Source organism: Lichenibacterium ramalinae, assembly GCF_004137085.1.
Lineage (GTDB): Bacteria > Pseudomonadota > Alphaproteobacteria > Rhizobiales > Beijerinckiaceae > Lichenihabitans > Lichenihabitans ramalinae.
The window spans coordinates 393,221-488,411 of record NZ_QYBC01000001.1 but is presented as its reverse complement, the minus strand read 5'-3'; the positions used below and the strand labels follow the sequence as shown (position 1 = coordinate 488,411).

92 protein-coding genes and 1 tRNA gene are annotated in these 95,191 nt (G+C 71.6%); 42 read left to right on the top strand and 51 right to left on the bottom strand.

Annotation, left to right across the window (positions count from 1 at the left end; all coding sequences use genetic code 11):
- Positions 1–207: 207 nt before the first annotated feature.
- The 15 genes from cydC to D3272_RS02185 all read right to left on the bottom strand — a co-directional run bounded on the left by cydC (position 208) and on the right by D3272_RS02185 (position 13,941).
- Complete coding sequence (gene cydC, locus D3272_RS02255; protein ID WP_129217425.1) at positions 208–1,926, bottom strand: thiol reductant ABC exporter subunit CydC; 1,719 nt, start codon at positions 1,924–1,926, stop codon at positions 208–210.
- Positions 1,923–3,692 carry a thiol reductant ABC exporter subunit CydD gene (gene cydD, locus D3272_RS02250; RefSeq protein ID WP_129217424.1) on the bottom strand — a complete coding sequence of 590 codons (1,770 nt, stop codon included), beginning with the start codon at positions 3,690–3,692 and terminating at the stop codon, positions 1,923–1,925. The genes cydC and cydD overlap by 4 nt, the downstream gene beginning before the upstream one ends.
- A gap of 217 nt (positions 3,693–3,909) precedes the next feature.
- On the bottom strand, positions 3,910–4,140 hold the full coding sequence (locus D3272_RS02245) for a hypothetical protein (protein WP_129217423.1): 231 nt from the start codon (positions 4,138–4,140) through the stop codon (positions 3,910–3,912).
- Positions 4,137–5,180, bottom strand: coding sequence for a cytochrome d ubiquinol oxidase subunit II (locus D3272_RS02240; protein ID WP_129217422.1), 1,044 nt, complete (start codon positions 5,178–5,180; stop codon positions 4,137–4,139). Before D3272_RS02240 ends, D3272_RS02245 begins: the two co-directional genes overlap by 4 nt.
- Positions 5,181–5,216: 36 nt before the next feature.
- Complete coding sequence (locus D3272_RS02235) at positions 5,217–6,659, bottom strand: cytochrome ubiquinol oxidase subunit I (protein WP_129217421.1); 1,443 nt, start codon at positions 6,657–6,659, stop codon at positions 5,217–5,219.
- 148 nt (positions 6,660–6,807) lie between these two features.
- The gene (locus tag D3272_RS02230; RefSeq protein WP_129217420.1) at positions 6,808–7,116 is read right to left on the bottom strand and encodes a hypothetical protein; all 309 of its coding nucleotides are present in this window, start codon (positions 7,114–7,116) and stop codon (positions 6,808–6,810) included.
- A 563-nt stretch (positions 7,117–7,679) separates the two neighbouring features.
- Positions 7,680–7,769: transfer RNA gene (locus D3272_RS02225), tRNA-Ser, on the bottom strand.
- A 480-nt stretch (positions 7,770–8,249) separates the two neighbouring features.
- Positions 8,250–8,408 carry a hypothetical protein gene (locus D3272_RS27105; RefSeq protein ID WP_165361178.1) on the bottom strand — a complete coding sequence of 53 codons (159 nt, stop codon included), beginning with the start codon at positions 8,406–8,408 and terminating at the stop codon, positions 8,250–8,252.
- Positions 8,409–8,416: 8 nt separating this feature from the next.
- The gene (locus D3272_RS02215; protein ID WP_129217419.1) at positions 8,417–8,638 is read right to left on the bottom strand and encodes a hypothetical protein; all 222 of its coding nucleotides are present in this window, start codon (positions 8,636–8,638) and stop codon (positions 8,417–8,419) included.
- Between the two features lie 773 nt (positions 8,639–9,411).
- Positions 9,412–10,377 carry a hypothetical protein gene (locus D3272_RS02210; protein WP_129217418.1) on the bottom strand — a complete coding sequence of 322 codons (966 nt, stop codon included), beginning with the start codon at positions 10,375–10,377 and terminating at the stop codon, positions 9,412–9,414.
- Between the two features lie 125 nt (positions 10,378–10,502).
- On the bottom strand, positions 10,503–10,811 hold the full coding sequence (locus D3272_RS02205; RefSeq protein ID WP_129217417.1) for a hypothetical protein: 309 nt from the start codon (positions 10,809–10,811) through the stop codon (positions 10,503–10,505).
- Between the two features lie 80 nt (positions 10,812–10,891).
- The gene (locus D3272_RS02200) at positions 10,892–11,149 is read right to left on the bottom strand and encodes a hypothetical protein (RefSeq protein ID WP_129217416.1); all 258 of its coding nucleotides are present in this window, start codon (positions 11,147–11,149) and stop codon (positions 10,892–10,894) included.
- A 170-nt stretch (positions 11,150–11,319) separates the two neighbouring features.
- Complete coding sequence (locus tag D3272_RS02195) at positions 11,320–11,766, bottom strand: hypothetical protein (RefSeq protein ID WP_129217415.1); 447 nt, start codon at positions 11,764–11,766, stop codon at positions 11,320–11,322.
- Between the two features lie 530 nt (positions 11,767–12,296).
- Positions 12,297–13,001 (bottom strand): acyl-homoserine-lactone synthase, encoded by a 705-nt coding sequence (locus D3272_RS02190; protein WP_129217414.1) that lies wholly within the window; start codon positions 12,999–13,001, stop codon positions 12,297–12,299.
- A gap of 214 nt (positions 13,002–13,215) precedes the next feature.
- Complete coding sequence (locus tag D3272_RS02185; RefSeq protein WP_129217413.1) at positions 13,216–13,941, bottom strand: helix-turn-helix transcriptional regulator; 726 nt, start codon at positions 13,939–13,941, stop codon at positions 13,216–13,218.
- 297 nt (positions 13,942–14,238) lie between these two features.
- Here D3272_RS02185 and D3272_RS02180 point away from each other — a divergent pair, with 297 nt between their 5' ends.
- Positions 14,239–14,571, top strand: a complete 333-nt coding sequence (locus D3272_RS02180) for a hypothetical protein (protein ID WP_129217412.1) — start codon at positions 14,239–14,241, stop codon at positions 14,569–14,571.
- Positions 14,572–14,720: 149 nt separating this feature from the next.
- Positions 14,721–15,629, top strand: coding sequence for a hypothetical protein (locus D3272_RS02175; RefSeq protein WP_129217411.1), 909 nt, complete (start codon positions 14,721–14,723; stop codon positions 15,627–15,629).
- A 46-nt stretch (positions 15,630–15,675) separates the two neighbouring features.
- On the opposite strand, the gene D3272_RS02170 is transcribed toward D3272_RS02175, so the two are convergent.
- On the bottom strand, positions 15,676–17,037 hold the full coding sequence (locus tag D3272_RS02170; RefSeq protein WP_129217410.1) for an MFS transporter: 1,362 nt from the start codon (positions 17,035–17,037) through the stop codon (positions 15,676–15,678).
- A 219-nt stretch (positions 17,038–17,256) separates the two neighbouring features.
- On the opposite strand from D3272_RS02170, the gene D3272_RS02165 reads away from it, so the two are divergent.
- The 11 genes from D3272_RS02165 (at position 17,257) to D3272_RS02115 (ending at position 27,589) form a co-directional block, all read left to right on the top strand.
- The gene (locus D3272_RS02165; protein ID WP_129217409.1) at positions 17,257–18,552 is read left to right on the top strand and encodes an adenylosuccinate synthase; all 1,296 of its coding nucleotides are present in this window, start codon (positions 17,257–17,259) and stop codon (positions 18,550–18,552) included.
- Positions 18,553–18,657: 105 nt separating this feature from the next.
- A complete protein-coding gene (locus D3272_RS02160; protein ID WP_129217408.1) occupies positions 18,658–20,502 on the top strand; it encodes a hypothetical protein in 1,845 nt (614 codons plus the stop codon).
- A gap of 173 nt (positions 20,503–20,675) precedes the next feature.
- The gene (locus D3272_RS02155; RefSeq protein ID WP_129217407.1) at positions 20,676–21,170 is read left to right on the top strand and encodes a DUF2628 domain-containing protein; all 495 of its coding nucleotides are present in this window, start codon (positions 20,676–20,678) and stop codon (positions 21,168–21,170) included.
- Positions 21,167–21,835 (top strand): imidazole glycerol phosphate synthase subunit HisH, encoded by a 669-nt coding sequence (hisH, locus tag D3272_RS02150; RefSeq protein WP_129217406.1) that lies wholly within the window; start codon positions 21,167–21,169, stop codon positions 21,833–21,835. Before D3272_RS02155 ends, hisH begins: the two co-directional genes overlap by 4 nt.
- Complete coding sequence (hisA, locus tag D3272_RS02145; protein ID WP_129217405.1) at positions 21,832–22,581, top strand: 1-(5-phosphoribosyl)-5-[(5-phosphoribosylamino)methylideneamino]imidazole-4-carboxamide isomerase; 750 nt, start codon at positions 21,832–21,834, stop codon at positions 22,579–22,581. Before hisH ends, hisA begins: the two co-directional genes overlap by 4 nt.
- On the top strand, positions 22,575–23,351 hold the full coding sequence (gene hisF / locus D3272_RS02140) for an imidazole glycerol phosphate synthase subunit HisF (RefSeq protein WP_129217404.1): 777 nt from the start codon (positions 22,575–22,577) through the stop codon (positions 23,349–23,351). Before hisA ends, hisF begins: the two co-directional genes overlap by 7 nt.
- Positions 23,348–23,698, top strand: coding sequence for a phosphoribosyl-ATP diphosphatase (locus tag D3272_RS02135; protein ID WP_245496329.1), 351 nt, complete (start codon positions 23,348–23,350; stop codon positions 23,696–23,698). Before hisF ends, D3272_RS02135 begins: the two co-directional genes overlap by 4 nt.
- Positions 23,699–23,706: 8 nt before the next feature.
- Entirely contained in the window at positions 23,707–24,690 is a 984-nt protein-coding gene (gene coaA, locus D3272_RS02130; RefSeq protein WP_129217403.1) for a type I pantothenate kinase, read from the top strand.
- Positions 24,691–24,843: 153 nt separating this feature from the next.
- A complete protein-coding gene (locus D3272_RS02125) occupies positions 24,844–26,088 on the top strand; it encodes a M48 family metallopeptidase (protein ID WP_165361177.1) in 1,245 nt (414 codons plus the stop codon).
- A gap of 98 nt (positions 26,089–26,186) precedes the next feature.
- On the top strand, positions 26,187–27,011 hold the full coding sequence (gene hutG / locus D3272_RS02120; RefSeq protein WP_129217472.1) for an N-formylglutamate deformylase: 825 nt from the start codon (positions 26,187–26,189) through the stop codon (positions 27,009–27,011).
- The gene (locus D3272_RS02115; protein WP_281010581.1) at positions 27,008–27,589 is read left to right on the top strand and encodes a HutD/Ves family protein; all 582 of its coding nucleotides are present in this window, start codon (positions 27,008–27,010) and stop codon (positions 27,587–27,589) included. The genes hutG and D3272_RS02115 overlap by 4 nt, the downstream gene beginning before the upstream one ends.
- A gap of 51 nt (positions 27,590–27,640) precedes the next feature.
- On the opposite strand, the gene D3272_RS02110 is transcribed toward D3272_RS02115, so the two are convergent.
- On the bottom strand, positions 27,641–27,829 hold the full coding sequence (locus tag D3272_RS02110) for a hypothetical protein (RefSeq protein WP_129217401.1): 189 nt from the start codon (positions 27,827–27,829) through the stop codon (positions 27,641–27,643).
- A 234-nt stretch (positions 27,830–28,063) separates the two neighbouring features.
- Here D3272_RS02110 and D3272_RS02105 point away from each other — a divergent pair, with 234 nt between their 5' ends.
- Positions 28,064–30,985, top strand: a complete 2,922-nt coding sequence (locus tag D3272_RS02105) for a PAS domain-containing hybrid sensor histidine kinase/response regulator (RefSeq protein ID WP_245496328.1) — start codon at positions 28,064–28,066, stop codon at positions 30,983–30,985.
- A gap of 10 nt (positions 30,986–30,995) precedes the next feature.
- On the opposite strand, the gene D3272_RS02100 is transcribed toward D3272_RS02105, so the two are convergent.
- Both D3272_RS02100 and D3272_RS02095 read right to left on the bottom strand, forming a co-directional pair.
- The gene (locus tag D3272_RS02100) at positions 30,996–31,823 is read right to left on the bottom strand and encodes a hypothetical protein (protein ID WP_165361176.1); all 828 of its coding nucleotides are present in this window, start codon (positions 31,821–31,823) and stop codon (positions 30,996–30,998) included.
- A gap of 657 nt (positions 31,824–32,480) precedes the next feature.
- A complete protein-coding gene (locus tag D3272_RS02095; protein ID WP_129217399.1) occupies positions 32,481–32,699 on the bottom strand; it encodes a hypothetical protein in 219 nt (72 codons plus the stop codon).
- Between the two features lie 181 nt (positions 32,700–32,880).
- On the opposite strand from D3272_RS02095, the gene D3272_RS02090 reads away from it, so the two are divergent.
- From D3272_RS02090 to D3272_RS02060, 7 genes are all read left to right on the top strand, one after another.
- Entirely contained in the window at positions 32,881–33,612 is a 732-nt protein-coding gene (locus tag D3272_RS02090) for a FadR/GntR family transcriptional regulator (protein ID WP_129217398.1), read from the top strand.
- Positions 33,609–34,781, top strand: coding sequence for an aminotransferase class I/II-fold pyridoxal phosphate-dependent enzyme (locus D3272_RS02085; protein ID WP_129217397.1), 1,173 nt, complete (start codon positions 33,609–33,611; stop codon positions 34,779–34,781). Before D3272_RS02090 ends, D3272_RS02085 begins: the two co-directional genes overlap by 4 nt.
- 28 nt (positions 34,782–34,809) lie before the next feature.
- Positions 34,810–36,072, top strand: a complete 1,263-nt coding sequence (locus D3272_RS02080) for an ABC transporter substrate-binding protein (RefSeq protein ID WP_129217469.1) — start codon at positions 34,810–34,812, stop codon at positions 36,070–36,072.
- 31 nt (positions 36,073–36,103) lie between these two features.
- Positions 36,104–37,036, top strand: coding sequence for a carbohydrate ABC transporter permease (locus D3272_RS02075; protein ID WP_245496327.1), 933 nt, complete (start codon positions 36,104–36,106; stop codon positions 37,034–37,036).
- 1 nt (position 37,037) lies between these two features.
- Complete coding sequence (locus D3272_RS02070; RefSeq protein WP_129217396.1) at positions 37,038–37,880, top strand: carbohydrate ABC transporter permease; 843 nt, start codon at positions 37,038–37,040, stop codon at positions 37,878–37,880.
- A 246-nt stretch (positions 37,881–38,126) separates the two neighbouring features.
- On the top strand, positions 38,127–38,471 hold the full coding sequence (locus D3272_RS02065) for a hypothetical protein (RefSeq protein ID WP_245496326.1): 345 nt from the start codon (positions 38,127–38,129) through the stop codon (positions 38,469–38,471).
- Positions 38,462–39,745, top strand: a complete 1,284-nt coding sequence (locus tag D3272_RS02060) for an ImmA/IrrE family metallo-endopeptidase (protein WP_165361175.1) — start codon at positions 38,462–38,464, stop codon at positions 39,743–39,745. The genes D3272_RS02065 and D3272_RS02060 overlap by 10 nt, the downstream gene beginning before the upstream one ends.
- 64 nt (positions 39,746–39,809) lie before the next feature.
- Here the strand turns inward: D3272_RS02060 and D3272_RS02055 are convergent, their stop codons facing one another.
- Positions 39,810–41,147: an LLM class flavin-dependent oxidoreductase gene (locus D3272_RS02055; RefSeq protein ID WP_129217394.1), complete on the bottom strand. Its 1,338-nt coding sequence runs from the start codon at positions 41,145–41,147 to the stop codon at positions 39,810–39,812.
- A gap of 122 nt (positions 41,148–41,269) precedes the next feature.
- Here D3272_RS02055 and D3272_RS02050 point away from each other — a divergent pair, with 122 nt between their 5' ends.
- Genes D3272_RS02050 through D3272_RS02030 form a run of 5 tightly spaced genes read left to right on the top strand, consistent with a single transcriptional unit; the run spans position 41,270 to position 45,152 of the window.
- Positions 41,270–42,097 carry a transporter substrate-binding domain-containing protein gene (locus D3272_RS02050; RefSeq protein ID WP_129217393.1) on the top strand — a complete coding sequence of 276 codons (828 nt, stop codon included), beginning with the start codon at positions 41,270–41,272 and terminating at the stop codon, positions 42,095–42,097.
- Between the two features lie 11 nt (positions 42,098–42,108).
- Entirely contained in the window at positions 42,109–42,750 is a 642-nt protein-coding gene (locus tag D3272_RS02045) for an amino acid ABC transporter permease (RefSeq protein WP_129217392.1), read from the top strand.
- Between the two features lie 10 nt (positions 42,751–42,760).
- Positions 42,761–43,429, top strand: coding sequence for an amino acid ABC transporter permease (locus tag D3272_RS02040; RefSeq protein WP_129217391.1), 669 nt, complete (start codon positions 42,761–42,763; stop codon positions 43,427–43,429).
- Complete coding sequence (locus D3272_RS02035; protein ID WP_129217390.1) at positions 43,426–44,238, top strand: amino acid ABC transporter ATP-binding protein; 813 nt, start codon at positions 43,426–43,428, stop codon at positions 44,236–44,238. Before D3272_RS02040 ends, D3272_RS02035 begins: the two co-directional genes overlap by 4 nt.
- A gap of 56 nt (positions 44,239–44,294) precedes the next feature.
- Positions 44,295–45,152: an HpcH/HpaI aldolase/citrate lyase family protein gene (locus D3272_RS02030; RefSeq protein ID WP_129217389.1), complete on the top strand. Its 858-nt coding sequence runs from the start codon at positions 44,295–44,297 to the stop codon at positions 45,150–45,152.
- On the opposite strand, the gene D3272_RS02025 is transcribed toward D3272_RS02030, so the two are convergent.
- Genes D3272_RS02025 through D3272_RS02010 form a run of 4 tightly spaced genes read right to left on the bottom strand, consistent with a single transcriptional unit; the run spans position 45,122 to position 49,156 of the window.
- Positions 45,122–46,090, bottom strand: a complete 969-nt coding sequence (locus D3272_RS02025; RefSeq protein WP_428977959.1) for an aliphatic sulfonate ABC transporter substrate-binding protein — start codon at positions 46,088–46,090, stop codon at positions 45,122–45,124. The genes D3272_RS02030 and D3272_RS02025 overlap by 31 nt on opposite strands.
- Positions 46,087–46,902, bottom strand: a complete 816-nt coding sequence (locus tag D3272_RS02020) for an ABC transporter ATP-binding protein (RefSeq protein ID WP_428977955.1) — start codon at positions 46,900–46,902, stop codon at positions 46,087–46,089. Before D3272_RS02020 ends, D3272_RS02025 begins: the two co-directional genes overlap by 4 nt.
- Positions 46,899–47,633, bottom strand: a complete 735-nt coding sequence (locus D3272_RS02015) for an ABC transporter permease (protein ID WP_129217465.1) — start codon at positions 47,631–47,633, stop codon at positions 46,899–46,901. The genes D3272_RS02020 and D3272_RS02015 overlap by 4 nt, the downstream gene beginning before the upstream one ends.
- A gap of 53 nt (positions 47,634–47,686) precedes the next feature.
- Positions 47,687–49,156, bottom strand: a complete 1,470-nt coding sequence (locus D3272_RS02010) for a sulfatase family protein (protein ID WP_129217387.1) — start codon at positions 49,154–49,156, stop codon at positions 47,687–47,689.
- A 127-nt stretch (positions 49,157–49,283) separates the two neighbouring features.
- Here D3272_RS02010 and D3272_RS02005 point away from each other — a divergent pair, with 127 nt between their 5' ends.
- Positions 49,284–50,339 carry a LacI family DNA-binding transcriptional regulator gene (locus D3272_RS02005; RefSeq protein WP_129217386.1) on the top strand — a complete coding sequence of 352 codons (1,056 nt, stop codon included), beginning with the start codon at positions 49,284–49,286 and terminating at the stop codon, positions 50,337–50,339.
- A gap of 160 nt (positions 50,340–50,499) precedes the next feature.
- Positions 50,500–52,425, top strand: a complete 1,926-nt coding sequence (locus tag D3272_RS02000) for a putative bifunctional diguanylate cyclase/phosphodiesterase (RefSeq protein WP_129217385.1) — start codon at positions 50,500–50,502, stop codon at positions 52,423–52,425.
- Between the two features lie 61 nt (positions 52,426–52,486).
- Here the strand turns inward: D3272_RS02000 and groL are convergent, their stop codons facing one another.
- Both groL and D3272_RS01990 read right to left on the bottom strand, forming a co-directional pair.
- Positions 52,487–54,142: a chaperonin GroEL gene (gene groL / locus D3272_RS01995; protein WP_129217384.1), complete on the bottom strand. Its 1,656-nt coding sequence runs from the start codon at positions 54,140–54,142 to the stop codon at positions 52,487–52,489.
- A 175-nt stretch (positions 54,143–54,317) separates the two neighbouring features.
- Complete coding sequence (locus D3272_RS01990; protein WP_129217383.1) at positions 54,318–54,632, bottom strand: co-chaperone GroES; 315 nt, start codon at positions 54,630–54,632, stop codon at positions 54,318–54,320.
- A gap of 333 nt (positions 54,633–54,965) precedes the next feature.
- Between D3272_RS01990 and D3272_RS01985 the strand changes: the two genes are divergently transcribed.
- The 4 genes from D3272_RS01985 to D3272_RS01970 all read left to right on the top strand — a co-directional run bounded on the left by D3272_RS01985 (position 54,966) and on the right by D3272_RS01970 (position 57,204).
- Complete coding sequence (locus D3272_RS01985) at positions 54,966–55,148, top strand: hypothetical protein (protein ID WP_129217382.1); 183 nt, start codon at positions 54,966–54,968, stop codon at positions 55,146–55,148.
- An 8-nt stretch (positions 55,149–55,156) separates the two neighbouring features.
- Entirely contained in the window at positions 55,157–55,369 is a 213-nt protein-coding gene (locus D3272_RS01980) for a hypothetical protein (protein ID WP_129217381.1), read from the top strand.
- Between the two features lie 85 nt (positions 55,370–55,454).
- Positions 55,455–56,534 (top strand): heat-inducible transcriptional repressor HrcA, encoded by a 1,080-nt coding sequence (hrcA, locus tag D3272_RS01975; RefSeq protein WP_245496325.1) that lies wholly within the window; start codon positions 55,455–55,457, stop codon positions 56,532–56,534.
- A gap of 79 nt (positions 56,535–56,613) precedes the next feature.
- Positions 56,614–57,204, top strand: a complete 591-nt coding sequence (locus D3272_RS01970) for an SCO family protein (protein WP_129217379.1) — start codon at positions 56,614–56,616, stop codon at positions 57,202–57,204.
- A gap of 52 nt (positions 57,205–57,256) precedes the next feature.
- Here the strand turns inward: D3272_RS01970 and D3272_RS01965 are convergent, their stop codons facing one another.
- The 4 genes from D3272_RS01965 to D3272_RS01950 all read right to left on the bottom strand — a co-directional run bounded on the left by D3272_RS01965 (position 57,257) and on the right by D3272_RS01950 (position 59,805).
- On the bottom strand, positions 57,257–58,147 hold the full coding sequence (locus D3272_RS01965) for a transporter substrate-binding domain-containing protein (protein WP_245496324.1): 891 nt from the start codon (positions 58,145–58,147) through the stop codon (positions 57,257–57,259).
- Positions 58,148–58,250: 103 nt separating this feature from the next.
- On the bottom strand, positions 58,251–59,201 hold the full coding sequence (locus D3272_RS01960; protein WP_129217377.1) for a DHH family phosphoesterase: 951 nt from the start codon (positions 59,199–59,201) through the stop codon (positions 58,251–58,253).
- Between the two features lie 134 nt (positions 59,202–59,335).
- Positions 59,336–59,536: a hypothetical protein gene (locus D3272_RS01955; protein WP_129217376.1), complete on the bottom strand. Its 201-nt coding sequence runs from the start codon at positions 59,534–59,536 to the stop codon at positions 59,336–59,338.
- A 20-nt stretch (positions 59,537–59,556) separates the two neighbouring features.
- Entirely contained in the window at positions 59,557–59,805 is a 249-nt protein-coding gene (locus tag D3272_RS01950; RefSeq protein ID WP_129217375.1) for a hypothetical protein, read from the bottom strand.
- Between the two features lie 314 nt (positions 59,806–60,119).
- Between D3272_RS01950 and D3272_RS01945 the strand changes: the two genes are divergently transcribed.
- Positions 60,120–62,108, top strand: a complete 1,989-nt coding sequence (locus D3272_RS01945) for a GAF domain-containing protein (RefSeq protein ID WP_245496323.1) — start codon at positions 60,120–60,122, stop codon at positions 62,106–62,108.
- A 7-nt stretch (positions 62,109–62,115) separates the two neighbouring features.
- On the opposite strand, the gene queC is transcribed toward D3272_RS01945, so the two are convergent.
- From queC to D3272_RS01920, 5 genes are all read right to left on the bottom strand, one after another.
- A complete protein-coding gene (gene queC, locus D3272_RS01940) occupies positions 62,116–62,829 on the bottom strand; it encodes a 7-cyano-7-deazaguanine synthase QueC (protein ID WP_129217373.1) in 714 nt (237 codons plus the stop codon).
- Entirely contained in the window at positions 62,829–63,461 is a 633-nt protein-coding gene (gene queE / locus D3272_RS01935) for a 7-carboxy-7-deazaguanine synthase (protein WP_129217372.1), read from the bottom strand. The genes queC and queE overlap by 1 nt, the downstream gene beginning before the upstream one ends.
- 315 nt (positions 63,462–63,776) lie before the next feature.
- Positions 63,777–66,242, bottom strand: a complete 2,466-nt coding sequence (lon, locus tag D3272_RS01930) for an endopeptidase La (protein WP_129217371.1) — start codon at positions 66,240–66,242, stop codon at positions 63,777–63,779.
- A 4-nt stretch (positions 66,243–66,246) separates the two neighbouring features.
- Entirely contained in the window at positions 66,247–66,678 is a 432-nt protein-coding gene (locus D3272_RS01925) for an Hsp20/alpha crystallin family protein (protein ID WP_129217370.1), read from the bottom strand.
- 69 nt (positions 66,679–66,747) lie between these two features.
- A complete protein-coding gene (locus D3272_RS01920) occupies positions 66,748–67,263 on the bottom strand; it encodes a hypothetical protein (RefSeq protein ID WP_165361174.1) in 516 nt (171 codons plus the stop codon).
- A gap of 127 nt (positions 67,264–67,390) precedes the next feature.
- Between D3272_RS01920 and D3272_RS01915 the strand changes: the two genes are divergently transcribed.
- Positions 67,391–68,623: a glycosyltransferase family 61 protein gene (locus D3272_RS01915; protein ID WP_165361173.1), complete on the top strand. Its 1,233-nt coding sequence runs from the start codon at positions 67,391–67,393 to the stop codon at positions 68,621–68,623.
- An 83-nt stretch (positions 68,624–68,706) separates the two neighbouring features.
- On the opposite strand, the gene D3272_RS01910 is transcribed toward D3272_RS01915, so the two are convergent.
- From D3272_RS01910 to D3272_RS01895, 4 genes are all read right to left on the bottom strand, one after another.
- Positions 68,707–69,627, bottom strand: a complete 921-nt coding sequence (locus tag D3272_RS01910; RefSeq protein ID WP_129217367.1) for a Tim44 domain-containing protein — start codon at positions 69,625–69,627, stop codon at positions 68,707–68,709.
- A 122-nt stretch (positions 69,628–69,749) separates the two neighbouring features.
- The gene (locus tag D3272_RS01905) at positions 69,750–70,082 is read right to left on the bottom strand and encodes a DMT family transporter (RefSeq protein ID WP_129217464.1); all 333 of its coding nucleotides are present in this window, start codon (positions 70,080–70,082) and stop codon (positions 69,750–69,752) included.
- On the bottom strand, positions 70,082–71,101 hold the full coding sequence (locus tag D3272_RS01900; protein ID WP_129217366.1) for a glycosyltransferase family 4 protein: 1,020 nt from the start codon (positions 71,099–71,101) through the stop codon (positions 70,082–70,084). Before D3272_RS01900 ends, D3272_RS01905 begins: the two co-directional genes overlap by 1 nt.
- Entirely contained in the window at positions 71,101–71,922 is an 822-nt protein-coding gene (locus D3272_RS01895; RefSeq protein WP_129217365.1) for a UDP-2,3-diacylglucosamine diphosphatase, read from the bottom strand. Before D3272_RS01895 ends, D3272_RS01900 begins: the two co-directional genes overlap by 1 nt.
- A 340-nt stretch (positions 71,923–72,262) precedes the next feature.
- Here D3272_RS01895 and D3272_RS01890 point away from each other — a divergent pair, with 340 nt between their 5' ends.
- A complete protein-coding gene (locus tag D3272_RS01890) occupies positions 72,263–72,880 on the top strand; it encodes a helix-turn-helix domain-containing protein (RefSeq protein ID WP_129217364.1) in 618 nt (205 codons plus the stop codon).
- 39 nt (positions 72,881–72,919) lie between these two features.
- Here D3272_RS01890 and D3272_RS01885 read toward each other — a convergent pair whose 3' ends face one another.
- The 4 genes from D3272_RS01885 to D3272_RS01870 form a co-directional block, all read right to left on the bottom strand.
- Positions 72,920–73,822 (bottom strand): ribokinase, encoded by a 903-nt coding sequence (locus D3272_RS01885; RefSeq protein ID WP_129217363.1) that lies wholly within the window; start codon positions 73,820–73,822, stop codon positions 72,920–72,922.
- Entirely contained in the window at positions 73,819–74,532 is a 714-nt protein-coding gene (locus tag D3272_RS01880) for a 2-dehydro-3-deoxy-6-phosphogalactonate aldolase (RefSeq protein ID WP_129217362.1), read from the bottom strand. Before D3272_RS01880 ends, D3272_RS01885 begins: the two co-directional genes overlap by 4 nt.
- Positions 74,533–74,537: 5 nt before the next feature.
- Positions 74,538–75,428 (bottom strand): 2-dehydro-3-deoxygalactonokinase, encoded by an 891-nt coding sequence (locus tag D3272_RS01875; protein ID WP_129217361.1) that lies wholly within the window; start codon positions 75,426–75,428, stop codon positions 74,538–74,540.
- Between the two features lie 90 nt (positions 75,429–75,518).
- The gene (locus D3272_RS01870; RefSeq protein ID WP_129217360.1) at positions 75,519–76,286 is read right to left on the bottom strand and encodes an SDR family NAD(P)-dependent oxidoreductase; all 768 of its coding nucleotides are present in this window, start codon (positions 76,284–76,286) and stop codon (positions 75,519–75,521) included.
- A 344-nt stretch (positions 76,287–76,630) separates the two neighbouring features.
- Here D3272_RS01870 and D3272_RS01865 point away from each other — a divergent pair, with 344 nt between their 5' ends.
- The 4 genes from D3272_RS01865 to D3272_RS01850 are packed head-to-tail and all read left to right on the top strand — an operon-like array spanning position 76,631 to position 81,313.
- The gene (locus D3272_RS01865; protein ID WP_129217359.1) at positions 76,631–77,767 is read left to right on the top strand and encodes a sugar ABC transporter substrate-binding protein; all 1,137 of its coding nucleotides are present in this window, start codon (positions 76,631–76,633) and stop codon (positions 77,765–77,767) included.
- Between the two features lie 17 nt (positions 77,768–77,784).
- Positions 77,785–79,305 (top strand): sugar ABC transporter ATP-binding protein, encoded by a 1,521-nt coding sequence (locus D3272_RS01860; RefSeq protein WP_129217358.1) that lies wholly within the window; start codon positions 77,785–77,787, stop codon positions 79,303–79,305.
- Positions 79,302–80,285, top strand: coding sequence for an ABC transporter permease (locus tag D3272_RS01855; RefSeq protein ID WP_129217357.1), 984 nt, complete (start codon positions 79,302–79,304; stop codon positions 80,283–80,285). The genes D3272_RS01860 and D3272_RS01855 overlap by 4 nt, the downstream gene beginning before the upstream one ends.
- A gap of 8 nt (positions 80,286–80,293) precedes the next feature.
- The gene (locus D3272_RS01850; protein WP_129217356.1) at positions 80,294–81,313 is read left to right on the top strand and encodes an ABC transporter permease; all 1,020 of its coding nucleotides are present in this window, start codon (positions 80,294–80,296) and stop codon (positions 81,311–81,313) included.
- Positions 81,314–81,547: 234 nt separating this feature from the next.
- Here the strand turns inward: D3272_RS01850 and D3272_RS01845 are convergent, their stop codons facing one another.
- From D3272_RS01845 to D3272_RS01815, 7 genes are all read right to left on the bottom strand, one after another.
- Positions 81,548–82,273, bottom strand: a complete 726-nt coding sequence (locus tag D3272_RS01845; RefSeq protein WP_129217355.1) for a polysaccharide deacetylase family protein — start codon at positions 82,271–82,273, stop codon at positions 81,548–81,550.
- A 64-nt stretch (positions 82,274–82,337) separates the two neighbouring features.
- Complete coding sequence (locus D3272_RS01840; RefSeq protein ID WP_129217354.1) at positions 82,338–83,441, bottom strand: glycosyltransferase family 4 protein; 1,104 nt, start codon at positions 83,439–83,441, stop codon at positions 82,338–82,340.
- Between the two features lie 19 nt (positions 83,442–83,460).
- The gene (locus D3272_RS01835) at positions 83,461–84,645 is read right to left on the bottom strand and encodes an ABC transporter permease (protein ID WP_129217353.1); all 1,185 of its coding nucleotides are present in this window, start codon (positions 84,643–84,645) and stop codon (positions 83,461–83,463) included.
- Complete coding sequence (locus D3272_RS01830; protein ID WP_129217352.1) at positions 84,642–85,640, bottom strand: ABC transporter permease; 999 nt, start codon at positions 85,638–85,640, stop codon at positions 84,642–84,644. The genes D3272_RS01835 and D3272_RS01830 overlap by 4 nt, the downstream gene beginning before the upstream one ends.
- A 30-nt stretch (positions 85,641–85,670) precedes the next feature.
- On the bottom strand, positions 85,671–87,575 hold the full coding sequence (locus D3272_RS01825; protein WP_428977958.1) for an ABC transporter substrate-binding protein: 1,905 nt from the start codon (positions 87,573–87,575) through the stop codon (positions 85,671–85,673).
- Positions 87,576–87,685: 110 nt separating this feature from the next.
- Entirely contained in the window at positions 87,686–89,611 is a 1,926-nt protein-coding gene (locus tag D3272_RS01820; RefSeq protein ID WP_281010583.1) for an ABC transporter ATP-binding protein, read from the bottom strand.
- A gap of 249 nt (positions 89,612–89,860) precedes the next feature.
- The gene (locus D3272_RS01815; protein ID WP_129217350.1) at positions 89,861–91,105 is read right to left on the bottom strand and encodes a DUF3095 family protein; all 1,245 of its coding nucleotides are present in this window, start codon (positions 91,103–91,105) and stop codon (positions 89,861–89,863) included.
- 167 nt (positions 91,106–91,272) lie between these two features.
- Here D3272_RS01815 and D3272_RS01810 point away from each other — a divergent pair, with 167 nt between their 5' ends.
- From D3272_RS01810 to D3272_RS01800, 3 genes are all read left to right on the top strand, one after another.
- Positions 91,273–92,682, top strand: coding sequence for a circularly permuted type 2 ATP-grasp protein (locus D3272_RS01810; protein WP_129217462.1), 1,410 nt, complete (start codon positions 91,273–91,275; stop codon positions 92,680–92,682).
- Between the two features lie 158 nt (positions 92,683–92,840).
- Positions 92,841–93,794 (top strand): alpha-E domain-containing protein, encoded by a 954-nt coding sequence (locus tag D3272_RS01805; protein WP_129217461.1) that lies wholly within the window; start codon positions 92,841–92,843, stop codon positions 93,792–93,794.
- 8 nt (positions 93,795–93,802) lie between these two features.
- A complete protein-coding gene (locus D3272_RS01800) occupies positions 93,803–94,621 on the top strand; it encodes a transglutaminase family protein (protein WP_129217349.1) in 819 nt (272 codons plus the stop codon).
- 48 nt (positions 94,622–94,669) lie between these two features.
- On the opposite strand, the gene D3272_RS01795 is transcribed toward D3272_RS01800, so the two are convergent.
- A complete protein-coding gene (locus D3272_RS01795; RefSeq protein ID WP_165361172.1) occupies positions 94,670–95,101 on the bottom strand; it encodes an SRPBCC domain-containing protein in 432 nt (143 codons plus the stop codon).
- Positions 95,102–95,191 lie beyond the last annotated feature (90 nt).

Sequence of the window (95,191 nt, the reverse complement as noted above, 5' to 3'; positions counted from 1 at the left end):
GGCATTCTTGTGGATGTTCATCCGGTCCCTCCCTTGGGGCTGAAGCGTCGCAACCTCAGCTTCCTCGGTTCGGATCGGATGGACAACCTATGGAAAGCTCACACCTAGAGCGCCTTCGCCTTCGGTGAACTCGCTCCAGCTCTCGAATCGAGAGCAGTTTTATCGGCTTGGAGTCGTCAAGGCGACTCGGAGAAAGCCGATACTGCTCTAGGTGTTTGATCCCTGTCGCGTCGTTCCCATCCCGGCAACGAGAGGGAGGTCTCGCGGCCTCGCACGCGGGCCGCGTTCGAGATGCAACACCGCGTCGACATGACGGAGCGCCTGCGGCCGGTGCGTCACCAGAAGCGTGGTGCGGCCCACCATCAGCCGGTCGAGGGCGCGCAGCACGGCGCGCTCCGAGGCGGCATCGAGCCCCTCGGTGGGCTCGTCGAGAACCAGGATCGGGGCATCCTTGAGCAGCGCCCGCGCGATGGCGACGCGCCGCGCTTGGCCGCCCGACAGACGGGTCCCCGCCTCCCCCACGAACGTGTCGAGGCTTTGCGGCAGCGCTTCGATCTCGTCGAGGATGCCGGCGTCGCGCAGCGCTTCGCGGAGGTCGTGGGGGGATGCGTCGGGCCGGGCCAGCAGCAGGTTGTCGCGCACGGAAGCGTTGAAGAGGTGGGTATCCTGCGCCACCACGGCGCAAAGGTTGCGCACCGAGGCGCCGTCGAGGTCGCGCAGGGCCACGCCGCCGATCTCGACGGTGCCCTCCTGGTAGTCCCGGAAGCGCAGCAGCACGTTGATGAGGCTCGTCTTGCCGGCGCCAGACGGGCCCACGATGCCGACCGACCCGCCCTGCGGCACGTCGAGATCGACGCCGTCGAGCGCCCAGGGTCCATCGTCGCTGTAGCGCATCCCGAGGCCGCGCACCCGGAGGTCGAAGCGGCGCGGCACGGCCGCCGGTCGGGCCGGGTCGCGCACCGCCGGCGCGGCGTCGACCACCTCGAAGATGCGCCGCGCCGCCGCCATCGTCTCGCCGAGCGCCCCGAAGGCGAGCGGCAGCGGCGCCACCGCCTCGAAGCTCGCCAGCACGAACAGCGCCACCATGGCGAGGTCCGGCCCCGTCAGGGCGCCCGAGCGCACGAGCGGGATGGCCAGCACGAGGGCGCCCCATAGCGCCGATTGCGCGGCGAGGCCGGACAGCGCCGTCATGGCGGCGCCGAGGCGCGCCAGCCGGCGATTGTCGTCGGCCAGCGCCCGGCTCCTCCGGGCGACGTGGGCCGCGTGGGCCGCCACGGCGCCGCAGACGTCGAGTTCGCCCAGGCCTCGCACGCCGTCGGCCACGGCGGCGCGCAGGTCGGCACGGGTGGCGACCGCGCGCGCCCCGGGTCCGCGCCCGAGCCGCCGCGCCGCCAAGGGCAGCCCGACGCCGGCCGCGAGGAGAGCCGCGGCATCGAGCAGCGCGATCGGGACGCTGAAGCGCGACATGAACCACACCAGCGCGGTGGACGAGACCAGCGCCGCCGCCGTGGGCGCGACGACGCGGAGGTACAGGTTGTCGAGGCTGTCGATGTCGGCGCGGATGCGGCTCAGCAGGTCGCCGCCGCGGTAGTGCTGCAGCCGCGCCGGGGCCAGCGGCTCGAGGTGCCGGTAGAACCACACGCGCAGGCCGGCGATGAGGCGGAAGGTCGCCTCGTGGGTGACGAGGCGCTCGACGTAGCGCCCGACCGTGCGCAACACCGCCAGGCCGCGGATGGCGGCGGCCGGGGTGAAGTAGTTCAACGTCGTCAGGCCCAAGCCCGCCAGGCCCATGGCGGTGATGAACCAGCCCGACACGGCCAGCAGCGCCACGTTGGCCAGCACCACGGCGACGTTCACCGCCACGCCGGCGAGCATCCAGCCCACGTAAGGCTGGAACAGGCGCAGCAGGCGCAGGGCGTCCCTCAAGCGTCGGCTCCTTCGAGGATGCCCACCATGCCGGCGAAGCGCGAGCCGCGCGCCATCAGCTCGCCGGGCCGGCCGCGCTCGACGACGCGCCCGTCTTCGATCACCAGCACGCGGTCCACCTCCCGGATCGTGTCGAGCCGATGCGCGATGACCAGCACGATGCGGCCGGGCGACAGCGCCGCGATCGAGCGCGTCACCAGCGCGGCGGTGTCGGCGTCGAGGCCCGCGCTGGCCTCGTCGAGCACGACGATGTCGGCGTCGGCGAGGAAGACGCGTGCCAGCGCGATGCGCTGGATCTCGCCCCCCGACAGGCCCTGCCCACGGTCTCCGACCGCGGTGTCGAGGCCGTGCGGCAGCGCCGCGATGAACGCGTCCGCGCCCGCGGCAGCCAGCGCCCGGTCGAGCTCCGCCGGAGTGGCGTCGGGCCGGGCGAGCAGCAGGTTGCCGCGCAGCGTGCCGTGGAACAGCGTCGGCCGCTGCGGCAGCCAGGCGACGCGGCGCAGCCAGGCGGCGCGCGACAGGGTGCGGAGGTCCAGGCCGTCGATGGCGATCCGCCCCGCATCGGGCTGGGCGAAGCCGAGCAGGAGTTGGCCGAGCGTGGTCTTGCCGGCGCCAGAGGGGCCCACCAGAGCGACGCGCTCGCCGCGCGCGATGCGGAAGCCGACATCGTGGATCACGGGCGCATCCGGCGCGTAGCCGAAGCTCACGGTCTCGAAGACGATCTCCAGCGGCGCACCGGTGGGCAGCTCGGCGTCGCCCCAGGCGGCGGCGGGCGGCTCGGTCCCCAGCAATGCCACGATGGCCTCGGCCGAGCCGATCGCTTCCATGCGGGCGTGGTATTGCGTGCCCATGTTGCGCAGCGGACGGAAGAACTCGGGCGCGAGCAGCAGTACGAAGAAGCCCGGCAGGAAGTGCATCTCGCCGAAATACAGGCGGAACCCGACGTAGACCGCCACCATGGCGATCGACACGGTGGCGAAGAACTCCAGCATCAGCGACGACAGGAATGCCACGCGCAGCACCGCCATGGTGCGCAGCCGGTAGTCCTCGGCCGTGGCTGCCACGACCTCGACCTCGCGCCGGCTGGCGTCGAACAGCTTCAGCGTCGTCAGCCCCTCGATCGTGTCGAAGAACTGCGCGCTCATGCGGGCCAGCTGGCGCCACTGCCGCCGGTTCAGCGCTTCCGCCCCCTTGCCGATCAGCACCATAAAGAGGGGGATCAGCGGCGCCGTCAGCACCATCACGGCGCCGGAGATCCAGTCCTGCGGGACCACGAAGGCCAGGATGGCGACCGGCACCGCGGCGGCCAGCGCAGTCCCGGGCAGGTAGCCGTCGTAGTAGCGCCTCAGGTTCTCGACGCCGTCGACCGCGGCCGTCGCGAGCTCGCCCGTGCGGGCACCGCGGGTGAAGCAGGGGCCGAGTGCCGCGATATGGTCGATCACGGTGGCGCGCACGTCCAGCGCCACCCGGGCGCCGGCCTCGAACGCGATGGCGTCGGTCAGCGCCGACACGGCGGCGCGGCCGGCGAAGACCGCGAGGAGGCCCACGAGCCAGGGCCAGCAACCGTCGAGCCCGAGGCCGCGCATCGCCACGCCGTCGACCACGCGCGCCAGCAGCCAAGCCTGGGCGACGATCAGCAGGCCGCCGAGCGTCCCGGCCGCGACTGCGGCCGACAGGGGCACGCGCACGCGGGCCGCGAACCCGCGCAGCCAAGCGTCGAGCGCCTTGCCGGTGGCGCGATCGATGGGGGCGGAATGGGACGGCACCTGGCGGCTCCTAGAGCGGGATCGGCTTTCTCCGAGTCGCCTTGGCGTCTCCAAGCCGAAGAACTTGCTCTCGATCCGAGAGCCGGAGCGAATGCGCCGAAGGCGAAAGCGCTTTAGAGCCGTCGCCGCTCGCCTTGGCTCGCGACTTCAGCTCTAGTGCCATGTTTTTGCGAGCATCTTCACGCGATCAGGTGACTCGACCTGATCGCGATCTGCTCTAGCCGGCCGGCGGCCGGCGGGGCACCATCAGCCGCCGCAACTCGCCCCGCACCAAGATGCCGAATGTCGCGAGGCTGAACAGGAACACGACGGCGGCGATGCGGATCAGCCCCTCCGGCATGCCGAACACGACGGAGACGAGGACGACCCCGACCACCGGGCCGAGCAGGAAGAGCGCCAGGACGCGCAGGTTCCAGGCCGCGCGCAGGGCGGCGGTCCCGACGCTCAATGCGAGACCAACTTGGCGACGCGGGCGCGGAAGACCCAGATCTGGTACCAATTGTACATGATCATGACCGGGAACAGCCCGACAGCCGTCAGCAGGAAGGTGACGATCGAGATCTCGGGGCTGGCGGCGTCGTAGACCGTCCAGGTGCCGGGGACGATGTAGGGATACATGGTGGCCAGCATGCCGCCCATCATGATGGCGATGGTGGCGTCGAGCCACAGCAGGGCGCGGAAATCGCGGTCCGCAAAGGTCGCGACCCGCATGCGGTAGGTCGAGAACAGGGCCGCGGCGAGCACCAGGCCCCAGGCCCAGAAGTAGCGGCCCGTCCAGTTGTTCCAGGCCCAGGGAAAGATCAGCGCGCTCCAGATCACCGTGACCATCACGGTGACGGTGACGAGGTAGAACGAGACATGCGTCCAGCCCCGCGCGTGGCGGCGGATCGGCTCGCCCTTTTCGAAGCGGGCGCGCACGAAGAGGCCGCCCGACAGGCTGACCGCCACCACGGCGGCGACACCGGTCCAGGCGCTGAAGGGCGTGGCGAAGCGCAGCGCGCCGCCGACATAGGCGGGGATGCCGTGCTCCGGGTGGGTCATCGGGAAACCCTGCAGCACGGCGCCGACGCCCATGCCGCCGAAGAACGACACGGCGAGGCTCGACAGGCCGAAGGCGTAGTCGGTGAAGCGGCGGCTCCAGGTGGCGGCGAGGTGTCGGAATTCCAGCGCCACGGCCCGGGTGAGGACGCCGAGCAGGACCATCATGAGCGGGATCATCAGGTAATGCAGCGCGGACCCGTAGGCGAAGGGGAAGGAGCCGAACAGGACGCCCCCCGCCACGATGAGCCAGGTCTCGTTGGCGTCCCACGTCCCCGCCATGGCCTCCATGATGGCGCCCCGCTCGTCCTCGTCGCGCACGAAGAGCGAGAAGATGCCGGCGCCGAGGTCGGCGCCGTCGAGGATGATGTAGAGGAGGACGGAGAACCCCACCACCATCCACCAGCCGACAGCCAGGATGTGCTGAGTCTCGGTCAGGGTGTTGATCATCTCGTCGGGTCTCGTGCCGGTGGTCGGTGGTGTGGATCAGGCCGGGGACGGCGTGGGGTTGGCGTCGTGCTTGAAGCGCGGCGCGTCCTCGAGTTCGCCGAGGTTCTGATCGCCGTCGCCGGGGATCGGGCTCGTCATGTCGGGACCGTTGCGCACGATCTTGTTGAGGAACCACCAGGTGGAACCCCAGACGGCCAGCTCGAAGACCACGTAGCAGCCGAGCCACAGCAGCTCCTGCGCGTTCGACATGCGGCTGACGCCATCGGCGGTGCGCATGATGCCGTAGACCACCCAGGGCTGCCGCCCGACCTCGCGCGTCCACCAGCCGACCCACACCGACAGGTAGGGCAGGAAGGCCGACGCCACGGCCGCCCGCAGGAACCAGCGGTGGCTCGTGACCGTCTCGGCGGCCAGACGCCCGCGGAACCAGAGGTACAGGCCCCATAGCGACAGGCCGAACATGGCAAAGCCGACCGCCACCATGACGCGGAACCCGTAGAAGGGGATCGGCACGGAGGGCCGGTCGTTCGCCCGGAACGCGTTCATCCCGGTCACCTTGCCGTCCCAACTGTGCGTTTCCAGCAAGCTCAGCACGTGCGGGATCGTGATGGCCCAGGCGTTGCCGGTGTTGTCGGCGTTCGGCCAGGCGAGCACGTGCCACCCGGTGTTGACGCTGCCGTCCGGGTTGTAGGTGTCGTAGTGACCTTCCATGGCGGCCAGCACGGGCTTCTGGTCCTCCGCCACCGTGAGGCCCATGCCGTCGCCGAGGTAGATCTGCAGTGCCGCGATGGGCACCAGCACCAGCATCGCGTATTTGAAAGCCTTCTGGAAGGTCGACACATTGCGCCGCTTCAGCAGGTAGTAGGCAGAGATGCTGATGACCACGGCGAGCGAAAGCTCGAGGCAGGCGACGAGCATGTGCGGGAAGGCGTAGACGACGTCCGGGTTGACCAGCGCAGACCACCAGTCCTTCACGGTGAAGACGCCGTCGTGGATCGTCACACCCGTGGGGGTCTGCATCCAGGAGTTCGCGACCAGGATCCACATGGCCGAAAAAGCCGAGGACAGCGCCACATTGAACGTGGCGAAGAGGTGCATGCGCTTTGAGACCTTGCCCCAACCGAAGATCATCAGGCCGATGAAGCCCGCCTCGTACATGAAGGCCGTTATCGTCTCATAGCCCAGCACCTGCCCGAAGAAGGGCCCGACCGCCTGCGAGAAGGGCCCGTACAGGATGCCGAAGGCCATCTCCATGGTGATGCCGGTGGCGACGCCGGCGGCGAAGTTGACGATGAGCAGTTTCTCGAAGAACCGGCACAGCCGGTACCAGTGATCGTTGCCGCTCCGCACCCAGCGGAACTCCGAAAAGAAGAGCAGGGTAGCCAGACCGATGGTCAGCGGCGGGTAGAGGATGTGCAGCGTAGTGATCCAGCCGAAGTCCAGCCGAGAGAGCAGAACCGGCCACTGATTCTCGACCAACGGAAATCTCCCGTCCCGACCTGCCGTCCGCACGGGAAGCCCGAGCGGTCCAGTGATCAGCAACTTAGTTGGGCCGAGACTGGGCGAAATCCACGCCTTCGAGGCTGGTCATTTTGTCCAGGGGCAGGCTCGGAAAAAGGGTCGGGTGTCATCCGGCCATCGCGGGTGGCACCGTCGGCCCGATGAAGAGGCGGCCCGCGCTCCACGAGCCCGCGACGGAGGAGCGGATCGCGAAGGGACGCCTGCTCTCGGGAGCCGCCGTGATGACGAGGGCTTGCTCGCCGCGGCGAGGCGGAGCGCCTCGTGCCGGGGTCGGGGCCAGGGTGATCCCCGCGCGGTTCTCCAGCCACGGCACGGCGAGCTGGACGTTGATGGCGAGCTGAGGCGGTTCGCCGTCGCCGAGGACGCGGAGGCGTTCGGCGATGTCGCGCGCGGCGTCGTAAAGGCCAGCAGGCATCCTTGGCGATCCCGAGCCGCACCACGACTTGGTCCGCCGTATTGAAGCCGATGCCGCGCATCACGCCCGATGCGACATATTTCTAGCGGCCGGCAAGCGTGGTGGGCACGGTCGTCACGAGGATGTTGGCCTCCTACTGGAGGGCGGGCGTGCAGTCGTTGCCCCTTGTGCGGACGACCTGGACCCACTCGCCGGCCGAGATCATGATGCCGTGATCGACCACGGTGACGGGTCCGTGCCGGCCATACGCCTTCAACCGCAACGCTCGGAAGCCGTTTTCCACGTTGAAAAGCGTTATGCGCTCGACTCGCCAACGAGGTTGCCGATGGAGGCAAACATCGGCTGAAGCGGAGCCGAGGTCATGCCTGCAGGCCTCGCAGGACGGCCCTGGAGCGGAAAAGATCGCAAGCTGGCTGTCAATGGAGACCGGCCATGCCACCCCATCCCACTCCGCATCCCACTTTCGGAGGTCGATTGGAATAGACCGAAATAGACGAGGATGAAGCGGTTGTTTAGCCGAGCTAGGGAACTCTCGAGGGATCGAAAGCCGGTACTGACGTGAGTGGCGGAGAGGGAGGGATTCGAACCCCCGATGGGCTTGCACCCATGCCGCATTTCGAGTGCGGTGCATTCGACCACTCTGCCACCTCTCCAGGTGCCTGAGGGCTTTGTGTTTTTGGCTCTCGGTAGCTGGGCCGGAAACCCGGTTTCGCTACCGCTTTGCTATCCAACGCCCTGCGGTCGACGCTTCCTTAGAGCGTTCTGCGGGGCGTCGTCAAGGCGGGCTGCCGCGTCCTCCCGCATGCCGGGCAGCACAGGGCGGTAGAGGGCGGGCGTGATGCCGGCCGTGGAGGGCCCCAGGCGCTCGCTCGCGACCTTCGGGTGGACACGGGAGGCCAGCACGGGCGTCGCGGGAGCGTGCCGGAGACGTGGGATCGCACGCGCGGCAGCCAGGCCTTGGCGACCGGGATCCGCCGGGAGGGCGCCAGCGTGGGCGGTCGGAGCGGGTCGCCGTCCTCCCGCGTGTCGACGGAGCCCCCATGCGGTCGTTCGATCCCCCGCTGGACCTGCAACACGGGGGGGTACAATCGCGGGGGGCCTCCAACACGGCGGGACATGTCCCGCATGCCCCGCTATTTCCGCAGCAATCCCACCACGTCGTCCGTGCCGCCGAACATGTAGGCGGCGAGCCCCACAACGCCTGCGAACATCACGAACAGCACCATCACCACCAGAAGGTCGTCGGGGGTGATCGTGCCGGCAACGTTGTCGTTGGCGGGCAGGTCGGACATGCTCCCTCTCACGAACGCCGCAGTCGGATCGGTCGTTCGTGGTCTTCACGGCTTGAAGACCTCGCCTCCATGTGATCGGCGACCACATCGAGCAACACGGCGAGCGACGCTCCGGCCAACGTCGCCAGGATGACGCACAGCACGATCGGGTGATCGAGGGACAGGGCTACGACTCCGGACATCAGCCGGCCCGCGACAAAGTTTGCGCTTGAGACAAAAGTGTTCAACATCGGTGCACCTCGACGGCTCTCAGTCGAGACCGCCGCAAGACACGGACCACCCCGGGCGTCCGCCGCGTCGCTTTCGCCACCGCTCGGGCCCGGCGCATCGCCGCCGACCGTCCCTTGCCGATGCGCCTCTCCGCCCCTGAGCAGATTACGCTCACGTAGGCGCCCACCGGAGCGGCCGGCACCGTGGCGGTTCGGGCGATTGGACCCGGGTATCGGACTGTTCGGCAGATCGTGGCGACCGTGCCCGGCTATGGTCCTGGCAGCAACTGGTCGCCCTCGACCTCGACAGCGTCGCCATCCGCATCGCTGGCCGCCTCGTTGCACCGATCCTGCCCGGCCTGGGCACGGCCCGGCTGGAGATGACCGAGCGGGGCGCCGACGGACAGCCCGGCAGTGCCCTCGCACCCGTCGACGGCGATGCTGCGCGCAGTTGCCGTGAAGGTGCGCGAGGGCGCCTCCGACGCGGTTGCGATGCCGCCCGGACGGCAGGGACCGCCGCCGCTCCGAGAGGTGGATGACCGATGCCGAGGGTCGTTTGCGCGACCCGGCGGGCGTGCCCGCCACGGACAGCGAGTTCCACCTGACTGAGGGGGATCTGCCCGCGCCCATCGCCACCGCCTCGGGGGAGCCCCATCCCGGGGGCGACCCCGGGGCCGCGGCTCCCCCGATGACCTCACGGCCAAGCAGGTCGCCCAGGCTCACGCCGAGCCGAGATGCTCTCCGAGCCGATCCTCGTGCCGATCTCGCTCACGGCGGGGTCCGGCGGGAGCGCGTCAGCCGAAGTGGCCGTGCGGGTGGGCGCCCGCGCCAAGCAGGCTCTCGATCGACGACGATCCGACCGGCGCATCGAGGCCGAGCCCGGTCAGGACGTTTCCGACGCCTCCCGTGGCCGGGCCGCTCGTGCCCGTGATGGCCGACACCGCGCTCCGGATGTCGGCGGCAGTGAGTTGCGATCCCCCCGCCTCGTTGCCGCCCGGCAACGTCACGCCGAGGTCGGCCGCATAGGCTCCGATCTGGTGGTGGTTGACGATGCCTTGCACGACGAGGCCTGCCGCCGCGGCTGAGCCGACCGGCGACGTGCCGTAGAGTCTGTCCGCAGCCGCGAGGCTGCGCGCGTCCGACGCTTGCCCGACGTAGGTGGGCCTGCCGTATCTTTCGATCCCGTCGCCCATCAGCAGGTTGCCGATGCGGTCCGGGTTGTCGCTGTAATTGCCCACGGGGTCGCCGTAGTCGACGAAGTTGGTGAGGTGCGACCGCACGCCGGTGTTCATGTCCGCCGCGGGGATGCCGGGCGCGCCGAACGTGTCCCCGGCGAGCCCGGTCTTGACCGCGACGTATTCGGCCTGGGCTCCGCCGGAGGAGTGGCCATCGACGAAGATGTCCGACGGCGCGATGCCCTGCGCTTCAGCTGCCGCAACGGCACGGTTGGCGAAGCGGAGCGCATCGGCATAGGCCGCGGCGTCCTGACCCTTGGCGATCGCGGCATCGCCGGCGAGCTGTGCCTGAACGAAGGTCGGGCGGGTCTGCAAGTCGCTCAGCGCCGTCCCCTCGAACGCGATGATGACTTGGCCCGACGCCGTTTCGAGCGCCACGCCATGGAAACCATCGGCGGCTTTGGTCGCCTCCACCGGCCCGCCCCTGGGTCCGGTGAGGACGGACAATCCGGACGTGCTCGCGGGATGGCCGCTGTATGCCGCATCGGCTGCGGCCAGGAAATCGGACGTGCTCGGCTTCGTCATGGCGTCGTATCCTTGGTGATCGGTGTTCGAGATGTCGGGCGCGCGCCGTCGGCACGTCGCCGTCGTGAAAACGGGGCCGGACAGCGAGCCGCCAGCCTGCGGCTCACTCGCCGCGGCGCGAGGCGTCAGCCATCGGCGCCGGGACGGGTCGTCCTGTGCGCGTGCTCCTCGACGGACCGCACATCGCCGTCCATCGCCGTATGGACGATGGGCGCCACGTCGTTCGAGATCGGGGCCTCCGACTTGGCGCCGTGGCCGCTCGGCTTGGCGCTGCCTTTCTGCGGCGTGCCCGACCCGAAGCCTGCGCCACCCGCGCCCGGTTCGCCGGACGATGGGCCCCCGGCATGGGTCAGGTCCTCGCTCCCGGCCGCCACGGGATCGGCCCTCTTCTTTGAGGCCGTGGCATCGCCGTCCTGATCGGATTCCTTGGTCATCGTTCGATCCTCCTGGCCTGCAACGTGAGGCTGGCTGAAGAGGTTCAGATCGCGATATGGGCGCGCCGCCTATGGGCGGCTCATTCGATGTTGCCGTAGAGCGCGGCAGGTGGGTTGTTCTCGCTCGTCTCGGTCTGCTCCGCCAGGCGGATCGCGGCGTCCAGGGCGTCGCGCAGGCGCTTGGCCTCGTGCAGGGACATGAATGTCGGCACCCCATGGTCGAAGGCGCGTGAGATCCTCATGGACACGCCCGGCAGCCCGCGTGTGGCCGATGCCTGGCTCACGGCCGCCTCGACCTGGTCGAACATCCGATCCGATGGCTGGCCACGGTCGTCCATCGCACTCTCCCTGCTCACCCGCACCGTACCACGGCCCGCCGGCGGTTCGCGCCACCGTAGCGTACGCTAGAGCAGATCGCGATCAGGTCGAGTCACCTGATCGCGTGAAGATGCTCGCAAAAACATGGCACTAGAGCTGAAGTCGCGAGCCGAGGCGAGCGGCAACGGCTCTAGCTGACAGCTGACGCCCCGAGGCTGCAGTGGACATTCTCTGCTGTCAGGTTGGTGATCGGGAGCGAGGCACCGGTCTCGATATTGTCGATGCCGACAGACGTGGTGCCGGGCTTGAGCCGGTACGCGACGCTCGCGTCGCAGCCGCCGCGATGGAATGCGATGGTGATCGTCTCCAAGAAGCTCGGAAAGCTTGTCTCGCGGACGATGGTCTTCGGGCCGCCGAACCGCCAGAGGATGAAGGTCGCCCCGATCTGGATCGGTGTCCCGATGGACCCTTTCAGATCCCGTGCACGCTCATTCGGCTGCCCCGGCCTCCGGGCATTCCAGTCAAACACACGTGATCGGTCGATGACACTCAGGTCGAGCATCCGCGGCTGGCCATAGAAATGTGTCGTCGAACTGATCCGGTTTACCACTTCGGTGAATGACAGAACAGCGTTCAAGGTCTCCGCTCTGGCGTCCCGCGGTACGATCAAGGGGGAGAGCAGTGAAAAGAACAGAATGCATCGCCGACCATGGGCGGTCGAATGTGGGTCCATTTTCGACGCTCCTTCATCGCCACGATCAGTACACCGACAGGCCGACCGGCTCAGAACGCGGTCGCGGCAGGACCGGGAGCGATAGGGGCGGCGGGTCGAGGCGAAACATCCCCTGTCGGCCGTCGACCGGCAATGCCGGCAGCACCCCGCGTCGTGCGTGACCCTGGGGCCACGCGTGGCGAGAGTGCTCTTGCAAGGCTCAAACGTCTCCCGAAACGTCGGACATGGCCGCGGCGGACGCTCGGGAGAACACGTGCCACGTCCGTCCGAGCCAGCTTCGTGATGGGCCGACCCGAGACGGAGACGCTGGAGCGCTTTCGCCTTCGGCGCATTCGCTCCAGCGCCGAATCGAGACGGGTGTCGTCGGCTTGGAGCCGCCGGGACGACCCGGAGCAAGCCGATGCTGCCCCGGCGGGCCTAGGCCGGGCCGCTCGTCACGACACCTTCTTCCAGGGCGAGAAGGGCTGCTCGTTGGCGCCCCGCAGGTCGTTGGCGCCCCGCAAATCGTTGGCGCCCCGCAAGTCGGGGAACCGGCCGGGGGGCGGTGCGGCCTCGGCCAGGGGGACCACACCGCGGTCCAGCACCGCGCCGCATGCCGCGACCGGGAAGGCGGCGAGATAGACGGAGGGGGAGAACCGGTGCGTGACGCCCAGGATGTCGATCCGGTATCCCGCCCGACGGCACATGCGCACCGTCGCGGCATTGACGTTGGCCAGGATGGTGTCGATGCCGTTGGCCCGGGCCAGGCCGATGGCGGAGCGCACCAGGGCGGCCGTGATCGGCCCGATGCCGCCGACCGCCGGGGCGCAGGACCCGTCGTCCACGCAGAAGCGCGTGCATTCCCAGATCGAGCCGTCGGACAGCTGCGACGCGTCGGGCAGCGTATCGGCGAAACACGTCGCCAGCAGCGTCGGCCCGGAGGTCGGCAGCAGCCGGCAGCAGCCGTTCACGTGCCGGTCCCGGTCCGCGCTGATCAGGTAGGCCGGGGACGCGCCATCGAGGTCGTCCCGCTCGGACCCGTCCCGGCACGCCACGTCCCACTGCAGTCTCGTCCCGAAGACCCGGGCTCGCATCCTGAACATCTGGTCGAGAAGATCGCGGTTGTCATGGGCATTCCACTCTTGGACGACATGTATCATCGTTGATCTCGGTGTCGGCAGTCACGATCAGTAACGGTGAGTGGCCGTCATGCAGTTCCAGTAGCGTCACGGGTCGTCGACAGCAGCGTCAATCGGGCGTGAACGCAGTGACGAGACTTTGATCTATTGAGCTCGGTGGGGGAGGGGAGGGTGGGCAGCCGGCCTGCGGCCGGGGCAGCCGGCCTGCGGCCGAGGCTGCCGGCGGAGGGTCGCCTCAGACCGAGATCAGGCCATGCGCGATGGCCTTGCTGACCGCCTGCGCGACGTTGACGCAATCGAGCTTGAAGCGCGCGGATTTCAGGTAGTCGCGCACGGTGTGGACCGAGATGTCGAGGATGCCGGCGATGTCGGCGGCCTCCTTGCCCTGGGCGCTCCAGCTCAGGCACTCGACTTCCCGGACGGTGAGGTGGGCCCGCGTTTCCCCGAACTCCTGCTGCAGCACCCGCCTGTGGATGCGGTTGGCGATGTCGACGAGGCCCTTGATGTTGTCGGCGCGATAGCGCCGCCAGACGTCGACATCCCCCGAATGCGACACCGAGAACAACCCGCGGTGCCCGAGCCGGCTCGTCACCGGGATGGACAGGCCGTGCGGGCCGATGCCGTGACCGATGGCGTCCCGCAGCATCGCCTGTTCCTGCGCGCTCTTGACGACGATCTCGGACCAGTCGAACGCCAGGGCGCTGGAGAAACCGCGTTTCAGCACCGGGTCGACGTTCGCATAGTCCATCAGCACGTAACGTTTGATCCAATCCGATGGATACGTCATCTTGACATAGGGTCTGACCGTCGGATCCGACCCCGATCCCGAACAATTGTAGACGACGTGGTCGACGCCGAGCAGCGTTCGCAAGTCAGAAACGACGTTTTCCACGCTGTCGACCGATTCGATGACGTCGAAAGCGCGCTCGACGATCGTCTCGACAGGGATCAGGGGTGACATGGGACGGTTTTTCGCTACAACTTGAGATTTACAGGTGGGGAACTCTAGCAGCGATCGCGGCAGCTGTCTCGACCGCGGCTCCCGGCGGGGGCCGGGCGCCGCGCGGGCGGGGGCCCCGCGACCGCCTGCCTCCCCCCGGACATGGGGGGATGACACCGCCGTCGGCAGGAGCCTAGACTTTATCGTCTCGCCGCGCGCGGGCCGGGCGGCACCGGGGCGGGGGCTGCATCGAACCGCGGCGCCAAGGGCGGGCGACGCTGGGTGCACAGGTGTGAAATGGTCCGGACGCTGGCCTGCTTGAGCCTTCGCTCTTTCTGCATGTTGCTGCAAACCATGGAGGCGGGGGACCTGAGGGCGCTGCGCTCCTGCACCTCCATGACGGAGGTCTTCGACGAACTCTGGAACGACAGCGCCGCCTTCGACCTCGTGCTGCTCGACGAGGTCGAGGCCGAGGCCGACGACCTCCGGTCCTTGCCGGACAGCTACCCCGATGTCGCCTTCCGCGTCGTCGGCCCGCCGCGCATCGGCGGGGAGGCGGCGCCCGGCAACATCGCCTGCTACGAGACCTTCGAGGACCTGCTGCATCACGTCCTGCCGTCGCGCGGCCTCCACCTGGAACAAGCCGGCTGAGATCGGGTCCCGGCCTCCGAGGCCGACGGCCGCCCCCCCGCGGCCGCCCGCTGCCCCGTCACGCTTTGGACCGAAACCGCCCGTAGAGCGCTTCCGCGTCGGGCGGGTCCGATCCCGCCGGGAGGCGGGCGAGCGGTCGTGGGGAAGTGATGGTCCAGAAGCGTGCTCTCCTGGCGGTCGCCGGTGCCGTCGGCCTCGCCCTCGTCGGGTCCAGTGCTTCGGGCCAGGAGGCGGCGCCGGGGAGCGAACCTTCGGCGGAAGGAAGCCCCGCGCCCTATGCGGGGCCGCTGCAGCGCCCGCCATCCCCGACCTACTACCCGTTCCGGCCCTCGACGCCGCTGCGGGCGGCCCCGGCCATCACGGCGCCGGCCACGGGCAGCATCGAGAGGCAGGACCAGGCCCTCAAGGCCCTCGGCATGGTGGTCGACCGGGATGGCGAGGCCTACCGGGCGCTGGGCGAGGACGCGGCGGTGGCGCGCGTCTGGATCAAGGTCGCGACGGCCGCCGGGCGGAGCGGCTTCGTGAGCCTCGCCGACCTCGTCACGCCCCGGCAACTCGCCAGCCAGAAGGAATCGCGCCGCAAGGTGTCGCTGTTCGAGGCCGAGGTCGCGGCCGCCCGGTCGACGGCCGGGGGCGTCGTCCCGGCCGGCATCTACGCCCATGGCAGCGCATGCGATGCCGAGGGCCTGTCGGGCGCCGCCTTGTCCGCCTTCCTCGCCACCAAGTTCCTCCTCTGGCAGGAGGGCGAGCGGCTGCACTTCGTCCAGGTCATCAATCCCACCCAGCCGCTGATCTACGAGCAGCAGAAGGACAGTCACCCCATCGAGATGCCGGGATACGGCTACGTGATGCTGCAGACGTTCAGGTCGAGCAAGGACGCCGTGCTGATGGGCTTCAAGGATCGGCTGCTCTGGATCTCCGCGTCGGGCAGGGATTTCGACAATTACCAGTTCTGCGGGGCCGAAGCCTACGGGCCCGTGGTGTCGATGCTGGGGAGCTACGCGGGGCAGCGGCCGCCGGAGGTCGTCCCCTCCGAGGCGGCCCGTCCGTCCCGCTGAGGCTCGCCCGAGGGGCTCCGCTCCCGGCGTGACCGGCCCGGCGCCGTCACCGGCCCACCCGCATCAGGCTCACGAGCCCGCCCGCCAGCGCGAGCGCGGCCCCGACGCCGAGGCCGATGCGCGGCGCGATCCCCGACGGCGCCACCGTGAACAGCAGCGCCATGATGACGGCGCCCGCCGCCTGTCCACATTGGCGCGCCGTGGCCTGCATGCCGCCCGCCGCGCCGCTGCGCGCCACGGGGGCCGACAGCAGCATGTTGCGGTTGTTGGGCGTCTGGAAGAAGCCGAAGCCCAGGCCGGCCAGCATGGTGAAGCCGATCAGCGGCGTGATGTGGCCTTCGAGGCGCCACGTCGCCGCCAGCGTCAGCCCGCAGGCGAGGCAGAGCCCGCCGGCGGCGCAGAGCCACGCCGTCGGCACGCGGTCGGCGAAGCGGCCCGAGACGGGCGCCGCCAGCGCCACCGTGAGGGGCCAGGGCGTCATGTAGAGCCCCGTCGTCAGCGGGTCGCGGCCGAGGCCGTGCTGCAGGTAGAAGGGCAGCGCCACGTAGCTCACCATCTGGGCGGCGAAGCAGCACACCGAAGCCACCACCGAATAGCGGAACGTGCCGCCGCGCAGCAGGTCGAGGGGGATCAGCGGGGCCGGCCGGGGCAACTCGCGCCGCACCAGCGCGAAGAGGCTCAGCGCCGCCAGTCCCAGCAGCGCCGCGGCCGCGCCCGGATGGGTCGTCAGCAGGTCGACCCCCACCACCAGCGGGGCGAAGAAGCCGGCGTTGAGCGCCACGCTCATCCCGTCGAGCGGCCGTCCGTGCCCCCGCACGCCGGGCAGGGCCCGCGAGGCCGCCAGCACCAGGAGGCCGATCGGCACGTTGACGGCGAAGAGCCAGGGCCAGGACGCCACCGACAGGATGAGCGCCCCGAGCGTCGGCCCGGTGGCGGCCGACAGCGCCACCACGGTGGCGTTGAGCCCGATCGCGGTGCCGAGCAGCCGCCGCGGATAGGTGAAGCGCAGCAGCGCCGCCAGCAGCGACATGACGGCGGCGGCGCCGAGCCCCTGCAGCACGCGCGCCAGCACCAGCCAGGGCAGGGTGGGGGCGAGGGCGCAGAGCCCCGAGGCCGCCGTGAAGATCATGACGCCGGCCGTGAAGACGCGCCGGTAGCCCAGGCTTTCGCCCAGCGCCGCGCAGGGCAGCAGCGCCACCACCAGGGCCATCTGGTAGCCGGTGACGACCCAGATGGAGGCCGAGGACGAGACCGCCAGCGCCGCCGACAGGCTCGGCAGCGCCACGTTGGCGATGGCGCCGTCGAGCACCGCCAGCACGATGGCGGCAAGGATGGCGGCTGCCGCCAGGGTGCGGCGCGGGGTCGGCAGGCCGTCGTCGGCCTCGGCGGGCGGGGCGGCCTCGCTCATCGGGCGGGACGCCGGGGGCGCCGGCGCGGGGGGACGGCCGGGACGGCGCGGCGGGGGAGGGGGAGCGTGGCCATGGCGGGCTTGTAGCACGGCGGCGCGGCGCCGGGATGCGGCGGCTTTACTCCGGCGCGTCGAGCCGCTAGCGTCCGGCGAAATCTCGGCCCCGGTCACCATCGCTGGTTTCACGGGGCCTTTTGGCGTTTGAGGACGAAGGAAGTCATGGCCAATGTCGTGGTGGTCGGCGCCCAGTGGGGCGACGAGGGCAAGGGCAAGATCGTCGACTGGCTGTCGACCGAGGCCGACGTCGTGGTGCGCTTCCAGGGCGGCCACAATGCCGGGCACACGCTCGTCATCGACGGCACCGTCTACAAGCTCGCCCTGCTGCCCTCCGGCATCGTGCGGCCCGGCAAGCTGTCGGTCATCGGCAACGGCGTGGTGCTGGACCCCTGGCATCTCGCCCGGGAGATCGAGGCGCTCCGCGGCCAGGGCGTCGCGGTCGGGACCGACAACTTCAAGGTCGCCGAGAACGTCACGCTGATCCTGCCGCTGCACCGCGAGCTCGACGCCCACCGCGAGGCCGGGGCCGGGGCCGAGGGTGCCATCGGCACCACCAAGCGCGGCATCGGCCCCGCCTACGAGGACAAGGTGGGGCGCCGCGCCATCCGCCTCAGCGACCTCGCCGAACCCGCCTCGCTCGACATCAAGATCGCCCGCCTGATGTCGCATCACGAGCCGCTGCGGCGCGGCCTCGGCCTGCCCGCCATCGCGGCGGCCGACATCAAGGCCGAACTCATGGCCATCGCGCCCTCCGTGCTGCCCTTCATGGCGCCGGTGGCCGCCATCCTCGACGCCGCGCGCCGCGCCGGCAAGCGCATCCTGTTCGAGGGCGCGCAGGGCGCCATGCTCGACGTCGACCACGGCACCTACCCGTTCGTCACCTCGTCCAACACGGTGGCGGGCGCCGCCACCACGGGCTCCGGCCTCGGGCCGGGCGCCATCGGCTCGGTGCTCGGCATCGTCAAGGCCTACACGACCCGGGTGGGCGGCGGCCCCTTCCCGACCGAGCTCCACGACGACACGGGCCGGCTCATCGGCACCAAGGGCCGCGAGGTCGGCGTCAACACCGGCCGGCCGCGGCGCTGCGGCTGGTTCGACGCCGTCCTGGTGCGCCACGCCGTCCGCACCAGCGGCATCACAGGCCTCGCCCTGACCAAGCTCGACATCCTCGACGGCTTCCCCGAGGTGAAGATCTGCACCGGCTACCGGCTCGACGGCGAGACGATCGACCGGCTGCCGGCGAGCCAGGCCGCGCAGGACCGGGTCGAGCCCGTCTACGAAACCTTCGCGGGCTGGGACGGCACCACCGCCGGCGCCCGCTCCTGGGCCGACCTGCCGGCGCAGGCCATCAAATACGTCCGCTACATCGAGGAGCTCGTGGGCGCCCCCGTGTCGCTGCTGTCGACGAGCCCGGAGCGGGACGACACGATCCTGGTGCAGAACCCCTTCCAGGACTGAGCGCCGCGGGGCGGCGTGTCCCGGGCGACACGCCGCCCCGACGGGAGCGGGGACACCCGCCAAGCTCCAGTTGACGGCCCCGGTTTTGGATGGTCTGAACGCGCCATGGCCGAATATTTTCCGCTTCTCGACCGTGCCGTGTCCGGCCTGACGGATCCGACCGTCGAAGCCCGGCGGTCGATCTACGAGCGTGCCCGCACGGCGCTGATCGGCCAGCTGAGGCGCATGGACCCCCCCATCCCCGAGGAGGACATCGCGCGCGAGAGCGCGGCGCTCGACGAGGCCATCGCCCGCGTCGAGGCAGGGTTCGCCGCCCCCGTAGCGGCGGCGTCGGCCGCGGCGCCGAGCCCCATCGCGGCGCCGAGCCCCATCGCGGCGCCGAGCCCCATCGCGGCGCCGAGCCCCATGCCGGCGCCCGCACCTGCCGTTGAACCCGCCGCCGCCCCGCCCCTCGGAACCGAGGGCTCGCCGGGCCGCATCCCGGCCCAGCGCCCTCCCGCCCCGCCCCGCCCTCCCGCCCCGCCCCGCGCTCCCGTGGCGGCGGCCCGCCCGCCGGCCGCCTCCGCCCGGGTCGCCCCGCCGCCTCTGCCGACGGGTACGGCGCCTCCGGTGGCGCCCCCTCCCTCGCGCGAGCGCCCCGTGCTGGCCACGCGCCCCGCGCCGTCGCTCGATGCGGCGGCGGGCGGTCTCGACGCGCCCGTGGCGATGGCGCGCCCGGCGGCGCGGGCCGGCATCGCCGCCCCGACGCGGCCCGCGCCGGTTCCGCGCGGCGTCCGCCCCGTCGTGGCGCTGCGGCCCGCGGTGCCGTCTCCCGACGGCCCGGCGGAAGCCGGGCTCCCCCAGGCGGGCCGGCTCTCCGCCGAAGCGGTGCCGGGCCCGGACGAGGCCGCGGGCGCGGCGCGGGACGGAGCCTTCGGGGCGGCGCTCGACGCCGCCGCCCGAGACGACGTCGCCCGAGACGACGTCGCCCGAGATGTGGAAGCCCGAGACGGACGCGACCGAGAGGACCGCGACCGCGACGACGCCGGGGTGGGCGATGACGCGGCCGCGGCGCTGCGGAACCGCGACGCCGTGCGCCCGCTGGCGCCGCGGCCCGCCCAGGCCCGGCGCCTGAGCTGGCCCCTGGCCCTCGCCGGCTTCGTGCTCCTCCTCGCCGTCGTGGGGATCGGGATCGCCGCCTACATGGTGCGGGACAGACCCGAACAGGTGGTGGCGACCCGGGCCGCCACGGCGCCCAGTGCCGGCACCCCCGGCAAGACCGTGGACCGCGCCGCCTCGGGCGACCGCGGCGCCGCCAATGCCGACGGCACCGAGGCCCCGGCCGACCAGCCCACGACCGGCGTCGCCGTGCCGCCGCCCGTCGGCCAGAACAGCGCCGACGCACCGGCGTCGTCAGCGCCCGCCATCACGGTGGCGCAGCGTGCCGCCCTGCTGGTCGACGCGCCCGACGAGCCCCAGCGGGTGAAGACCTACGTGGGGACGGTGGTGTGGCACCTCGACAGCGTCAGCCCGGGCCAGGGCCAGCCGCTCGCCACCGCGGTCAAGGCCGACGTCGACATCCCCGACGCCAAGCTGAAGGTCACGATGCTGATGCAGCGCAACCCCGAGCCGCAGCTGCCGGCCTCGCACACGATCGAGTTCCACTTCCTGCCCCAGCCCGGCAACACGCTCGGCAACGTCAAGCAGGTCAACGTCCCGGAGATGCGCAAGGACGACGACGCCCCGACCGGCGACCCGCTGTCGGGCGTCCCCGTGGCCATCACCGACAACTACTTCCTCGTCGGGCTGTCGCGCGGGGCCGCGGAAGGCCAGAACCTGCGGCTCATCACCGAGCGCAACTGGTTCGATGTGTCGTTGCTCTTCGTGTCGGGCAAGCTCGGCAAGCTGACCTTCGAGAAGGGGGCCGTCGGCCAGCGGACCTTCGAGGACGCCGTCAAGACTTGGAAGTGAGGGCCTGACGGCCGGCTGTCCGCCAAGCGGCGCGGCTTCCGCCAAGCGGCGCGGCAGGCCGGCAGGAAGGCCGGGGCGGGCGTGCCGATCGCGTGGTGCCACGCGCGGGCTTGCTCCGGCCCGCGGCTTGCACGACAAGGGGCCGAGCGGACCCGCGTCGCATCGAGGAGCCCATGTCCACCTTCACGGTCCACGTGCCACCCGGCATCGCCGATGCCGCCGATCGGGCGGAGCGCACGGTCTTCGTCCGCGAAGGGTTCGACTGGCCGGCCTTCCTGCTCGGCCCGCTGCCCCTGCTCCAGCGCGGTCTGTGGCGCGCCGCCCTGGCCTGGGCGCTGGCGGCCCTGGTTCTGTTCGCCCTGGCCGGCCTCCTGGGTCTCGGGATCCTGCCCCGTGTCGCCCTCTACCTCGTCCTGGCGACGCTGACCGGGCTCGAGGCCGCCGAAGCCCGGCGGCGGGCGCTGGCCCGCGCCGGCTTCATCCCGGCCGCGCTGCTCTGCGGCGTCACGCGCGAGGCCGGGGAGCGCCGGTTCTTCGCCACGGCCGCGCCGTTGCTGGAGCCGCTCCCGCACAGCTCCGGCCCGGCCGCGCCGCTTCGCCCGCGGGACCGCGGCATCGTCGGGCTCTTCCCCCGGCCGAACGGCCGGGCCGAGGGAGCGCGGCCGTGAGCGGCCCGCGGCGCGCCCGGACCGTCATCGTCGATTACGGGTCCGGCAACCTCGCCTCGGCCGCCAAGGCCTTCGAGCGCGCGGCCCGGGAAGCCGACCTCGACATGGAGATCGTCGTCACGGCGGAGCCCGACGCGCTGCGCCGGGCGGACCGCATCGTGCTCCCCGGCGTCGGCGCCTTCGCGGATTGCCGCCGCGGCCTCGACGCCGTGCCGGGCCTCGTCGGCGCCATGACGGATGCCGTGGTCCACGAGGGCCGGCCCTTTCTCGGCATCTGCGTCGGCATGCAGCTCATGGCGACGCGCGGGCTCGAACACGAGGCCGCCTACGGGCTCGACTGGATCCCCGGAGACGTCGTCGCCATCGCGCCCTCAGATCCCGCGCTGAAGATCCCCCACATGGGGTGGAACACGCTGCGGGCGCGCTCCATCCACCCGCTGCTGGAGGGGATCCCGACGGGCGACCAGGGCCTGCACGCCTATTTCGTCCACAGCTACGCCCTGAAGCCCGTCGCCGACAGCGACGTGCTGGCGGTGACAGACTACGGCGGGCCGGTCACGGCCGTGGTGGCGCGCGACAACATGGCGGGCACGCAGTTCCACCCCGAGAAGAGCCAGAAGCTCGGCCTCGCCCTCATCAGCAACTTCCTCCGGTGGCAGCCTTGATCCTCTTTCCCGCGATCGACCTCAAGGACGGCGAATGCGTCCGCCTCGTCCATGGCGACATGGGCTCGGCCACGGTCTTCAACCCGGATCCGGCCGCCCAGGCCGAAAGCTTCGAGCGGCAGGGCTTCGACTATCTCCACCTCGTCGATCTCGACGGCGCCTTCGCCGGCAAGCCCCGCAACGCCGAGGCGGTGGAGGGCATCCTCGACCGCGTGAGCCTGCCGGTGCAGCTCGGCGGCGGCATCCGCGACATCCGCACCGTCGACATGTGGCTGAAGCGCGGCGTGGCCCGCGTCATCCTGGGCACGGCGGCGGTGAAGGACCCCGGGTTCGTGCGCGAGGCGGCGCGCCTCTTCCCCGGCCAGGTCGCCGTGGGGATCGACGCGCGCGACGGGCTCGTGGCGGTGGAGGGCTGGGCCAAGACCGTGAACCTCAGCGCCGTCGACCTCGGCCGCCGCTTCGAGGACGCCGGCGTGGCCGCCATCGTCATGACCGACATCGGGCGCGACGGCGCCATGAAGGGGCTGAACCTCGCCGGCACGGTGGCACTGGCCGAAGCCGTGCACCTGCCGGTGATCGCCTCGGGCGGGCTCGCCTCGCTCGACGACGTGGCGCGGCTGCTCGAGCCCGACTGCGCCGTGCTGGCGGGGGCCGTCACGGGCCGGGCCCTCTACGACGGCCGGCTCGATCCCGCGGCCGCATTGGCCATGATCCGGGCAGCGCGGGCGGAAGACGCCCCGTGCTGAAATCCCGCGTCATCCCCTGCCTCGACGTTAAGGACGGCCGCGTCGTCAAGGGCGTCAACTTCGTGGAGCTGCGCGACGCCGGCGACCCGGTGGAATGCGCGCTCGCCTATGACGCGGCCGGCGCCGACGAACTGTGCTTCCTCGACATCACCGCCTCGAGCGAGGACCGTGGGATCCTGCTCGACGTGGTGCGCCGCACCGCCGAGGCCTGCTTCATGCCCCTGACGGTCGGGGGCGGCGTCCGCAGCGTGGCGGACATCCGCACGCTGCTGCTCGCCGGGGCCGACAAGGCGTCCATCATGTCGGCCGCCGTGCAGGACCGCGATTTCGTGTCCCGGGCGGCGCAGAAGTTCGGCAGCCAGTGCATCGTCGTGGCGGTGGATGCCAAGCGCGTCTCGGCCGAGGGCGAGGCGCCGCGCTGGGAAGTCTTCACCCACGGCGGGCGCCGGGCGACCGGCATCGACGCCATCGCCTATGCGGCCGATGTGGCGGCGCGCGGGGCGGGCGAGATCCTGCTGACCTCCATGGACCGGGACGGCACCAAGGCGGGCTTCGACCTCGCCCTCACCCGCGCGGTGTCGGAGGCCGTGACGGTGCCGGTCATCGCCTCGGGCGGCGTCGGCACGCTCGACCACCTCGTCGACGGCGTGCGCCGGGGCGGGGCCAGCGCGGTGCTGGCGGCCTCCATCTTCCATTTCGGCCAGCACACGATCGGCGAGGCCAAGCGGCACATGGCCGAGGCCGGTCTCGACATGAGGCTCGACAGATGACGATGATCCCCGCCACCGGCGAGCGGGCCTTCACGCTCGGTGACCTCGAACGGCTCATCGGCGAGCGTGCCGGCGCGATGTCGGATACCTCCTACACCCGCAGCCTGCTCGATGCCGGGGTGCCGCGCATCGCCAAGAAGTTCGGCGAGGAGGCCGTCGAGGCCGTGATCGCCGCCGTGGAGAAGGACAGGCCGGCGCTGCTTTCCGAAGCCGCCGATGTCATCTACCATCTGTTGGTGCTGCTCCACGCCGCGAACCTGTCTCTCGATCAGGTCGTTTCCGAACTGGGCCGGCGCACCCGTCAATCGGGGCACGAGGAGAAAGCCTCGCGGCGGCCCGCAACCTGAGCCATGGAATGCTCGACGTGCCCGCTCCCGCCCCAGACGGTCTCCCGGAAGGCGGGCTCGTCGGCTCGCCCTACCATCACTTCACCCGCGAAGCCTGGGCGGAACTGCGCGCCGACACGCCGCTGACGCTGACGGTGGACGACCTGCGCAAGCTGCGCGCCACCAACGACCCGATCTCCATCGATGAGGTCGTCGCCATCTACCTGCCCCTGTCGCGGCTCCTCGCCCTCTACGTCGCCGCCACGCAGGGCCTGTTCAAGGCGACGCAGCGCTTTCTCGGCGCCGGGGACGGCAAGGTCCCCTACATCATCGGCGTGGCGGGCTCGGTGGCGGTCGGCAAGTCGACCACGGCGCGCGTGCTGAAGGCGCTGATGTCGCGCTGGCCCAACACCCCCAAGGTGGAACTCGTCACCACCGACGGCTTCCTCCACCCGAACCGCGTGCTGGCCGACCAGGGCCTGATGGAGCGCAAGGGCTTCCCCGAAAGCTTCAACGGCACCGCCCTCATCCAATTCCTGTCGGACGTGAAGGCGGGCAAGCGCCACGTCGCCGCCCCGGTCTACTCCCACCTGACCTACGACGTGCTGCCCGACGCCCGCGTCGAGGTGGACCGGCCCGACATCCTCATCGTCGAGGGGCTGAACGTGCTGATCCCCAACCGCCCGGCCCGCGACGGGCGCGACATCCCCTTCGTGTCGGACTTCTTCGACTTCTCGGTCTACCTCGACGCCGACGAGACCCTGCTCGAACAATGGTACGTGTCGCGCTTCATGTCGCTGCGCGAGACGGCCTTCCGCGACCCGCTCTCCTATTTCGGCAAATATGCCGACGTGGACGCCGCCGAGGCCGAGGCCATCGCGCGGGGCATCTGGCGGCGCATCAACCTCAAGAACCTCGTCGAGAACGTCCGACCCACCCGCGCCCGCGCCAGCCTCGTCCTGCGCAAGGGCGCCAGCCACGCCATCGAGCAGGTGGCGCTGCGCAAGCTGTGAGGTGCATCGGCACGCGCCGCTCGACAGGGCCGTCCCGAATGCGCATCTCTAGGGTCGTGTCGGCCCGGCATCGCCTCGGCGATGCCGGGCCGACGAGACTGCTCGCTTCGGACCTGGAGCGAAGCCGCTCCAGGGCGCACCGGAGGACCCATCGTGCTGCTGACCGTCTTCATCGCCGCCACCCTCGCCTGGACGGGCCTGTCGCTCGTCCTGTCGGCGCGGCAGACCGCCCACGTGCGACGGCACCGCGACGCCGTGCCGGTGGAATTCGCCGCCCACGTGTCGCTCGACGAGCACCGCAAGGCCGCCGACTACACGGTGGCGCGGGAGGGCCTGGCGCGGTTCGAGACGCTGGTCGGGACGGCGCTGACGCTGGCCTGGGTCCTGGGCGGGATCGGCCTGCTCCATCGCGCCCTGTCCGGGCTGCTCGTGCCGGGCTCCCTCGGCTTCGGCGTGGCCTTCCTGGTGGCGGCGGCGGGCATCGGGGCGCTGCTCGACGTGCCCACCGACCTGTACCGCAAGTTCGGGATCGAGCGCCGCTTCGGCTTCAACCGCACCGGCCCGCTGACCTTCGCGGCGGACCTGCTGCGCCGCTGGGCGCTGTCGCTCGCCGTCGGGGTGCCGCTGGTGGCGGCGGCGCTCTGGGCCATGCGGGCCTTCACGGGCTTCTGGTGGCTGTGGGCCTGGATGGCGCTGCTGCTGCTCATGGTGGCGGCGCCGGCCGTCTACGTCCGGCTGGTCGCGCCGCGGTTCAACACCTTCACGCCCCTGGAGGACGGGCCGCTGCGCGCCGGCATCGAGCGGCTGCTGCAGGGCGCGGGCTTCCGCTCCTCCGGGCTCTTCACCATGGATGCGTCGCGCCGCACCGCGCATGGCAACGCCTATTTCATCGGCTTCGGCCGCGCCAAGCGCATCGTGCTGTTCGACACGCTCATCGCCAAGAGCCGCCCCGAGGAGATCGAGGCCGTGATCGCGCACGAACTCGGCCATTTCCGCCACCGGCACATGTGGATCGGCCTCGCCCAGAGCGCCGCCGTCACCTTCGTGGGGCTGGCGGCCTTCGGCTGGCTGGTGAAGCAGCCCTGGCTGCTGCCGGCCTTCGGGCTCACGGCCGGCGACGACGCCGTGCGGCTGTTCCTGTGCCTGCTGCTGGCCTCGGTGGTGAGCCCGCTGCTGGCCCCGCTGTCCAACTGGATCTCGCGCCGCAACGAGTTCCAGGCCGACGATTACGCGCGCCGCACGGTGGGCGCCGCCCCGCTGATCAGCGCCCTGACGGGCCTCGCGCGCGACAATGCCGCCACGCTGACGCCTGACCCGCTCTACGCGCTGGCGCATTACTCGCACCCGCCCGTGCCGATCCGGGTGCGCCACCTCCGCGAGAACGCCGCGGGGGCGTGAAGTCCGCGCGGCCGTCGCCCCTCGGCGTTGCCGACCTCGGCGGCGTCGACCAAGATGGCGGCGACGCCGCGCGACACACCCGAGGGAGCCGCCCCGTGATTCCACCCGATTGGCTCGACATCCGGCGCGGCACCGCCCCCCTCCTGGTCAGCCTGCCCCACACCGGCACGGCGATCCCGCCCGAGATCGAGGAGCGGCTGGTGTCGCCCTGGCTCGCCCGCAAGGACGCTGACTGGTGGATCGACCGCCTCTACGATGTCGCGGCGGAGCTCGGCGCCACGACGGTCCGCACGGCGGTGTCGCGCACCGTCATCGACGTGAACCGCGACCCGAGCGGCGTCTCGCTCTACCCCGGGCAGGCGACGACCGGGCTCTGCCCGACGACGACCTTCGACGGCGAGCCCCTGTACCGCGCTGGCCGGGACCTCGCGGACGGCGAAGCCGAGGAGCGCCGCAGCCGCTGGTTTGACCCCTACCATGCGGCGCTCGACGACGAGGTGGCGCGGCTCAAAGTCGCCCACGGGCGCGTCGTGGTCTACGACTGCCATTCCATCCGCTCGGTGATCCCGCGGCTCTTCGCCGGGCGCCTGCCGGTCTTCAACATCGGCACCGCCGGCGGGGCGAGCTGCGCCGCGGTCCTGTCGGAGGGCGTCGCCGCCATCTGCCGCGACACGGGACGGAGCTGGGTCGTCGACGGCCGGTTCCGCGGCGGCTACATCACGCGCCGCCTCGGCCGTCCGGAGCAGGGCGTCCACGCCATCCAGATGGAACTCGCCTGCCGCGCCTACCTGCGCGAGCCCGAAGGCCCGGTGTCGGAGGCCGACTGGCCGGTGCCTTACGACCCCGCCCATGCGGCCCCGGTCCGCGACGCGCTCCTGCGCGTCCTGCGCCACTGCCTCGCCGTCGCGGCGGGGCCGGCGTGACGGCCGCACCCCGCATCCTGAGGGCCGCCGAGGGGCGGCGCATGCCCTGGAAGAACGGCGGCGGCGAGACCACGGAGATCCTCGCCCATCCGGCCGGCGCGGGCCTCGACGCCTTCGACTGGCGCATCAGCATGGCGCGGGTCGCAGCCGACGGCCCGTTCTCGGCCTTCCCCGGGATCGACAGGACGCTGACGGTGCTGGACGGGGCGGGACTGGACCTCGCCATCGGCGGCGCGGCGCCGGTGCGGCTCGATCCCGCCTCCGGGCCCCTGAGCTTCCCGGCCGATTCACCCTGTCACGGCCGGCTCGTGGCCGGCCCGGTGACGGACCTCAACGTCATGACGCGGCGCGGGCGGTTCTTCCACGCCGTGACGCGCTTCGACGGCACGGATGGCCTGCCTGAGGTCCCGGCCGGCGGCATCGTGCTGGTGCTGTGCCTCGCCGGCCGGATGCCTTCCGGTTCCGGCGACGCGATGCTGGGTCCCCGCGACGCCGTCGTGCTGGCGCCCGGGGACACGTGGCGGCCACCCGCGCCGGACGTCGTCGCGGCGCTGGCCGTCGTCGTGGGGCCGGCCTGAGACTGCGTGAACGAACGCTCGTCTCCGACGAAGCTCCGGCCCGGCGGCGGATCACATGTGCCGGTGCTTGACCGAGTGCTTCACCCGGCGCGAGCCGACGGTGGAGTCGGTGGGGTTCTTGGAGTCCCCGACGCTGCCCGCCTGGGAATTATGCGCGCTGGCGGCCTGGGCCGGCACGGACAGGCCGGCGAGCGGCACGGCCAGGACGGCGAGGGCGGCGGCGAATTTGATGGATGTCATGACGGACTCCTCTGAAAGGTCCTGCAACCCAATACGATATGACAACCGTCATGGTTGCAGGGGGCCGCGGCCGTCGCGCGCGGAGTCCCGGTACGGCGGGCGCCGTCCTGGCGGTGGCTGGAAAATCGTGCGACAGGTGACGTCGGAACAGCATCCAGGTTCAATGATGTCGAAGCGTGCCGTGTCGATGACGAGCCTCACGCTGCCGCGGCGTCCGGAGCCGGGGATCCCGGCGTGACGGCGGGCTCCGCTCCGGAAACGGCAGGCACCTGGACCGAGGCCGAGCGCGTCGCGGCGCTCCGCCGCTACGGCGTGCTCGACACGCCGCGCGAGGCAGCGTTCGACGACATCGCCGAGATGGCGGCGAAGGCCTGCGGCACACCCATCGCGCTGATCGACTTCATCGATGCCGACCGGCACTGGTTCAAGGCCGAGGTGGGCCTGGGACTGCGGACGGTGCCGCTCGCCTCCGATCCCTGTTGGCGGGCCCTCGCCGGGACCGACCTGCTCGAAGTGCCGGATCTGCTGGAGATGTCGGATCTGCCGGGCTTCGCCGCCCGCCCGCCCGCGGCCGTCCCGCAGGCGCGCTTCTACGCCGGCGTCCCCCTGCTCACGCCGGAGGGCCTGCCGGTCGGCGTGCTCTGCGTCATGGACCGGGTGCCCGGCCGGCTCGCGGAGCCGCAGGGCTTCATCCTGCGGGCCCTCGCCCGAGCCGTGATGGACAGGCTCGAACAGGGCAGGGCCATCGCCGAGCGGGACGCCGCGCTGGCCCGCCAACGGCGGGCGGAGTCGCGCAGCCGCCTCATGCTCGACAGCGCCGTCGACTACGGCATCATCAGCTTCGACCTCGCCGGCGCCGTCACGTCCTGGAACGAGGGCGCCCACCGCATCCTGGGCTGGAGCGAGGCCGAGATGATCGGCCGGCATGCCGACCGGATCTTCACCCCCGAGGACGTCGCGGTCGGCCTGCCGGCGGCCGAGATGGAGGAAGCCCTCGCCACCGGGCGCGGGCGCGACGAGCGCTGGCACGTCCGCAAGTCCGGCGACCGGTTCTGGGCCGACGGCGAGGTCATGGCGCTGCGCGACGACGGCGGGGCCGTCACGGGCTTCGTCAAGATCATGCGCGACCGCACCGAGCAGCACGTGGCGCTGCGGGCCCTGCGCGACAACCAGGAGCGCATCGAGACGGCGCTCGACACGGGGCTGCTGGGCTTCTTCGACTGGGACGTCGCCCTCCAGCTCATCCGGGGCGACCGGAGCTTCGCCGCCTTCCACGGGCTCGACCCCGAGCGCCTGGCGGACGGCGGCGTGCCGCTCGATGAGGTCGCGGCCGTCATCCATCAGGACGACCGCGCCGCCGTCGCGGCCAGCGTCGGCAGCGCGATGGCGGCCTCGGGCTCCTATTCCAAGCAGTTCCGCACGCTCAAGCCGGACGGGACGTTGCGCCACCTGATGGTGCGCGGCCATTGCTACGAGCGCGACGGCGACAGGGCGCTCCGCTACACCGGCGTCGCCGTCGACGTCACGGCCAGCAAGGCCGCCGAGGAGGTTTCGCGCCAGAACCAGGCCCGCTACCGGTCGCTGTTCTCGTCGATCGACGCCGGGTTCTGCATCATCGCCATGAAGTTCGACGGCGAAGGGCGGGCCGTCGACTACCGCTTCGTCGAGGTCAACCCCGCCTTCGAGCGCCAGACCGGCATCGTCGACGCCCTCGGCCGCTGGATGCGCGACCTCGTGCCCGACCACGATCAGCATTGGTTCGATCTTTACGGCCGCGTCGCCCTGACCGGGGCGCCGTTGCGCACCGAGCAGGAGGCCGAGGCGCTGGGCCGATGGTACGACGTCCACGCCTACCGGGTCGACGAGCCGGACCGGCACCACGTCGCCGTCCTCTTCAACGACATCACGGAGCGCCGCCGCACCGAGACGGCCCTGCAGGAGCTCAACGCCACGCTCGAACAGCGGGTGGCCGAGGAGGTCGAGGAGCGGGCCCGCGCCGAGGAGGCGTTCCGCCAGTCGCAGAAGATGGAGGCCGTGGGGCAGCTCACCGGCGGGGTCGCGCACGACTTCAACAACCTGCTCACGGTGCTGAAGTCCTCGACGGACCTGCTGCGGCGGCCCGGCCTGTCGGACGAGCGCCGCGGCCGCTACCTCGACGCCATCTCGGAAACCGTCGACCGCGCCGCCAAGCTCACCGGCCAGCTCCTGGCCTTCGCCCGCCGCCAAGCCCTCAAGCCCGAAGTCTTCGACGCCGTCGACCGGCTGCGCACCGTGGCCGACATGCTCGACACGGTGCTGGGCGCGCGCATCCGCGTGTCGCTCGACCTGCTCGAAATCCCCTGCCACGTCCGCGCCGACGCGAGCCAGTTCGAGACCGCGCTGGTCAACATGGCGGTGAACGCCCGAGACGCGATGGGCGGCGAGGGGACGCTCACGCTGCGCATCCTCGGCGACGCCGACCTGCCCCCCATCCGGGGCCATGCCGGTGCGGCCGGACCCTTCGCGGCCGTGTCGCTCACCGATACCGGCGACGGCATCCCGGCCGAACACCTGGCGCGGATCTTCGAGCCCTTCTTCACCACGAAGGAGGTCGGCAAGGGCACGGGGCTCGGCCTGTCCCAGGTCTTCGGCTTCGCCAAGCAATCGGGCGGCGACGTCGACGTCGAGAGCGAGGTCGGCCGCGGCACGAGCTTCACGCTCTACCTGCCCCAGGTGGCGGGCGAGCCGACGCAGCGGAGCGAGGGCGACACGGCCGGCGGTGCCGTGGCGGGCGGGGGCGGGCGGCGCGTGCTCGTCGTCGAGGACAACGTCGAGATCGGGCGCTTCGCCACCCAGATCCTCGAAGACCTCGGCTATCGCGCCGAATGGGCCAGCAACGCCGCGGACGCATTGGCGCGGCTCGCCGAGGGCGCCGGGGACTTCGACGTGGTCTTCTCGGACGTCATCATGCCGGGCGGCATGAACGGCGTCGACCTCGCCCATGCCATCGGCCGCCTCTACCCGAGCCTGCCCGTGGTGCTGACGTCCGGCTACAGCCACGTCCTCGCCGAGGAGGGGCCCCAGGGGTTCGAACTCGTCCAGAAGCCCTATTCGGCCGAGCAGCTGTCGCGCGTCCTGCGCCAGACGATGCTGCTGCAGCGACGTCGCCGCGGCTGAGCCGACTGCGTCAAGGCGCCGCCGCGGCGAAGCCCGCCACGCAGGTGAAACGGCTTCCCGCAGCCGAAACGTCGGGCGCGAAGACGACGCGCCCGAAGGCCACGTCCGCCTGGGCGATGGTGGCGATGCGCGTCGAAGCCCGACCGAGCGGCAGGCCGCGGGGGTCCTGCGCGTCGCAGCGGACGTCGACGTCCGACACGTCGCGGCCGAGCACGTTCACCACGACGACGTGAACCTCCGTGCCGGCCCGGTCGGCGCCGACCTGCCCGACCGTCACGGGCAGCGCCGCAGCGGTGCCGGCCGGCTCGGTCCGGCCCAGGCCCTCCTGCAGCGGCGGTGCCTTGGGCGACGCCACCGTCGGCAGCGGCGGCTCGGGCGGGGCCGGAAGGGCCGCGAGGGCGCGCGCTGGCGGCGTCGGGGCCGGCGCCGGATCCGGCTGCGCCCTTGCCGGCTGCGCCGCTGTCGGCTGCGCCGCCGCCGCGACGGACGGGGGCGCGCTGGCTCGCGGTGCCGCCGGATCCTGCGGCGCCGGCTGCGGGACGGCCGACGCCGGCGGAGTCGTCAGGGCGGAAGGCGTGTCGCTCACCGCCGCCACGGCATCGGCGGGACGCGGGATCGGCAGGGGCACGTCCTCGGGCAGCCGGCGCGCGACGCGCTTGGCCCGCTTCGGCTCGGTACCGTCCGCGACCTCGGGTACCGTGCCGGTGACCACGGGGTCCTTCGGCACCTCGGCCTCGGCCGGCCTGTCGGCATCCCGTGGAAGTTTCGGCGTGCGCCCGATCTTCGCTTCGCCCGCCGACTGAGAACCGCGGAGGGGCTTGGGGCTGTCCGGCGCCAAGCCATCCCGTGCTGCTTCGCCGTCCTGTGCCGCTTCATCGTCCCGTGCCGTCACTCCGTCCCGTGCGGCCTTCGCGTCGCGACGGGTCTTGGCATCCCGATGGATCTTGGCATCGCGAAAGGTCTTGTCATCGCGATGAGCCTCGGAAGCGCGATGGGCCTCGGAAGCGCGGTGGGTCTTGGAGCCGCGCCGTGTCGCTGGATCCCGCGGCGGCGTCGCGGCGTCCGGCGTCACCACTGCGGCGACACTCCCGGACGTCGTTCCCGCGCCCCGCGACCGTGCCGCTCCGCTATCGGGCCCGGCGCCGCTCCGGCTTCCGGACTCCATCCAGCTCCGGCAGAATTCGTTGCAGGGCAGGGGTTGCCCGCGCGTGGCCTCGCCTGCGGAGGCCTGCACCGTCACCGCCACCAGCAGCACCGCCCCGTAGCCGCCGCATCGGCGCGTCCATGACGTGCGATCCCGCATCGATCCATCCCCGGACGTTGAAACCGTCGGTATCGATATGGGGCGGAGAGCCGTCGCGGCAGCCAGGTGCCGATGATTTGCTCCGAAATTTAATTAACGTCCGGTTAAGGACTGATCGCGCCGAGCGGCGACCCGGCATGGAAAAAGCCCGGCCGAAGCCGGGCTCGCATCACGTCGGAGACAGATGGCCGATCACTCGGCCGCGGCGAGGCCGCCCATCGTCTCGGGGGCGAAGTGGCCGCACCAGTCCTTCTCGGACACGACGGGCCACAGGCCATGGGCATCGGGGCCCGGCTGCGACACGGGCGGGTTGAAGCGGCACAGGCCGCCGTCGGACGCCGCCTGGTCGTTGTTGCCGTGGTGGTCGTCGAAGAAGGCGCAGTTGCCGCAGGCGCCGGACACAGAAGCCATGAGACCCTCCAGAAACTTGCGGATTGCCGATCCGCTCTTAGACTGGAATGGTTATAGATTGGATTGGTTCCAATGTGAAGCGGCAATCTCGGGCGCTCGTCCATCTTGACGCACCCATGGCCCCGGGTGATGATCGGACGTCAGACCAATTTTCGAACTGGAGGGCGCCGATGTCGCCGCCATGCCGTCCCCGGTGCCGCGCATGAAGGAGGCGGCGAGCCTCGCCCCCTTGCCCGCCGCGGACCGCATGACGGCGGTGTCGGGTGCTCTCGCGCGCTTCATCGCCGAAGCGGCGTTGCGCCCCGGAGACCGTTTGCCGACCGAGCGGGCCCTGATGGAATCGCTCGCCGTCGGACGCTCGACGGTGCGGGAGGTGCTGCGCCAGTTCCAGGCGCGCGGCATCGTCGAGACTCGGGGCGGCAGCGGCACCGTCCTCAAGCGCGCCCTGTCGGCCGACGCCATTCACCTGCCGCTGACCATCGACACCGGCGCCCTGCGCGACCGGCTGGTGCAGACGCTCGAGGTCCGCCGCGGGCTCGAGATCGAGGCGAGCGCGGTCGCGGCGCACCGCGCCGGGCCGGACGACATCGCCCGCATGGAAGCGCGGCTCGACGCCATGGAGGCCGTGCACCTCGAGAAGGGCACGGCGGGGCGCGAAGACCTCGCCTTCCACCTGTCGATCTACGACGCCGCCCACAACCCCCTGTTCCGCCAACTGCTGGAGCAGATCCGGGAAGCCTTCGAGGGCTTCTTCGACAAGCCCTTCGACCGGCCGGACTTCGCCCGCCGGTCCTTTCCCTTCCACCGCGAACTCTTCGACGCCATCCGCAGCCGGAATGCGGAGCTGGCGCGGGACAGGACGCGCGCGATCCTGGCCATCGTCGCGGAGGACATCGAGGCCATGTCGGCATGATCCAGCTCCCCGACCGTTTCGCCGAAGCCGAGCGCATCGTCGCTCACGACGGGCCCCACGCCTTCGAAGCCGTGGTGCCGCCCATCGTGCAGACGTCGCTCTTCACCTTTGCCACCGTGTCCGACATGGTGGAAACCTACGCGGGGCGGCGGAGCCGCGACGTGTATTCGCGCACCACCAACCCCACCGTGTCGCTGTTCGAGGCCAAGATGGCGGCGCTGGAAGGCGCCGAGGAGGCCATCGGCTTCCCGAGCGGCATGGCGGCGATCTCCGGCAGCGTGCTCGCCTTCGTGTCGCCGGGAGACCGCATTCTGTGCGTCCGCCACGTCTATCCCGACGCCTACCGGCTGTTCGAGACCCTGCTGAAGCGGCTCGGCGTCGCCGTCGACTACGTCGACGGGGGCGACCTCGCCGCCGTCGCGGCGGCGTTGCCGGGCGCGCGGCTCCTCTACCTCGAGAGCCCCACGAGCTGGACCATGGAGGCCCACGACGTCGGGGCGCTGGCGGCGCTGGCGAAGCGCCACGGCGTCCTGAGCCTCATCGACAATTCCTGGGCGACGCCGGTCTTCCAGCGGCCCCTGTCGCTCGGCGTCGACCTCGTGCTGCATTCGGCCTCGAAATACATCGGCGGTCATTCGGACGTGGTGGCGGGCGTGGTGGCGGGGCGGTCCGAGCTCGTGTCCCACATCCGCCGCACCATCTGCCCCTATATCGGGGCCAAGCTCGCCCCCCTCGAGGCCTGGCTGCTGCTCCGGGGCCTGCGCACCCTGCCGGCGCGCCTGCGCCAGCACGAGGCCGCGGCCCTCACCGTGGCGCGGCGCCTCGTCGAGGCGCCCGGCGTCACGGCCGTGTGCCACCCGGCCCTCGCCGGGGCGCTGCCGCCCGGTCTGCACGGCACCAGCGGGCTGTTCTCCTTCGTCTTCGACGAGAGCGTCGACATCCCGGCCTTCTGCGATGCGCTGAGGCTGTTCAAGCTCGGCGTGAGCTGGGGCGGGCACGAGAGCCTCGTCGTCCCGGCGCTGGTGACGCGCGTGCAGGCGGCGGGCCCGAACTCGGCCGTCGATTTCGGCGTGCCCGACCGCATGGTCCGGCTGCATGTCGGGCTCGAAGGCACCGAGGCGCTGTGGGCGGACCTCGCCGGGGCGCTGCAAGCCGCCACGACACCATGACGGACAGACCGGAGGGACCCCGACAATGCTGAAACGCCTGCTCCTGAGCGCCACCGCCGGCCTTCTCCTCTTCGGCGCCGAGGCGCGGGCCGACACGACGCTGAAGCTCGTCGAGGTCATCACCAGCCCCGAGCGCACCGACACGTTGAAGACCATCGTGGCGGGCTTCGAGAAGAGCCACCCGGGCGTCCACGTGGAGATCACCTCGCTGGCCTGGGGCTCGGCCTTCGAGAAGTTCGCCACCATGGTGTCGGCCGGCGACGTGCCCGACGTCGTAGAGATGCCGGATCGCTGGCTGTCGCTCTACGCCGGCAGCGGGCGGCTCGAAAGCCTCGAGCCCTACCTCGCCAAGTGGGACGGGACGGCGGGGCTGAACGAGCGCACGCTGCAACTCGGCCGCTACGTCGACAAGACCGCCTACATGCTGCCCTACGGCTTCTACCTGCGCGCCCTGTTCTACAACAAGGTGCTGTTCAAGCAGGCCGGCATCGACGCGCCGCCGAAGACGCTGGAAGACTTCGCCGCCGCCGCCAAGAAGGTGTCGGCCCTGCCCGGCAAGGCCGGCTATTGCCTGCGCGGCGGCCCCGGCGGGCTCAACGGCTGGATGATGTTCGGCGCCACCATGGCGGGCTCGGCCGAGTTCTTCAAGCCCGACAACAGCTCGACGCTGGCCGATCCCGACTGGATCAAGGGATCGCAGTTCCTGGTCGACCTCTACAAGAGCGGCGGCGCCCCGAAGGACAGCGTCAACTGGGGCTTCAACGAGATCGTGGCGGGCTTCTATTCCGGAACCTGCGCCATGCTGGACCAGGACCCGGACGCGCTGATCGCCATCGCGCAGCGCATGAAGCCTGACGAGTTCGGCGTCGCCACCATGCCGAAGGGTCCCTCGGGCCGCGCCTATCCGACGCTCGGCTACGCGGGCTGGTCGATGTTCAAGGCGAGCCAGCACAAGGACCTCGACTGGGAGCTGATCGCCACGCTCGACGGCCCCGCCGGCAACATCGCCTGGAACCAGCGCACCGGCGCCCTGCCGATCTACAAGGCCGCCGAGCAGGACCCGTTCTACAAGGGCGAACAGTTCAAGGGCTGGTTCGACGAGCTGGCCGACAAGGACGTCGTGCCGCTGATCATGCCGACCTACCTGCCGGGCTTCGGATACTTCGCCGATTCCATCGCCGTGAAGTCGAGCCAGCAGGCGCTCCTCGGCCAGATCACGCCCGAGGCCATGAACCGGCAATGGGCCGCCGTGCTGACCCGGGACAAGCAGAAGGCGGCCGCGAAGCCATGAGGCGCGCGGCGGTCTCGCGTTCGGTCGCCGCGTGACGGCCGCCGCGACGGCTGCCGGGGCGGCTCCCCGGCGCTCGGCCAGGCGCCGGCTCGCCCTGGTGCTGGAGCCCTACCTCTACACCGTGCCGTCGGTGTTCCTCATCGCCCTCATCATGCTGGTGCCGCTGGCGGTGGGGCTCTCCTACGCGTTCCGCGACCTCGTGCTGCTCGATCCCGACAGCGGCGGCTTCGTCGGGCTCGACAACTTCCGCACCCTCGCCGCCGACGCCGCCTTCTGGAACGCGCTCGGCAACACCGTGACCTGGACGGTCTCGTCGGTGGTGCTGCAGTTCGGGCTCGGCCTCGTGCTGGCGCTGCTGCTCGACGTGCCCTTCCGGGGGCGCGGCCTCGTCCAGGCCCTGGTCTTCCTGCCCTGGGCGGTGCCGTCCTTCCTGTCGGGGCTCGACTGGGCCTGGCTGTTCAACCCCGTGGTGGGGCCGCTGCCGCACTGGTTCGTGGCGCTCGGCCTGATGACGACGCCCGATAACCTTCTGTCCTCGCCCGACCACGCCATCTGGGGGCCGATCGCCGCCAACGTCTGGTGGGGCGTGCCCTTCTTCGCCATCACGCTGCTGGCGGCGCTGCAATCGATCCCGCCCGACCTCTACGAGGCCGCCGCCATGGACGGGGCGGGCGCGGTGCGGCGCTTCCGCGCCATCACGCTGCCCTTCCTCGCCCCCACCATCGCCATCACGATCATGCTGCGCACCGTGTGGATCGCCAATTTCGCCGACCTCATCGTCGTCATGACGCGGGGCGGGCCGGCCGATTCCACCCAGATCCTGTCGAGCTACATCTTCACCCAGGCCTTCCAGCGGCTCGACTTCGGCTATGCGTCCGCCGTGGCGGCCGTGCTGCTGGTCCTGCTGCTGGCCTATGCCGCCGTGCTGGTGACGCTGCGCCAGACGTTCCTGGCGAGGCGCTGACATGCGGGCGCACGTCCTCCGCCGCCGGCTGTTCAGGGTCCTGCATGCCGGGCTGCTCGCCTGCTTCCTGGTCTTCGCCCTGTTCCCGCTGTTCTGGCTGCTGAAGGTGTCGGTGACGCCCAACGACCTCCTGTATTCGGAGGGCGTGCGGCTCTGGCCCTCGCGCATCACCTTCGACCATTACGCCTCGGTGATCGCCCACACGGAGTTCCCGCTGTTCTTCCGCAACAGCGCCATCGTGTCGAGCTCCACCGCGCTGCTGTCGACGCTGGTGGCGTCGGGCGCCGGCTACGGCTTCTCGCGCTTCGCCTTCCGGGGCCGGGCCGCCATCGTGGGCCTCATGCTGGTCAGCCAGATGTTCCCGCTGGTGATGATCGTGGCGCCGATCTTCCGCCTGCTGTCGCCGCTCGGCCTCACCGACAGCCTGACGGGCCTCGTCGTGGTCTACACGGCCTTCAACGTGCCCTTCGCGACCTTCCTGATGCAGTCCTTCTTCGACGGCATCCCGCGGGACCTCGAGGAGGCCGCCATGATCGACGGCGCCAAGCGCTTCCAGGCGCTGCGCCTCGTCGTGCTGCCGCTGACGCTGCCGGGCCTCGCCGCGACGCTCGGCTTCGTCTTCACGGCCGCCTGGAGCGAACTGCTCTTCGCCCTGATGCTGAACTCGTCCGCGGCGGCCAGCACCTTTCCGGTCGGGCTGCTGGCCTTCGTGTCGAAGTTCTCGGTGGATTTCGGGCAGATGATGGCGGCGGGCGTGCTGGCGTTGATCCCCGTCTGCGCCCTGTTCTTCGTCATCCAGCGCTACCTCGTCCAGGGCCTCACGGCCGGCGCCGTGAAGGGGTAGGGGCCTGCCCGGTCGGTCGACGTGGATCCGTGCCGCCCCGTCCCACCGCGAGGGTCGGCCCTCCAGGACCATCGTCGAGCGATGACGGCAGCGACGGTCGAATGCCACTCGTGATAGTAGGTGGCCCACTCCGCCATGTGGGGCTCGTCGACATCCATGAGCAGACGCGAAGGCAACCGGCCCGACCGACGGATCGCGGCGGCGACGATGATGGACGAGAGGGCGCGACATGCACTGAGCAGGAGGGTGACCTACGTCGGATCCGCCACGCACAAGCTCCACCCTGGAGACTACGGTTTCCAGCCGCCCCAGAACCCACGGCCGACCAAGTCGCCCTGCGATGCCTTCCGGTCCGTGCTGCTCGGGGAAGCGCAGGACCTGTTTCGCCAGGGCATCATGCGCGGTATGGTCAGCGCCTTCGGGCCCGGGCAGGTGCCGAAATACGTCTGGTGCGTCGATGCTGCCGGGGAAGTCTATGAGGCCAAGACCCGGCCCGAACGTGAGACCCGCTATCACGGCTACCGTATCGGGCCGGACGAACGCGACATGTGTCGCTACGTGCTGAAAGAATGGATGCAGCGATGCCGCTGACGATCGATGTCGCGCCGCACGTCCTCGACGAGGGCTCACCGGAAGAGCGCGCGACCTTCGGGCGATTTTCGATCGACGCTGGTGTGGTGTCCTTGACCGAGGGCGTCGACACCTTCGTTCACAGCCTGCAGTCGGGCCCTCTCGTCCCGGCCTACCACGCGGCGCAATGGTTCGCATGGAACTGGTGGCGCCTGCGATGGGAGCCGCGCAGGGGCGGCGAGGCCTGGGCATTCGCCCACCGCATGGCGACGATCGGCGAGGGATACCTGTGGCCGCAGATCGAGATCAGCACTGATGGACTGCGAACCGTCCTGCAATGCCGTGCGTCCCGCGCCGATGCCGAGCCCTTCCGGTACACGGCGAGTCGCGCCGTCATCGTACCGGCTCATGACGTCGAGCGTGCGCTCGACGCCTTCATCCCGGAGGTGATCGCCCGACTGAGACGTGCATCGGTGGGTGAAACCAACCTGGACCGGCTCTGGCGAGACGTCGTGAGGGAACGCGGCGACCCTGAGCTTCACGAGCGCCGCAAGCTGGAAGCTCTGTTGGGAGCCGAGCCCGACGAAGCTGACGAGGAGCTGCTAGCAACACTGGAGGGCGACCTGTCGACCCTCGGCCGTCCGATCGTCGAGGAGATTGCTGCGGGAGGCACGGTCGCGTCGCTGACGGACATGGAAAGCCAAGCGCGCGCCATCGGGTCTCCCCTGCATCGCCACGACATGATCAGGATCGGAGCCGACGCCCTTCGACCGCAGCCCGGCCTCGCGGCCTGGAAAGTCGGTCGCGATGTCGCCCGCAAGGTGCGCGACGTGGCGGGGTGTGATCGAGCGCCGGTCGCCGACCGCCACCTCGCCGCCTTCGCCGGCGCGGACGATCGTGTGTTGTCGACGAAGCAGGGCACGCCACCCTTTTCGTTCAGCCTGCGCGAGACCGAAGCCACCGAGACCGTCGTGCTCAGGTCGCCCATCCGGGTGAACAGGCGGTTCAACCTCGCACGGATCCTCGGCGACCGCCTCATGTTCGGTGACGGCAAGCTTTCTCCGGCGACGCATGCCTACACGTATCGACAGAGGGCGCAGCGAGCCTTCGCTGCCGAGCTGCTGTGCCCGAGTGTCGTCATCGATGCCGAAACGGCCACCGACGACAGCACGGACCGGCAATCGGAAGTCGCAGAACACTTCGGCGTGTCGGACTATGTCGTTCGCATGGTCGTCGAACGAACCCGCTTCGAGGACCAGGGCGACGAGGAGGAGGCAGAAGTCACGGCTACGTGAGGCTTCGCCCTGACGGCCGACGGGCACTCGCCATGAACGACGGGCTTCATCCAATCCTTCCACATCACCCCGCCCAGCGCGTGCGCGGGCGCGGGACCCCGAGGTTGTCGCGGAGCGTCGGGCCCTCGTAGGCGTCGCGGAACAGGCCGCGGCGGCGCAGCTCCGGCACCACGAGGGCGGTGAAGTCTTGCAAGGAGGCCGGCAGGGTCGGCAGCATCAGGATGAAGCCGTCGGCGGCCCGCGTCTCGAACCATTCCTCCATGAAGTCCGCGATGTCGGCCGGCGTCCCCGTGATGCCGTTACCGGTGTGCTTCTCGGCATAGAGGCGGATCAGTTCGCCCACGGTGTGGCCCTGGCGGACGAAGGCCGTCAGCTCCTCGAAGAGCGCACGCGAGCCCTTGGGGGCGGCGGGCAGGCGGTCGGCGGGGAAGGGCGCGTCGAGCGGCACGCCCCGCAGGTCCGCCTCGAGGAATTCCGACAGCATCAGCCGGCCGACGTCCGGGTGGAGCCGCTCCAGCATGAAGTCCACCTGCGCCCGGGCTTCGGCGCGGGTGGCGCCGACGTTCACCACCACGCCCGGCATCACCTTCAGGGCGTCGGGGTGGCGGCCGAATTCCGCCATGCGGCCCTTCAGCGTCGCGTAGAAGGCGCGGCTGCGGGCGATGTCGGAGGCGAGGCCGAAGACGATCTCGGCGGTTTCGGCCGCCAGCGCGATGCCGGCCTCGGAACCGCCGGCCTGCGCGATGACGGGACGGCCCTGCGGCGAGCGGGCGATGTTCAGCGGCCCCCGCACCTGGAAGTGCTCGCCGACGTGGTCGAGGCGGTGGAGCTTCGCCGGATCGTGGTGGCGGCCGCCCGCGCGGTCGAGCAGCAGAGCGTCGTCCTCGAAACTGTCCCACAGGCCGAAGGCGACCTCCACGAACTCGCGGGCTCGCGCATAGCGCTCGGCATGGGGGTCGAGGCCGCGGCGGTTGAAGTTGTAGCCGGTCTCGTCGTGGTCGGAGGTGACGACGTTCCAGCAGGCGCGCCCGCCGCTCAGGTGGTCGATCGAGGCGAAGATGCGGGCGAGGTTGTAGGGCTCGTAATAGCTCGTCGAGGCCGTGGCCACGAGGCCGAGCCGCTCCGTCGCCACGGCCAGCGCCGAGATCAGCGTCAGCGGCTCGAAGCGGTTCATCTTGTTGGGCTGGCGCGCCAGGGCCTCGGGGTCGCCGACGGCGGCGGCCGGGGAATCCGCCATGAACATGAAGTCGAAGGCGGCGGCCTCGGACAGCCGGGCGATGTTCAGGAAATGGGCGAAGCTGTTCGCCGCCCCGGCCTCGCTGCCCGGGTGCATCCAGCTCGCCGGATGGAACCCGTAGGTGTAGACGAAGGTGCCGAGCTTCATCTGGTCCGGGCGGGGCATCTTGGTCTCCGGGTGGGATCCTGCGGAAATCCTCGATTAGCACGGGTCGGGCGGTCTCGACGACGGCGCGGATATTGCTAAGCTCCGGGCGGATTCGGCCGCACAGAGGGCGAGAGACAGCGATGACGAAGCGATTGGTGCTGAAGGCCCTGCTCGGGCTCGGGCTCGCCTGGGGAATGGCCGACGCCGCCCAGGCCGAGGACGTGCTCGCCAAGGTCAAGGCCGCCGGAACCCTCAAGGTCGGCACCGAGACGGCCTTCGCGCCCTTCGACTTCATCGACGCCGGCCAGCACGTCGGGCTCAACGTCGACCTGTTCGAGGAGATCGGCAAGGAGATGGGCGTCAAGATCGAATGGGTGGCGCTGCCCTGGGAGGGCGTGCTGCCGGGGCTCGACGCCGGCAAGTTCGACATCGTGGCGGGGCCCGCCACCATCACCAAGGCCCGCATGGAGCGCTATCGCTTCCTGCCCCCGGTCGGCGACGCCACCAATGCCATCCTGAAGCGCAAGGGCGACGCGTCCGTGACCAAGCCCGCCGACATCGCCGGCAAGGCGGCCGGCGCCGGCAAGGCCACTTCGCAGCTCGCCCAGCTCCAGGCCTTCGCCAAGACGCTGCCCCAGCCCGTCGCCATCCGCGAATACGTGGGCTACAACGAGGCCTACGCCGACCTCGCGGCCGGGCGCATCGCCGCCGTCGCCAACTCGCTGACCAACATCGCCTTCGTGGCCAAGACGCGGCCCGACACGTTCGAGGTGGTGGAACCCGCCTTCGGGCAGAAGTCCTATTTCGGCTTCATCGCCTCGAAGGACGCCGACCACGCCGCCCTCGACGATGCCGTCGCGGCCGCCATCCTCAAGATCAAGGCGGACGGCCGGCTGGCCAAGCTCGAGACCAAGTGGTTCGGCGCCGCCTTCGACCTGCCCGACGCGGTGCCGACGCCGAACTTCTGAGCGGCCGTCCCGTGTCGCTCACCTTGCTGGCGCTGCTCGTCCGGGCGGCCGGCCTCACGGTGGCGATCAGCGGCGTGTCGATCGCGCTCGGGCTGGCGCTGGGCCTCTTCGTCTCGGTCGCGTCGCTGTCGCGCCGCCGCCTAGTCTCGGTGCCGGCCCGCGTCTACGTGTCGTTCTTCCGCGGCGTGCCGCTGCTCGTGCAGCTCCTGCTGATCTACAACCTGCTGCCGGCCGCGGGGATCGACGTGCCCGGCGTCGTCGCCGCCGTCGTGGGGCTGACGCTGTGCACCTCCGCCTACCAGGCCGAGAACCTGCGCGGCGGCTTCCTCAGCGTGCCGCGCGGCCTCCTCGAGGCGGCCGACATGGCGGGGCTCGGCGCCGTCCAGCAGTTCCGCCGCATCCGCGTGCCGATCGCCGTCGCCCTGACCCTGCCGACCCTCGTCAGCGAGGCCATCATGATCCTCAAGGCCTCGTCGCTCGTCTCGGTCGTGGGCGTCGTGGAACTGACCCGCATGGCGCAGGACCTCGCCTCCAGCACCTACCGGCCGCTCCCCATGTTCGCCACCGCCGGCGCCCTCTACCTCGCGATCGACTGGACCGTGGCGGGGCTCGGCCACGCGCTGGAGCGCCGCGCGCGCTGGGGGCGGGCATGAGGCGCGGGCCGTGACGGTCGACTGGGGCCTCCTGGCCGAGAAGCTGCCCGACGTCCTCGCCGCATCGGGCGTCACCGTGGCGGTCTGGGCGGCGAGCGCCGTGCTCGGCGTCGCGCTCGGTGCCGCCGTGGCGGTGGCGCGGCGCTTCGGGCCGCGGCCGGTCGACCTCGCCCTCAAGCTCTTCGTCGAGGTGCTGCGGGGCTCGCCCTTCCTGGTGCAGCTGTTCCTGCTGTATTTCGGCGGCCCCTTCATCGGCCTCTCGCTCGACCCCATCCCGGCCGGCCTCCTGGCGCTGACGCTCTACGGCAGCGCCTATTACAGCGAGATCGTGCGGGCCGGCTTCGCGGCCGTGCCGGCCGGCCACGTCGAGGCGGCGGCCTGCCTCGGCTTCACCCGGGCGCAGACGGTGCTCCGCATCCAGGTGCCCGAGATGGCCGTGCTGGTGCTGCCCGCCCTTGTCAACATGACGGTGCTCCTGCTCAAGGAGACGGCGGTGCTGTCCGTCATCACGGTCCCCGAACTCACCCTGGAGATCAGCGCCATCGGCTCCGAAACCTACCGCTTCGTCGAGGCGCTGACGCTGTTGGCGCTGTTCTACTGGGGCCTCGTCGAGGCCTGCGGCGGCCTCGGCCGCCTCGCCGAAGCGCGCCTGTCGCGCTTCCGGTTCGCCGGGCCATGACGGCCCCGGGCGAGTCCGCGGCCGGCGGCACGGCCCTGTCGGTCCGGGGCCTCGTGAAGCGCTTCGGCGCCCACGAGGTGCTGTCGGGCATCGACCTCGACGTGCCGGCCGGGCGCGTCACCTGCCTCATCGGCCCCTCCGGCTCGGGCAAGAGCACGCTGCTGCGCTGCATGGCCTTCCTGGAGGAGGCCGGGGCCGGCACCATCCTGGTCGGCGGCGAGCCGCTGGGCTTCGCCGAAACCCCGCAGGGCCGGCGCCGCCTGCCGCCCGCCCGCATCCGGGCCGTGCGGGCCTCCATCGGCATGGTGTTCCAGCAGTTCAACCTGTGGCCCCACATGACGGCGCTGGGCAACGTCACCGAGGCCCTGCGCGTCGTGCGCCGCATGGGCCGGGCCGAGGCGGAGGCCAAGGGCCTGGCACAGCTGCGCAAGGTGGGACTGGAGGACCGCGCCGGCCATTATCCCGCGCAGCTTTCGGGCGGGCAGCAGCAGCGCGTCGCCATCGCCCGCTCCCTGGCGCTGGAGCCGCGCATCATGCTCTTCGACGAGCCGACCTCCTCGCTCGACCCCGAACTGACCGGCGAAGTGCTCGACGTGATGCGGGGCCTCGCCGCCGACGGCATGACCATGGTGGTGGTGAGCCACGAGATCGGCTTCGCCGCCTCGGTGGGCGAGCAGGTCGCCTTCCTCGACGGCGGCCGCATCCTGCTGCACGGCTCCCCGCGCGACGTCTTCGGCAAGCCGCGGCACCCCCGCCTCGAACGCTTCCTCGACACCTACCTCGACCGCGGCGCCGCCATGCTGGCGTGACGGCGGGCTGGCCGGCGCCGGCCCGCGGTGGCACGGTGCCGGCCGGGAGAAACGCCATGACCTCGACGCGCGACGGCCCCGCCGGGCCGCTGTTCCTGCCGCTGTTCCTGCCGGCCGACCGGCCGGACCGCTACGCCAAGGCCTTCGCGGCCGGCGCCGATGCCGTGATCCTCGACCTCGAGGACGCCGTCGCGCCGGGCGGCAAGGATGCGGCGCGGGCGGCCCTGCTCGCCGCGCGCGACGCCGTCGCGGCCGCGGCCTGCCCGGTGCTGGTGCGGGTCAATGCCGAGGGCTCCCCCTGGCAGGCCGAGGACCTCGCCGCCGCCGCCGCCCTGCCGCTGGCCGGCCTCGTGCTGCCCAAGGCGGAATCGGCCGAGGCCGTGGCGGCGGCGGGGCGGGCCGCGGGCGGCCGCCCCGTCCTGGCGCTGATCGAGAGCGCGCGCGGCGTCGCGGCGGCGCGCGACATCGCCCGGGCGGCGGCGCGGCTCGCCTTCGGCTCCATCGATCTCGCCGCCGACCTAGGCTGCGCGGATGCGCGCGAGCCGCTGCTGGCCTTCCGCTCCGAGACCGTGCTGGCGAGCCGCCTCGCCGGCCGTCCCGCGCCGCTCGACGGCGTGACGCCGGGCTACCGCGACCCCGCGCCCGTCGAGGCGGAGGCCCGCGAGGCCGCGACGCTCGGCTTCGGCGGCAAGCTGCTGATCCACCCCGCCCAGGTCGCGCCGGCCCGCGCCGGCTTCGGCCCGACGGCGGCGGAGGTCGCCTGGGCCGGGCGCGTTCTGGCGGCGGCCCGCGACGGGCGGGCCGTGGCGGTCGACGGCGCCATGGTCGACGCGCCGGTGCGCCTGCGCGCCGAGGCGATCCTGCGCCGGGCCGGCGTGCCGGCTCAGGCCGACAGGAACAGCTTGCCCTCGTAGTAGCGCTCGGGCGGCAGCGGATCGGGCACGGTGCCGAAGGCCTTGAACATGTCGTTGAAGCGCCCGAGCCACCGGTCCACCGTGCCGTCGCGCGTGAAGGCGTCGAGCTGGGCGCTGGTCAGCAGCAGGCGGCTCTTCGCCACCGGCGCCAGCACGTCGACCGGCACGTGGATGAAGGCCGAGGTCAGCGCCACGCTGCGGTCGAGGTTCGCGGCGCGGTAGTCGATGGCCTTCTTCACGACCCGCACGAGGGCGCGGACGAGGTCGGGGTCGTCGCGCACCGTCTCGTTGCGCGCCACCACGGCGTTGACGAAGGATACGTCGGGATAGAAGTCCTTGTTGGACGCCAGTTCCTTGAGGCCCGGCACCCGCCGGCGGATGACGTCGACCAGCGGGTTCCAGATGCCGGCCCCGTCGATCTGGCCGGACGAGAAGGCCGTCACGACCGTGCTGGGGTCCATCGGCACGAGATCGACGTCCTTGATCGTCATCCCCGCCTTGGCGAGGCCGAGCCGCAGGATCATGTCGCCCGACGTGCCCTGCGGCACCCCGACCTTGCGCCCCTTGAGGTCGGCGATGGAGCCGATGCCGGGTTGGGCGATCAGCCGGTCGCTGAAGCCGACGTCGTCGATGGCCACGACCTTGGCGCGGCCGCTCGCCGGCAGCCACAGCGCGCCGGGGCCGATCGTGCCGAAATCGAGGCTGCCGGCCCCCATGGCCTGGATCTGGATGGGGCCGTTGGTGAAGACCTTGAGGTCCGGCACCAGGCCCTCCGCGTCCCACAGCTTCTGGTCCTCCGCGACGGCGAAGAGGCTCGCGTTGGGGAAATCCCCGATATAGCCGATCCGCACGGGCTTGCCGGCGGCCCGGGCGGCGGAGGGCAGGGCGGCGGAGGGCAGGGCGGCGGCCACGCCGGCCAGCAGGGCGCGTCTCGTCAGCATGTCGGGGCCTCCTCCGGCCGGTCGGGATGGTAGACGGCGCGCCACACGCGGTTGCGCAGCGCCGCGAAATGGGAGGAGAGGCGCATCTCCTCGGTGCGAGGGTAGGGCAGGTCCACGGCGATCACGCTGTGGAGCCGCCCCGGCCGGGCCGCCATGACGACGACGCGGCTCGCCAGGTAGACGGCCTCCTCGACGTCGTGGGTGATGAACATCACGGTGCGGCGCTCGCGGCTCCAGGTGTCGAGGAGCTGGTCCTGCAGCCCCACCCGCGTCAGGGCGTCGAGCGCCCCGAAGGGCTCGTCCATCAGCAGGATGGCGGGGTTCACCGCATAGGCGCGGGCGATGGCGCAGCGCTGCTTCATGCCGCCCGACAGCGTCTTGGGCAGGGCCTCGGCGAAGGGCGTCAGCCCGACGAGGTCGATGAAGTGGTCGGCGACGGCGCGCCGCTCCGCCCGCGGCCGGCCCGCGATCTCGAGCCCGAACTCGACGTTGCGCCGCACCGTCAGCCAGGGGAACAGCGCGTATTGCTGGAAGATGACGCCCCGGTCGGGGCCGGGGCCGCGCACCGCGCGTCCGTCGACCAGCACGCGGCCCCCCGACGGCGGCGTGAGACCGGCCGCGATGGCCATGGCGGTGGACTTGCCGCAACCCGACGGCCCCACCACGGTGACGAACTCGCCGTCGGCGACGGCGAGCGAGAAGCGGTCGAGCGCCGTGAAGCGGGAGCCGTCGGGCGCGGCGAAGTCGCGCGACACGGCCTCGAAAGCGATCTTAGGGGCGACCTCGGGGGCGATTTTGCGGGCCGTCACGCGCGCTCCTGCCAGGCGGTGAGGCGGCGGTCGAGCGCCACGACGCCCCGGTCCATGGCGAGGCCCAGCACCCCGATGGCGACGAGGCTGACGAAGATGGTCGGCAGGTCGTAGTAGAGCTGGGCCTGCTGCATGCGGAAGCCCAGGCCCGATTGCGCCGCGATGAGCTCCGCCGCCACCACCGTCGCCCAGGAGGAGCCGAGCCCGATCCTCACCCCCACCATGATGAAGGGCGTCGAGGCCGGCACCACGACGCGGCGGAAGATGGTGAAATCCCCGGCGCCCAGCACCCGGGCGGCGTCGATGAAGGTTCGGTCGACCCCCACCACGCCCTGGTAGGTCGCCACCACGGAGGACAGGAAGGCGGCGAGGAAGATGACGAAGACCTTGGGGGCCTCGCCGATGCCGAGCGTCACGATGGCGAGCGGGATGATGGCGAGCGGCGGGATGACCCGGAAGAACTGCACGTAGGGCTCGACGAGGCCGCGCGCCACCGCGTACCACCCCATGAGAAACCCCACCGGCACGGCGAGGGCGATGCCGAGGAGGAAGCCGGCGAGCACGCGGGCGAGGCTCGCGGCGGCGTCGCCGAAGAGCTGCCCGTCCCGCGCCGAGGCCAGCGCCTGGAGCGCGACGTCGCCGGGCCCGGGCAGGCCGATGGCGCCCGCGGCCGTGAGCCCCCACCAGGCCGCGAGCCCGGCCGCCACGGCCAGGAGGTTGAGGCCCAGCATGGCGGAGGGGCCGAGGCGGCGCGCCCCGGCCGAGGCCGCCGCCGGCGCCCCGCTCACCGCGTCGCCGCCTGGCGGTCGCGGGTGCGGACGTTGGAATCGATCAGCCAGTCGCGCATCACGTCGAGCAGGGCGCGGCGCGTGTCGAGATGGGCGGGATCGTTCCACAGGTTGCGGACCTCGCCGGGGTCCGCGGCGAGGTCGAACAGCTGGCCCTCCTCGGATCCCTTGAAATGGACCAGCTTCCACCGCTCGCTCCGCACCCCGGTGATGAAGTCGGCGCCGGTCAGCGACACGTCGCCGCCCTGCTCGCAGAACACGTAGGGCCGCGGCGTCCAGTCCCGTCCTTCCAGCGCCGGCAGCAGGCTGCGGGCCTCGAAGGTGGCGGGCGGCACGAGGCCGGCGAGTTCGAGGATCGTCGGGCCGAGGTCGAACCATTGGCACAGGCCGTCGACGCGCCGCCCGCCCGCGAAGCGCCCCGCCGTCGACCAGACGATCGTCGGCACGCGGGTGACGACGTCGTACATCGACCATTTCTGGCTGAGGCCGTGGTCGCCGAGGCATTCCCCGTGGTCCGAGGTGAAGATCACCACGGCGTCGTCGAGGTAGCCGCGGTCCTCGAGGGACGACAGCAGTTCGCCCAGCTTCTCGTCGATCAGGGTGACGTTGCCGAGGTAGTGGGCCCAGACGCGCTGCATCTGCTCGGGGGTGGGGTCGAGGGTCCAGGCGACGCTGTCGTGGTCCACGGCGGCGTCGTGGTGCCGCTTCTCCTTCAGGGCTGCGGGCAGGGCGTCGAGCTCCGCGCGGGACGGATTCGGCAGGGGCAGGTCCTGGCGCGCCAGGTAGGGCTCGGAATAGCGCGCCGGCGGGTCGTAGGGCGGGTGCGGGCCCGGCAGGCCGACCTGGAGGAACAGCGGCTCGGTCTTGGGATAGGTTTCGACCCACCACTTCGCCATGCCGGCCACGAAGGCGTCCGAATGGAGCCGCTCGGGCAGCTCCCAGTCGAAGGCGCCGAGGCGGTCGCGGTAGTCCTCGCGCAGCCGGTACTGCTCGCGCTGCTGCTTGACGAGCCCGTTGGCGGCCAGCGCCTTGTCCCATTCGTCGAAGTACCAGCGGCCCTCGAGGTAGCGGTCCTTGTTCTCGACGACGTAGCGCTCGTGGAAGCCGGAATCGGAATCGTACGGGATCGTGTGCATCTTGCCGACGTTGACGCAGCGGTATCCCGCGTCGCGCAGCTGCTCCACCCAGGTGCGCTGCCAGGGTTGGCCGTTGGCCAGCACGCCGGTCGTGTGGGGATAGTGGCCGTTGAACAGGCTGGCCCGCGACGGCACGCAGGAAGGGGCCGTGACGTGGCATTCCGTGAAGGCGACGCCCTCGGCGACCAGCCGGTCGAGGGTCGGCGTCGTGGCATAGGGGAAGCCGAGCCCGGCGATCGTGTCGAACCGTTGCTGGTCGGTGATGACGAGGATAATGTTGGGCCGTCCGGCCGCCGCCCCACCCTCGCCGGGCGCCCCCGCGTCAGCCATCCGCTCGCCTCCCCCGGGGGTGTTTCGGGCACCGGCTCATCCGCGGCGCTCCTCGACATGGCGGCGACGCTCGCACAGAGTGAGCGCTAACGCAACGTCCGGCGGCGGGCGGCGAAGGAGGGCGGTCATGGGGCAGGGGGCGGGCGGCGGGCCTCAGCCGCGCGGCGGTGCCACGCTGGCGCAGGTGGCGGCCCGCGTCGGGGTGTCGCTCAACACCGTGTCGCGCGCCATCCGGGCGCCCCACACGCTGCGGCCGGAACTGCTGGGGCGCATCGCAGCGGCGCTCGACGAGCTGAACTACGTGCCCAACCGCATCGCCGGCAGCCTCGCCGGCACGCGCTCCGCCCTGGTCGGCGTGGTGGTGAGTTCGCTGTTCCACTCGGAATTCGCCGCCGTCGTCGAGGCGCTGCAGACCGGGCTGCTGGCCCGGGACTTCCAGGTCATGCTGGGCCACAGCCACTACGACCCGGCGCGCGAAGCCGGGGCCGTCCGCGCCCTGCTGGGCTGGCGGCCGGCCGCCATGGCGCTGGTGGGGATCGACCACCACCGCGACGTGTCGCGGATGCTGGGCGAGGCCGGCATCCCCGTCGTGCAGATGTGGGACGTGGGCGGGGAGGCGATCGATTCCGCCGTGGGCATGGACCACGTCGCCATCGGCCGCGCCCAAGCCGAGCACCTGCTGGCGCGCGGCTACCGGCACGTCGCCGTGGTGGGCAGCCTGCGCCCGCACGACGCCCGCGCCCACAAGCGCTGCCGCGGGGTGGCGCAGGCGCTGGCGGCGGCGGGCCTCGGCGAGCCCGCCCTGGCGACCAGCGCCGAACCCGGCGACCCCGACCTCGGCGGGCGGCTGGTGGCGGAGCTGCTCGCCCGCCACCCCGAGGTCGACGGCATCGCGTGCAACAGCGACGCCGTCGCCTACGGCGTGCTGCGGGCGCTGCGGGCCCGGGGCCGCCGCGTCCCCGACGACGTCGGCGTCGTGGGGTTCGGCGACGCCGAGGCCAGCGCCTGCCTGGTGCCGGCCCTCACCAGCGTGCGGCCGCCCCGCGCCGCCATCGGCCGCTTGACGGCCGAGATCATCCTGGCGCGGCTGGAAGGGGCAGGCCCTCGGCAGCTTGAGGTTGCATGGGACATACTGGTGCGCGACAGCACGGCGCGCGGCAGCACAGTATCGGCGCCGATTTAATCTCGGGAAAGGTTCGAGCTCTACAACGGCGTGGCCCGACAGGAGAACGGACGAGGTGCAACACACAGCCACCCCGCCGACAGCGCAGTCCAGCCCCACGGGCGGTTCGGCGCGTCCGCGAAGCCGAACGGCCCCGGCACCGTCGAGCGCGCATGGCCGGATGCCGTCCGCCTTCGAGCGGCACGAGCTGCGCTGGGCCCTGATGCGGCGCTGGCTCCTCGCCATCACCATCCTGCTGGCGCTGCCGGCGATCTGCGCGCTCCTGCTGTCGCACCGGCGTGCCGACGACCTGCTCGAGCTGGCCCACTACAACGACGTGTTCGATGCCGCGCAGATGCAGGCCGAACTGCTGCGCCTCGACGCCGAATTCGGCCGCTTCGCCCTGGCCCCGACCGATGCCGGGGCCGACCTCGTGCGGCTGCGGCTCGACATCCTCACCAACCACACCGAGATGTTCAAACACGCCGCCGTGACGCGCGAGATGGAGGTCGCCGCCCCCGGCCTGGCCGGTGCCATCGACGCCGCCATGGCGCAGGCCGATGCCATCGCGGAACGGCTGAAGACCGCGGCGGACGCCGGGCGGGCCCTGGCGGTGCTGACGCCGCTCGAAACGTCGCTGGCCCAGGCGACGGCGCTGATCGGCGAACAATCCGGCACCAGCGTGACCCGGGCGGGCGAGTCGCTCCGCTCGGTGCGCGACATGCTGCTCGTCCTGGTGGCGGGCCTGCTGACGGCGGCCTTCGCCCTCGCCGCGGTCCTGTGGCACCAGCATGCCGGGATGCGCCGCCTCGCCTACCGCGACGCGCTCACCGGCCTGCCGAACCGCTTCGCCTTCAACATGGCCCTCGACGCGGCCTGCCGCCGCGAGGCGACGGCGCTGCTCCTCGCCGACGTCGATCACTTCAAGGAGGTCAACGACAGCTTCGGCCACGACGTCGGCGACGCTCTGCTGGCCCAACTCGCGACCCGCCTCGTCGCGGCGGTGCCCGAGGTCCCCGTCATCGCGCGGCTCGGCGGCGACGAGTTCGCCCTGCTGCTGCCGGCCCCGACCGCGGCCGGGGAGGCCGTCGCCATCGCCCAGCGGATCTGCGCGGCGACGGCCGAGCCCTTCCGCATCGGCGAGTTGCTGATCCGGTCCGGCCTCAGCGTCGGCACCGTGGTGGACGGCACGGCGCTGCGCGAACCCGTGACGCTGCTCAAGCGCGCCGACCTCGCCCTCTACACCGTCAAGGCCGCCGGCCGCGGGCGCCAATGCCTCTTCGACGTCGCGATCGAGCGCGGATTCGCCGCCCGGCGCGAGATGGAGGAGGACCTGCACGCCGCCGTGGCCGAGGACGCGATCGACGTGCACTACCAGCCGCAGATCTCGCTCGCCACGGGCCTGCCGGTCGGCTGCGAGGCGCTGGCCCGCTGGGAGCATCCCCGCCACGGCCGGGTGTCGCCGGCCGACTTCATCCCGCTCGCCGAGCGCAGCACCCTCATCCTGGCGCTGGGCCATCGGGTGCTGGCGCGGGCCTGCGCGGACGCCGCGACCTGGCCGGGTTCGCCGCGCGTCGCCGTCAACGTGTCGGCCCAGCAGTTGCTCGAAAACGACTTCGTGGAGCGCGTCACCGCGGTGCTGGCCGAAACGGGCCTGGCGCCAGGCCGTCTCGAGCTCGAGATCACCGAAAGCGTGCTGCTCAAGATCAACGCCGACGTGCTCGACGCCATCCGCACGCTGCGGCGGATCGGCGTGACCTTCGCGCTCGACGATTTCGGCACCGGCTACTCGTCGCTGAGCCGCCTCCACCACCTGCCGCTCGACAAGCTGAAGATCGACCAGAGCTTCACCAGCGCCATGGAGACCAGCGACGAGGCGCGGGGCATCGTCGCCACCATCATCGACCTCGCCTGCAAGCTCGGCCTCGCCACCACGGCGGAGGGCGTCGAGACGCCGAGCCAGAACGCCATGCTGCGCGATGCGGGCTGCGAGCAGGGCCAGGGCTATCTCTACGCCCGGCCGATGGACGCGCAGGCCTGCCGCCGCATGCTGGGCGAGGCCTGGCCCGCCGGCCCGGTGCCGCCGGGGCTGGCGCAGGTCGCGTGAACCCGCGCCGGCTTGCTTCGACGCCCCCCGGCCGGCCCGTGGCCGCCGGGGGAACGGTGGGTCAGTAGTCCATGCCGCCCATGCCGCCCATGCCGCCGCCCATGCCGCCTCCGCCGCCCATGGCGGGGCCGTCCTTCTGGGGACGATCCGCCACCATGGCTTCGGTGGTGATGAGCAGGCCGGCGACCGAGGCCGCGTCCTGCAGCGCCACCCGCACGACCTTGGCGGGGTCGAGGATCCCGGCTTCCAGCATGTCGACGTAGCGCTCGCGATAGGCGTCGAAGCCGAAGGTCGGCGACGTGTTCTCGCTCACCTTGCCGACCACGATCGAGCCTTCGACGCCGGCATTGGCCGAGATCTGGCGGATCGGGGCTTCGAGCGCCTTCATCAGGATGGAGATGCCGGCCTGGACGTCGCGGTTGTCGGACGTGAGGTCGCCGACCGCCAGGCGGGCGCGCAGCAGCGCGATGCCGCCGCCGGGCACGATGCCCTCTTCCACGGCGGCGCGGGTGGCGTGGAGCGCGTCGTCGACGCGGTCCTTGCGCTCCTTGACCTCGACCTCGGTCGAGCCGCCGACGCGGATCACCGCCACGCCGCCGGACAGCTTGGCCAGGCGCTCCTGGAGCTTCTCCTTGTCGTAGTCGGAGGTCGTCTCCTCGATCTGCGCCTTGAGCTGCGCCACCCGGGCCTCGATGTCGTCCTTCTTGCCGGCGCCGTCGATGACCGTGGTGTTCTCCTTGTCGATGCGGACCCGCTTGGCGCGGCCCAGCATCTCGAGCGTGACGTTCTCGAGCTTGATGCCGAGATCCTCGGAGACGGTCTGGCCGGCCGTCAGCACGGCGATGTCCTCGAGCATGGCCTTGCGGCGGTCGCCGAAGCCCGGGGCCTTGACGGCCGCGACCTTGAGGCCGCCGCGCAGCTTGTTGACGACGAGCGTGGCCAGCGCCTCGCCGTCGATGTCCTCGGCCACGATGAGCAGGGGCTTGCCGGTCTGCACCACGGCTTCGAGGATCGGCAGCATCGCCTGGAGCGAGGACAGCTTCTTCTCGTGGATGAGGATGTAGGCATCCTCGAGCTCGACCGTCATCTTCTCGGCGTTGGTGATGAAGTAGGGGCTGAGGTAGCCGCGGTCGAACTGCATGCCCTCGACGACGTCGAGTTCGGATTCGGCGGTCTTGGCCTCCTCGACCGTGATGACGCCTTCATTGCCGACCTTGCGCATGGCTTCGGCGATCATCTCGCCGACCGCGTGGTCGCCGTTCGACGCGATGGTGCCGACCTGGGCGATCTCCTCGGAGGAGGCGACCTTGCGGGAGCGGCCCGCGATGTCCTTGACGACGACGCCAACGGCGAGGTCGATGCCGCGCTTGAGGTCCATCGGGTTCATGCCGGCGGCCACGAGCTTCAGGCCCTCCTTCATGATGGAGGCCGCCAGCACGGTGGCGGTGGTGGTGCCGTCGCCGGCGAGGTCGTTGGTCTTCGAGGCCACTTCGCGCACCATCTGGGCGCCCATGTTCTCGAACTTGTCGGCGAGCTCGATCTCCTTGGCGACGGTGACGCCGTCCTTGGTGATGCGGGGCGCGCCGTAGCTCTTGTCGATCACGACGTTGCGGCCCTTGGGGCCGAGCGTGACCTTGACGGCATTGGCGAGGATGTCGACGCCGCGCAGCATGCGGTCGCGGGCATCGGCGGAGAAGCGTACGTCTTTGGCGGCCATGGTGGCGGTTCTTTCCGTGAAGGGTCGAAAGCCCTGCCCCGGCGGGGTAAGGCTGGCGCGGCGGTACCGCGCGAGTGGCGCGGCGGGGCCGCGGAAGTGTCGCGGCGGTGCCGCGGGACGGATGCGACTGCCCTCGACCCGGTGCTGGACCGGATCCGTCGAGGGGGAAAGCGCTTTACGCCGCCTGCTGCAGGGCGGACGGGGCCTCGATGATGCCCATGACGTCGCTCTCCTTCATGATGAGGAGGTCGTCGCCGTCGATCTTGACCTCGGTGCCGGACCACTTGCCGAAGAGCACGCGGTCGCCGGCCTTCAGGGCGAGCGGGGTCAGCGTCCCGCTCTCGTCGCGCAGGCCGGGGCCGACCGCGACGACTTCGCCCTCCTGCGGCTTCTCCTTGGCGTTGTCCGGGATGATGATCCCGCCCTTGGTCTTGGCCTCGGGGTCGATGCGCCGGAGGACGACGCGGTCGTGGAGGGGACGGAACGGCATGGTGGGTCTTTCGTCCGGCGTCGGCGCCGGGGCCGGAAGCCCGGGGTCGGGCTTGGCACTCCGTGAGTGTGAGTGCCAGCGTCCCGAATAGCGAGAAGAAAAACGCCGGATCGGCGAAATAAAAACCCGCGACAGCTTGGGAGCGGCAGCGGGCGTCCATGTCCGGGCCGGCCGGACACACGATAGTTGGTGGCGAAGACGTGCTGCTGCGAAATACACCTTGTGCCGTGGCGCCCGTCGGGCCATCTGTAGGGCCGGGCGGCCACGACCACACGAATGCCGCCCCGGGCCGAGGCCCGCTGGGCGCGGCACGGCCGCGCGGACGGGACCGCAATGAGCCAAGAGAAGCGTTTCGGCAGGCGCATCGCCGAGCCTTCCTCCGTCCAGATCATCCGCGAACTGAAGGCCATGGCGCTGCGCGCGGAGCCGGCAGGGGCGGCCGGGCAGGCGGGCCCGACCGTCGGCGACGGCGACCCGCGCGCCGACACCGTTCCGCACCCTTCCCACGCGCTCTGAGGTTTCCCATGCCGGTCCATCTCTTCTCCGTCGGCGAGCGCGTTTCGCTCGAATCGATCATGCGGCGCACGGCCGACCGGGCCGACGTCTTCGTCGTCAAGACCCAGATGCCGCACCTCGGCGAAGAGCTGCAGTATCGCGTCAAGACCGAAGGCGAGCCCTACGACCGGGTCGTGACCGAGGGACAGCTGACGCGCGTGGCGATCGCCGCGGCGGTCTGAACCGGCGCCACCCGGCAGGCTGGGCTGCGGCGTGGGCTCGCTTGCCAGCGTCCCCGCGAGGTTCCATCCTCTCGGGATGAGTCCGATGATCGATGCTTCCACGGCCGGCGTCCTGGCGGCGCTGAACGAGCGCTCCCGCGAGATCTTCCGGCGCATCGTCGACAGCTATCTCCAGACGGGGGAGCCGGTGGGGTCGCGGCACCTGTCGCGCCTGCTGCCCATGGCGCTGTCGCCCGCCTCGGTCCGCAACGTCATGCAGGACCTCGAAGAGCTGGGCCTCGTCTTCGCCCCCCACACCAGCGCGGGTCGGTTGCCGACCCAGATGGGGCTGCGCTTCTTCGTCGACGCCCTGCTCGAGATCGGCGACATCGGCGACACCGAACGCCGCCGCATCGAGGCCGATCTGCGCGCCGCCTCGAAGGACCGGACGCTGGAGAACGCCCTCGTGGAGGCCACGAGCCTGCTGTCGGGGCTGACGCGCGGCGCGGGCGTCGTCGTCACCAGCAAGGACAACGCGCGCCTCAAGCACATCGAATTCGTCCGGCTGGAGCCCGAGCGCGCGCTGGCCATCCTGGTGGCGGAGGACGGCTCGGTCGAGAACCGCGTCGTGCTGACGCCGCCCGGCCTGCCGGCTTCCGCGCTGGTCGAGGCCGGCAACTACCTCAATGCCCGCATCCGCGGCCGCACCCTCACCGAGGCCCGCGCCGAGATCGAGGGCGAGCGCGCCGCCGCGCAGGGGGAACTCGACCAGCTGACGGCGCGGCTCGTCGAGGCCGGGCTCGCCGGCTGGGCGGGGCTCGGCGGGCAGCGGCAGCTCATCGTGCGCGGCCAGGCGAACCTGCTCGACGACCTGACGGCGCTCGACGACCTCGAACGCATCCGCCTGCTCTTCGCCGACCTCGAAACCAAGACCGACGTCATCGACCTGCTCAACCGCGCCGAGACCGGCGAGGGCGTGCGCATCTTCATCGGGGCGGAGAACAAGCTGTTCTCGCTGTCGGGCTCCTCCATGGTGGCGGCGCCCTTCCGCGACGGGCAGCAGCGCATCGTCGGCGTGCTCGGCATCATCGGGCCGACGCGGCTCAACTATGCCCGCGTGGTGCCGATGGTGGACTATACCGCGCAGGTGATCTCGCGGCTGGTGCGCGGGCCCTACGGGGCCTGACGCCCGGCGGGCCCGCCTCGCCAGCGCCCATCTCGCGTGGCATCAGCATCGCGTCCCGCCGTCCGGAGATCCCCCTGCCATGCCCCTGCCGTCCCGCCGCACGCTCCTGCCGCTGCTCGGCGCGGCGCTGGGGCTCCTGGTCATCCTGGGCGCCCTGGTGGTGCAGCGGGCCGGCCTGCCGAGCCAGGCCGCGACCGGCATCGGCGGCCCCTTCGCGCTGGTCGACGGCGACGGCAGGGCCGTCACCCAGGCCGACGTCGCGGGGCAGCCCATGCTGGTCTTCTTCGGCTATACCCACTGCCCCGACGTGTGCCCGACGACGCTCGACGCCATCTCGCAGACCCTGAAGGCGCTGGGCCCCGACGGAAAGGTCCGCGCGCTCTTCATCACGCTCGATCCCGAACGCGACACCCCCGCCGTGATGAAGGACTATGTGTCGAGCTTCGATCCCCGCATCCTCGGCCTCACGGGCAGCCAGGCCGCCGTCGACAAGGTGGCGCGGGAATATCGCGTCTACGCCAAGAAGGTGCCGACCGGCGACGGCGGCTACAGCGTCGACCACACGGGCGTCGTCTACCTCATGGATCGCAAGGGCAACTTCGTCGAGTCCTTCAATCCCGACCTCGACAAGCCCGCCGAGGCGGCGAAGACGCTGGCGGCATACCTGTAGGGGTGCGTCCGCCCCTGGCGCGACCGGCGCCCGAGGCCGGGCCGCATCCCGGTCAGTAGGGGCTGACCGGGAAATATTTCAGCCACAGATCCGCGTAGGTGCCGTCCTGGGCGACGCGCCACAGCGCATAGTCGAGCGCCACGCGCAGCGGCTCGCGGCCCTGGCGCACCGCGATGCCGGCGCCCTCGCCGAAGAAATGCGTTTCGGTGAAGGGTCCGCCCACGAAGGTGCAGCAGGCGCTGCCGGCCGGCCCGTTGAGCCATCCCGCCCATCCGATGCCGTCCCCGAAGGCGAGGTCCACCCGGCCGGCCACGAGGGCGGCGCGCAGGTCCGCCACGGTGCCGAACGGCACCAGCGTAGCGGCGGGGAAGAAGGCCTTGAGATAGGCCTCGTGGGCGGTGCCGCCCTGCACGCCGATGCGCCAGCCCCGCACCGTTTCGGGCAGGACGTCGCCGGCCTTGGCGGCGAGCGGCGCCACGAAGCGCGCCGGGGTGCGGTAGTACGGCGAGGTGAAGTCCACGCTGCGCCGGTTCGCCGCCGTGATGGCGAGGGAAGCCACGGCCGCGTCGCCCGCCCCGGCCACCACGGCGGGCAGGACCGTGTCCCAGCGCCGCGCCTGGACCGTGCAGGTCACCTTGAGCACGTCGCAGAGGGCGCGGGCGAGATCGACGTCGAAGCCCGCCGGCGTCCCGTCCGGGAGCGTGAAGGCGAAGGGCGGGTCGTCCTGGCCCGTCACGATGAGCAGCGGCTTCAGCGCCGCGAGGTCCGGCTTGGGCGGCGGCGAGGCGGGGTCCCACAGGCTCGGCACGAACACGTCGGGCTGCGGGGCGGCCTGGACCGGTGCGGCCTGGACCGGCGCCGCCCGGGCCGCGGCCGGCAGCGCCGCCGCCAGCGCCGCGAGCAGCAGCGGGAGCAGGGCGGGCGGGCGGCGGGGTGCGGTCAAGGCGGTTCCGGTCCGTGCTGGGGCCATGGCCCGGCCGCGCGCCGCAGCGCGGGCCGATGCCTCCCTGCGCTTTACCGGAGGACCGGCCCCGGGGAAACCGCCCTCAGGCCGCGGCGTCGAGCGCCGTGGCGTTGAGCAGGCCGATCAGCTCCCCCTTGACGGATTCCGCGCGCTCGTGGGCGACCTGGCAGGTACCCGCCGCGCGATGACCGCCGCCGCCATAGGCGAGGCAGACCGCGCCGACATCGACCGGCGAGCTCCGGTCGAGGATGGACTTGCCCACCGCGAAGACCACGTTCTGCCGCTTGAGGCCCCACATGACGTGGGCCGAGATGTCGCATCCGGGGAACAGCGCGTATACCATGAAGCGGTTGCCGGCGAAGATCGTCTCCTCGCCGCGCAGGTCGATCAGCGCCAGCCGGCCGTGCACCGTCGTGCAGCGGCGCAACTGCGCCTCGAAGGCTTCGCGGTGCTCCGTGAACAGCGCGACACGCTCGGCAACGTCGGGGAGGGCCAGCACGGCGTCGACCGGCAGGTCGCGGCAGCGCTCGATGAGCTGCATCATCAGCTCGTAGTTGGCGATGCGGAAGTCGCGGAAGCGGCCGAGGCCAGTGCGCGAATCCATGAGGTAGTTGAGCAGCACCCAACCCGTGGGGTGAAGGATCTCGTCGCGCGAGAACTGCGCGGCATCGGCCTTGTCGACCGCCGCCATCAGCTCCGGGCTGATGCGCGGGAAGGCTGCGGCGCCGCCGAAATGCTCGAAGACGACGCGGGCCGCCGATGGCGCAGCCGCGTCGATGATGTGGTCGGCGCGCTCGCGCCCGCCGCGGCGGGCGACCTCGCTGGCGTGGTGGTCGAAGGTGAGGTGGCAGCCCGGCACGTAGGGCAGGTTGGTGACGATGTCGCGGCCGGTGATCGGCACGAGGCCGTCCTGCATGTCCTTGGGATGGACGAACTTCACCTCGTCGATCAGGTCGAGCTCGCGCAGCAGCATGCCGCAGACGAGACCGTCGAAATCGCTGCGGGTGACGAGGCGGTATTTCGGCTGTGTCATGGGGGGATCACCGTCCTGTTGCGTGACGGTGTTCATGGGCCATGAGCGGTTGATCGCCCGTTAGGGCCCGGTCGGCGCCTTCAACCGTGGTGAAGGGAGCCTTGCCGGCCTCCGCCTCCGGTGGAACCCCGGGGTCAGGCGCCGCGCCGCCGGCCGGTCCGGATCTCGGCGCCCTTGGCCTTCAGCGCCTCGGCGGCGAGCCGTTCCGCCCGCAGGCGCTCGGTCCGCTCGCGCATCTCCCGTTCCGCACGGGTCGCCTCGCTCTCGGCCGGGGGGGCGGGCGCCTTGAACCGCGCCTCGGCCCTGGCGCGCGCGGCCGTGATGTCCTTCGTCATGGTGTCCTCGGTTGGGGCTCTCAGAACCCGCCGGCGTGGCGGGCCAGGCGGAGCAGCGGCAGCGCGGTCAGCATCAGCAGCGTGGCGGCGGCCACGAACATGAGCCGTTTCTGCGACCGATAGGCGTCGACGGCCCAGATCAGCGGCACCCCGCAGGAGGCCGCCATGCCGACGGCCAGCGGGATGACGCGCAGGTAGGCCAGGAGGCAGACGGCGAGGCAGACGGCGAGCGCGGCCCATCGCGCGGCACGATACGTGCTGGAATCCAACGCGCCCTCCCGCCGAACTCCCCGTCGGCCACCCTCACACCAGCACGGCGGCGCTTTCCGGGCAAGCCGCCCGGGATGTTCGCCGAAGCTGACAAACGGCCCCGCCCAGGCTAAGCAGGGGGTCGCCGGGGAAAGCGCGGGACGCCGTCCCGTCGAAACCCGCGTCGATACCAGCACCGGAGCCGGCGAAGCGTTGGTGTCTCGACGCGGACCCGCTCGGCTTTCGGGACCGGACGGACGCCGAGCACGAGCGCGACACGCCTTTGGACCACATCGCCCCCGTTGACACGCCCCCGGTGAGCGACACGCCTTTGGTGAGCGACCCGGACCGGTTGGCGACCCTGCGGGGCTACGCCATCCTCGATACCGGCCCGGAGCCGGGTTTCGACGACGCCGTGCAACTCGCCACGCTGATCTGCGAGGCGCCGGTCGCCCTCGTCAGCCTCGTGTCCCACGACAGGCAGTGGTTCAAGGCCCGCATCGATTTCCCGATGGGCGAAACCGACCTCGACGCGTCGGTCTGCGTCCATGCCCTGTCGGTGCCCGATCTCCTGATCATCGACGATCTCACGCAGGACCCACGCACGGCGTCGAACCCGCTGGTGACGGGCCCCCCCGGCATCCGCTTCTACGCCGGGGCTCCGCTGCGGACCCCGGACGGGGTCGTTCTGGGCACGCTCTGCGTGATCGACAGGGAGCCGCGCCCGGGCGGGCTGACGCCCAACCAGGCGAGCGCCCTCCGCAGCCTCGCCCGGCAGGTGATGGGGCAGCTGGAACTGCGCCGCGCCATGGTGGCCCAGGACGCGCTCCTGGCGGCGCGGCGGCAGGCCGAAACCGAACTCAAGGCCAGCGAAGCCTATTGGCGCGGCCTGTTCCACCGGTTCAGCGAGGGTTTCGTCGTCGGGGAGGTGCTGCGGGACGCCGCCGGCCGCGTCACCGACTGGCGCTACATCGACGTCAACGCCGCCTTCGGGGCGCTGGTGGGGCTCGACCCCGCCTCCGTCATGGGCCGCACGGTGCGGCAGGTGTTTCCCGGCATCGAGGACGATTGGGTCGACGACTTCGCCGAGGTCGTCGAGACGGGCGAGGGCCGGACGTTCACCCGCCAGATCGGCGCGATCCGGCGCTGGTACGAGGGACGGGCCTTCCGGCTCGGCCCGGAGCGCTTCGCCGTCCTGTTCTTCGAGACTACCGCGCGCGTCGGGGCCGAAGCCCGCAGCACCGCCTTGCTGGCGCTGGGCGACCGGCTGCGCGACCTCGTCACCATCCCGGCCATGACCCGGGCCGCCTCCGCGATCGTCGGCGAAACGCTCGACGTGGCGCGGGTCGGGTTCGGCCGGCTGTCCGCCGACCTCGCCGTCATCGACGTCGAGCCGGATTGGACGGTCGCGGGCGTCGCCAGCCTGACGGGCCGCCACCGCTTCGACGATTATGGCCGCCTTCGGCCGAAGCTCGAGCGAGGCGAGCCCCTGGCCATCGCCGACGTGCGCACGGACCCTCACACCCGCGACGACCCGAGCCCGCTCCTGTCCCTCGGCATCGGCAGCATGGTCAACGTGCCGATCCGCGAGCGGGGACGGGTGGTGGCGATGTTCTTCGTCCACGACCTCCATCCGCGGGCCTGGAGCGCCGAGGAGATGGCCTTCCTCGCCAATGTCGCCGACCGGGTGGAGGTCGGCGTCGCGCGGCTCCAGGCCGAGGACCAGCAGCGCATCCTCAACGACGAGCTGAGCCACCGCCTGAAGAACACGCTCGCCATGGTGCAGGCCATCGCGACCCAGACCCTGAAGGGCATCCCGCAACGCGACGCCGTGGACGCCTTCATCCAGCGGCTGGCCGCCCTCGGCCGCGCCCACGAGGTCCTGCTGCAGCAGGACTGGGCCACCGCCCCGATGCGCGCCGTGGTGGAACGCACGCTCGACCTGCACACCGTCCTGGGGCGCTTCGCCATCGCCGGGCCGGACCTCAGCCTGGGCCCGAAGGCGGTGCTGTCGCTGACGCTGCTGCTGCACGAGCTCGCCACCAACGCCATCAAATACGGGGCGTTGTCGCGCGATGCCGGCGGCGTGGGGCTGACCTGGGCGGTGGCGCCCGAGGGCGGCGGCACGCTGGTCATGAGCTGGCAGGAACGCGGCGGTCCCCCCGTCACGGCGCCCACCCGCCGGGGGCTCGGGTCCCGCCTGATCGGCATGGGCCTCGCCGGGACGGGCGAAAGCGCGCTCGACTACCGCGTCGACGGGCTTCGGGCGGAATTCCGGGCGCCCCTCGCCATGCTGAACGACCCGTCGAGCGGAGCGGATTGACCCCGGATCAGGCCGCCCCGGCCGTGAACTCGCGGTAGCCCCTGGCGCGCAGTTCGCAGGCCGGGCAGGTCCCGCAGCCATAGCCCCAGGCGTGCCGGTGCGTGCGGTCGCCCGCGTAGCAGGTGTGGGTGCCGTCGCGCACGAGGTCGACCAGCGCCGGGCCGCCGAGCCTTTCGGCCATGCGCCAGGTTTCGGCCTTGTCGATCCACATCAACGGCGTGTGGAGCACGAAACGCGCCTCCATGCCGAGGTTGAGCGCCAGCTGCATGGCCTTGATGGTGTCGTCGCGGCAGTCGGGGTAGCCGGAATAGTCGGTCTCGCACACGCCCGTGACGATGTGCTTGATGCCGCGCCGGTAGGCCAGGGCGGCCGCGAAGGTGAGGAACAGGAGGTTGCGGCCCGGCACGAAGCTGGTCGGCAGCCCGTTCTCGCCCATGCTGATGGCGACGTCGCGCGTCAGCGCCGTGTCGCTGAGCTGGCCGAGCACGGACAGGTCGAGCAGGTGGTCCGGCCCGAGGCGGCCCGCCAGGCCCGGACAGTCCGCCGCCAGCCGCGCCAGCAGCGGCGCCCGCACGTCGAGCTCGACGCGGTGGCGTTGGCCGTAGTCGAACCCCACGGTCTCGACGCTGGCGAAGCGGTCGAGCGCCCAAGCCAGGCAGGTGGTGGAATCCTGCCCGCCCGAGAAGAGCACGATGGCGCGGTCGGCGGCTGCGTCGGCCATCAGGCGATCCCCAGGACCTTGTGGGTCTGCAGCCCGAGGCGCCAGCGCGGATGCGCCATGCAGTAGCGGACGGCCGCGGCCGTGTTGGCGGCCTGGTCGGGCCCGTCCATGGGCTGCAGGATGAAGTTGGCGAAGGGCAGGTCCTCGAAGCGCTCCGGCATGGCGGCGGGCTGCGGGTAGACGAGCTTCAGCTCGTCGCCGGCGTCGAGCGTCAGCGGGGCCGCGCCTTTCGGGCTCACGCAGATCCAATCGAGGCCGGGCGGGGGCGCGAGCGTGCCGTTGGTTTCGACCGCGACCTCGAAGCCGCGCGCCTGCAGCGCCGCCACCAGGGCCTCGTCGACCTGGAGCAGGGGCTCGCCGCCCGTCAGCACGGTGAGGCGCTTCTCCGGCGCGCCCGTCCAGGCCGCCGCGACGGCGTCGGCCAGCGCCGCGGCCGAGGCGAAGCGGCCCCCGCCCGGCCCGTCGAGCCCGACGAAATCCGTGTCGCAGAAGCTGCAGGCCGCCGTGGCGCGGTCCGCTTCGCGGCCGCTCCACAGGTTGCAGCCGGCGAAGCGGCAGAAGACGGCGGCGCGGCCGGCCTGCCGGCCCTCGCCCTGGAGGGTGTAGAAGATCTCTTTGACGGCATATGACATGATTGCCGCCTATATAGGCGAAGCCGCCCGGGATCGCACCATCGGGATGACACGGCACGCCTGCTTCCGACGTGGGTCGGCGACGGCCCGGCACTCCGAATGCACGGCCGTCCCATCGCCTTGCCGTCGCCAGGGCGACACCGGGACGGCCGATGCTGCCCAGGAGCGACCGTCATCGAGCCCGAGGCGCCGCTGGACAGCGGCCGGTCTCGTCGTCGAACGCGGTCGACGACCCGGGGACCAGGGTGCATGCTCCAGGGGCGGGTTGGGCTCCCACGGGCGCCGCAGGCGAGCCGCGGAGCCGCCCCGCGCGGCTCACGCCGCCTGGTCGGCCTCCGCCGTTGCCGGTTCCAGCCCGGCCGCCACGGCCTCGTCGACGCGCTCCAGCCAGACGAACTCCAGCGCGTTGCGCACGTCTTCGGGGATGTCGTCATGGTCGCGGCGGTTGCGGGCCGGCAGCATGACGCGGGTGATGCCGGCGGCGGCGGCGGCCAGCACCTTCTCCTTGATGCCGCCGACCGGCATCACGAGGCCCCGCAGTGAGACTTCCCCCGTCATGGCGGTGTCGTGCCGCACGGGACGGCCGCTCAGGAGCGACACGAGCGCCATCGTCATGGCGACGCCCGCCGAGGGCCCGTCCTTCGGGGTCGCCCCGGCCGGGACGTGGACGTGGATGTCCGCCCCCTCCAGCGCCTTGGGGTCGATGCCGAGGGCGGCCGCGCGGTTGCGCACGAGGCTCAGCGCGATCTGCGCCGATTCCTTCATGACGTCGCCGAGCTGGCCCGTCAGCATCAGCCCGCCGCGGCCCTGCGAGCGCGTCGCCTCGATGAACAGGATCTCGCCGCCCACCGGCGTCCAGGCGAGGCCGGTGGCGACGCCCGGCACGCCGGTCCGCAGACCCACCTCGCTCTCGAACCGGACGGCGCCGAGGATCGGCGGCAGGTCGCCCGGCGTCACCCGCACCTCGGTGTCGGCGCCCTCGGCGATCCGTACCGCGGCGTGGCGCAGCACCGCGCCGATCTCGCGCTCGAGGTTGCGCACGCCGGCTTCGCGCGTGTAGCCCCCGACGATGGCCCGCAGCGTGTCGTCCGAAAGCGTGACCTGGCCGGGCTTCAGGCCGTTGGCCTCGGTCTGGCGTGCCAGCAGGTAGCGCTTGGCGATCTCCAGCTTTTCGGCCCGGGTGTAGCCGGCGAGCTGGATGATCTCCATGCGGTCGCGCAACGGGCCCGGGATGGTGTCGAGCATGTTGGCGGTGGCGATGAAGACCACGCGCGACAGGTCGAAGGGCGTGCCGATGTAATTGTCCCGGAAGCTTCCGTTCTGCTCGGGGTCGAGCACCTCCAGCATGGCGGCCGACGGGTCGCCCTGGACGCCGCGGCCCATCTTGTCGATCTCGTCGAGCATCATCACGCAGTTGCGCGCGCCCGCCTTGCGCAGGCCCTGGACGATGTTGCCCGGCAGCGCCCCGATATAGGTCGAGCGGTGGCCGCGGATCTCGGCCTCGTCGTGGACGCCACCGAGGCTGACGCGCACGAACGGGCGGCCCATGGCGCGGGCGATCGACTGGCCGAGCGACGTCTTGCCGACGCCGGGCGGCCCGGCGAAGCACAGGATCGGCGCCTTGCCGTTCGGGGCGAGCTTGCGCACCGCGAGATATTCGACGATCCGGTCCTTGATCTTCTTCAGGCCGAAATGGTCGGCGTCGAGGACGCGGCGCGCTTCCGCGATGTCGATCGGCGCCGCGTCGGCCAGGGACCAGGGCAGCTCCACCATCCAGTCGAGGTGGTTGCGGATCATGCCGCTCTCGGGGGACGCGTCGGAGGAGCGCTCGTAGCGGCGCAGCTCCTTGCGGGCCGCGGCCTCGGCCTCGGGCGGCATGCCGGCCTTGTCGATGGCGGCGCCGAGGTCGAGCACTTCCTGGGCGCGGCCGGCGTCGCCTTCGCCGAGCTGCTTCTGGATGGCCGCCATCTGCTCGCGCAGCACGGCCTCCTTCTGGCGCTCGTCGAAGGTCGCCTTGGTCTGGCGGCCGATCTCGGCGGTGAGGCGCAGCACCTCGATGCGGTGGGCCAGGGTGGCCGTCACCTTGTCGACGCGGGCGACGGGGTCGATCGTCTCGATCAGCTCCTGCTTCTTGTCGGGTTCGAAGTCGAGATAGGCGGCGATGAGGTCGGTCAGGGCGGACGGCGAGGTCGCGCCCTGCACGGCCCCGACGAGGTCGGAGGGCACCTGCGGCAGCAGTTGCAGGGCTTCGAGCGCCATGCGTTTCAGGTTGATGAAACGGGCCTCGATGTCGGGCGAGCGCTGCTCCGGCTCGACGACGAGCCGCACCCGCGCCCGGAAGAAGGGCTGCTCGTGCAGGAACTCCTCCACCTGGAAGCGCGACTCGCCCTGGACCACGACGTGGTGCTGGCCGTCGGGCGTCGAGATGTAGCGCAGCACGTTGGCGACCGTGCCGAAGGAGTGGAAGTCGCCGGCCGCCGGCTCCTGCTTGCCGGCATCCCGCTGCATCAGGACGCCGATCTGCTTCTCCTCGCGCACGGCCTGCTGGGCGGCCGCGATGGACACGCTGCGGCCGAGGGCGATCGGGAACACGGTGCCGGGAAACAGCACCATGTCGCGGACCGGCAGGATGATGAGCGTGTCCATGGCGGGTGCGGCGCCGCGCGGCGTGGCGTCGGCGGCGTCGGTCTCGGAAGCCTTGACCTCGAAGACGGCGGGACGGGGGGCGTCGGCGGACCGCTCCTCCGCCGGGATGGGCTGGTGGATGTCGGGTTCGGTCATGTCGTCACGCCTTGTGCAGGCTGATCAGCAGGCAGCCGTCGCGCGTATCGCGGCGGACGCCGTCGTAGCGGCCGGGCGGGATGGGGATGCGGCGCTCGAAGCGCCCCATCGGCAGTTCGAGCCGGTGGATGACGGCGGTCTGCAGTTCGGGTGGGAGCGTGCGGCGCCCCGACACGACCACGATGTCGCCCTCGAGCGAGGCTTCGACGGCCTCGGCCGCGACGCCGGGAAGCGAGACCAGGATCAGCACCGCCGCCTCTGTCTCGATGACGTCGACGGCGGGCGTCCAGGCCGCGGGCCGTGCGGCGCGGCGCGATGCGGCCGGGCCCTGCGGGCGTTCGCCCCGGCCTTCGCCCCGGCCCTGGGCACTCTCGGCCCGGGCCAGCATGGCCACGGCCTCGGCCCACATCCAATCGTGGGAGTCCTGTCTCGGCATCGCTCTCGTTCCCGCATTGGGTAGGGTCGGAACGCACTGCCCCGATGATGTGTTGCCGGGCCGCCGTGCTCAGCGCGTCTGCTGGATGGCCGACGGGAGCCAGGCGCCGCCCCGGTCGCGCCGGAATGTCCAGAGTTCGGCGAGGTCGCCCCGCAGCAGCCGCGGGTCGGCCACGTCGTCGTGGACGGCGGGCGCCCGGTTCTCGCCGAGGTCGCGCTCGAAGTTGCGGAACACCTCGGGCCTGGCGTGGCGACCGAGGGCGGCCAGCGCGCTCTCGAAGGCGCCGAAGGGCGTTGGGCCCGGCCCGCCAGCGAGGCCCGGCATGCGGTTCCGGTAGGCCCGGAACAGGAAGAAGGCGAGGCCGCCGATCGACAGCAGCGGCAGCAGCGCGAAGCCGTTGCCGCCGCCCAGCATCCCGAGGAGGCCGGCGCCGAGCAGGCCCGAGCCGAAGCCGAAACCGCGTGGCGGGGGCGGCGCCGGCGTAGCCCGGCAGCGGGGTCCCGCCGCGTTGGATCGGGGCGGGCGGACGCCCCGGACAATGCGCGATTGCGATGCGGCAACGGGATCGTCCGTCGGATCCGTCATCGGTAGAGGCCCTGGTCGCAAGCCTTTGCTGCCATTCGGCTCCCGTCTTGGTTGCATATCCTTTGAAACCCCAGCGCAACCAGCTAGGCTCACCACGGTCGTGCTGATCCGTGGAGTGCAATCCGATATGCGCCTCGAACTCCGCATCGACGAGGTTTCGGTGCTGACGCAAGTCAGCGACCTCGACGAACTCGCGGCTACCCCGTTCTCCTGCTTCATGGAAATCGCGCCCCACCGTCAGGGAAGCATCGCGGAGCTGTTTCCCCTCGCCTCCAGCCACCATGCCGGGCAGATGCCGGCACCCTCCTGGTGGTCCGACGCAGCCATCACGATTCGAGCGCAGCACCTGTTCAAGGTCCGTGACGCCGTCTTCTTCCCCCGATGGGGAGTCGTCGTCACGGCGGCGGGCGAGGTCATGCGGCTGACCATGGAGGAGGCCGCCTATGCGTCCCCGGACCTATCGGCTCTGCCGGGCGTGTCCCCGACCTCGGACGGCCTGTCGTTGCACGTCCCGGCGGGTGCCGAGCGGCTTCCCCGCGCCGCTGCGGCCCTGCCGTTCGGCGCCATGGCCAACTACGGCCACTTCTTGCTCGACGGCGTGACCGGAGCGGCCTCGCTTCGGGACGCCGGCGCTCTCGCACGTTTCCCGCTGCTCGGGCCGCCGCTGAAGCCCTGGCAGCGCCGGCACCTGGAACTGCTCGGCGTGGGCTTCGCCGAGACCGCCGCCGAGGTCGTCCGGGTCGACGAGATCGTCTACACGAGCTGCATGCACCACTTCCTGCATACGCCGAACGCCGTCTACGGCCGGGTGCGGGACGCGCAACTCGCGCGTGCGGCGGCCGCTTCGGCCGTCGGTCCGCGCCTCATCTACATCAGCCGGGGGAAGGCCAATGCCAGGGTGATGGCCGGCGAGGCCGCGCTGTGCCGGCGTCTCGCCGAGATGGGCTTCGCGGTCGTGGACCCGAGCGCCATGGGCATCGACGAGCAGATCGCCCTGTTCCACGGCGCCCGGGCCGTGGTGGGCAGCGCCGGCGCCGCTCTCGCCAATGCGCTCTACTGCCGCCCCGCGGCGGCCGTGGTCGAGATCCAGCCGGAAGGCATGGAAAACCACTGGGTTCAGCACCTGTGCGTGGTCAACGGGCTGCACAGCGCGACTTGGTTCTGCCCCGCCGTGCCCCTCGACCCGCGACATCCCGAGCGGGGCCTGCGCCATCGGCTGGACGGGGACGCGTTCCTCGTCTTCGTCGGGGATGTGCTGGCACGCGCAGGGATCGGCGTGGAGACGTCACGCCCGTCCCTCATGCGTCGCCTGCTCGACCGCGCCCTCGGCACGGTCGCGTCAGACGATCGTCCCCGCTAGGCCTCGCGTCCCATCGGCTTGCGTTCGGGTTCAAACGCACCCACCGGCCATCCCCGTGTCGCCGAGGATCTTGCGCCCCCGGGTCAGCGCGTCTGCTGGATGGCCGACAGGAGCCAGGCGCCGCCGCGGTCGCGCCGGAACGTCCAGAGTTCGGCGCTTTCGGTCGGCCGCGACGGGTCGCCGCCGACGATGCGGTTGGTGGCGCGCTCGACCGTGATGTCGCGCAGCGAGAAGCGCATCGCCACCGTCGCGTAATCGGTCGCGCCTTCCCGCCAGGCTTCGGCGAGGTCGCCCTGCAGCAGCCGCGGGTCGGCCACGTCGTTGTGGACGCCCCGCGCCCGGTTCTCGCCGAGGTCGCGCTCGAAGTTGCGGAACACTTCGGGCGTCACGTGGCGGCCGAGGGCGGCAAGGTCCTCGCGACCGTAGGCGGTCTGGATGTCGACCAGCGCGCTCTCGAAGGCGTCGAAGTCCTGAGGCGTGACGGCCAGCGGCACGGTATTGGGCCGCTGGGCCGGCCTGCCGCCCATGCCACCGGCGCCGGCGCCGAAGGGCGTCGGGCCGCTGCCGAAGGCCGGCCCGCCGGCGAGGCCCGGCATGCGGTTGCGGAAGGCCCGGAACAGGAAGAAGGCGAGGCCGCCGATCAACAGCAGCGGCAGCAGCCCGAAGCCGTTGCCGCCGCCCAGCATCCCGAAGAGGCCGGCGCCGAGCAGGCCCGCCGCCAGGCCCGAGCCGAAGCCGAAACCGCGCGACGGGGCGGCGCCGGCGGGCGCGCCGCCGTAGCCCGGCAGCGGGGTCTCGCTGCGCTGAATCGGGGCGGCACCGCCCGGCGCCGTCCGGGTGAAGCCCGGCGCCGAGAAGGTGCGGGCGCCCCGCGAACCGAAGGACCCGCCGCCGCCCGCCCTGGCGTCGGCCGCCGTCGTGCCGAGCGGCACGAGGCTCGTCAGCGCCAGCGCGACGGCGAGGGCGTGGAGGGTGCGGCGGAGAACGGGTGACGGGGTCGGCATGGTGGGCTCGCGAACGGGGCGGACTCCCCGCAAGCCTCGATATGGTGATGGCGGGCCGGGCCCCGCAAGGCCGCCGCGACGGGCTTCGTCGCAGGGTTGCTTGCCGTCCCCTGAGCGCAAGCTCACTCTCCGGAGGCCGCCTTCAACCCGACGATGCCGGCGAGGATGAGGAGGGCGCTGCCGATGCGCAAGGCCGTCGCGGGCTCTCCCAGCACCAGGATGCCGAGCGCGAAGGCGCCGAGCGCGCCGATGCCGGTCCAGGCCGCATAGGCGGTGCCGAGCGGCAGGCTGCGCAGCGCGGCGGCGAGCAGCAGGAAGCTCGCCGCGGCCGCCACCACGGTGACGACCGCCGGCCAGAACCGCGTGAAGCCGTCCGACCGCTTCATCGCGTAGGACCACACGACTTCGAGCAGCCCCGCCACGGCGAGCGTCGCCCAGGCCCCCGCCGGGCCCATCACGACGCGGCGGCGCCTGCGGCCCGCACCCGCGTGACGTTGCCGAGGAACTGGCGCGCGCTGGCCGACCAGGTGTAGCCGAGGGAGAAGTCCCGCGCCCGCGCCCGCGGGATCGCCAGGGCCGCCCGGCAGGCCGTGCCGAGGTCCTCGTCCAGCACGCCCGCGCCGCCGTCGCCGATGACGTCCCGCGGGCCCGGCACCGGGTAGGCGGCGACCGGCAGGCCGCTCGCCAGGGCTTCCAGCATGACGATGCCGAACGTGTCGGTGCGGCTCGGGAAGACGAAGACGTCGGCGCTGGCATAGGTGGCGGCCAGGGCCTCGCCGGTGCGGGTGCCGAGGAAGCGCACCTCGGGGTAGCGGGCCTCGAGGTCGGCGCGCGCCGGCCCGTCCCCCACCACCACCTTGGTGCCGGGCAGGTCGAGCGCCAGGAAGGCTTCGACGTTCTTCTCGACGGCGACCCGGCCCACCGACAGGAAGATGGGGCGGGGCAGGTCGAGCACGGAAGCGTCGCGCGGGCGGAACAGCCTGTGGTCGACGCCGCGCGACCAGCGCATCACGCGCGAGAAGCCGCGGCGGTGCAGGTCGTCCGCCACGGTCGCGGTCGACACCATGACGCCGCGGCCGGCATTGTGGAACCGCCGCAGCCAGGCATAGGACCAGGCCCGCGGCACCGGCGCGCGTGCCGCGACGTAGTCGGGGAAATGCGTGTGGTAGCTCGTCGTGAAGATGCGGCCGGCCCGCAGGCAGTGGCGCCGCGCCGCGAGGCCCACCGGCCCTTCGGTCGCGATATGCACGTGGTCGGGACGCTCGGCCTCGATGCGCGGCCCGAGGCGCGACGCCGTGACGAGCGCCAGCCGGATGTCGGGATAGGTCGGCAGGGCCATGCTGGGCCAGCCCTCGGGCGTGGCCGTCACCACCTCGGCGCCGAGGCCCTCCGCCTCGCGCCGCAACGCCTCGATGGACCTGACGACGCCGTTGACCTGCGGATGCCAGGCATCCGTGGCGACCAGGATCCGCATCAGGCGGCGACCTGCGCGGCCTCCTCGCCGAGTGCGAGGTCGCCTTCCGCTTCGGGGGCCGCCGTCGCGGCGCCGCCGAGGGTCAGCCAGCGCATGACCTCGAGCCGCCCGTCGCGGTGTTCGGCCACGAAGGAGCAGGATTCGACGAAGTCGCCGGTGTTGACATAGGTCACGCCGTTGATGTCCCGCATCGTGGCGTGGTGGATGTGGCCGCAGATCACGCCGTCGACCGCGTGTTTCACGGCGTCCTGGGAGACGACCTCCTCGAAGTCGCCGATGAAGTTGACGGCGTTCTTGACCTTCAGCTTGGCCCAGGCCGAGAACGACCAATAGGGGAAGCCCAGGCGGCGGCGCACGATGTTGAACATCGTGTTGGCGGCGATGGCGGTGGTGTAGGCCCAGTCGCCGAGGTAGGCCAGCCAGCGCACGTTGCGCACCACGATGTCGAAATCGTCGCCGTGGGTGACGAGGAAGCGCCGGCCGTCGGCCGTGACATGCACGGCGGTGCGCATCACCTCGACGCCGCCGAAGGTCATGCCGACGTATTCGCGCGCGAACTCGTCGTGGTTGCCCGGGATGTAGACCATCCTGGCGCCCTTGCGCACCTTGCGGAGCAGCTTCTGCACGACGTCGTTGTGGCCCTGTGGCCAATACCAGCCGGACTTCAGCTTCCAGCCGTCGATGATGTCGCCGACGAGGAAGATCGTGTCGGCGTCGTTGTGCTTCAGGAAGTCGACGATCAGCTCGTGCTGGCACCCGCGGGTGCCGAGGTGGAGGTCCGAGATGAACAGGGTCCGATAATGTGCGGTCTTCTGTGGCATCGCGATACTCGGCGCTCCTTCGTCGACGCTGGCGACCTGAAACCATGTCGGCCGCGTACGACGGATGACAGCTCGGGACGCGAGAAGGGCTCTCGGCGAGCGGCTCGCGATGACGACAGTCTTAGTCCCGTTTGCGTGGCGCCCGTGTGACGGCCCCATGATAATGGCCCGCCGGCCCCCCGGGTCGCAATCCCGCGCCTGCAGAAGCTGTGGGAGGGTGGCTTTGCTGCAACGCCGCATCCGGGCGCGCACCCGCGCTGCGGGCCGGCGCCGCGCGATCTCGTTCGATATTTCGAACGGAATCGTCTATCATCGCGGACGGAACCGGGGAGCATGGGCCGTGGGCGTCGAAGGTCGGGACAAGGCGAAGGCGCTGGAAGCGGGTGCGACGGCCCTGTCGGGCCAGCTCGGCCGCAGCGTCCAGCGGCTGCGCAAGGCCTACAGCCTGTCGCTGTCGGACCTGTCCGAACAGTCCGGCGTCGCCAAGTCGATCATCAGCCAGATCGAGCGCAACGAGACCAACCCGACGCTCGCCACCATCTGGCGCCTGGCGCAGGCGCTCGACGTCTCGATCGACAAGGTGCTGCAGGGCGCCGAGGACGAGCCCTTCGTCGAGAAGACGTCGCGGACCGACATGCCCATGCTGTTGTCGGACGACGGGCGCTGCCGCCTCGCCATCATCGGCTGGATCAAGACCGTCGAATGGCTGCAATGGTACGACTTCCACGCCGAGGCGGGCGGCGTGCTGGAGTCCGACGCGCACCAGCGCGGCTCCATCGAATCGCTGTCGGTGCTCGACGGCGAGCTGGAGGTCGCGGTGGGCGGCCGGGTCGAGCGGGCCAAGGCCGGCGACACGCTCCGCTACCGCTGCGACCGTCCCCACACCATCCGCAACATCGGCCCGGTGCCGGCCCATGCCACCATGGTGTGCATCCTCAAGGCGGCCGTGATGGACTGACGGCCCGGAGCGATCCGCCGACCGTCCGTCCGCAGCCTCTCAGGCGGTTCGCGCCAGCAGGGCGTCGACGGCTGCGGCGTCGGGGATCGAGGGTTGCGCGCCCGCCACCGTGCAGGCGAGCGAGCCCGCGGCCGTGCCGCGCCGCATGGCCTCGGCGAAGGGCAGGCCGGCATCGAGCGCCGCCGCCAGGAAGCCCACGAAACTGTCGCCCGCCGCCGTTGTGTCGCGCGCCGCGACCTCCGGGCAGGGTGCACGGTGCGGGGTGCCCCCCTCCCAGCCGACCGCACCCTCGGCGCCCAGCGTCACCACCGTGGCGCCGATGCCGAACCGCGCCGCCAGATGGGCGGCGAGCCCGGCATGGTCGTCCGGCAGCGACAGGGCGGCGGCGAGGTCGGCCGCCTCGTGCTCGTTCACCACCATCACGTCGACCAGCGCGAGAAAGCTGTCGGGCACCCGGCCCGAGGGCGCGAGGTTGAGCAGGGTGCGCAGGCCGCGCCCGCGCGCGATCCGGGCCGCGGCCTCGCCCTCGGCGTCGGGGACTTCGCGCTGGAGCAGCAGCAGTCCGGCGGCCGGGAGGAGGCCGTCGAGCTGCGCGGCCCGGGCCCGGGCATTGGCGCCGGCCGCCACCGTGATGGCGTTGGCGCCGCGGTTGTCCACCGCGATGAAGGCGGCGCCGGTCGGCGCGTCCACGGCGGCGACGCCGGCGAGGTCGACGCCCGCGTCGCGCAGCAGCGCCAGCGCCGGCCCGGCGAAGCCGTCCCGCCCGACGGCGCCCACCATGAGCACGTCGGCCCCGGCCCGCCGCGCCGCCAGCGCCTGGTTGGCGCCCTTGCCGCCCGGCACGACCTCGTAGGCGTCGCCCATCACGGTCTCGCCCGGGGCGGCGATCCGCTCCACCGGCGTGACGAGGTCGATGTTGACCGAGCCGAAGACCGCGATCACCGCGCGTCCCCGCCCGCGTCCCGCTCGTCGCCGCCCGGCTGGCCGCGCGTGTCCCCGTCCGGGTCGACGAAGCTGCGGATGGCGTCGGTGAGGGCGCGGGCCCGCCGGCCCACCTCGTCGGGGGTGACGCCCGGCTTGAACAGCGAGGAGCCGATGCCGAAGCCCTGCACGGGGCCGCCGCGCCAGTCCTTGAGGCTGTCGGCCGAAACGCCGCCGACCACGAGCAGCCGCGTCTTCTTCGGCAGCACCGCCGCCATGGCCTTGGCGACGTTGGGAGTGACGAGTTCCCCGGGGAAGAGCTTCACGGCATGGGCGCCGGCCTTGAGGGCCGCGAAGGCTTCGGAGGGCGTGAGACAGCCGGGCAGCGACACCATCCCGCGGGCGCGGGTGCGGCGGATGACGGCGGCGTCGCAGTTCGGCGACACGATGATCTGGCCTCCGGCCTCGAAGACGGCATCGACGGCCTCGGGCTCCAGCACCGTTCCGGCGCCGACGCTGGCGCGGTCGCCCACCGCGCGGGCGAGCCGCCCGATGCTGTCGAAGGGCTCGGGCGAGTTCAGCGGGACCTCGAGGATGGTGATGCCGGCCGCCACCAGCGCTTCGCCGATCGCCACGGCTTCCCGGGGCTGGATGCCGCGCAGGATCGCCACGAGCGGCATGGCGGCGAAACACCCCTCGAAATGGGCTTCGAAGCGGGTCTGTTCGGGCATGGGCATCACGTCCTCGCGGCCATCAGCATCGTGAGGCCCGCCAGGGTGATGGCGGGCGTGTCGTAGTCCTGCACGACGAGGCCGCGTTGCGCCAGCGCCGCCGTGTAGACGGAGCGTTGCGGCTCCCCCGCCACGAGATGGACGACGTCGGGCCGGCCGAACAGGTCGAGCGCGCCGGCGATCTCGGCCTCGACCAGAAGGCGCGACAGGAAGGGCCTCACGCCCGCGGGGGCGAGGTCGCCGGCGAGCGCGCGGGCGCGGGCCTGGAACAGGCCGCGGGTCAGGCCGCCGGGCACCCGGGCGGCTTCGGCGGCGAGGGCCGCGCCGGCCTCGTCGTCGTGCGGCAATTCGGCGAGGCGGCCCACGAAGGAGGCCGAGACGGCGGCGAAGAGTTCGCCCGTGACGAAGGTGGCGAAGCGGTGGATGCGGCCGTCGCGCATCTCGATCCATTTGCCGTGGGTGCCGGGCAGGGCCAGCAGCCCGTCGGCGAGGCCGGTGCCCAGCGCCTGGGTTTCCTCGCCGCGCATCACGTCGTAGGCGCCGTCCGCCCAGCGGCAGTCCACGCCGGGCACGATGCGGATGTCGCGGCCCGCGCCCGGCACGGCGAGCAGGCGCGCCGCGATCTCGCCCGGGCCGGCCGGGCAGGGCGCATAGGGCGCCTCGACCCAGCCGTTGCGGCTCCCCACCATGCCGGCCATCAGCACCGGCACGCCGGGATGGGCGGCGAACCACGGTGCGCAGGCCGCGTCCAGCGCCGCCGGGAAGCCCCCGGCCGGCACCGATTGCACGCCCGAGTCGGACTGCGCCGTGCCGAGGACGGCCCCGGCGCCGTCGACGAGGCTGGCCCGGAGCCGGGTCGTGCCCCAGTCGACGGCGATGAAGGCGGGGGTGGTCATGGCGCAGGTCTCACGCGGTGGGGCGTCGGTAGGAAGGGGCGTGGTGGTCCGCTGCGGGCGGGATCGGCGCGTGCCGCCCCGGGCCTCGCCTCAAACCCAGCCGCCGTCGACGACGTAATGCTGGTTGGTGCAGGCGGACGCCTCGTCGGAAGCGAAGAACAGGGTGGCGCGGGCGATCTCGTCGGGCAGGAGATGGCGCTTCAGGCACTGGCGGCGCATCAGCTCGGCCTCGCCGTCCGGCGTCAGCCACTTCTCCTTCTGGCGCTCCGTCATGATCCAGCCGGGCGCGATGGCGTTGACCCGGATGTTGAAGGCGCCGTAGTCGCGGGCGAGGGAGCGCGTGAGGCCGATGACGGCCGATTTCGCCGCCGTGTAGACCGGCATGCCGCCCTGGCCGATCATCCAGGACACGGAGCCGAAGTTGACGATGGCGCCGCCGCCCGCCGCCTGCATGTCGGGCAGCACCGCCTGGGCGGCGAAGAACTGGTGGCGCAGGTTCACGGCGATGCGCTCGTCGAACATCTCGGGCGTCACGTCCGGCGTCGCGTGGCGCTCGTCGTGGGCGGCGTTGTTGATCAGCACGGTGACGGGCCCGTAGGCCTCCCGCACGCGCGCCACGGCGGCCCGCAACGCCGCGATGTCGCGCAGGTCGCAGCGCACGTAGAGGACGTCGTGGCCGGCGCCCGACAGGGTCTCGGCCAGGGCCTGCGAGGGGCCGTCCGCGATGTCGAGGAAGGCGACGCGGGCGCCCTGCTCGGCGAAGCGCGTCGTGACGGCCGCACCGATGCCGCTGCCACCGCCCGTCACCAGCACGGTGCGGCCATCGAGGCTCGGATAGGTGGCGATGGCCTGCGCCATGGTGCGTCTCTCCCGGGAAAGGTTCTTGTCCGACGATTCGGACATTAGCGGCAAGGGCCCGGGGCGGGAAGGGCCCGGGGCGGGAAGGGCCCGGGGCGGGAAGGGCCCGGGGCGGGAAGGGCCCGGGGCGGGAGAGGGTGGCTCCCGACGGTTCCACGCCGACCCGAGTGCGGAGCCCTGATGGCCGTCTGGGGATGCTCTGGAAGCGCGCTGGGGACGGCGCGGGCGCAGGGCGGCCGAGCCCCTTGCGTAGCGTCATGTCCCGTGTAGTCTGACAATAGAGGGGCGCGATGAGCCCCGCGGACCGGCGTCAACGCCGGCCGATCGTTCGGGGGAGACACGCCATGTTCGGGACGCCGTACCTGAAGCACACCTGCGCCGCCGCGGCGCTGCTCGCCGCCCTCGCGGCGTCGTCGGCCCAGGCGGCCGGCCCCAAGGTGGTGAGCGGGCCCAGCGCCGAGGCGCAGTGTTTCGTGCCCTGGACCCAGGCCACCAAGTTCTTCCAATACGCGAAGAAGCCGGGTCCCTACCGGGTTGCGCTCGCCAACGGCTTCATCGGCAACACCTGGCGCATCCAGATGATCAAGACCGCCAAGGCCTATGCCGAGCAGCCGGATGTCAAGAAGCAGCTCAAGGAATTCAAGGTCGTGTCGACCGGCGACGACATCGCGGCGCAGATCTCGGCCGTGAACAACTTCATCGATTCGGGCTACGACGCCGTGATCGTCGACGCCCAGAACCCCACGGCCTTCCGCTCGGTGGTCAAGCGCGCCCAGGCGGCCGGCGTCGTGCTGGTCGCCTTCGACAACACGCTCGACACCGACGAGGCCATCAACGTCAACGTCGACCAGGAGGGCCTCGGCCAGTATTGGGGCGACTGGCTGGTCAAGAAGCTGCCCAAGGGCGGCGACATCCTCGAAGTGCGCGGCGTCCCCGGCACCTCCGTCGACACGGACCGCCACAAGGGTCTGCAGGAGACGCTGAAGGCGTCCGGCAAGGCCTTCAACACCGTCGAGGTCGTCGGCCGGTGGGACGACGGCACGGCGCAGAAGGTGTCGGCCGACGCCATCGCGGTGCACAAGCACTTCGACGGCATGACGGCCCAGGGCGGCTCGACCGGCATGGTGCGGGCCTTCCTCGACGCCGGTGCGCCGCTGGTGCCGGCCGGGGCCGAGACCGAGAACGGCTTCCGCAAGCTCTGCCTCGATGACGCCGGCAAGGGCCTGTCCTGCGCGTCCGGCGGCACCGGCCCGGCCCAGGTGGCGGTGGCCATCAAGACGGCGCTGGCGGCGCTCGGCGGCACGGTGGTGCCGCAGTCGATCCGCCTGCCGCTAGCCCATGTCGAGGACCCGGACTTCAAGGCCGGCGACAACGTCTTCCCCGACCAGACCGACAACTTCTTCGTCGGCAATTCCTTCCCGACCTGCGGCATCAACTTCACCGCCCAGGAGATCATGGGACGCTCCGAGGCGAACCAGTAGCGCCGGCTTCCGCCCCCATGACGCCGCCGCTCCTGTCGCTGTCGGGCATCGCCAAGCGCTACGGCGCCACGCGGGCGCTCGACGGCGTCGACCTCGCCCTCCACCCGGGCCGCATCCACGCCGTGCTGGGCGAGAACGGCGCCGGCAAGTCGAGCCTCATCAAGTGCATGGCCGGGGTGGTGCAGCCCGACGCCGGCACCATGACGCTGGATGGCACGCCGGTGCGCTTCGCCGACCCGGCGGCCGCCAATGCGGCCGGCATCGTCTGCGTGTTCCAGGAACTGTCGCTGATCCCCGACCTGTCGGTGGCCGACAACATCCTGGCCGCCGACCCGCCGCGCCGCTTCGGCCTGATCGACCGCAGGGAGCAGCGGCACCGCGCCGAGGAGCTGCTGGCCCGCGCCGGCGCCGAGGACATCCACCCGCTGGCCCTGGTGCGCGACCTGCCGCTGTCGCGTCGCCAGCTCGTCGAGATCGCCAAGGCGCTGGGCCGGCGGCCGCGCCTGCTCATCCTCGACGAGGCGACATCGGCCCTGACGGCGCGCGACGTCGCCTCCGTGTTCCGCGTGCTCAAGGACCTGCGGCGCCAGGGGCTGGCGCTCGTCTTCATCTCGCACCGCATGGGCGAGATCGCCGAACTCGCCGACGATTGCTCGGTGTTCCGCAACGGCCGCAACGTCGCGACCTTCCCGGCCGGCACGCGCAGCGACGGCGAGGTCGTCGAGATGATGATCGGGCGGGACTATTCCCACGCCTATCCGGCGAAGCCCCCGCCGGTGCCCGAGGCGACGCCGCCCGCCCTGGCGGTGCGCGACCTCGGCTGGGGCGATCGGCTGCACGGCCTGTCCTTCGCGGTGCGCCCCGGCGAGGTCGTCGGCCTCGGCGGGCTCGACGGGCAGGGCCAGCGCGAGCTGCTGCTGGCCCTCTTCGGCGTGCTGCGCGGCACCTCCGGCGAGGTCAGGGTCGACGGGCGGCCCGTGGCGCTCGCCAGCCCCGCCGACGCCAAGGCGGCGCGCAACGGCATCGCCCTGATCCCCGAGGACCGCAAGACCGAGGGGCTGATGCTGCCCATGTCGGTGCGCGAGAACCTCAGCTTCGCCTCGCTCGGCCGCGTGTCGCGCGGCGGCGTCATCGACCGGGGTGCCGAGCGGCGCGCCGTCGACGAGATGGTGCAGCTCCTCGCCATCAAGGCCGCCGACCTCGACGTGCCGGTGGCGTCGCTGTCGGGCGGCAACCAGCAGAAGGTGGTGCTGGCCAAATGGCTGATGACCCGGCCCCGCATCGTGCTGCTCGCCGATCCCACCCGCGGCATCGACGTCGGCACCAAGGCCGAGATCTACCGGCTGCTGCGCCGCCTCGCCGACGAGGGCGCGGCCGTGCTGCTGTATTCGACCGACTACGCGGAACTCATCGGCTGCTGCGACCGCGTGCTGGTGCTCTACGGGGGACGCATCGTGCGGGAACTCGCCGGCGACGCCATCACCGAGCGGGCTCTGGTGGCGAGCGCCCTCAACATGAACGGCGCGGAGGCCGCATGAGCGACTGGCGCTTCCACCTGCGCGACGCCAAGGGGACGCTGTCCGCCGCCGCGGTCTTCGTGCTGCTCTTCGCCCTCTACACGCTGAACCACCCGGCGGGGTTCAGCGCCAACGTGGTGCAGACGGCCGCCAACAAGGGCGTGCTGCTGGCCTTCGTGGCGGTGGGCCAGACCTTCGTGGTGCTGACGGCCGGCATCGACCTGTCGGTCGGGGCGATCTTCATCCTGGCCAATTGCCTCGCCTCCGTCCTGGTCACGGGCACGCCCGCCCATGTGGCGCTCGGCCTCGCGGCGGTGCTGGCCGCCGGGCTCGCCTGCGGCCTCGCCAACGGCGCCCTCGTCGTCTACGGGCGGCTCCAGCCCATCGTCGCCACCATCGCCAGCGGCGCCATCTATTTCGGCCTCGCGCTGTGGCTGCGCCCCGAGCCGGGCGGCGACGTCGATTCCACCCTCGCCGACGCCCTGACGGGGCAGCTCGCCGGGGGACTGCCGGCCAGCGTGCTGGTGCTGGCGGCGGTGCTGCTGCTCGTCTGGGTGCCGTTCCGGCGCTCGCTGCTCGGGCGCGCCGTCTACGCGGTCGGCTCGGCGGAGGCATCCGCCTACCTGTCGGGCCTGCCGATCCGCCGCGCCCGGCTCCTCGCCTATGCGCTGGCGGGCCTGTTCTCGGCCCTCGGCGGGTTGATGCTGGCCTTCTTCACCTATTCGGGCGAGGCCTCGGCCACCAATGCCTCGACCTATACGCTGGACTCCATCGCCGCCATCGTGATCGGCGGCGTGTCGCTGTTCGGCGGCGCCGGCAGCGCGGTCGGGGCGGTGTTCGGCGCGCTCATCTTCCGCACCATCAACGACCTGCTCTTCGTGTTCGACCTCGATCCCCTGTGGCAGCCGCTGTTCCTCGGCCTCGTGCTGCTCGGCGCCGTCAGCCTCGGTTCGCTGCGCCTGCTGCGCCTGAAGAACCGGCTGGAGCTCTTCGGCTCATGACATCCCCCATGACGCCCCCCGTGACGCCCCCCGTGACGCCCCGCCTGGATCCCGTGGCGCCCGCCCCCTCCCGCGTCCCCGCCGCCCTGCGCCGGGCCGACCCTGCGGTCGCGACCGCCTTCGGCTGCATCGTGGCGCTGCTGCTGCTCGGCAGCCTGTATTCCACCAGCTTCCTGTCGCCCGACTACCTGCTCCAGCAGCTGCAGGTCGGCAGCTTCCTGGCCCTGGTTGCCACGGGCCTGATGGTCGTGGTGCTGCTCGGCCAGATCGACCTGTCGGTGCCCTGGATCGTCACGGTGGGAGGCATGATGTCGACCGCGGCGGCCGGCCACGGCGCCGTCGGCACGGCGCTCGCCATCCCCTTCGGGGTGCTGTGCGGCATCGGCTTCGGCCTCGTCAACGGCTTCGGCGTCGCCTACCTGCGCGTGCCCTCGATGATCTTCACGCTCGGCGTCGACGCCGTGGCGCAGGGCCTGATGGTGCTGAAGACCGGCGGCTCGGCCCCGCAGGACATGGCGACGCCGCTGATGCGCGACCTCGCCACCGGCCGCGCGCTCGGCCCCGTGCCCAACGCCGTGTGGGTCTGGGTGGCGGTGGGCGCCGCGACGCTGTTCCTGCTCGGCCGCACCACTTTCGGCCGTGCCGTCTACGCCATCGGCAACCGCGAAGGGGCCGCCTACCTGTCGGGCGTGCGGACGCGCCGCGTGACGCTGGTGGCCTTCGCGATCTCGGGCGGGCTCTCGGCCCTCGCCGGGGCGCTGCTCGCCGGCTATTCCGGCAAAGCCTACCAGGGTATGGGGGACGGCTATCTCCTCCCCGCCATCGCCGCCGTGGTGCTGGGCGGCACGTCGATCCTCGGGGGCCGCGGCTCCTACCTCGGCACCACCGCGGGCGTCATCCTCATCACGCTGCTGCAATCCATCCTGTCGGTGGTGCAGATGCCGGATGCCGGCCGCCAGGTGATCTACGGCACCGTCATCCTCGCCATGCTGCTGCTCTACGGCCGGGGGAACAAGGTCGGCGGGTGAGGGGCGCGACGGCGCCCGCGCGCTCAGGTCGCGGCGGATGCAAGGGCGACGCGCGAAGTGCGCCCTTTCGGTGAGACGGCCCCGGCAGGGGGACGAGGGCTTCGGGGAGGCCCCGCGTCGCCGCAGCGGGCGTTTCGCCCGACCCGAACGGCATGCCGGTGGGCCGACGCAGGCCCGGGCGGGACCAGCGAGAGACCTTCTGGTCGCCGAGACGGCGCTGGGCGGGACACGGCGTCACGCCAGCAAGCTCGCGGCATCGGTGAACCGCACCGCCGGATGGGCGGCGAGGTGGTCGAGCAGCGACGCGAGCCCGGCCCAGGCGGCGTCGTCGTGGGCGAGGTGGTGGGTGAGCACGCCGAGCCGGTCCTGCCGCGCCACGATGCCGGCGACCTTGCGGGCCATCTCGTCGAGCGGCCGCCCGATCCGCCCGCCGCGCCAGTCGACGATGTCGAGGTCGGCGTCGAGCCGCGGGATGGGGCTCGCCTCCGGCGTGGGCGCGAAGGACGACAGGGCCGCGTAGCCGGCGGCCGGCAGATGCGGGACCAGCGCGGCGTCCAGCCGGTTCCAGGGCGGCACCAGGATGCCGGACAGGGCCGGGCCGAACAGGTCCCGCAACAGGGCGCGGCCCCGGGCCAGTTCGGCCAGCACGGCATCGACCGGGCGGCCGCCGAGTTCGCGGGCGCGCTCCCCGGGCGGGGCATGGTCGGCATGGGCGAAGCCGTGCTGGCAGGGCACGACCGCGGCCCGGCCCGCCATCCAGGCCCCGAGGCCCGGCTCGGCCCCGGCCGGGATGGTGGCGAGCAGGATCGGCAGCCGCGCCGCGGCGCAGAGCGACGCCAGCCGCTCCAGCGCCGGCGTGACCGCCACGCAATCGTCGTCGCGCAGCCAGACCCGGAGGGTGCGGCCCTCGGCATGGGCGCGGTCGAGGGCGTCTCGCGCGGGCTTCCAGTCGTCGTTCATCGGGCATCCCGATACGCCAAGGCCGCGGCGGCGTCGATGGCGCGTCGCCGGCCCCCGGGTGCGCTCAACCCCGGCGCGGCAGCCCGCCGAGCGCCGCCGACAGGATCGCGGCCGCACGCGCCACCGTCCGCTCCTCCCGCACCATGCGGCGGCCGGCCGCGCCCAGCCGCTCGCGCGTGGCCGGCTCGGCGATCAGCCGCGCCAGCGCCGCGGCGAAGCCCGCCACGTCGCCCTCCGGCGTCAGCAGGCCCGTGACACCGTGCGTCACGACGCTGGCGACTCCCCCGCACTCCATGGCGAGGACCGGGATGCCGGCCGCGGCGGCCTCGAGATAGGCGATGCCGTAGGCCTCGCCGATCCCCGGCCAGACGTAGAGGTCGCACCGCGCCAGCAGTGCGGCCACGCCGGCCGCGTCGCGCTCGCCGGCCCAGACCAGCCGCTCCGGCGGCAGCCCGGAGAAGAGGGCCTCGACGGCCGGGCGTGCGGGCCCGTCGCCGACGAGCGTGAGCCGCCAGTCGCAGTCCGGAGGCAGGCGCGCCAGGGCCTCGGCCAGGACGGCATGGGAGCGGGCCTTGTCGCCCGGCCGCATCATGGCGACGGCGACGAGGTCGACCGGCCCGGCGGAACGCCCGGGGCAGGCGGCCTCGCCAACGGGCCCGGCCTCGATGAAGGGCAGCAGCGGCACGATGGCGCCCGGGGCCGCGAGGCCCGCCAGGCCCGCGGCGTCGCGCGGCGTGAAGCAGATGTGGCGCGCCGCGGCGCCGATCGCCGCCGCATTGGCGCCATGCCACGCCGCCCAGGGGCCGTGGGCGCGCTTGCCGGCGTGGGTCGCCTCGGCCAGGGCGTAGGGCAGGCCGAAGCCCGCCGACAGGCGCGGTCCCAGCAGGTCCGGCGCCTTGTAATAGCCGTGATAGGTGAACCACAGGTCGGGGGCGCCCTCCGCCGCGAAGCGCGACGCCAGCCGATCCGCCTCGCGCTCCGCCCCGTCCTCCACGGCGCGCATCCGCGCCGGATCGGGCGCCGGCAGGAAGCTGCGGAAGTCGGACACGAGCTCGGCGTCGTGGCCGCCGGCCCGCAGCGCCGCCAGCAGCAGCCGCGCCATCCGGCGGTCTCCGGACGGCACCGGATGGTCCGGCGCCTTCAGGGGAGCGTAGAAGGCGACCCGCATCCGGGTGCCCGAGCGGGCTTCAGGACGAATAGGGGTCCGCCGCGTCGCGCAACCCGTCGCCCATGAAGTTGAAGGCCAGGATGACGAGGATCACGGGGGCGACCGGCAGCAACAGCCAGGGATAGAGCGACACGACGTTCATGTTCTGCGCCTCGTTCAGCATCACGCCCCAGGACACGATGGGGGGACGCAGGCCGAGGCCGAGGAAGGACAGCGCCGTTTCGCCGAGGATCATCGCCGGGATGGTGATGGTGGCCGAGGCGATGAGGTGGGAGATGAAGCCCGGGATGAGGTGGCGCAGCAGGATGCGCGGCGTGCGGGCGCCCATCAGCTGCGCCGCCAGCACGTAGTCCTCCTCGCGCAGGGAGAACAGCTTGGCGCGCACGGCGCGGGCCAGCCCCGTCCAGTCCATCATGCCGAGGATCAGCGTGATGCCGAAATAGACCAGGATCGGGCTCCACGAGGCCGGCATGATGGCGGCCAGGGCGAGAAAGATGGGGATGTGCGGGATGGAGTGGATGATCTCGATCAGCCTCTGGCTGAGGAGGTCGAACCAGCCGCCGTAATAGCCCGCCAGCCCGCCGATGGTGATGCCGAGCAGGAACGAGATCGAGATGCCGATCAGGCCGACGGTGAGCGAGATGCGCGCCCCGTAGATGATGCGCGAGAGGAGGTCGCGCCCCAGCCGGTCCGAACCCCACAGGAACATGGGCCCGTCGGCCGGCGGGCACACCAGGTGGCGGTCGGACGGGATCAGGCCCCAGAAGTCGTAGGGGTCGCCGTGGCAGAGGAAGCGCAGCTTCTGCACCCGGTCGCGGTCCACCGTGTATTCACGGCGCAGGTTCTGCATGTTGAGCTTGTAGTCGAGCCCGTAGACGAAGGGGCCGACGAACCGCCCCTCGTCGAACAGGTGGACGGCCTGGGGCGGGGCGCGGATGAAGTCCGTGTGCCGCGTGTTGGACTCGTAGGGCGCCAGGAACTCGGACACCGGCAGGGTGGCGTAGATGAGGGCGAGGAACACCGACGAGACCACGGCCATGCGGTGGCGCTTGAACTTCCACCACATCAGCCGCCACTGCGAGGCGAAATAGATCCGCTCCTGCGCGGGCGTGAGTTTCGCCACCGCCCCGACGTCGAAGGGCTTGTCGGAAACGTAATGGGCGAGCGGCGCGCCGGGCGCCTGGAACGGAACCTGGAGGTTCATCGTGTGGCTCCCCCCTGCATGCGGATGCGCGGGTCGAGGAAGGCGAGCGCCAGGTCCGATACCAGGACGCCGATCACCGTCAATGTGGACAGCATCATCAGGAAGGAGCCCGCGAGGTAGATGTCCTGGCTCTGCAGCGCCCGGATCAGCAGCGGCCCGGTGGTCTGTAGGGACAGGACGATGGCGACGAGCTCTCCGCCCGAGATGACGGAGGGCAGGATCGAGCCGATGTCCGAGACGAAGAAGTTGAGCGACATGCGGAACGGGTATTTGAACAGGACCCGCATCGGCGACAGGCCCTTGGAGCGGGCCGTGACGACATATTGCTTGTGCAGTTCCTCGAGCAGGTTGGCCCGCACGGCGCGGATCATCGAGCCCGTGCCGGCCGTGCCGATGATGATCACCGGGATCCAGAGATGGCTGAGGATCGAGGTGAACTTGTCCCAGCTCATCGGGGCGTCGAAATACTTGGGGTCCATGAGCCCGCCGATCGACAGGCCGAACCACTGGTTGGAGAAGTAGAGGAAGATCAGCGCCAGCAGGAAGTGCGGGATGGCGAGGCCGAGCAACCCCAGCGTGGTCAGCCCGTAATCGCTCCAGGAATATTGGTGCGTGGCGGAATAAATGCCGATCGGAAAGGCGACCAGCCAGGTGAAGACGATGGTCGAGAAGCTCAGCAGGATCGTCAGCCACATCCGGTCGCCCACCACCTGCCGCACCGGCAGCTGATATTCGAACGAGTATCCGAAGTCGCCGTGCAGCAGGCCGCCCACCCACCAGAAATAGCGTTCGACGGGCGGTTTGTCGAAGCCGTATTCCTTCTTCATGAAGTCGATGCGGGCGGTGTCGACCTTCTCGCCCTGGGCCTGCATGTCCTGGACGAGATTGTCGAAATAGTTGGTCGGCGTGGCGCTCATCACGGTGAAGATGATGGCGCTGGTGACGAGCAGCGTCGGGATCATGATCAGCACGCGCCGGACCAGATAGTTCAGCATGCGGGGGCGCTCCGGTGCCGTGCCATGGCCTCAGCCCTTCCCGGCGTCGGCGTAGAAGAACGTGTCGGGCATGTAGAGGCCGAAATAGGAACTCGGCTGGAAGGCCCACAGCCCGGTCCCCGGGACGTTGTGCATCCGCTTCGACACCACCACGGGCTGGCGCGTGCCGTTGACGATGCCGATGGCGAAGACCTGGTCGGCGTTCAGCCGCAGCATCTCGGTCCAGACCGCGCGCTGCGCCGAAACCTTGTCGGCGTGGCGCCAGTCCCGCCACAGGTCTTCGAGGCGCTGCACTTCCGGCATGTCGATCTTCTGGCCCTCGTGGCCGGAGGACTGCACGAAGAGGCCGAAGCCCGGCCACTGGTACTGCGAGTCCTGGGTGGGGGCGAGGGCGTTGGGCTCGAACTCGGCCGTGGGGACGGCATTGTCCATGCCGCGGTCCATCGCCATCACGGTGTCGCCGCTGGCGATCCGCTGCCGGAAGATGTCGAGGTGGGAGGGGTGCACGAAGGTGCGGATGCCGAGCTTGGCCCAGTCGCTCGACACCAGCTCCATGATGTCGGTGTAGAGCTGGTTCTCGCCGGAGGTTTCGACCGTGATCTCCATGCGGCGCCCGTCCGGCAGGAGGCGCGTGCCGTCCGTGTCGCGCTTGTCCAGCCCCGCCTCGTCGAGCAGCGCGTTGGCCTTGGCGACGTCGTAGTCGGCGAAGTCCTGCGCCAGGGCCTTGCTGTAGAGCGGGCTCTGCGGCAGCACCGTGTCGGCGCTCTCGCGCGCGAGCCCGAAGAAGATGACGTGGTTGATGTCGCGCCGGTTGATGCCGAGCGACAGGGCGCGCCGGAACCGCACGTCGCGGTTCACCGCCCGCCACACCGCATCCCGGGCGTTCAGGTTGGGGAACAGCGCCGCGAAGGCGCCGATCCCATCCTCCCAGAGCCGGGCCTCGTAGCCGTGAACGGTTTCGCCCGCCTTGAGGAACGTGTAGTCCTCGAAGTTGAGGTAGCGGGCCTGGAGGTCGGAGTCGCCCGCCGCGGTCTTGGCGGGGATGAGGTTCGGGGTGCCGAGCGTCATGGTCACGGCGTCGAAATAGGGCAGCTGGTGGCCCGCCGTGTCGACGCGGTGGAAATACGGGTTGCGCTCGAAGCGGAATTGTTCGGCCGGGGGGTGCGTGGTGTTGCGCCAGGGGTCGAGCGTCGGCAGGTCGGGGTTTTCGGGCCTGTACTGGCGCGACTTGCGCTCGTGCAGCGACACCCAGCCCGACACCTTCGCGGCCTTCACGGCGGCAGCCAGCGCGTCCTTGTCGGCGAACTTCTGGTGGAACTGCTTCAGGTAATGCGCCGGCATGAAGATGAAGACCGGCTGCGCCGCGGCGATGGCCGGGATGAAGCCCGGGTTCGGGTCCGCCCAGGTGTAGCGCACCGTTTCGGGGTCGAGCACCTCGAAGGTCGGCGGCTTGCCGTTGGCCAGCAGGGCGAGGTTGGGGCCGGAGGGCGACAGCTTGGGGTCGTTGGCGACGTTCTCCCAGTAGTAGCGGAAGTCCTCGGCCGTGAAGGGCTGCCCGTCGGACCAGCGGTGGCCCGGCCGCAGGTGCAGGGTGAAGACCTTGTCGTCCTGGTTGTCGAGGCTCTGCAGGATGTCGGGGACGAGGTTCAGCTTCTCGTCGAACGTCACGAGGCGCGTGTAGGAGAAGACCGTCATGAAGCGCAGGTCGCGCTGGTCGCCCATCAGCATGCGCCAGGTGCCGCCCTGCTGGCCGGTTTCGCGGCCCATGGCGGCGAGGTCGACCACGCGCGGCGCCTTGGGCAGCCGCTCCGCCACGGGCGGCAGCCGCCCGGCCGAGACCGCCTCGGCCAGCGCCGGAGTCTCGACCGGCACCGGCACCGGAAGGGTCGAGGCCGGGGCGCCGCCGGCGCCCCCGTCGTCCGTCGCCGCCGCCATGGCAGGCGCCTCGGACCGCTCCATCAGGCTCGGGGTTTCGGCGGCGCGCCCGCTCTGCGGCGCCGCCGCCAGGATGAACGCGAGCCCCGCCAGGGCGGCCGACAAAGCCCTCATGACGCGAGCAGTTCCCGGCGACCGACGCTCGGCCGGGCCAGCACGAAGTGGCCCTCGCCGAGGTCGATCGGGGCGAGGCTGGCGGGGTCGCCCTCGTCGCGGAATTCCGGCGCCCAGGAGGCCGGGTCGGAGGCGCTGCCCCCGGCGATGAGGCGCAGGTCGAGCGGCCGGTCGAGGTCGGGGTAGGGCACGGCCCGCATCAGCGCCTTGGTGTAGGTGTGGACGGGCTTGGAGAACAGCTTCTCGCGCGGCGCGATCTCGACGATGCGCCCATGCGCCAGCACGGCGATCCGGTCGGCGATGTAGTCGACCACGGCGAGGTTGTGCGAGATGAACAGGTAGGTGAGGCCGAGCTCGCGCTTCAGGTCCTTCAGCAGGTTCAGCACCTGCGCCTGCACCGAAACGTCCAGCGCCGAGACCGGCTCGTCGCAGATGATGAGGTCCGGGTTCATGGCCAGGGTGCGGGCGATCGAGATGCGCTGGCGTTGCCCGCCCGAGAAGGAATGCGGGTAGCGGTTGAGGAAGCGCCGGTCGAGCCCCACCGCCGCCATGAGGTCCCCGACGCGGTCCATCTGCTCGCGGGCGCCGCCGACGCCGTGGATCTCCAGCGGCTCGCGGATGATGTTCATCACCGTCATGCGCGGCGACAGCGACGAGACCGGGTCCTGGAAGATCATCTGCAGCCGCGGGCGGAAGGCGCGCAGGGCTTCGCCCTTCAGGGCGAGGACGTCGATGTCGCGCCCGCCGTCGTTGAACGTGATGGAGCCCCGGTCGGGGGCCATGGCCCGCATCATCAGCTTGGACAGGCTGGTCTTGCCGCAGCCGCTCTCGCCCACGAGGCCGAGGCATTCGCCGCGCCGGATGTCGAAGCTGACGTCGTCGACCGCCACCACGCTGTCCCGCCGGCCCTTGAACAGGCCGCCGCCCTTGATGGTGAAGGACTTGCGCAGGTTGCGGATCGACAGCAGCGGCGCGTCCTGGGCGGCGGGCTTGGATTTCCGCAGCGGCACCAGGGCATGGAGGTCGGCGCCGCTGTCGCGAAGGGCGACGAGGCGCTCGCCCGCCTTCATGTCGAAGGAGGGCAGGGCCTTCAGCAGCGCCTTGAGATAGGGGTGCTGGGGACGGCGGAAGAGGTCGGACGCGGTCCCGGCCTCGGTGATCTCGCCGTGGTAGACCACCACGACCTCGTCGGCCATGTTGGCCACGACGCCGAGGTCGTGGGTGATGAGCAGGATGGCCATGCCGAGCTCCGCCTGGAGGTCGCGCATGAGGTTCAGCACCTGGGCCTGGATGGTCACGTCGAGGGCCGTGGTGGGCTCGTCGGCGATCAGCAGCGCGGGGCGGCAGATCAGCGCCATGGCCAGCATGGCGCGCTGGCGCAGGCCGCCCGACAGCTCGAACGGATACATCTTGTAGGCGCGGTTCGGGTCCTTGAAGCCCACGAGCTTGAGCATGTGGCGGACCTCGTCGCGCATCTCCTCGGTCGACACCTTGCGGTGCAGGACCAGCGCTTCGCGGATCTGGTTGCCGATCGTGTGGACCGGCGACAGCGACGACATGGGCTCCTGGAAGATCATGCCCATGCGGCCGCCACGCAGCGCGCGGATCTCCGGCCCGTCGCGCCGGAGCCGCGCGAGGTCGACCGGCGCCCCGGGGCCCTTGGGGTCGGTGAACATGATGCGGCCGCCCAGCACGATGCCGTTCTTGGGCAGCAGGCCCATCACGGTCTGGGAGATCACGGTCTTGCCCGAGCCCGATTCGCCCACCAGCGCCACGGTCTTGCCCGCCGGCACCCGGAAGCTGACGCCCTTCACGACTTCGGCGGCACCGCCCTGCATGGCGAAGCCCACCCGCAGGTCCTCGATCCTGAGGATGTCGGGTGCGGGCGTATGGGCGGGAGCCTTGGCAGGGGTCGTCGGAATGGAACGCTCCTGGAACCGATGCAGCAGCCGATGGGCAGGGTTGCAGACTAGATGCGAAATGCGCCCGACACCAACCAAATTCGCGAGCGTTCCGTTCCCGTTACAGGCCAGATCGACGCTACGGTTCTGCGACGACCGCCGGCGGGGCGGACGGGGCGGTGGGGGCCGCGCCGCCCCGCCGCCCGATGTTCCGTCACGGGCGGCGGCCGAAGCGGCACACTGCCGAAGCCTGCGGCAGGCGACGCCGTTTCACGCCTCTTTGCGCTTCAGTGCGGCTGCCGCGACCGCGTAGCCGCCGGCCGCGCCGTCGACGAAATGCACGTGGTCGGCCCGGCTCGCCGAAGGGACGATGCAGGTCACCAGGGCTTCGGCCTGGCGGTGGAGGCCGAACCGCAGCGCGCCGGCGGCTTCGGCGCTGGCGAGGCGCGCCGCGATGGCGTCGGCGATGGCGGGCGGGCAGTCGATGGTCATCATCAGCCCGTCGTCGAACTTGCGGAAATCCGAGTTCTCGACGATCTGCCGGCCGTAGGCCTCGGGCACGACCCCTCCGACGGTGCGGCCCGAGCGCAGCGCGACGGTGTTGACCAGCGACCAGGCCGCTGTCCTGAGGCGGTTGGCCGCCAGGGAGCCGCCGGCCGGGCGGTGCAGCCGCGCCTCGATGTCGAAGCCGTCGGGCGGCCAACCGTGCCGCGGGCCGCCGACGGGGAGGGGATGGCCGCCGCGCGGGCCGCTCTTGGCCAGGGCGAGCACGTCGCCGCAGGCGGCGGCGAAATCCGCTGCCCGGGACGCGTCGCGCCCCTTGACGATCACCGACAGGATCACGCCCTGGCTCGCCGCCACCGGGCGGAACCGGCAGGTGAGGCCGCTGAGGTCCGGCCGGGCGCCCGGCGGCGCCGTTGCCGGGGGCAGGCGGCCCGCCTTGAGCTCGCGCTCGGCCCAGTCGCGCCCGCCGCCCGCGAACATGGCGTAGTCGACGTTCGGCGAGGCCGCCACGCGGGCGACGCGCAGGTCCGTCCCCGCGGCCCTCAGCCGGCGGACCTCCACCATGGCGCCCCGGAGCGTCAGGCCGAGTTCGGAGCCGACCCACCCCACCGTGGCGCCGAGCGCGCCGGCCGCCCGGCCCGCCTCCGCCGGCCCCACCGCGAAGCTCGCCCCGTCGCCGGCGAAGACGAAGGGGAAGGCCAGGGTGCCGAGCGCGTTGGAGACGGCCGAGATGACGGCCGCGCCGGCGGTGTTGACGGCCTTGTAGCGCCCCGCCTGCAGGGCTTCCGTCGAGGTCACGACGTCGGCGAGGCCGAGCTGCCAATCGTCGGGCAGCGGGGCGTAGCTGGCCATGTCGACGGCCGCGTCGAAATCCGGGGCGATCGGCAGCGCGGCGTAGAAATCCGCGGTGGCGGCGGCCGCCGGTGCGACGTCGGGTACGGCCTGGGGGGCGCCCTGGGGTACGGCCTGGGGGGCGCCCTGGCGCCCATGTCGGGGTCCGTCCTCGCCCATCCTGGCCTCCCCCGCGCGCCGTGCCCCGCCGCCGGCCACGCCTCCGTTTTTGCATAGATCCCGCGGCTTCGCATGGCATAAGCTTTGCGAAACGTGGGCCGCAGCGCGAGCCGAAGGCCGCATCCAGGGAGCCGTGAGTGTCCGTCGAGCCCAGATTCTTCGATGAGATGAGCGAGGCGGCCGGATCGCCCCGGCAGGTGTACCGGCGTCTGGCCGACTGGCTGGCGAACGTGCCGCCGGGCCTCCTCGCGTCGCGCCGCGCCCAGGCCGACCTGCTGTTCCGCCGCATCGGCATCACCTTCGCGGTCTACGGCGACAAGGACGCCACCGAGCGGCTGATCCCCTTCGACATCGTGCCCCGGCTCATCGGGCGCACCGAATGGTCGCGGCTCGAGGCAGGGCTGCTGCAGCGCGTCAAGGCGCTGAACATGTTTCTCGCCGACCTTTACGGCCCGCGCGAAGTCGTGCGGGCCGGCGTGGTGCCGCCCGAGCTGATCTACCGCAACCCCTATTTCCGCCCCGAGATGATCGGCGTGAAGGTGCCGCACGACGTCTACGTGCACGTCGCCGGCATCGACGTCGTGCGCATCGACGCCGACGACTTCTACGTGCTCGAGGACAATGCCCGCACGCCCTCCGGCGTCTCCTACATGCTGGAGAACCGCGAAGTGATGATGCGGCTCTTCCCGGACGTGTTCTCGGCGCATCGCGTGGCGCCGGTCGAGAACTATCCCGACCAGCTGCTGGCGACGCTGCGCTCCGTCACGCCCCGCACCGCCGACCGCGACCCCGTCGTGGTGCTGCTGACCCCCGGCCAGTTCAACTCGGCCTACTACGAGCACTCGTTCCTCGGCGACAAGCTCGGCATCGAGCTCGTCGAGGGGCGCGACCTCTTCGTCGAGAACGACGTGGTGTTCATGCGCACCACCGAGGGGCCGAAGCGCGTCGACGTCATCTACCGGCGCCTCGACGACGACTTCCTCGATCCCCTGGCCTTCCGCCCGGATTCGATGCTCGGCGTGCCGGGGCTGATGAGCGCCTACCAGGCGGGCTCGGTCACGCTCGCCAACGCGGTCGGCACCGGCGTGTCGGACGACAAGGCCATCTACAGCTACATGCCCGAGATCATCCGGTTCTACCTCGGTGAAGAGGCGAAGCTGAAGAACGTGCCGACCTGGCGCTGCCGCGAGGAGGACTCGCTGCGCTACGTGCTGGACCACCTGCCCGAACTCGTCGTCAAGGAGGTCAACGGCTCGGGCGGCTACGGCATGCTGGTGGGCCCCCATGCCACCCGGGCGCAGATCGACGCCTTCGCGGCGAAGTTGAAGCACGACCCCGCGAACTTCATCGCCCAGCCGACGTTGGCCCTGTCGACGTGCCCCACCGCGACGGCCGCCGGCATCAGCCCGCGCCACGTCGACCTCCGGCCCTTCGTGCTGTCCGGCGCCCGGGGCGCCCGCGTGGTGCCGGGCGGCCTCACCCGGGTCGCCATGCAGGAGGGGTCGCTCGTGGTCAATTCCAGCCAGGGCGGCGGCACGAAGGATACGTGGATCGTCGACGACGGAGAGCGCGCGTGACGGGTGAAATGGCTCAGAAGATGAGCGGCGGCATGACCCAGACCCTGCCCGACGGCACGACCCAGACGATGGGCGAGGGCGGCATGACCCAGTCCCTGGGCGAGCGCGGCGCCCGCAACATCGGGGTCTCGATGCAGCGGCCGACGCGCAAGTTCACCATGCTGTCGCGCACCGCCGACAGCCTGTTCTGGATGGCGCGCTACATGGAGCGGGCCGAGTTCCTGGCCCGCACCGTGGAGGCGGCGCAGCGCCTGTCGGCCCTGCCCACCGCCTACAACGAACACGGCACCGAATGGGAAAGCGCGCTGGAATCGTCCGGCGTTTCCGACGCCTACCACCTGAAATACGAGAACGCCGAGGCCGACAGCGTCATCGACTTCCTCACCTTCGACGCCTCGAACCCGTCCTCCATCCGCAACTGCATCGAATCGGCCCGCACCAACGGCCGCGCCGTGCGCACCGCGCTGACGGCCGAGATGTGGGACGCCATCAACGGCGCCTGGCTCGAGCTCAAGAAGTTCGAGGACTCCCACAAGAGCGGCTCGGATTGGCGCGAAGAGGTGCCGCGCTTCCTCGACTTCGTGAAGCAGACCTCGCTGCTCTTCGACGGCTCGATGATCCGCACCATGCTGCGCGACCCGTCCTTCTGGTTCTCGCGGCTCGGCGTCTTCGTCGAGCGGGCCGACAACACCGCCCGCATCCTCGACGTGAAATACCACGTGCTGCTGCCCGAGACGGAATCGGTCGGCGGCTCGCTCGACTATTTCCAGTGGGCCGCCATCCTGCGGGCGGTGTCGGCGCTCACCGCCTATCACTGGATCTACCGGGAAAGCATCAAGCCCTGGCTGATCGCCGACCTGCTCATCCTGCGCTCCGAGATGCCGCGCTCGCTCCTGTCCTGCTACGAGAACATCGTGGGCTGCCTCGACAGCCTCGCCAAGGCCTATGGCCGCCAGGGCGGGGCGCAGCGCGCCGCCCGCAAGACCATGGCGCAGCTCGAGAACGCCTCGATCGGCGGCCTCTTCCAGAGCGGGCTGCACGAGTTCATCACCACCTTCATCGACGACAACAACCGGCTCGGCGTGAGCATCAGCGAACAATACCTGGTGTAGGCCGGACCATGCATCTCACGATCCGCAACGAGATCCGCTTCGCCTTCCCGGCGCCGGCGCGCAATCTCACCGTGCTGCTGCGGCTGTCGCCGCGCTCGCACGAGGGGCAACACGTCACCGGGAGCCGGATCGACGCCGACATCGACTGCTCGCTGCGCGTCGGGCAGGACGCCTTCGGCAACGTCACCCACAGCTTCAGCGCCGCCGGCCCGCTCGACGGCTTCACGGTGACGTCGGTCTGCCAGGTCGAGACCTACGATGCCGCGGGCGTCGTCCGCGGCGCGGCGGAGCGGCTTCCCGTCGACATCTTCCTGCGGGAAACCGAACTCACGGCGCTCGACGCCGGCCTGCGCCAGTTCGCCCACCGCGCCACGGCCAGCGAGGCGGAGCCGCTCGGCAAGCTCCACGCCCTCATGCATGCCGTGCACGGCGAGATCGCCTGGGCCGAGGTCCCGCCCGAACCCGGCGCGCCCGTCGTGGCGCCCACCGCCGCCCAGGCCTTCGCCGCCAAGACGGGCGATGCGGCGAGCCTCGCCCATATCTTCTCGGCCGTGGCGCGCCACCTCGGCCTGCCGTGCCGCCACGTCACCGGCTACCTGCTGCGGGAGCCGGGCACGGGCGAGGAGAAGGCCCATTCGGCCTCCCATGCCTGGGCCGAGGCCTATGTGCAGGGCATCGGCTGGATCGGCTTCGACCCCGTCGAGGAACTCTGCCCGAACGGCCGCCACGTCCGCGTCGCGACGGGGCTCGACGCGCTCGGCGCCGCCTTCTTCCGGGGCACCGGCACCGACAGCACCGCCTCCCACGCCGTCATCTCGGGGCGCTGAACCGGGCGCGGAGGGCGGACGCGCCCCCTCCGCGGGCGGGACGCCGCGTCACCGCGCGGCTTCGACGCGATCGCGCAGGGCCGCATTCATCTTCTCGAGCCCGTCCCGCACGGTCCGCGTCGCCACCACGGAAGCACCGGGCGCCAGCAGCCCCGCGAAGGTCTGGGTCTGGGTCAGGCGGCAGCCGACCGGGTCCGGCGACAGCTCGATGACGTGGTCGCGGTCGAACAGGCCCGACAGGCGCATCTTGCTGTGCCAGGTGATGCCCGAATTGGCCGCGATGCGGGTGACCACGGCGGGGATGGCCAGCGTGCCGACCGGCGACGCGATGCTGACGGTGATCTTGGCGCCGCGGCGCTGCTGGCCGGCGATGCCGCGCAGCATGGGGTTCCAGTCCGGGTAACGGTCCCAATCCATCAGGACCTTCCACACCGCCGCGGGCGGGGCCGCGATGCCGATCGATGCCGTGATGCTCGTCATGGTGGTCCTTCCCGGATGGCTCGAAGGTCCGCCCCGTCGGGTCCGGGCGTGGCCGACGCCGGGGCGCCGTGCTTTATGACGCCCTTCCAA

Bases quoted from the DNA above. Each gene is read 5' to 3' on its own strand.
- D3272_RS02240 (WP_129217422.1), bottom strand. From the start codon at position 5,180: ATGATCAACACCCTGACCGAGACTCAGCACATCCTGGCTGTCGGCTGG.
- D3272_RS02230 (WP_129217420.1), bottom strand. From the start codon at position 7,116: ATGCCTGCTGGCCTTTACGACGCCGCGCGCGACATCGCCGAACGCCTC.
- D3272_RS27105 (WP_165361178.1), bottom strand. From the start codon at position 8,408: ATGTCCGACCTGCCCGCCAACGACAACGTTGCCGGCACGATCACCCCC.
- D3272_RS02215 (WP_129217419.1), bottom strand. From the start codon at position 8,638: ATGTTGAACACTTTTGTCTCAAGCGCAAACTTTGTCGCGGGCCGGCTG.
- D3272_RS02210 (WP_129217418.1), bottom strand. From the start codon at position 10,377: ATGACGAAGCCGAGCACGTCCGATTTCCTGGCCGCAGCCGATGCGGCA.
- D3272_RS02205 (WP_129217417.1), bottom strand. From the start codon at position 10,811: ATGACCAAGGAATCCGATCAGGACGGCGATGCCACGGCCTCAAAGAAG.
- D3272_RS02200 (WP_129217416.1), bottom strand. From the start codon at position 11,149: ATGGACGACCGTGGCCAGCCATCGGATCGGATGTTCGACCAGGTCGAG.
- D3272_RS02190 (WP_129217414.1), bottom strand. From the start codon at position 13,001: ATGATACATGTCGTCCAAGAGTGGAATGCCCATGACAACCGCGATCTT.
- D3272_RS02185 (WP_129217413.1), bottom strand. From the start codon at position 13,941: ATGTCACCCCTGATCCCTGTCGAGACGATCGTCGAGCGCGCTTTCGAC.
- D3272_RS02175 (WP_129217411.1), top strand. From the start codon at position 14,721: ATGGTCCAGAAGCGTGCTCTCCTGGCGGTCGCCGGTGCCGTCGGCCTC.
- D3272_RS02170 (WP_129217410.1), bottom strand. From the start codon at position 17,037: ATGAGCGAGGCCGCCCCGCCCGCCGAGGCCGACGACGGCCTGCCGACC.
- D3272_RS02165 (WP_129217409.1), top strand. From the start codon at position 17,257: ATGGCCAATGTCGTGGTGGTCGGCGCCCAGTGGGGCGACGAGGGCAAG.
- D3272_RS02160 (WP_129217408.1), top strand. From the start codon at position 18,658: ATGGCCGAATATTTTCCGCTTCTCGACCGTGCCGTGTCCGGCCTGACG.
- D3272_RS02155 (WP_129217407.1), top strand. From the start codon at position 20,676: ATGTCCACCTTCACGGTCCACGTGCCACCCGGCATCGCCGATGCCGCC.
- D3272_RS02135 (WP_245496329.1), top strand. From the start codon at position 23,348: ATGACGATGATCCCCGCCACCGGCGAGCGGGCCTTCACGCTCGGTGAC.
- coaA (WP_129217403.1), top strand. From the start codon at position 23,707: ATGCTCGACGTGCCCGCTCCCGCCCCAGACGGTCTCCCGGAAGGCGGG.
- D3272_RS02110 (WP_129217401.1), bottom strand. From the start codon at position 27,829: ATGACATCCATCAAATTCGCCGCCGCCCTCGCCGTCCTGGCCGTGCCG.
- D3272_RS02095 (WP_129217399.1), bottom strand. From the start codon at position 32,699: ATGGCTTCTGTGTCCGGCGCCTGCGGCAACTGCGCCTTCTTCGACGAC.
- D3272_RS02090 (WP_129217398.1), top strand. From the start codon at position 32,881: ATGCCGTCCCCGGTGCCGCGCATGAAGGAGGCGGCGAGCCTCGCCCCC.
- D3272_RS02085 (WP_129217397.1), top strand. From the start codon at position 33,609: ATGATCCAGCTCCCCGACCGTTTCGCCGAAGCCGAGCGCATCGTCGCT.
- D3272_RS02070 (WP_129217396.1), top strand. From the start codon at position 37,038: ATGCGGGCGCACGTCCTCCGCCGCCGGCTGTTCAGGGTCCTGCATGCC.
- D3272_RS02060 (WP_165361175.1), top strand. From the start codon at position 38,462: ATGCCGCTGACGATCGATGTCGCGCCGCACGTCCTCGACGAGGGCTCA.
- D3272_RS02055 (WP_129217394.1), bottom strand. From the start codon at position 41,147: ATGCCCCGCCCGGACCAGATGAAGCTCGGCACCTTCGTCTACACCTAC.
- D3272_RS02050 (WP_129217393.1), top strand. From the start codon at position 41,270: ATGACGAAGCGATTGGTGCTGAAGGCCCTGCTCGGGCTCGGGCTCGCC.
- D3272_RS02035 (WP_129217390.1), top strand. From the start codon at position 43,426: ATGACGGCCCCGGGCGAGTCCGCGGCCGGCGGCACGGCCCTGTCGGTC.
- D3272_RS02030 (WP_129217389.1), top strand. From the start codon at position 44,295: ATGACCTCGACGCGCGACGGCCCCGCCGGGCCGCTGTTCCTGCCGCTG.
- D3272_RS02015 (WP_129217465.1), bottom strand. From the start codon at position 47,633: ATGCTGGGCCTCAACCTCCTGGCCGTGGCGGCCGGGCTCGCGGCCTGG.
- D3272_RS02010 (WP_129217387.1), bottom strand. From the start codon at position 49,156: ATGGCTGACGCGGGGGCGCCCGGCGAGGGTGGGGCGGCGGCCGGACGG.
- D3272_RS02005 (WP_129217386.1), top strand. From the start codon at position 49,284: ATGGGGCAGGGGGCGGGCGGCGGGCCTCAGCCGCGCGGCGGTGCCACG.
- D3272_RS02000 (WP_129217385.1), top strand. From the start codon at position 50,500: ATGCCGTCCGCCTTCGAGCGGCACGAGCTGCGCTGGGCCCTGATGCGG.
- groL (WP_129217384.1), bottom strand. From the start codon at position 54,142: ATGGCCGCCAAAGACGTACGCTTCTCCGCCGATGCCCGCGACCGCATG.
- D3272_RS01990 (WP_129217383.1), bottom strand. From the start codon at position 54,632: ATGCCGTTCCGTCCCCTCCACGACCGCGTCGTCCTCCGGCGCATCGAC.
- D3272_RS01985 (WP_129217382.1), top strand. From the start codon at position 54,966: ATGAGCCAAGAGAAGCGTTTCGGCAGGCGCATCGCCGAGCCTTCCTCC.
- D3272_RS01980 (WP_129217381.1), top strand. From the start codon at position 55,157: ATGCCGGTCCATCTCTTCTCCGTCGGCGAGCGCGTTTCGCTCGAATCG.
- hrcA (WP_245496325.1), top strand. From the start codon at position 55,455: ATGATCGATGCTTCCACGGCCGGCGTCCTGGCGGCGCTGAACGAGCGC.
- D3272_RS01970 (WP_129217379.1), top strand. From the start codon at position 56,614: ATGCCCCTGCCGTCCCGCCGCACGCTCCTGCCGCTGCTCGGCGCGGCG.
- D3272_RS01960 (WP_129217377.1), bottom strand. From the start codon at position 59,201: ATGACACAGCCGAAATACCGCCTCGTCACCCGCAGCGATTTCGACGGT.
- D3272_RS01955 (WP_129217376.1), bottom strand. From the start codon at position 59,536: ATGACGAAGGACATCACGGCCGCGCGCGCCAGGGCCGAGGCGCGGTTC.
- queC (WP_129217373.1), bottom strand. From the start codon at position 62,829: ATGGCCGACGCAGCCGCCGACCGCGCCATCGTGCTCTTCTCGGGCGGG.
- queE (WP_129217372.1), bottom strand. From the start codon at position 63,461: ATGTCATATGCCGTCAAAGAGATCTTCTACACCCTCCAGGGCGAGGGC.
- lon (WP_129217371.1), bottom strand. From the start codon at position 66,242: ATGACCGAACCCGACATCCACCAGCCCATCCCGGCGGAGGAGCGGTCC.
- D3272_RS01925 (WP_129217370.1), bottom strand. From the start codon at position 66,678: ATGCCGAGACAGGACTCCCACGATTGGATGTGGGCCGAGGCCGTGGCC.
- D3272_RS01920 (WP_165361174.1), bottom strand. From the start codon at position 67,263: ATGACGGATCCGACGGACGATCCCGTTGCCGCATCGCAATCGCGCATT.
- D3272_RS01915 (WP_165361173.1), top strand. From the start codon at position 67,391: ATGCGCCTCGAACTCCGCATCGACGAGGTTTCGGTGCTGACGCAAGTC.
- D3272_RS01910 (WP_129217367.1), bottom strand. From the start codon at position 69,627: ATGCCGACCCCGTCACCCGTTCTCCGCCGCACCCTCCACGCCCTCGCC.
- D3272_RS01905 (WP_129217464.1), bottom strand. From the start codon at position 70,082: ATGGGCCCGGCGGGGGCCTGGGCGACGCTCGCCGTGGCGGGGCTGCTC.
- D3272_RS01900 (WP_129217366.1), bottom strand. From the start codon at position 71,101: ATGCGGATCCTGGTCGCCACGGATGCCTGGCATCCGCAGGTCAACGGC.
- D3272_RS01895 (WP_129217365.1), bottom strand. From the start codon at position 71,922: ATGCCACAGAAGACCGCACATTATCGGACCCTGTTCATCTCGGACCTC.
- D3272_RS01880 (WP_129217362.1), bottom strand. From the start codon at position 74,532: ATGCCCGAACAGACCCGCTTCGAAGCCCATTTCGAGGGGTGTTTCGCC.
- D3272_RS01875 (WP_129217361.1), bottom strand. From the start codon at position 75,428: ATGACCACCCCCGCCTTCATCGCCGTCGACTGGGGCACGACCCGGCTC.
- D3272_RS01870 (WP_129217360.1), bottom strand. From the start codon at position 76,286: ATGGCGCAGGCCATCGCCACCTATCCGAGCCTCGATGGCCGCACCGTG.
- D3272_RS01865 (WP_129217359.1), top strand. From the start codon at position 76,631: ATGTTCGGGACGCCGTACCTGAAGCACACCTGCGCCGCCGCGGCGCTG.
- D3272_RS01860 (WP_129217358.1), top strand. From the start codon at position 77,785: ATGACGCCGCCGCTCCTGTCGCTGTCGGGCATCGCCAAGCGCTACGGC.
- D3272_RS01855 (WP_129217357.1), top strand. From the start codon at position 79,302: ATGAGCGACTGGCGCTTCCACCTGCGCGACGCCAAGGGGACGCTGTCC.
- D3272_RS01850 (WP_129217356.1), top strand. From the start codon at position 80,294: ATGACGCCCCCCGTGACGCCCCCCGTGACGCCCCGCCTGGATCCCGTG.
- D3272_RS01845 (WP_129217355.1), bottom strand. From the start codon at position 82,273: ATGAACGACGACTGGAAGCCCGCGCGAGACGCCCTCGACCGCGCCCAT.
- D3272_RS01840 (WP_129217354.1), bottom strand. From the start codon at position 83,441: ATGCGGGTCGCCTTCTACGCTCCCCTGAAGGCGCCGGACCATCCGGTG.
- D3272_RS01835 (WP_129217353.1), bottom strand. From the start codon at position 84,645: ATGAACCTCCAGGTTCCGTTCCAGGCGCCCGGCGCGCCGCTCGCCCAT.
- D3272_RS01830 (WP_129217352.1), bottom strand. From the start codon at position 85,640: ATGCTGAACTATCTGGTCCGGCGCGTGCTGATCATGATCCCGACGCTG.
- D3272_RS01825 (WP_428977958.1), bottom strand. From the start codon at position 87,575: ATGGCGGCGGCGACGGACGACGGGGGCGCCGGCGGCGCCCCGGCCTCG.
- D3272_RS01815 (WP_129217350.1), bottom strand. From the start codon at position 91,105: ATGGGCGAGGACGGACCCCGACATGGGCGCCAGGGCGCCCCCCAGGCC.
- D3272_RS01810 (WP_129217462.1), top strand. From the start codon at position 91,273: ATGAGCGAGGCGGCCGGATCGCCCCGGCAGGTGTACCGGCGTCTGGCC.
- D3272_RS01805 (WP_129217461.1), top strand. From the start codon at position 92,841: ATGCTGTCGCGCACCGCCGACAGCCTGTTCTGGATGGCGCGCTACATG.
- D3272_RS01800 (WP_129217349.1), top strand. From the start codon at position 93,803: ATGCATCTCACGATCCGCAACGAGATCCGCTTCGCCTTCCCGGCGCCG.
- D3272_RS01795 (WP_165361172.1), bottom strand. From the start codon at position 95,101: ATGACGAGCATCACGGCATCGATCGGCATCGCGGCCCCGCCCGCGGCG.